Origin of the sequence: Nitrincola sp., from assembly GCF_048264025.1 — a bacterium.
Lineage (GTDB): Bacteria > Pseudomonadota > Gammaproteobacteria > Pseudomonadales > Balneatricaceae > Nitrincola.
In genome coordinates this window covers 56,824-155,872 of sequence record NZ_JBLXDN010000008.1, presented here as the reverse complement: position 1 = coordinate 155,872, position 99,049 = coordinate 56,824, and the positions used below count along the sequence as shown (strand labels likewise).

90 protein-coding genes and 3 tRNA genes (1 of these 93 cut by a window edge) are annotated in these 99,049 nt (G+C 49.4%); 67 read left to right on the top strand and 26 right to left on the bottom strand.

Features of this window, described 5'->3' with window-relative positions:
- Positions 1 to 316 precede the first annotated feature (316 nt).
- The 12 genes from flgF to ACN0R1_RS08515 all read left to right on the top strand — a co-directional run bounded on the left by flgF (position 317) and on the right by ACN0R1_RS08515 (position 11,498).
- Positions 317 to 1,060, top strand: coding sequence for a flagellar basal-body rod protein FlgF (gene flgF / locus ACN0R1_RS08570; RefSeq protein ID WP_417581883.1), 744 nt, complete (start codon positions 317 to 319; stop codon positions 1,058 to 1,060).
- An 18-nt stretch (positions 1,061 to 1,078) separates the two neighbouring features.
- Entirely contained in the window at positions 1,079 to 1,864 is a 786-nt protein-coding gene (gene flgG, locus ACN0R1_RS08565) for a flagellar basal-body rod protein FlgG (RefSeq protein WP_417581881.1), read from the top strand.
- Positions 1,865 to 1,894: 30 nt separating this feature from the next.
- On the top strand, positions 1,895 to 2,575 hold the full coding sequence (gene flgH, locus ACN0R1_RS08560) for a flagellar basal body L-ring protein FlgH (protein WP_417581879.1): 681 nt from the start codon (positions 1,895 to 1,897) through the stop codon (positions 2,573 to 2,575).
- A 12-nt stretch (positions 2,576 to 2,587) separates the two neighbouring features.
- A complete protein-coding gene (locus ACN0R1_RS08555) occupies positions 2,588 to 3,694 on the top strand; it encodes a flagellar basal body P-ring protein FlgI (protein ID WP_417581877.1) in 1,107 nt (368 codons plus the stop codon).
- 1 nt (position 3,695) lies between these two features.
- On the top strand, positions 3,696 to 4,748 hold the full coding sequence (flgJ, locus tag ACN0R1_RS08550) for a flagellar assembly peptidoglycan hydrolase FlgJ (RefSeq protein WP_417581875.1): 1,053 nt from the start codon (positions 3,696 to 3,698) through the stop codon (positions 4,746 to 4,748).
- A 59-nt stretch (positions 4,749 to 4,807) separates the two neighbouring features.
- Positions 4,808 to 6,853 carry a flagellar hook-associated protein FlgK gene (flgK, locus tag ACN0R1_RS08545; protein ID WP_417581873.1) on the top strand — a complete coding sequence of 682 codons (2,046 nt, stop codon included), beginning with the start codon at positions 4,808 to 4,810 and terminating at the stop codon, positions 6,851 to 6,853.
- A gap of 12 nt (positions 6,854 to 6,865) precedes the next feature.
- Positions 6,866 to 7,765, top strand: a complete 900-nt coding sequence (flgL, locus tag ACN0R1_RS08540) for a flagellar hook-associated protein FlgL (protein WP_417581871.1) — start codon at positions 6,866 to 6,868, stop codon at positions 7,763 to 7,765.
- A gap of 11 nt (positions 7,766 to 7,776) precedes the next feature.
- On the top strand, positions 7,777 to 8,076 hold the full coding sequence (locus ACN0R1_RS08535) for a hypothetical protein (protein WP_417581869.1): 300 nt from the start codon (positions 7,777 to 7,779) through the stop codon (positions 8,074 to 8,076).
- A 141-nt stretch (positions 8,077 to 8,217) separates the two neighbouring features.
- Complete coding sequence (locus tag ACN0R1_RS08530) at positions 8,218 to 8,637, top strand: flagellar protein FlaG (protein WP_417581867.1); 420 nt, start codon at positions 8,218 to 8,220, stop codon at positions 8,635 to 8,637.
- 32 nt (positions 8,638 to 8,669) lie between these two features.
- Positions 8,670 to 10,052, top strand: a complete 1,383-nt coding sequence (gene fliD / locus ACN0R1_RS08525; protein ID WP_417581865.1) for a flagellar filament capping protein FliD — start codon at positions 8,670 to 8,672, stop codon at positions 10,050 to 10,052.
- Between the two features lie 116 nt (positions 10,053 to 10,168).
- Entirely contained in the window at positions 10,169 to 10,582 is a 414-nt protein-coding gene (gene fliS / locus ACN0R1_RS08520; protein WP_417581863.1) for a flagellar export chaperone FliS, read from the top strand.
- Positions 10,583 to 10,676: 94 nt separating this feature from the next.
- Positions 10,677 to 11,498 (top strand): flagellin, encoded by an 822-nt coding sequence (locus tag ACN0R1_RS08515; protein WP_417581861.1) that lies wholly within the window; start codon positions 10,677 to 10,679, stop codon positions 11,496 to 11,498.
- Between the two features lie 45 nt (positions 11,499 to 11,543).
- On the opposite strand, the gene ACN0R1_RS08510 is transcribed toward ACN0R1_RS08515, so the two are convergent.
- From ACN0R1_RS08510 to ACN0R1_RS08495, 4 genes are all read right to left on the bottom strand, one after another.
- Positions 11,544 to 13,970 (bottom strand): tetratricopeptide repeat protein, encoded by a 2,427-nt coding sequence (locus tag ACN0R1_RS08510; RefSeq protein WP_417581859.1) that lies wholly within the window; start codon positions 13,968 to 13,970, stop codon positions 11,544 to 11,546.
- A gap of 109 nt (positions 13,971 to 14,079) precedes the next feature.
- A complete protein-coding gene (locus tag ACN0R1_RS08505) occupies positions 14,080 to 15,435 on the bottom strand; it encodes a hypothetical protein (RefSeq protein ID WP_417581857.1) in 1,356 nt (451 codons plus the stop codon).
- 21 nt (positions 15,436 to 15,456) lie between these two features.
- Positions 15,457 to 17,490 (bottom strand): NAD-dependent epimerase/dehydratase family protein, encoded by a 2,034-nt coding sequence (locus ACN0R1_RS08500; RefSeq protein ID WP_417581855.1) that lies wholly within the window; start codon positions 17,488 to 17,490, stop codon positions 15,457 to 15,459.
- A 55-nt stretch (positions 17,491 to 17,545) separates the two neighbouring features.
- A complete protein-coding gene (locus ACN0R1_RS08495; protein WP_417581853.1) occupies positions 17,546 to 18,712 on the bottom strand; it encodes a DegT/DnrJ/EryC1/StrS family aminotransferase in 1,167 nt (388 codons plus the stop codon).
- Positions 18,713 to 18,960: 248 nt separating this feature from the next.
- Between ACN0R1_RS08495 and ACN0R1_RS08490 the strand changes: the two genes are divergently transcribed.
- On the top strand, positions 18,961 to 19,473 hold the full coding sequence (locus ACN0R1_RS08490; RefSeq protein ID WP_417581851.1) for a GNAT family N-acetyltransferase: 513 nt from the start codon (positions 18,961 to 18,963) through the stop codon (positions 19,471 to 19,473).
- A 75-nt stretch (positions 19,474 to 19,548) separates the two neighbouring features.
- Here ACN0R1_RS08490 and fliW read toward each other — a convergent pair whose 3' ends face one another.
- The 3 genes from fliW to epmB are packed head-to-tail and all read right to left on the bottom strand — an operon-like array spanning position 19,549 to position 21,646.
- Positions 19,549 to 20,004, bottom strand: coding sequence for a flagellar assembly protein FliW (gene fliW / locus ACN0R1_RS08485; protein ID WP_417581849.1), 456 nt, complete (start codon positions 20,002 to 20,004; stop codon positions 19,549 to 19,551).
- Positions 20,005 to 20,058: 54 nt separating this feature from the next.
- Entirely contained in the window at positions 20,059 to 20,610 is a 552-nt protein-coding gene (locus ACN0R1_RS08480) for a hypothetical protein (RefSeq protein WP_417581847.1), read from the bottom strand.
- Between the two features lie 4 nt (positions 20,611 to 20,614).
- Positions 20,615 to 21,646 carry an EF-P beta-lysylation protein EpmB gene (epmB, locus tag ACN0R1_RS08475; RefSeq protein ID WP_417581845.1) on the bottom strand — a complete coding sequence of 344 codons (1,032 nt, stop codon included), beginning with the start codon at positions 21,644 to 21,646 and terminating at the stop codon, positions 20,615 to 20,617.
- 105 nt (positions 21,647 to 21,751) lie between these two features.
- Here epmB and efp point away from each other — a divergent pair, with 105 nt between their 5' ends.
- Entirely contained in the window at positions 21,752 to 22,315 is a 564-nt protein-coding gene (gene efp / locus ACN0R1_RS08470) for an elongation factor P (protein WP_417581843.1), read from the top strand.
- Positions 22,308 to 23,282 carry an EF-P lysine aminoacylase EpmA gene (epmA, locus tag ACN0R1_RS08465; protein ID WP_417581841.1) on the top strand — a complete coding sequence of 325 codons (975 nt, stop codon included), beginning with the start codon at positions 22,308 to 22,310 and terminating at the stop codon, positions 23,280 to 23,282. Before efp ends, epmA begins: the two co-directional genes overlap by 8 nt.
- 35 nt (positions 23,283 to 23,317) lie before the next feature.
- Here the strand turns inward: epmA and ACN0R1_RS08460 are convergent, their stop codons facing one another.
- The 3 genes from ACN0R1_RS08460 to ACN0R1_RS08450 are packed head-to-tail and all read right to left on the bottom strand — an operon-like array spanning position 23,318 to position 25,276.
- Positions 23,318 to 24,472, bottom strand: coding sequence for a MalY/PatB family protein (locus tag ACN0R1_RS08460; RefSeq protein WP_417581839.1), 1,155 nt, complete (start codon positions 24,470 to 24,472; stop codon positions 23,318 to 23,320).
- Between the two features lie 10 nt (positions 24,473 to 24,482).
- The gene (locus tag ACN0R1_RS08455; protein ID WP_417581837.1) at positions 24,483 to 24,980 is read right to left on the bottom strand and encodes a hypothetical protein; all 498 of its coding nucleotides are present in this window, start codon (positions 24,978 to 24,980) and stop codon (positions 24,483 to 24,485) included.
- Positions 24,977 to 25,276 (bottom strand): nucleotidyltransferase domain-containing protein, encoded by a 300-nt coding sequence (locus ACN0R1_RS08450; protein ID WP_417581835.1) that lies wholly within the window; start codon positions 25,274 to 25,276, stop codon positions 24,977 to 24,979. The genes ACN0R1_RS08455 and ACN0R1_RS08450 overlap by 4 nt, the downstream gene beginning before the upstream one ends.
- A 209-nt stretch (positions 25,277 to 25,485) precedes the next feature.
- Here ACN0R1_RS08450 and ACN0R1_RS08445 point away from each other — a divergent pair, with 209 nt between their 5' ends.
- From ACN0R1_RS08445 to ACN0R1_RS08430, 4 genes are read left to right on the top strand one after another with little or no spacing between them, the layout of a single operon-like run.
- The gene (locus ACN0R1_RS08445) at positions 25,486 to 27,024 is read left to right on the top strand and encodes a 2-isopropylmalate synthase (RefSeq protein ID WP_417581833.1); all 1,539 of its coding nucleotides are present in this window, start codon (positions 25,486 to 25,488) and stop codon (positions 27,022 to 27,024) included.
- 2 nt (positions 27,025 to 27,026) lie between these two features.
- Positions 27,027 to 27,878, top strand: coding sequence for a hypothetical protein (locus ACN0R1_RS08440; RefSeq protein WP_417581831.1), 852 nt, complete (start codon positions 27,027 to 27,029; stop codon positions 27,876 to 27,878).
- On the top strand, positions 27,875 to 28,333 hold the full coding sequence (gene rimI, locus ACN0R1_RS08435; protein ID WP_417581829.1) for a ribosomal protein S18-alanine N-acetyltransferase: 459 nt from the start codon (positions 27,875 to 27,877) through the stop codon (positions 28,331 to 28,333). The genes ACN0R1_RS08440 and rimI overlap by 4 nt, the downstream gene beginning before the upstream one ends.
- Positions 28,334 to 28,351: 18 nt before the next feature.
- Complete coding sequence (locus ACN0R1_RS08430; protein ID WP_417581827.1) at positions 28,352 to 29,020, top strand: energy-coupling factor ABC transporter permease; 669 nt, start codon at positions 28,352 to 28,354, stop codon at positions 29,018 to 29,020.
- A 15-nt stretch (positions 29,021 to 29,035) separates the two neighbouring features.
- Here the strand turns inward: ACN0R1_RS08430 and ACN0R1_RS08425 are convergent, their stop codons facing one another.
- Positions 29,036 to 29,569 (bottom strand): response regulator transcription factor, encoded by a 534-nt coding sequence (locus ACN0R1_RS08425; protein WP_417581825.1) that lies wholly within the window; start codon positions 29,567 to 29,569, stop codon positions 29,036 to 29,038.
- A complete protein-coding gene (locus ACN0R1_RS08420; protein ID WP_417581823.1) occupies positions 29,562 to 30,815 on the bottom strand; it encodes an ATP-binding protein in 1,254 nt (417 codons plus the stop codon). Before ACN0R1_RS08420 ends, ACN0R1_RS08425 begins: the two co-directional genes overlap by 8 nt.
- A 124-nt stretch (positions 30,816 to 30,939) precedes the next feature.
- Here ACN0R1_RS08420 and ACN0R1_RS08415 point away from each other — a divergent pair, with 124 nt between their 5' ends.
- From ACN0R1_RS08415 to ACN0R1_RS08405, 3 genes are all read left to right on the top strand, one after another.
- Entirely contained in the window at positions 30,940 to 31,386 is a 447-nt protein-coding gene (locus tag ACN0R1_RS08415; RefSeq protein ID WP_417581821.1) for a c-type cytochrome, read from the top strand.
- A 141-nt stretch (positions 31,387 to 31,527) separates the two neighbouring features.
- A complete protein-coding gene (locus tag ACN0R1_RS08410) occupies positions 31,528 to 33,114 on the top strand; it encodes a peptide chain release factor 3 (protein ID WP_417581819.1) in 1,587 nt (528 codons plus the stop codon).
- Positions 33,114 to 33,887 carry a TatD family hydrolase gene (locus tag ACN0R1_RS08405; RefSeq protein ID WP_417581817.1) on the top strand — a complete coding sequence of 258 codons (774 nt, stop codon included), beginning with the start codon at positions 33,114 to 33,116 and terminating at the stop codon, positions 33,885 to 33,887. The genes ACN0R1_RS08410 and ACN0R1_RS08405 overlap by 1 nt, the downstream gene beginning before the upstream one ends.
- 5 nt (positions 33,888 to 33,892) lie before the next feature.
- Here ACN0R1_RS08405 and ACN0R1_RS08400 read toward each other — a convergent pair whose 3' ends face one another.
- Both ACN0R1_RS08400 and ACN0R1_RS08395 read right to left on the bottom strand, forming a co-directional pair.
- Positions 33,893 to 34,294: a hypothetical protein gene (locus ACN0R1_RS08400; protein ID WP_417581815.1), complete on the bottom strand. Its 402-nt coding sequence runs from the start codon at positions 34,292 to 34,294 to the stop codon at positions 33,893 to 33,895.
- Positions 34,295 to 34,323: 29 nt separating this feature from the next.
- Entirely contained in the window at positions 34,324 to 36,237 is a 1,914-nt protein-coding gene (locus ACN0R1_RS08395) for a beta-ketoacyl synthase (RefSeq protein WP_417581813.1), read from the bottom strand.
- Between the two features lie 175 nt (positions 36,238 to 36,412).
- On the opposite strand from ACN0R1_RS08395, the gene ACN0R1_RS08390 reads away from it, so the two are divergent.
- Complete coding sequence (locus tag ACN0R1_RS08390; protein WP_417581811.1) at positions 36,413 to 37,057, top strand: OmpA family protein; 645 nt, start codon at positions 36,413 to 36,415, stop codon at positions 37,055 to 37,057.
- 8 nt (positions 37,058 to 37,065) lie between these two features.
- On the opposite strand, the gene ACN0R1_RS08385 is transcribed toward ACN0R1_RS08390, so the two are convergent.
- The 5 genes from ACN0R1_RS08385 to map form a co-directional block, all read right to left on the bottom strand.
- Entirely contained in the window at positions 37,066 to 38,286 is a 1,221-nt protein-coding gene (locus tag ACN0R1_RS08385; protein ID WP_417581809.1) for a flagellar assembly protein T N-terminal domain-containing protein, read from the bottom strand.
- A gap of 6 nt (positions 38,287 to 38,292) precedes the next feature.
- On the bottom strand, positions 38,293 to 38,781 hold the full coding sequence (locus ACN0R1_RS08380) for a hypothetical protein (RefSeq protein ID WP_417581807.1): 489 nt from the start codon (positions 38,779 to 38,781) through the stop codon (positions 38,293 to 38,295).
- Positions 38,782 to 38,833: 52 nt separating this feature from the next.
- On the bottom strand, positions 38,834 to 39,337 hold the full coding sequence (locus ACN0R1_RS08375; RefSeq protein WP_417581805.1) for an LPP20 family lipoprotein: 504 nt from the start codon (positions 39,335 to 39,337) through the stop codon (positions 38,834 to 38,836).
- A 112-nt stretch (positions 39,338 to 39,449) separates the two neighbouring features.
- On the bottom strand, positions 39,450 to 42,152 hold the full coding sequence (locus ACN0R1_RS08370) for a [protein-PII] uridylyltransferase (RefSeq protein WP_417581803.1): 2,703 nt from the start codon (positions 42,150 to 42,152) through the stop codon (positions 39,450 to 39,452).
- A 1-nt stretch (position 42,153) separates the two neighbouring features.
- Positions 42,154 to 42,966 carry a type I methionyl aminopeptidase gene (gene map, locus ACN0R1_RS08365; protein ID WP_417581801.1) on the bottom strand — a complete coding sequence of 271 codons (813 nt, stop codon included), beginning with the start codon at positions 42,964 to 42,966 and terminating at the stop codon, positions 42,154 to 42,156.
- Positions 42,967 to 43,225: 259 nt separating this feature from the next.
- Here map and rpsB point away from each other — a divergent pair, with 259 nt between their 5' ends.
- The 27 genes from rpsB (at position 43,226) to rpoS (ending at position 71,692) form a co-directional block, all read left to right on the top strand.
- Positions 43,226 to 43,960, top strand: a complete 735-nt coding sequence (rpsB, locus tag ACN0R1_RS08360) for a 30S ribosomal protein S2 (RefSeq protein WP_417581799.1) — start codon at positions 43,226 to 43,228, stop codon at positions 43,958 to 43,960.
- A 109-nt stretch (positions 43,961 to 44,069) separates the two neighbouring features.
- Complete coding sequence (gene tsf, locus ACN0R1_RS08355; RefSeq protein ID WP_417581797.1) at positions 44,070 to 44,933, top strand: translation elongation factor Ts; 864 nt, start codon at positions 44,070 to 44,072, stop codon at positions 44,931 to 44,933.
- 192 nt (positions 44,934 to 45,125) lie between these two features.
- Positions 45,126 to 45,881, top strand: coding sequence for a UMP kinase (gene pyrH / locus ACN0R1_RS08350; protein ID WP_417581795.1), 756 nt, complete (start codon positions 45,126 to 45,128; stop codon positions 45,879 to 45,881).
- Entirely contained in the window at positions 45,874 to 46,431 is a 558-nt protein-coding gene (gene frr, locus ACN0R1_RS08345; protein ID WP_417581793.1) for a ribosome recycling factor, read from the top strand. The genes pyrH and frr overlap by 8 nt, the downstream gene beginning before the upstream one ends.
- 43 nt (positions 46,432 to 46,474) lie before the next feature.
- On the top strand, positions 46,475 to 47,221 hold the full coding sequence (uppS, locus tag ACN0R1_RS08340) for a polyprenyl diphosphate synthase (protein WP_417581791.1): 747 nt from the start codon (positions 46,475 to 46,477) through the stop codon (positions 47,219 to 47,221).
- 3 nt (positions 47,222 to 47,224) lie between these two features.
- A complete protein-coding gene (locus ACN0R1_RS08335) occupies positions 47,225 to 48,034 on the top strand; it encodes a phosphatidate cytidylyltransferase (protein ID WP_417581789.1) in 810 nt (269 codons plus the stop codon).
- A gap of 33 nt (positions 48,035 to 48,067) precedes the next feature.
- Positions 48,068 to 49,420, top strand: coding sequence for an RIP metalloprotease RseP (gene rseP / locus ACN0R1_RS08330; protein WP_417581787.1), 1,353 nt, complete (start codon positions 48,068 to 48,070; stop codon positions 49,418 to 49,420).
- 42 nt (positions 49,421 to 49,462) lie between these two features.
- Entirely contained in the window at positions 49,463 to 51,829 is a 2,367-nt protein-coding gene (gene bamA / locus ACN0R1_RS08325) for an outer membrane protein assembly factor BamA (protein ID WP_417581785.1), read from the top strand.
- Positions 51,830 to 51,842: 13 nt separating this feature from the next.
- On the top strand, positions 51,843 to 52,337 hold the full coding sequence (locus tag ACN0R1_RS08320) for an OmpH family outer membrane protein (RefSeq protein ID WP_417581783.1): 495 nt from the start codon (positions 51,843 to 51,845) through the stop codon (positions 52,335 to 52,337).
- Positions 52,338 to 52,345: 8 nt separating this feature from the next.
- On the top strand, positions 52,346 to 53,383 hold the full coding sequence (gene lpxD / locus ACN0R1_RS08315; protein ID WP_417581781.1) for a UDP-3-O-(3-hydroxymyristoyl)glucosamine N-acyltransferase: 1,038 nt from the start codon (positions 52,346 to 52,348) through the stop codon (positions 53,381 to 53,383).
- Positions 53,380 to 53,817, top strand: coding sequence for a 3-hydroxyacyl-ACP dehydratase FabZ (gene fabZ, locus ACN0R1_RS08310; RefSeq protein ID WP_081960711.1), 438 nt, complete (start codon positions 53,380 to 53,382; stop codon positions 53,815 to 53,817). The genes lpxD and fabZ overlap by 4 nt, the downstream gene beginning before the upstream one ends.
- Entirely contained in the window at positions 53,814 to 54,590 is a 777-nt protein-coding gene (lpxA, locus tag ACN0R1_RS08305) for an acyl-ACP--UDP-N-acetylglucosamine O-acyltransferase (RefSeq protein ID WP_417581779.1), read from the top strand. The genes fabZ and lpxA overlap by 4 nt, the downstream gene beginning before the upstream one ends.
- A 9-nt stretch (positions 54,591 to 54,599) precedes the next feature.
- Positions 54,600 to 55,760: a lipid-A-disaccharide synthase gene (gene lpxB / locus ACN0R1_RS08300; protein WP_417581777.1), complete on the top strand. Its 1,161-nt coding sequence runs from the start codon at positions 54,600 to 54,602 to the stop codon at positions 55,758 to 55,760.
- Complete coding sequence (gene rnhB / locus ACN0R1_RS08295) at positions 55,757 to 56,341, top strand: ribonuclease HII (protein ID WP_417581775.1); 585 nt, start codon at positions 55,757 to 55,759, stop codon at positions 56,339 to 56,341. The genes lpxB and rnhB overlap by 4 nt, the downstream gene beginning before the upstream one ends.
- Before the next feature lies 1 nt (position 56,342).
- Positions 56,343 to 59,849 carry a DNA polymerase III subunit alpha gene (gene dnaE / locus ACN0R1_RS08290; protein ID WP_417581773.1) on the top strand — a complete coding sequence of 1,169 codons (3,507 nt, stop codon included), beginning with the start codon at positions 56,343 to 56,345 and terminating at the stop codon, positions 59,847 to 59,849.
- A 162-nt stretch (positions 59,850 to 60,011) separates the two neighbouring features.
- The gene (locus ACN0R1_RS08285; protein ID WP_417581771.1) at positions 60,012 to 60,386 is read left to right on the top strand and encodes a hypothetical protein; all 375 of its coding nucleotides are present in this window, start codon (positions 60,012 to 60,014) and stop codon (positions 60,384 to 60,386) included.
- A 253-nt stretch (positions 60,387 to 60,639) separates the two neighbouring features.
- Positions 60,640 to 61,599 (top strand): acetyl-CoA carboxylase carboxyl transferase subunit alpha, encoded by a 960-nt coding sequence (gene accA / locus ACN0R1_RS08280; RefSeq protein WP_417581769.1) that lies wholly within the window; start codon positions 60,640 to 60,642, stop codon positions 61,597 to 61,599.
- 19 nt (positions 61,600 to 61,618) lie between these two features.
- Positions 61,619 to 62,923 (top strand): tRNA lysidine(34) synthetase TilS, encoded by a 1,305-nt coding sequence (gene tilS, locus ACN0R1_RS08275; protein WP_417581767.1) that lies wholly within the window; start codon positions 61,619 to 61,621, stop codon positions 62,921 to 62,923.
- A 52-nt stretch (positions 62,924 to 62,975) separates the two neighbouring features.
- Positions 62,976 to 64,604, top strand: a complete 1,629-nt coding sequence (locus ACN0R1_RS08270; protein ID WP_417581765.1) for a CTP synthase — start codon at positions 62,976 to 62,978, stop codon at positions 64,602 to 64,604.
- 36 nt (positions 64,605 to 64,640) lie between these two features.
- Entirely contained in the window at positions 64,641 to 65,936 is a 1,296-nt protein-coding gene (gene eno / locus ACN0R1_RS08265; protein WP_417581763.1) for a phosphopyruvate hydratase, read from the top strand.
- A 58-nt stretch (positions 65,937 to 65,994) separates the two neighbouring features.
- Complete coding sequence (gene ftsB, locus ACN0R1_RS08260) at positions 65,995 to 66,294, top strand: cell division protein FtsB (RefSeq protein ID WP_417581761.1); 300 nt, start codon at positions 65,995 to 65,997, stop codon at positions 66,292 to 66,294.
- Positions 66,291 to 67,391: a tRNA pseudouridine(13) synthase TruD gene (gene truD / locus ACN0R1_RS08255; protein ID WP_417581759.1), complete on the top strand. Its 1,101-nt coding sequence runs from the start codon at positions 66,291 to 66,293 to the stop codon at positions 67,389 to 67,391. The genes ftsB and truD overlap by 4 nt, the downstream gene beginning before the upstream one ends.
- A gap of 33 nt (positions 67,392 to 67,424) precedes the next feature.
- Positions 67,425 to 68,180, top strand: a complete 756-nt coding sequence (gene surE / locus ACN0R1_RS08250) for a 5'/3'-nucleotidase SurE (RefSeq protein WP_417581757.1) — start codon at positions 67,425 to 67,427, stop codon at positions 68,178 to 68,180.
- Positions 68,180 to 68,842 carry a protein-L-isoaspartate(D-aspartate) O-methyltransferase gene (locus tag ACN0R1_RS08245; RefSeq protein WP_417581755.1) on the top strand — a complete coding sequence of 221 codons (663 nt, stop codon included), beginning with the start codon at positions 68,180 to 68,182 and terminating at the stop codon, positions 68,840 to 68,842. The genes surE and ACN0R1_RS08245 overlap by 1 nt, the downstream gene beginning before the upstream one ends.
- A 16-nt stretch (positions 68,843 to 68,858) precedes the next feature.
- Positions 68,859 to 69,776, top strand: a complete 918-nt coding sequence (locus ACN0R1_RS08240) for a DUF368 domain-containing protein (protein WP_417581753.1) — start codon at positions 68,859 to 68,861, stop codon at positions 69,774 to 69,776.
- A 42-nt stretch (positions 69,777 to 69,818) separates the two neighbouring features.
- Positions 69,819 to 70,640, top strand: a complete 822-nt coding sequence (locus ACN0R1_RS08235) for a peptidoglycan DD-metalloendopeptidase family protein (protein ID WP_417581751.1) — start codon at positions 69,819 to 69,821, stop codon at positions 70,638 to 70,640.
- A gap of 53 nt (positions 70,641 to 70,693) precedes the next feature.
- Positions 70,694 to 71,692, top strand: a complete 999-nt coding sequence (rpoS, locus tag ACN0R1_RS08230) for an RNA polymerase sigma factor RpoS (protein WP_417581749.1) — start codon at positions 70,694 to 70,696, stop codon at positions 71,690 to 71,692.
- A gap of 3 nt (positions 71,693 to 71,695) precedes the next feature.
- Here the strand turns inward: rpoS and mutS are convergent, their stop codons facing one another.
- A complete protein-coding gene (gene mutS, locus ACN0R1_RS08225; RefSeq protein WP_417581747.1) occupies positions 71,696 to 74,278 on the bottom strand; it encodes a DNA mismatch repair protein MutS in 2,583 nt (860 codons plus the stop codon).
- A 173-nt stretch (positions 74,279 to 74,451) separates the two neighbouring features.
- Between mutS and ACN0R1_RS08220 the strand changes: the two genes are divergently transcribed.
- From ACN0R1_RS08220 to ACN0R1_RS08165, 12 genes are all read left to right on the top strand, one after another.
- Positions 74,452 to 74,952: a CinA family protein gene (locus ACN0R1_RS08220; RefSeq protein ID WP_417581745.1), complete on the top strand. Its 501-nt coding sequence runs from the start codon at positions 74,452 to 74,454 to the stop codon at positions 74,950 to 74,952.
- Between the two features lie 68 nt (positions 74,953 to 75,020).
- Positions 75,021 to 76,064, top strand: a complete 1,044-nt coding sequence (gene recA / locus ACN0R1_RS08215) for a recombinase RecA (protein WP_417581743.1) — start codon at positions 75,021 to 75,023, stop codon at positions 76,062 to 76,064.
- 130 nt (positions 76,065 to 76,194) lie between these two features.
- On the top strand, positions 76,195 to 76,653 hold the full coding sequence (locus tag ACN0R1_RS08210) for a regulatory protein RecX (RefSeq protein ID WP_417581741.1): 459 nt from the start codon (positions 76,195 to 76,197) through the stop codon (positions 76,651 to 76,653).
- A gap of 99 nt (positions 76,654 to 76,752) precedes the next feature.
- Positions 76,753 to 79,341 carry an alanine--tRNA ligase gene (gene alaS / locus ACN0R1_RS08205; RefSeq protein WP_417581885.1) on the top strand — a complete coding sequence of 863 codons (2,589 nt, stop codon included), beginning with the start codon at positions 76,753 to 76,755 and terminating at the stop codon, positions 79,339 to 79,341.
- Between the two features lie 55 nt (positions 79,342 to 79,396).
- Positions 79,397 to 80,632 (top strand): aspartate kinase, encoded by a 1,236-nt coding sequence (locus ACN0R1_RS08200; protein ID WP_417581739.1) that lies wholly within the window; start codon positions 79,397 to 79,399, stop codon positions 80,630 to 80,632.
- A gap of 77 nt (positions 80,633 to 80,709) precedes the next feature.
- Positions 80,710 to 80,898, top strand: a complete 189-nt coding sequence (csrA, locus tag ACN0R1_RS08195) for a carbon storage regulator CsrA (protein ID WP_417581737.1) — start codon at positions 80,710 to 80,712, stop codon at positions 80,896 to 80,898.
- A gap of 59 nt (positions 80,899 to 80,957) precedes the next feature.
- Positions 80,958 to 81,047 (top strand) — tRNA-Ser (locus tag ACN0R1_RS08190).
- A gap of 11 nt (positions 81,048 to 81,058) precedes the next feature.
- Positions 81,059 to 81,135: transfer RNA gene (locus tag ACN0R1_RS08185), tRNA-Arg, on the top strand.
- Positions 81,136 to 81,166: 31 nt separating this feature from the next.
- A tRNA-Arg gene (locus ACN0R1_RS08180) sits at positions 81,167 to 81,243 on the top strand.
- Positions 81,244 to 81,558: 315 nt separating this feature from the next.
- Positions 81,559 to 81,819, top strand: coding sequence for an OadG family protein (locus ACN0R1_RS08175; RefSeq protein WP_417581729.1), 261 nt, complete (start codon positions 81,559 to 81,561; stop codon positions 81,817 to 81,819).
- Between the two features lie 35 nt (positions 81,820 to 81,854).
- Positions 81,855 to 83,660, top strand: coding sequence for a sodium-extruding oxaloacetate decarboxylase subunit alpha (oadA, locus tag ACN0R1_RS08170; RefSeq protein ID WP_417581728.1), 1,806 nt, complete (start codon positions 81,855 to 81,857; stop codon positions 83,658 to 83,660).
- Between the two features lie 13 nt (positions 83,661 to 83,673).
- Complete coding sequence (locus ACN0R1_RS08165) at positions 83,674 to 84,975, top strand: sodium ion-translocating decarboxylase subunit beta (RefSeq protein ID WP_417581726.1); 1,302 nt, start codon at positions 83,674 to 83,676, stop codon at positions 84,973 to 84,975.
- Between the two features lie 67 nt (positions 84,976 to 85,042).
- Here ACN0R1_RS08165 and ACN0R1_RS08160 read toward each other — a convergent pair whose 3' ends face one another.
- Positions 85,043 to 86,137 carry a TRAP transporter substrate-binding protein gene (locus ACN0R1_RS08160; RefSeq protein ID WP_417581724.1) on the bottom strand — a complete coding sequence of 365 codons (1,095 nt, stop codon included), beginning with the start codon at positions 86,135 to 86,137 and terminating at the stop codon, positions 85,043 to 85,045.
- 87 nt (positions 86,138 to 86,224) lie between these two features.
- The gene (locus ACN0R1_RS08155) at positions 86,225 to 87,148 is read right to left on the bottom strand and encodes a DMT family transporter (RefSeq protein ID WP_417581722.1); all 924 of its coding nucleotides are present in this window, start codon (positions 87,146 to 87,148) and stop codon (positions 86,225 to 86,227) included.
- A 234-nt stretch (positions 87,149 to 87,382) separates the two neighbouring features.
- Here ACN0R1_RS08155 and ACN0R1_RS08150 point away from each other — a divergent pair, with 234 nt between their 5' ends.
- Positions 87,383 to 87,931, top strand: coding sequence for a TRAP transporter small permease subunit (locus tag ACN0R1_RS08150; RefSeq protein WP_417581720.1), 549 nt, complete (start codon positions 87,383 to 87,385; stop codon positions 87,929 to 87,931).
- Between the two features lie 2 nt (positions 87,932 to 87,933).
- Positions 87,934 to 89,328, top strand: a complete 1,395-nt coding sequence (locus tag ACN0R1_RS08145) for a TRAP transporter large permease (protein ID WP_417581718.1) — start codon at positions 87,934 to 87,936, stop codon at positions 89,326 to 89,328.
- Between the two features lie 56 nt (positions 89,329 to 89,384).
- Here the strand turns inward: ACN0R1_RS08145 and ACN0R1_RS08140 are convergent, their stop codons facing one another.
- Positions 89,385 to 90,308, bottom strand: coding sequence for a histone deacetylase family protein (locus ACN0R1_RS08140; RefSeq protein ID WP_417581716.1), 924 nt, complete (start codon positions 90,306 to 90,308; stop codon positions 89,385 to 89,387).
- A gap of 189 nt (positions 90,309 to 90,497) precedes the next feature.
- Positions 90,498 to 91,862, bottom strand: coding sequence for a DEAD/DEAH box helicase (locus ACN0R1_RS08135; protein ID WP_417581714.1), 1,365 nt, complete (start codon positions 91,860 to 91,862; stop codon positions 90,498 to 90,500).
- Positions 91,863 to 92,047: 185 nt separating this feature from the next.
- Between ACN0R1_RS08135 and ACN0R1_RS08130 the strand changes: the two genes are divergently transcribed.
- Positions 92,048 to 92,548 carry an NlpC/P60 family protein gene (locus tag ACN0R1_RS08130; protein WP_417581712.1) on the top strand — a complete coding sequence of 167 codons (501 nt, stop codon included), beginning with the start codon at positions 92,048 to 92,050 and terminating at the stop codon, positions 92,546 to 92,548.
- 48 nt (positions 92,549 to 92,596) lie between these two features.
- On the opposite strand, the gene ACN0R1_RS08125 is transcribed toward ACN0R1_RS08130, so the two are convergent.
- Together ACN0R1_RS08125 and ACN0R1_RS08120 are read right to left on the bottom strand one after the other, a co-directional pair.
- Positions 92,597 to 93,934: a DUF1329 domain-containing protein gene (locus ACN0R1_RS08125; RefSeq protein ID WP_417581710.1), complete on the bottom strand. Its 1,338-nt coding sequence runs from the start codon at positions 93,932 to 93,934 to the stop codon at positions 92,597 to 92,599.
- Positions 93,935 to 93,954: 20 nt separating this feature from the next.
- On the bottom strand, positions 93,955 to 95,901 hold the full coding sequence (locus tag ACN0R1_RS08120; protein WP_417581708.1) for a DUF1302 domain-containing protein: 1,947 nt from the start codon (positions 95,899 to 95,901) through the stop codon (positions 93,955 to 93,957).
- Positions 95,902 to 96,130: 229 nt separating this feature from the next.
- Here ACN0R1_RS08120 and ACN0R1_RS08115 point away from each other — a divergent pair, with 229 nt between their 5' ends.
- Complete coding sequence (locus tag ACN0R1_RS08115; protein WP_417581706.1) at positions 96,131 to 97,186, top strand: AraC family transcriptional regulator ligand-binding domain-containing protein; 1,056 nt, start codon at positions 96,131 to 96,133, stop codon at positions 97,184 to 97,186.
- A gap of 192 nt (positions 97,187 to 97,378) precedes the next feature.
- A protein-coding gene (locus ACN0R1_RS08110) for an EAL domain-containing protein (RefSeq protein WP_417581704.1) crosses the window boundary here: on the top strand, positions 97,379 to 99,049 show its 5' portion. Its footprint extends 1,113 nt past the window's final position; 1,671 of the gene's 2,784 nt are visible here — the first part of the coding sequence; its start codon is at positions 97,379 to 97,381; its stop codon lies off the right edge, out of view.

Here is a 99,049-nt window from a genome sequence, read left to right as displayed (position 1 = left end):
ATAGGTCGGATATAAGCGTGCAACACATCTGCTCGAGTCAAAAATAGCTTGCAACACGGGCGGGTCCATATAAGCCCACTCTGTGAGCGATATTTAAATCGTCCGGGGACCGGGCTCCTACAGGGTCTCATAAAATTGTAGTAGCCCAGTCTCTGGGCGATAATGTGATGTGGCGAAAAATCGCTCGGAGACCGAGCTCCTACAATACCTTTTCCCTTCTTGAATCCCCTTTGAACACATCTGGCACATAACTTGCTTTATATCCTGTAGTCCCGATAAAAGCGGCAAGCGTCGACCGCCGCATAGAGGAGAGGTAATGGATAAAGTATTGTATGTGGCCATGACGGGTGCGCGCGAAAATATGAATGCGCAGCAGATCCGGGCTAACAATCTAGCTAATGTCACCACCACCGGCTTTAAGCAGGACTTTGAGCAGGCGCGCTCCATGCGGGTAATGGGCGATGGCTATGCCTCGCGGGTGTATTCAATGGCTGAGTCGCCGGGTACCAATCGTGAATCCGGCACGCTGCAGCAAACCGGCCGGGATCTGGACATCGCTGTGATAGGTGGAGCCTGGCTTGCAGTGCAGGCACCGGATGGCACGGAAGGTTATACCCGTGCGGGCGAGCTGCAAATCAATGCCGCGAATCAGTTGGTGACTGGCAGTGGTTTGCCGGTTATGGGGGTGGGGGGCGCTCCCATTGTTATTCCACCAGCCGAAAAAATTGAAATTGCTAATGATGGCGCTATCAGTATTCGGCCGATCGGTGACGATGCCGTAGGGTTAGCGCTGGTAGATGCTATTAAAGTGGTTGATCTGGACCCTGCTACCTCCTTTAAAGGTACCGAAGGGTTAATGCGCACCAATGACCAGCAGCCTTTGCCGCCGGCCTTGAATCCGCAGATACGTTCGGGATACCTGGAAAGCAGCAATGTGAATGCGGTTGAAGAGTTAACAGCGGTTATCACCTTGTCACGCCAATATGAAATTCAGGTGAAGATGATGAAAACTGCCGAAGAGAATTCCAGTGCTGCAGCCCGTGTGCTGCAGATGAGCTGATAACAGGAGAATAAAATCATGCATGGTGCATTACATGTCGCAAAAACTGGCCTCAGCGCACAGGATACTAATTTACGGGTAATCTCCAATAACCTGGCTAACGTCAGTACGGTGGGGTTCAAGAAAGATCGCGCTGTATTTGAAGATCTGCTTTATCAAATCCGGCGTCAGCCTGGTGCGCAAAATGCCGACGATGCAGTGCTGCCATCCGGTCTACAGTTAGGTCATGGTGTGCGTACCGTCAGTACACAGAAAATGTTCGACACCGGCGATCTGCAGATTACTGATCGTACCTTCGATATCGCGATTAATGGCCGTGGTTTTTTTCAGGTGTTACAGCCCAATGGCGATGTGGCTTATACCCGTAACGGGCAGTTCCACCTCAATGGTGATGGGCAGATCGTAACGGCTGAAGGTTATCAGCTTGACCCGGAGATAGCTCTACCAGGAGAGGTGGTGAACTTCAGTGTTGGGGTTGATGGCACAGTTTCTGCGGTGCTAGCCGGCGATCCCAATCCACAGGTGTTGGGTCAGATTGAACTGGCAGACTTCGTCAATCCTGAAGGGTTGCAGGCTGTAGGTCAGAATCTGTTTATTGAAACCGCCGCCAGTGGTCCGGCAAATATATTGAATCCGGGTGAGGAAGGGGCCGGTATCCTCAAGCAGGGGATGCTGGAGGGCTCTAACGTGAATGCGGTGGAGGAATTGGTGAATATGATCACCACTCAGCGTGCCTATGAAATCAATTCCAAAGTGATATCAACGGCCGATCAGATGCTGTCATTTGCTACACAGCAGCTTTAATGAGTCGGGTTTAAGTAAGAGGTTAGGGTGATGATGCATTTAATAAAACTTTCCCTGGTAACCGCGGGCTTGTTAGTTCTATCTGGCTGCGTGAATAAAGCGCCGAAGCCTGATAATCCCTATTATGCGCCGGTGCAAATGCCTAGCTTCGAAACGCCCAAACCGATTAATGGCGCCATTTATCATGCATCAACCAGTCGCGACATATACAGTGATGGCCGTGCACATAGGGTAGGCGATATTATTACTATCAACCTGTCTGAAACCACACAGTCGTCTAAAAAATCCAGCACCAGCATCGACAAAAGTACGGATGTAAGCTTATCGACCCCTAATATCCTGGGACAACCTCTAACCATTGGCGGACGTGAGTTGTCAGCAGGCATCAGTGGAGAAACCGGGTTTGAAGGTGATTCCAGCTCCAATATGAGTAATCAATTGAGTGGTAATATTACTGTCACCGTGCAGGAAATTTATCCTAACGGAGTGATGCTGGTGCGTGGAGAGAAATGGCTGACCTTGAATCAGGGTGATGAGTACATTCGAATCAGCGGTTTGGTACGGCCTCAAGATATTACGGCTGATAATTCGCTCGATTCAACTCGCCTGGCGGATGCCCGTATTACCTACAGTGGCACGGGAGCTACGGCTGATGCCAATGTTATGGGCTGGCTGGGCCGTTTCTTTATCAGCGCACTAATGCCTTTTTAAGAGGATCAGATTATGAAGAAAATCATCCTGCTGGCGATCATCCTGTTATTCAGCACTGAATCCGTGCTGGCGAATATGAATACCTCGCGTCTGAAAGACCTGGTCAATGTGTCTGGAGTAAGAAATAACCAGCTAGTGGGTTATGGTCTGGTTGTGGGGTTGGATGGCACAGGTGACAGTCGCGCCAATTTTACCTCGCAGACGTTTCGTAACCTGCTGAATAATATGGGCGTCGTTATGCCAGCGAACGTTAACCCGCAGTCCAAGAATATTGCGGCCGTAGCCATTCATGCCGATCTGCCTCCCTTTGCTAAGCCGGGTCAGACAATCGATATTACTGTATCCACCATCGGTGATGCAGGCAGTCTGCGCGGCGGTTCATTATTAATGGCGCCGATGAAAGGTGCCGATGGTCAGATCTATGCCATGGCACAGGGAAGTCTTATCGTAGCCGGTTTTGGTGCCGAAGGTCGTGACGGTTCACGTATTTCGGTGAATGTGCCCAGTGTCGGGCGTATTCCCAATGGCGCTACAGTAGAGCGCGAGGTGGTGAGTGGTTTTAATCAGGGTGATAGTCTTACATTGAACCTGAAAACGCCCGATTTCACCACCGCGCGTACCATCTCTGATCAGATTAATGGCCTGCTTGGCCCACAAGTGGCTGCCGCCATGGATTCAACCTCTATCCGTGTGCGTGCACCGCGTGACCCGTCGCAACGGGTGACTTTTTTGTCTGTATTGGAAAACCTGCAAATCCAGACAGCGGAAGAAACCGCCAAAGTGATTATTAACTCCCGTACCGGCACCATCGTTATAGGTCAGCATGTGCGTGTATCGCCCGTGGCGATTACCCACGGTGGCTTGACTGTGTCGATTACAGAAGAGTTTGATGTTGACCAGCCAAATGCGTTGGCCGGTGGTCGTACAGTGGTAACACCGCGCACTGGCATCGAAATCGATGAAGGCTCTGGACGTATGTTTGAGTTTGCACCCGGTGCCTCCTTGCAGGATATTGTCGAAGCAGTGAATAATGTCGGTGCAGCCCCCGGTGATTTAATGGCCATACTGGAAGCTCTGAAGCAGGCCGGTGCGCTAAGAGCCGAGTTAGTGGTGATCTGACATGGTTAACAGTAAGTCCGCCGTGGCGACACAAAATCCGCAGTTTTACACTGAACTGAATCAGCTCAGTGAGTTGCGTCGCCGTGCAGGTCAGGATGAAGAGGGCGCATTACGAGAGGTTGCGCAGCAGTTCGAGCAGATTTTCATGAACATGATGCTGAAAAGCATGCGTGATGCCAATGCCTCCTTTGGCGAAGATAACCCCTTCAATAGTAACAACACCCGTTTCTTTCAGGATATGTATGATCAGCAGATGACGCTGGATCTGGCACAGAAAAGTACGCTGGGACTTGCTGATGTTATGGTGCGTCAGCTTAGTCAGCATTCTAATATTCCCTCAAATCAGGGTAGGGATGATCAGAACCGCCCACTGAGCGAAGCCGAGATGCTGCTGAACCGTGCCATGAATACTACCGCCGGTATGGCGGCTTCGGCCGTGCTGGGTCAAGCACCTACTTCAGGGCAAGGAGCAGCTGGCGAACAAAATACTGATGCTGATGATTCCAGCCGGATGAATAGTGCGCAGTCTGATAAAGATCGCACAGGAAACGCCAATACCCCCGAAAACCTGCCAGCACGTTTTGACTCACCGCGCGAATTTGTAGATGCCTTACTGCCCCTGGCTGAAGAGATGGCCGCCGAGTTGGGGGTTGATCCTAAGGTGCTTCTGGCACAGGCTGCACTGGAAACCGGCTGGGGGCGCTTTGTTATCGACGGAAGCAATAATCTGTTTAATATTAAAGCGGATAGCCGTTGGAGTGGAGAGCGTGTCACGGTTTCTACGCTGGAGTACCGCGATGGCGTGGCTGCAAAAGAGATGGCAGCCTTTCGTTCCTATGACTCTTATGCAGATAGCTTCCGCGATTATGTCAGTTTCCTGCGCACTAACCCACGTTATCAGCAGGCATTGGAAAATACCGCTAACCCTGCGGTTTACCTGCGGGAGTTACAAGCGGCAGGTTATGCAACTGATCCTGCTTATGCGCAGAAAATTGAACAGATTTTTAGTGGAAATATTCTCGCGCAAGCGGGTCGAGATACTCAAGAAGGCTGAGTTTCAGCCGATATAGAATGCAGTAACGTGCTGTACCTTCTTACAGCAGGGAGTTATATATGTCATCGCTTTTATCGCTAGGTGTTCAAGGCGTCCGTGCCAGCCAAGCTGGCTTGAATGTCACGGGTAATAACATAACCAATGTTAATACGCCGGGCTATACGCGTCAGATACCACAGTTTCAGAGCCTTGAAGGTGGTGGCGTCAAACAGGAAAACTCACAGCGTGTCGTAAACCAGTTTATTAATGCCAGAGTCTGGGCAGACAGTTCACGATTCGAGGCTGCAAAAGCATTTGAAGGGTTAGCAAATCAGCTTGATAATACTTTAGCCAGTGAAAGCAGCAGCTTGGCTATTAAACTGGATGATTACTTTGGCGCGCTGCAGGCCGCTAACGATGATCCAACGTCTATCACCAGTCGTGAATTGTTGGTGGCCGAGAGTGAAGCGACTGTTCGGAGATTTCAAGACCTTTATGGTCGCATTGAAGAGCAGAATCAGACCGTTAATACGCGTATCCGTGAGTTGACCGAGGAGATCAATACGCAGGCCAAAAATATCGCGGCATTGAACGATCGTATCCGTATTGCGCAAGCTGGTGGAAAAGAATCCTTTGAGTTGTTGGACCAGCGCGATCAAGCCATCAAAGATTTATCTGAATTAATTGATATTCAGGTGATTGATCAGCCAACAGGTGAAAGCACAATTTTTACTGCTAACGGACAACCGTTGGTGGTAGGTCAGTCGGCTAATACGCTGGTCGCAACACCGGGAACCTTGGATAACTCTCAGTTGCAAGTCAGTATGTTGATCGCCGGTCGTGAAAATAATATTACCAACAATATCAGTGGCGGAGAGCTCGGTGGCATTCTGGAGTATCGCAAAGAGGTGTTAAATGAAAGCCTGGATGAGTTAGGCCGACTTGCACTGGTGTTTGCCGACAGTATGAATAGCCAGCACTCTCTTGGTATGGATATGGATGGCAACATGGGGCAGAAACTGTTCCGTGATATCAATGATTCGGTGCTCATGAATTCTCGTTTCCAGTCTGAGTTTACCCAGGGCAGTGTGCGCATCACTGACACCAGCCTGCTTCAGGCATCCGATTATGATCTGGTGTTCACCTCTGAGACGGACTTTAGATTGACACGCCTGTCTGATGGCAAAACCTGGACTCAGAATGCTTTTGATATACAGGCTTCCGGTAGTGATGTGGATGGCGAAATGCAGTTCTGGTTCGATCCGGCGGCTGGTGATCTAGTGTTGCAAGTAGATGGTATGCGCATCAATGCCGACAAAAATAGCCCCTTTGCTATTAATGAACGTTTTTTGATGCAGCCAACACGCACGGCAGCAGATGATATACGTGTCGATATTGGCAGTGGCCGTCAGTTGGCTTTGGCCTCTCCTGTCAGTATTGCAGAGAATCCCAGTAATGGCGGAACAGGTAGCGTGCTAGTGCAGGTTTCTGAAGTTGTTCCTGCCGAAACTAATCCGATGGATGCTTTGCAGCACCTCTTACCTGATAGTGAACATTCTATTGAACTGATCAAAACAGCAACTGGCTATGATGTGAATCTATTGGATGCCAGTGGTACACCTGTCGCTATTCCAGCTCTGGATATTACTGCTGATCCAGCAAACCCCAATCAGTTGATTATCCGCAACAGTGATGCAACCTTGTCTGGAGAAATTCGTGTCGATGTCAGTGGTGCACCGCTGGATGGTGATAGCTTTACTATTAATTACAACTTTGAAGTTGACGGTGTCACTGGTGATATTTCCAATATAGGGGTGTCAGATAACCGCAACGGTATTTTACTGGCCGATCTTACCAAGCAAAAAACATCTCTGGATGGCACTTATCAGGAAACATACAGCCGTATAGTAGAGCGTGTGGGTATAACCACAAAAGTTGCGCAAATGGATTCAGCCGCCTCTCAGGCTGTGCTGCAGAATTCTGTTAATCAACGCGAGGAGATCAGTGGCGTTAATCTGGATGAAGAGGCTGTAAAACTGATCCAGTTTCAGCAAGCCTATCTGGGTGCCGCACAGCTAATCACAGCATCTCAGAGAACATTTGAAGCACTGATCAATGCCGTTTAAGGGAGACAGATCATGAGACTTTCAACACAACAGTTTTTCATGCAAAACCTGAGTAATGTACAGCAAAGTAATGCTCAGATTTTTAAGTATCAGCAACAGATGTCAACCGGTAAAAAGCTTTCAAAGCCTTCAGATGATCCTTTGGCGGCAACGCAGATCAATAAGTTCGAGCGTGCTATTGCAAGGAATGAGGTGTTTTCACGTAATGTAGACGTCTCCGAGCGGCGCTTAAAGCAGGAAGAGTCGACACTAACATTAATTACTGAAACGACATTGCGCATTAAGGATTTGGCAATACAGGCGAACAATGGAAGCTTGACTCCAGCAGATCAACGTATTATTGCCGAAGAGCTGAAGCAGTTAACCGGCCAGCTTTCCGGGGCAGTCAATACACAAGATGCACAGGGCGAATACCTGTTTTCCGGATTTAAAGGTCAAACACAACCCTATCAGCTTAATGCAAGTGGTGATTATGTTTACCGGGGTGACAGTGGTCAGCGTTTCTTGGATGTAGGTGAGAATACCAGCATTGCTGCTACTGATCCAGGTGGTAGCATTTTTGGTACCGGAGAAGATAATTTACTCAATGCTGTCAAAGAGATGGCTGCAATCCTTGATGACCCCAACTCTGATATGGATGCGTTCAATAATGAGGTGGCCAAGGTCGACCAATTCTTTGAGCAAACAATTACAACTCGGTCGCAGATTGGGGCGCGTTTAAAAGTATTGGAGGATCAGCGAGAACAGCTTGCTGACATTAAGCTTTTTACACAGAATACCTTATCCAGCTTCCAGGACACGGATTACTATGAAGCGACAAGTAAGTTGATGCTGGAACAGAATGCGCTGGAAGCAACCTACGCGACCTTTGGTAAAATACAGCAGTTGACATTGTTTAACTATGTTAACTGAGGCGACAGGCAATGAACGACGAAGATTTACAGCGATTAACTAGCATCCTGTTAGAGCAGCTGAAAGCGCTGGCTGAACAACGTATTGATGATATGCAGCTGCTGGAAGCAGAGAAAACAGAGCTGCTTCAAACCTTGAAAGATGTTCAAGTACTGAGTGTACCTCAGCGTGGGCAGTTGGAGACTATCCTCACCCAGCAGCGTTATCTGGAAAGCTTGTGTGTCGAAATTCGTGATGAACTCGGTGACCGCCTGAAAGCCCAGCTACAAAAAAATAAAGCCGTTAAAGCCTATGAGCAAGGCGGTTTTTAATAGGTGTGTATTTGTTTAAGCAGGCAGAATGCTACAAGTTTTGCTAAAGTTATAGTTAAACTTGCCGATACTTGTGGCTAGAGTCTAACAATAATTCATGCCGGAGCTGGACAACAAGCCCCGTGTTAGAGGGAGTTTATCATGTCAATCGATACCAGTATTAATACCGGTGGCCTGGATCGTTCAGCCAATCAGAACCAGACTGCTGATATAGGGCTTCGCAACCAGCGTCAGGCGGGACAAATTGAAGCCCGTGCAGTTGAGTCTGTGCAGCAAGCTGCAGAACAGCGCCGCATGGATCCAGAGCGTGAAGCCCAGGCTGTTCAGGAAGCGGCTGATCAGATCGGCGAATTCTTGAATGTTATTAACAGCGATTTAAATATTTCAGTTGATCGGGATGTTAATCGAACTGTAGTTAAAGTCATTAATCGTAGTAGTGATGAAGTAATCCGGCAGATTCCATCAGAAGAGGTGTTGTCTCTGATGCGCCGTATGAGTGAAATCGCTAACCAAACATCAACCGGTAATGCATCCGGTATGTTGCTGTCGGATCAGGCATGAGCTGACAACACAAAATTTAATGGAGGTTTACAATGTCAGGTATTTCATTTACGGGTGTAGGATCGGGTATTGATACTAAAACCATTGTAAACGTTCTGGTATCCGCTGAAATTCAACCACAGCGTGATCAGCTTTCTACACGTAAAACGACATTAGACGCACAGTTATCAAGCTTTGGTCGTCTTAAAAGTGCGTTGAGCGAATTTCAGTCAGTACTTGATAATCTTAAGTCACCGGACAAATTCCAGGTGCGCTCCACTACGGTTGGCGACGAAAGCCGCTTTACCGCCACGTCCAAGTCAAATGCACAGCCTGGTGAGTATCAGGTATCTGTTGAGAACTTGGCAAAATCACAGCGTTTGATGACAGCGGATAATGCTTTTGCCAGCAGCAGTGCTGTGGTGGGCAGTGGAACACTGACGATCAGTACTGGCGGAGCCTATGATCCAGGTCTAGAAAATGGTTTTACAGTGGATATAGATCCATCTGCGGCGACGTTGGATGATATTCGTAAAGCCATTAATAATGCTGAAGGTAATGATAGTGTTACAGCCAGCATCGTCAATGTAGATGATGGGCTTGGTGGTACTCAGGCCCGCTTGATTCTCACGGCGAGAGAAACCGGAATCGCGAATGAACTAACCATAGCAGTTTCACCCGGTAGCGATCCAGGTTTGTCAGCATTGGCCTCCGGTAATCTTGAAGTTTCCAGAGCGGCGGAAGATGCCGTAGTTAGGGTTAATGGCTTGACTGCTACTCGGTCAACCAATGAGATCAGTGATGTAATTCAGGGTGTTACGTTAAATCTGAAGTCTGAAGAAGTGGGTGAAGAAGTCAGTCTGACTATTGGTACAGACAACACCGCCATTGAGAAAAATGTACAAAGTTTCGTTGATGCGTATAACAAGCTTCAAGGCGTGCTTAAAGATATTGCTGGTAAAGATACCAGTGGTCTTAGGGGCGACTCTACGGTGCGCATGTTAAGCTCACAAATGCGGTCCTTGACCTCATCAGAGGTCAGTGGCACGGATCCTGAATCAAGAATTCTGGCGCAGGTTGGCGTCAATATAGACAAAGATGGCAAAATGAGCCTGGATAAAGAAGTGCTAAATGAACGCCTGAATCAGGACTTCGACAGTGTGTCGACGCTGTTTAGCAGCGAAACAGGGATTGCTTCTCGCCTGAATGATTTCGTAAAACCTTATACGCAAGCGGGTGGATTATTAGACAATCGTACCGAAGGGGTTAACTCAAGGTTACGAAGCCTAGCTGACCGTGAAGAGCGATTGGATATACGAGAAGAGAACCTTTTTAACCGTTTGTCGCGTCAGTTTAATGCCATGGACAGCATGGTGGCACAGATCAATAGCAACGGCGCATTTTTGACGTCGCAGTTAAGTTCGCTGCAATACTAAATCTAACAGGGTTTAGTGCTGTAAGGAGGCTTTAGGGTCTCCTTTTTTATTAGAGGCATAGGGCAACGGTATCCTGTTGATGATATCGTCCCCATCACCAATATGAGAACAATGTAATGAACAAAGGCATCGGACAGTATAAGCAAATTGGCGTAGAAACAGCCTTGGTGAATGCAACGCCACATCGATTGATTCAGATGCTATACGAGGGCGCACTAACAAATCTTGCCAACGCTAAAGGCGCCATAACCAATAATCAGTTGGGTTTACTGTCGGAAAGCATCAAAAAAACATCCAATATACTAGTGGGCCTTGAAGAGGGGCTGGATCTGCAAAAAGGCGGCGACATAGCCGCAAACCTGCAGGCACTGTATCGCTACATGCAAACAGAACTGATAGCGGCGCAAGCCGCTCGCAGTGAACAGAAAATAGATGCCTTGATCAGTATTTTTGTTGACCTGAAATCAGGCTGGGATGCTATTGATCCTGGTAAACAAACAGCCGGTGAAGAAAGAACAGACGAAAGTTGAAAAAAATGCTCAAGCGATTACAAATGTGGCCGATAACTTAAATCACAAGAGACAATTTCTACGCAAATTAAAGCGTAACTGAGGAGATAAGACCATGTCTAATGTAGTCGCAACAAACCTGTTCTCATTGAACGCACAGCGTAACCTGGCAAATAACTCTATGGGCATGAATACTGCAATGGAGCGTCTGTCTTCCGGTTTGCGAGTCAATGGAGCCAAAGATGATGCTGCTGGCCTCGCTGTTGCAGAGCGTATGAATGCACAGGCCCGTGGTATGAACGTAGCCATCCGTAACGCAAGTGATGCAGTATCCATGGTACAAACTGCAGAAGGTGCTTTGCAGCAAGTAACCGACACACTGCAACGTATGCGTGAGCTTGCAGTACAGTCTGCCAACGGTACTTATGATGATGAAGACCGTGAACTGATTGAAACTGAGTTTGCATCTCTGCAAGAAGAGTTAACTCGTATTGCCGATGTGACCCAGTTTAATGGTCAGAAAATTCTGGATGGTAGTACATCCACTGTTACCTTCCAGGTAGGTGCTAATACGGCTGCTGGTATAGATACCATTGACGTTGAGTTTACTGATGTCAAAACAACTGTGTCAGGTATGGGTAATATCAGTACCGCCGCTGGAGCAAATACAGCTATCGGCAATATTGATACAGCGCTTGATTCAATTGCTGAAGCAAGATCTACTTTCGGTGCGGCTCAAAACCGTTTTGAAGCTACCATTATCAACCTGCGTAATGCTGAAGAAAACCAGCAAGCCGCACGTAGCCGGATAATGGATGCCGACTTCGCTGCAGAAACCGCCGCTTTAACCAAAGCGCAAGTGTTGCAGCAGTCAGGTATCGCCATTCTGGCTCAAGCAAACCAGGCACCACAGGCTGTACTTGGGTTGCTACGTTAAGAAAGCTCAAACTAAAAAAGCCTTGGTTAATACCAAGGCTTTTTTTTACTCCAACTTTGGAAGCTCAAAAGATTGCTTGGCATCCATCGACGGGTTGTCTTTAAAGCGTGCATACAGCATTTTTAAGGCAAGTTCATAATAAGCTGTGGGTTTGTGGTTGCTAACTTGGTTTTGCTTGTTAAGGGTGATTTCTAAAGTATTTAAGCAAGTATCTCTAAAGTCTTTATCTTGAATGTAACGATTAGCAATAGCGATAAATGACGCATCATCCTGCGCGATCAATTGCTCTAACTTTGCATTGGTTAAATGCAGTGCTGAAATTTGGGATGCTTGACTAATACCACGGTAAGCAATAATCGGTGTACCTGACTCTAATGCCATTTTAGCCGAGCTGTGGTTCCCATAAGGGAAGGTATCAAGCAACAGATCGGCAAGATGTAGCCTTTGTCTATGTTCAGCAAAATCCACCTTATCCGCAAAAACAATTCTAGAAACAGATAGGTTGTTGGTTTTCGCTTCAGCTAATATGTTCTGTCGTCTGTGTTCGTCAGCGGCATAGATCCATAAAACAGTATCCTTATTTTGCTCAAGTAAACTGCACCAAAGTTTAAATATCTGCCTGGTGATTTTATGAGGTTCATTAAAAGAAGCAAGAATGAGTTTGTCTTCAGGTAGATTGAAATCAGCTTTAGTTACTTTTCCAAGAAATTCATTTTTTCTAAAAGGCGCATCTGTTATGTGTGGCTGAATGATCAATGACTCAGAATAATAGGGAAGTGTTTTTTCAGACAAATAGAATTTGTTGACAAGCATATAGTCATATATGTCAGGCGACCCTGAGGTGGAAGGATAGCCTGTGTGATGCATTTGAATAGGAGCTGGTCGATAGCTCATAATGTTACTGCGACTGGCTGATGTATATAGTGTTAGGTCAACTAGGATGTCAATTTCATGGCTTGTTATGAGTATGGCGGCATCACGATCACTCATTTTGCAAATGTCATGAAAATTTGAGCCGGCTTTTATGTTTTTGTAATAGTCAGAGCCATCGTCTGGTCTGTATGAAAAAACATAGGGTTCGAATATGTCTCTGTCAAGACTATTCAGTAAGGGTAGAAATATATGTGAAACAATATGCTCGCCAATATCGCCGGAAAGGTAACCTACTCGAATTTTTTGATGATTTTTATACGGCTTGAATCGTTCAGTTAAGGTTATATCTTTAGCTGGCATTATAGAGAGTGATGTTAAAGCAGCTATCTGTGCATGCTTTTTAAAATCATCAGTCATGGAAAGTATAAAAAAGGCTGCAATAATTGTATCTAGGCTATTCACCTTGTCAATTATAGAAAGAACAGGGTCGAGCTCTGAATCCACGTAATCCCACTCATTTAAAAAGCAAGCACATAGTAAATTGTAAAAGCGTTTTTGTGTGTCTTGTTTATATGTTGGGTGGAGAGTGAATAGTTTTTTGAAGCTTTTATGTGCTGCTTGAAATTGTTTGGCATCAAAGCTAAGTAATGATAAGTTGAGAAGGGTTTCAGGATTTTTGCTATCTAGCTCAAATGATTTTGAAAGTAATTTAAAGGCGCTTTCATAGTCACGGGTTAGTTGGGATTTTTTTGCTTTTATATTGATGATACTAGGGTCTGAGTTGCTTTTCGGAATATGTGCTTCGATAATGTTGTCGAATAAGTAAAATTTATTGATTTTGTTTGAGCATAATAGAAGGTAGTCAAGTGTAAACACTCTGGTGTTGAGTGTGCATGCCTCTACAGCCGCCGTATATGCATTAAGTGGTTCATCAGCCTGCAGAAGTGTTCTTGAAAGAAGTGCCCAGAATCTGAATTCGGTAGGAATGATTTCAATTGCACATAACAGGTTGTTAAGCGCATTGTTTGTGTCTTTGTTTAATAAAGAGTGAAATGCAAATGCATAGTGATAGTATGCGAGCTCACCTACATCAATACTCTTAGGCTTCTGCTGTATCAAAGCGTTTAGAATATCTAATTTGTCTGTGGTTAAGCATTTGTTTGCATAAATATTATTGCTTGCATAAGGGGACTTAAGGTTGACTATTCCGGGGTGTCTTTTGGTCTTTTTTAAAGCTTCAGTGATTTTGTTATCAGCTGCTTTTTTAGCACCAATTTTTCTTAATGTAATGACTGTAAAAGCCCATGCTGCTGTATTTGCGGGGTCTATTTTCAATGAGACTTCAAAAGCCGAAAGCGCTTCTTTTAGTTTGTTATATCGTAATAAGTATTTACCAAAGGCAAGTGATGTTTCTATCTTTATATTATCTTTGTTGCTTATTTTTATTACTTCAAAGGGGATGCTATTAAATTGACTGTTTTCATAAAGATCGATAATCTTTGGTATTGATATGTCTTTAGGGCTTTTCTGATATATATTTATCGTTTGCTCTAGTATCTTGCTATAGTCATCGTTATTTTCTGTACTGTGCTTGTGCATCAGTGTACTCCATTTTTTACTTATGCAGTTCGATTCTTTCTTAACTGTACATTAGGAAGGTTGGTGATTTTTTACCAACATTTATTATTAGTAGATAGATGATGCATTACTAGATTAACATTTGGGATAAGTGTGAGTCTAGTTCGCTGAAATCTTTTAGACCTAACGACTTTAGAAATTCAAACTCATAACCGAACGTTTCGATATAAAAACCATACGGAAGACAGCTGCTTTGGGGTAGTGGTTCTATATTGGTTTTGAGTAAGGCTGATAACTCTTCAATAGTTGCAGGTTCATATGTTGCTCCCTGTCCTTTGTAGGGGCTATTCCCAAGTAAGATAGAGGGTCTACCTAAATATGTTGCTTCAATTCCAGTGGTCGAAAGAAAACTAACGACCTTATCAGCCATGCTCATTAGGTTGTAAGAGCTGATCTCTGAGTGTGATGGGATTGTTATTACATTTTTACCGCTGAAGCCATTCCAAAAATCACGATCAGCAACTGACTTTTCTTCATAATGTGGATGGACTCGTAATATTAGATCATATTCATCTTGCTGTTCAGCCCAGTTTGCCATAAATGCAACAGCATCTCTTTGATTCTTGAAAATATGGCTCACACTGATTTCTGGGTGTAGTGAAGCGAATTCATCTTCGCTGGATATGAAAAATGCTATAAATTTTTTCTCAAAATTAATCCTGGAATCTGTAAATTTTTGTGCATATTTATTTTTGGTATGTTTTTCAAAAAAGTCATGAGCAATGCTTTCTTTTTGCGTCTTATTTAAGTCTGACGAGTTCCAAAGCTCTAGTATACTTTGCCTGTATTGGATGAAATCATGTATTCTGTGCGGGAGTATGCATAGTTTTTTTCTATAGTTGAATCTTTCATAATACAGGGTGGTGTTTTTTGGAGTTATTGTAGATATTGGAAATGTGTTGTAATGTCTGCCATTATATATATAGTAATGAGTGTATTTTTTATTTGTTGTATTAAAGTTTTTGAAGGATAGGTAAGTGAAAAGTGAATATTTTATATAAGCAGTGATTTCATATCTGTGTTCATTTATATCTGGGTTGATGCATCTTGTTTTGGATATTAGGTTTGATAGTATTGGTACTCCCAAGTTGTAATGTTTATAGGTTAGTGAACTTAGATCTTTGCAGCTATTAATTTCTTTTGATTTTTCTGTAGAAAAAGATATGACTTCATTTTGTTGTGGTTTTGATAGTGAGCTTATGCCAGCATAGATGCTTATTTTTTCTTTGCTTATGCCTATCTCTTCTGTTATTAGTTTGGTTATTTTGGTTAGATTGTGCTTGTGAGCATCGCCGATGATTAAACAAGCTGAGTTATTGCCAGGGTTTTCGTTTTCAAGCCTATATAGAACTTCAAGAAATGTTCCATATATAAATGGTTGATTTAGATCGGTACAGATTATCAAGTTTTCAATTTTTGATGGCAAGGCAAAACCCTTTTGTCGGCTTTAAGTGTTGGGGTTGTTTTTGAGTGGAGAATGCTGATTTTCAATGTATGCTTTTATTGATTTCAGCGTATGATCTATATTTTTTGTTGGCTTCCACTCAATGATTTTTTCTGCTAGAGATATGTCCATCCCAAAACTTTTTTGCTCTTCTGATTTTTTGGTATGAATTAAATTATTGTCATGTGCATGTGAGAAAGTTGCTTGTAAGCACTTTTTGGCTAATTCATCTACTCTTATGGGGTTTCCTGATCCAATATTTAAAACTTTTGGCCATTGTTCAAAGGAAGATTTTAATAGTTTAATTACAGCTTCGGCTGCATCTTCTATGTCTACTAGATCTAATTTTTGTTGTCCACCTAAAACGGTTATATTTGATCCTTCCATTAGTTTGTGAATCATTAAGTGCGGCAGCTCTGCTTTCCGCATTATAGGACTCGCTCCAATGATTTGTGAAAATCGCAGAGAGGTTCCAAATGTTTGTTTGTTAAATTCTGACAAAGAGTTTGTCATCAGCTCACTTGCCCACTTTGATTGGGCATAGGTTGTTTCAGGGGATGCAGGCATATACTCTGCCCAGGGCTTTGTGTAATTGGTCCCATATACGGCCTGAGTTGAAGCATTGATAAAGCCCGTAACTTGGAACTTTATTGCCATATTTATAATCTTCTGGGTGAAGCTTAACGATTCTGCAATTTGCTCATTTGTATTTCCCGGTCTTGCAGATGCTAAGTGACAGATTACATCAATGCTACCTAAATTTAGTTGACCATTATCTAGCGTAGAAATATCCATTACTGAAATATTTGAAGGCAGTGGTGGTTCTATTTTTTTACTAAATCTTGACGGATCTCGTACCAAAGCAATAATTTCTGAAACATTTTCTGTTTTAATCAGTTTTTTTAATACAGCACGTCCCAGATAACTATTGGCACCTGTAACCAATACTGTCAGTCCATTTGTATTTTTGACATGAGTACTTGTTTGTTCCAGGGCATTTTTTATGAATTTGTTTGTCTTTGCATTTATGGTTCTATTTTGTACTTGTCTTAATCCAATCTTTTCAATTTTGCTGGGTAGTTTGCTTTGTTTATCTAACATATCTAGTATGATGGCTTCAACTTCATTGAAACCCATAAGGGCTCTAAGCCCGGTTATTCCCGTGAATCTGGCATTTATTTCAAATATTTTTAGACCGTCTTCAGTTATTCTTCCTTGAAAATTTATTGGCCCATATAGCCCTTTTTTAATTAATACAGGAATTATTATATCAATATTATGCCAAACATCAGGTGAGTTTATTGGGATTATCTCAATAGGTACCCCATTTTGAAGTTTATTGTAACTGCAAAATCTACCAAGCTCATTTCCACCTTTTCCAATAATAACCTGTAAAGACAGTTCACTCACTTGATAAATTTGTCTTTTTTCAAGAGCATTTTCGAAGGCTTGGTAATTGATATCTGATTTAAGTGGCTTAGCTATTTCCTGAATAACATGGCTTTCATTAACTTTGTATAAGTCATCTATACTGTTAATTATAAAAATTCCTCTTGATGCACATCCGGAATTCGGTTTGGCAATCAGTGGGAAGGGTAGATTATGATGCTCTCTGTTAATAATTTCTGATGCTTGGTAGCTTTTTACAAATGTATTGCTGTATTTGTTGAGCTCATTTGACATTGATTCCTTGTTTCTACAATATCCGATGATTTCGCTTGAGCTTACAGGTATTGTTGTTCCAATTTCTCGAAATCTTTTCTTGTTTTCTGATAGAAGTAAAAGCTCATCATCTAAGCCCGGAAACAGAATTTCTATTTCATCGCGATGGCAAGCATGTATTAAGCTTTCTATATATTCTTTTTGATAAATATTAGGGAGCTCTTTTTGGTCGTCACAATCAAATGCTCCATAAGCATAGGGATTATTTCCGTATCCGGTAATATGCATAGGAAGGCCAGATAGACGGCAGGAGTCAACGATGGATTGTCCAACACCACTCCCAATGCTTGTTATTCCTATACGAATTTTTTTCATTTTACTCTTTGCTTTTGGCTTTTTGATTTATTGGTGTTCAGTGAGCTAGACAGCGTTAAAGTATTTTTCTATAAATATTTGAGTCTTTATTATCAATAATGGTTTCTGTCTTGGTGCTGTCGCGTAACAACCTTGCAATGCTTGCTATATGTAGGTCTTCAAGCATGGCATAGGTTGGCAGGCAAAGAATACGACTGGAAATATCTCTTGAAACCGGGCACTTTTGTTTACGCTTAGTCAGTAGCCGCAAGGTATCAAGACTAGGGTTGAAATAACGGCGAGCCTGGTAGCCATTCTCTTGCAGCAATGTTTTAGCGTCTAGACAGACCTCTTCGTTTTCGAAGAGCACTGGCGCATAAGCGTAGTTGGCGGTGATATTTGGATGTTGTTGCTGAAAGGTCACAGAAACTGAATTAGAGCCAGATTTCAACAAATGCTCATAGGTTTTGTAAACACGTGCTTTACCGGCCAGGTTCTGTTCAATTTCATCCAGGACACTGAGACCCATGGCCGCCTGAAATTCTGTCATTTTTGCATTGACGCCCAAGGCTTCAATTTGTTCAGGACCTGTGATACCAAAATTGATTAGTTTGCGTGCTTTCTTCAGGTCTCGTTTGCGTTTGAATATAATGGCGCCACCCTCAACACTATGAAATAGTTTGGTGGCATGGAAGCTGAGTGTGGAGGCGTCACCCTGGCAAAGCAGGCTTTGCTCTCCAAGTTTCACATTAAATGCATGTGAGGCGTCATAGATAACTTTAAGCTTGTTTCGCTTGGCGATCTGGTTGATAGAGTCAACATCGCAACTATTGCCGAATACATGTACTGGTACGATGGCGCGGGTACGGTTTGAAATCAGAGGCTTGATATTATCCGGATCTATGCACCAAGTATGAGGGTCAATATCGGCAAATACAGGTTCAATGCCTTCCCACTTTATCGCGCTGGCTGTAGCGATATAGGTAAAGGGGGTTGTGATTGCTTCGGGTGCGCGCCTCCCGATAGGTTGGTTAATACCGAGGGTACGAAAGGCAATTTGTAGTGCAAGCGTGCCGTTTCCAACAAGTAGTAGGTTTTCGACACCTAAGTAGGCTTCTAACCGTGTGGTAAGCTCTTGCACCAAGGGCCCGTTGTTGGTTAGCCAACAACGCTCATAAATGCCATCAATATATTTATCAAGTGTGCTTCTAGCTGGAAGGTAAGGCTGAGTAACCGGAATCATGAAGTGTAAACTCCTAAACTGCATGCGGGCACGCTACCGCCCGGAGGTGTGCATATCCTCAACAGCAAGTCGCGTTTAATTTTATTGTCATCCTATGTGATATCGGCTGATATGTGGAGAGTTTTAGTTGATGAGGTTATTATTTTACCCAGTCACTTATAAGGGTTGATGAATTTTTGATCGGGGTTCAACCGAAACGGTTTGTATCCATGGGATAGGTCGGTTACTTCAATAGAAGGTCAAGTATTATGCAATTTCGTCAGATTCAACCGCAGGAAGCTCCCGCGCTTTTCGCATTGATTGAAACCAATCGAGATTATTTGCGCCAGTGGCTACCTTGGTTGGACGAACACCGTTCAGTTGAGGATACCGGCCGCTTTATTCGTAACATTACTCAGTTGTTTGAGCAGCAACAGGCTTTTCATGTTGGTTTGTACCGTGACGAAGAAATTATAGGAATGATGAGCATTCATTACTTAGACTGGCGCAATCGTAAAGCGGCACTGGGCTATTGGATCGGTGAGGCTTTTCAGGGTAAGGGGCGAGTCACTGAATCCTGCAAAACACTGATAAATTTCTGCTTTAATGATTTGAACCTTAATCGGCTGGAGATGCACTGTGCTGTCCACAATATAGCTAGCCGAAAAATACCCGAGCGATTAGGCTTTGAATTTGAAGGCGTGATACGTGAAGTTGAATGGCTTTATGATCACTGGGTTGATCATGCATTGTATGCGATTTTGCGTAAAGACTTACCTTAGCGTCTGCGGTTATGTGGCTATTATATGAAGCCATCAGGCACAGCTCAGGCGTTTGCAGAACTGTGCCTATACACATTAATCCACTGCGCGGATCAACGTGACCCGTTCAACGCGGGGTAGTGAAACCTGTACAGCTTTTCTTGAACGTACATTGATTACAACCGGGCCGGTCAGATTGGCGCGAATGCTGGCATCTGAAGGTACAGTTTCAGTTTCGGCTGTATCCTGAGATCCACTTTTGGACAGAATCAGCACTACGGCGAGTTCATCTTGTTGTTGCAGCTCAATTAGAGCTGATTGCTCAGGCGTCAGGCTGAATTCATAGCCTAGATTCAACAGCTGCGGTTCCATCACCGAAAAAAACAACTCGGCATCATCAACGGACTGCAGCCAGTGTACGGTGGGTTTACCTTCTTCATGAAACACTTTGAATTGAGTATTTTTTTCAAAACCCGGGATGCCCTGGGGAAAGGTAATCAGGTCATCGTCGTTGATTTCCTGAGTGCCGAACAGGGCGGTATTAATTTGCATAAATCGATCCTTGTTGTTGTGTGTTCTTGGTATTTTGCAACGCCTGCCAGGCGTTTAGCCACAGCTGTTCTGGTGATCACTGCCTGGTAGTAGGGCGATACGATCGGCTTCATAGAATTCAACCATGCCATCCATGTAGATCAGCTCCACGCCATCAATTTCAAAGCAGCGCAAATCGCGGTTCTGCCAAAGTTGTTCCCAGTGACGACTGCCGCTGGCCTGGCCGGGTGCGAAGGGACCCGCAACGCGTAGCCAGGTGTTTACGTCGCCTGAGCGCTTGGAGGGTACGACTCGACCATTATGGTCATAGGCCGTAGTTTTGAACATTACATACTCTACGGTCAGATCAGTACCGTTGATAAAGTTGATGTAAGCGCCCACATCGCCTCTTGCCTTAGGTTCTTCAGGGGTCATCTGGCTGATTAGCAGAGCGGGTTTGGGAAGTGGTGGCGGTGGTGGTACTTCAGCAACAGGCTCTGGTTCAGGTGTTTTTTTAAAGCTGAAACCGCCACAAGCCGTCAGAAACAGGGTTGCTGTCAGTAATAGGCATGTACGTAGCATTAAAGTCTGAGTGGGGCGGTTGCGAAAGGCAGTAGCGGCTTTCATGGAGTCACTCCGGGTGGTTTCTTGTGTCGTATGTTGGTATTAACAGCGTTTTCGACGCTTTGCCGGGAATTTCGACAGCCAGTCTGGGCATTAAATAGCCAGGAAGTTCTGCCTGAAGTTTTGCGGCCAGATCTTTAGCTTGAACTTCCGGCAGGTCAAAATGTGCTGCGCCCACCACAGGGTCAAATAAGAACAGATAATAAGGCAATATGCCAGCGGCGAAAAGGGTTTTGCTGAGTGTTTTTTGTACAGAAACGCTGTCATTGATCCCTTTTAGCAGTACGCTCTGATTTAGCAAGGGAATATTCTGCTGTGTAATCAGCCGACTGGCCTGCCTGACGCCGTCATCAATTTCATTCGGGTGGTTGATATGCAGTACTATCAGGCTTTGCAAGCGTGTGCTTGAAAGTGCGCTGAGCAAGGTGGGTGTGATACGCGAAGGGATGACAACCGGTAGTCGTGTGTGGATGCGCAAACGCTCCAGGTGCGGGATTTGTTCCAGATCCTGAATCATGCGTTGCAGCCGCGTGTCGGGGGTGGCCAGAGGATCGCCACCGGAGAAAATCACTTCATCAACTTCCGGGTGCTGGCGTAAATAGTTGAGTATTTGCAGCCACTGCTGTTTCCCTAGCTGGTTTTCTTGATAGGCAAAGTGGCGGCGAAAGCAATAGCGGCAGTTGATGGCGCAGGCGCCGCTGAGCACCAACAGCACTCTATGCGTATACTTGTGGATTAAACCGGGTAACGGGTTGGCCTGCTGTTCGGCCAGAGGGTCTTCAGAGTAACCGGGTTGGGGTTGTGTTTCTTGGTGTTGCGGTAATACCTGCAGCAGTAGCGGGTCCAGCGGGTTGCCTTTTTCGATACGCGCTAGGTACGGACGCGGGACTTTTAAGCCAAACAGTGCGTCAGCTTGTATCGCCGCCTCAAGCAGGTCAGTTGACAGCTCTAAGTGTGATAAGAGTTCGGCCGGATCGGTAATGGCATCGCGCAGTTCATCTTGCCAGCTGCGAAGCTGTGTAAAGGGAATCTGAATCATGCGTCTCCGGTGGTGATTATTTGCACGGCAAAATTGGCCTGCATTCTCGTTTGAAGTAGAATGCCTGTCAATTTAATCAACACAGCTTCTTTCAAGGAAACATCAATGGCTAACTATTCTGCGAATCAGTTCAAAAATGGTCTTAAAGTGATGCTCGATGGCGATCCATGTAGCATGCTGGATGTTGAGTTTGTTAAGCCAGGTAAAGGCCAGGCATTTACCCGAGTGAAGATGCGTAACCTGATCACCGGTCGCGTGTGGGAACGGACTTTTAAATCGAACGAATCGATTGAGGGTGCGGACGTTATGGATACCGATTTGGAGTATCTCTATGGCGATGGCGAAATGTGGCACTTTATGGATACCAACACGTTTGAGCAGGTTGCCGCCGATAAAAATGCGATTGGTGATGCGGCTAAATGGCTTAAAGAGCAAGATAAGATAACCGTGACTTTGTGGAACGGTAATCCGATTGCCGTGAGTCCGCCTAACTTTGTTGAGCTAGAAGTAGTCGAGACAGATCCAGGTGTTAAAGGCGATACAGCGCAGGGTGGTTCAAAGCCAGCTGTCTTGAGCACCGGTGCTGTTGTACGTGTGCCGCTGTTTATTGAGATAGGCGAAGTCCTGCGCATCGATACCCGTACTGGCGAATACGTCAGCCGTGCCTGATTCTGTATCTGACTGGCAACCCTCAGCCCCGCTGGAAAACCTGCGCCACCGCGCAGAGCTCCTGGCGCGACTGAGGCGTTTTTTTGCCCAGCGCGATGTGATGGAAGTGGATACACAGATCCTGTCACATTGCGCGGTGAGCGATCCTTTTATTGATTCCATTGCGGCCCACTATCAAGTGGTGCCGGGCGGTCCCTCACAACTGGTGTATCTGCAAACCTCGCCGGAATATGCGATGAAGCGCTTGCTGGCGGCGGGCTCTGGTGCAATCTATCAATTGGGTAAGGTGTTTCGAAACGGTGAGTCGGGCAAGCGCCATAACCCCGAATTTACGCTGTTAGAATGGTATCGGCCCGGTTTTGATCTGTCGCAATTGATGGATGAAGTCGAAGCGCTGGTGTCCGCGGTGCTACCGCATAAAACCTGGCGGCGTATTTCCTACCGGGATGTGTTTCTGCAAACTCTGGGGCTGGATCCGTTTGTAGCCGATGTTGGCAGCTTGCGCGATTATTGTCGCTTGCATATAGAGGCGGCCTTTGAAGATGATGATCGCGACACCTGGCTTAATCTGCTTATGTCGCACCTGATTGAGCCGCAACTCCAGGGCGCTGTGTTTGTGTATGGCTATCCGCCCACTCAGGCGGCATTGGCGAAGCTTTGTCAGGAGCCAGAGGGTAGTGTCGTAGCTGAGCGTTTTGAGCTGTATGTTGATGGTTTGGAGCTGGCCAACGGCTATTATGAGCTGGCCGATGCTAAGGAGCAGGCTGCACGTCTGCAGGCGGATCAACAGCAGCGCCAACGCTTGGCCTTACCGGAGCGGCCGCTGGAGTCGCGCTTAATTCAGGCGCTTGAGCAGGGACTGCCGGATTGCAGTGGTGTGGCGCTGGGTGTAGACCGTCTGCTGATGTGTCAGTTGGGTGCGAACAGGATTGCCGAGGTCTTGCCGTTCAGTTTTGATCGGGCTTAGCTCTTAGGCAGGGCAGGATACCTACATCTGCTGGTTCAGGCCGGCAGATGATTCAGCAGACTGCGCCGTATCCGCTTAACCGCTTCTTCCAGGAGCGCTCGTGGGCAACCGAAATTCAGACGCATAAAACGTTCATCACCAAAATCACGCCCCGGCGACATACCCACACCCGCTTGTTCAAAAAAGTGCATCGGGTTATCCAGGTGTGCGGCGCTGACATCTATCCAGGCCAGATATGTGGCTTCTATCGGCCCCAGGCTCAAACCGGGGATGGCGTTGATCGCTTCCACCAAGTAATCCCGGTTAGCACGTAAATAGTTAAGCTGTGCCAGGTTCCAGGCATCACCCTCGCGAAACGCGGCTAAGGCCGCTGTATAGCCGAGCAGATTGACGTCTGGCACGATACCCTTACGTGCGCGCTGAAAGTCGCGTCTGAGTTGCGGGTTTTGAATCACAGCAAAGGAGCAGCCCAGCCCGGCAATATTAAAGGTTTTACTCGGTGCCATCAGGGTGATAGTGCGCTCGGCAATCTCAGCACCCAGACTCGCCAGAGGAGTATGTTGCAGCCCAGGCTCCAGCACCAGATCGCAGTGAATTTCGTCTGAGCAGATGATCAGTTGGTGTCGCAGGACAATATCGGCCAGTTGCTGCAGCTCTTCGCGCCGGTAGACCGTGCCGCCCGGATTATGTGGGTTGCAGAACAGCAATAAGCGTGTATCTGGCGTGATCGATGCTTCAAGTGCCTCGAAATCGATTAAATAGCGTTTGCCTTTAAGGCACATCGGCACCTTAATCAGTTGCCGGTCAGACAGGTGTGGAGAGGTCATGAAGGGTGGATAGATAGGACAAGGGGAGATTACAGCACTACCTGATTCACCGGTTGCACGACAGGCGAGGTGCAGCCCGGTGACCAGACCCGGCAACCATTCAAGATCATCAGCGCCCACCTTCCAGTTATACAAACGCTGCAGACGCCCTTGCACCTGTTCAACCAGTTCCGCGGGGGTGTTGGTGTAGCCGAAAATGCCGTGATCTATGCGCTGGTGCAAGGCGTTAAGCACAGCCGGCGGTGCCATAAAGTCAGTATCGGCCACCCACATCGGTAACACGCTGGTGTCACGGTAGCGTTCCCACTTCTGGCTGGCTGTGTGGCGGCGGTCGATCAGGCGGTCAAAATCAGTGGGGCTCATGGGGTTATCCTTATCCTTTATCATTCGTTGCTTCTGCAAGCATTCCGCGCTCAGTTAAGTCATTTAGCAAGTTGCGGGAAAACTTTACCATGATCGGGCAGTAGGCTTTTGCAGACTCTAAGGCATTGCCAAGTATTTCAGGGGATTCGATATACTCATGTACCATCAGATTTCTGAGCTGACGTACTTCCAGCCAGCGATCGGCAGAGGTAAGCATGCCAAGTTTTTCGGCACGGTCCAGGTTGTCAATTACGGCCCCTGTTTGTTCACCTAAGGCTTTTAACCAATTTGGGAGTAGCTTATCGCCGACCGTGTCCTGAAGCCTTGCAAATCGACTGGTAAAAGCTTCGACTGTCTCTGCGAGTTGATGATCTGTAGAGAGCCTTTCAGTGTTTTCAACATTAAACGAAATGTTGGAGATTTGACTGAGTGAGTAGTCCAGATAACCTATTTCTTTTTCAATAACCCGTTTCAAAAAGCGTAAACGCTCCTGCAGTTCGTGAGTCATAGTAGCGCTCCTTGCTGTTTGGCGATTTCATGAATAGGTAGTGAAGGTAAATTAGGCGCTAACAATATGACATCGACTTTGCGTCCATTACACAATCGCATTATTTTTACACTCAGCTTGGCTGATAATTCGGCGGGAGTGTTGATCGGTTCGTCGATTTCAACGAGGATGTCGATATCCCCTCCTTTGGCGTGATCGTCAAGACGAGAGCCAAACAGTCGAACACGGGCAGATGGCCCACACACATCAATGACGGCTTTATGAATGGCCTTTTGCTGCTGTTGGGTTAGCCTCATGTGTTCCTCATAAAATATTTGTGCTCTGATGTCTGTAGTGATTGAGCTTTTATATATATTTAAAGAGTGTAGCCCTGTCGTTATGGCCAATCAATGCTAATGAGTTTCCCGAATGATTAGCCGTTCAAGCCTATTAGGGTTTAAAATACTTGCATATGCTAACGCGCACTAATTGTGCTGCGAGCCCTGAATAGTGTTGGAGCCCTTCGATGAGTAATGATAGCGTTATAATTTTTGATACCACCCTGCGCGATGGCGAACAAAGTCCCGGCGCCTCCATGACCCGTGATGAAAAGCTGCGTATTGCCCGACAGCTGGAAAAAATGCGTGTCGATGTCATTGAAGCCGGTTTTGCCATTGCCAGTCAGGGTGATTTCGAGGCGGTGAAGTCCATTGCTGACAACATCAAGGACAGTACTGTGTGCTCCTTGTCACGCGCGCTGAATGCCGATATTGATCGTGCAGGTGAAGCCCTGGCTAATGCCAATTCTGGTCGTATTCATACATTTATTGCTACCTCGCCGATCCACATGAAGTACAAACTGCAGATGCAGCCGGATCAGGTGGTCGAACATGCCGTGCGTGCGGTCCAGCGTGCCCGTAATCTGGTCGCCGATGTGGAGTTTTCACTCGAAGATGCCAGTCGTTCTGAACTGGATTTTATGTGTCGCATTATCGAAGCCGTGATAGATGCCGGTGCACGTACTATTAATATTCCTGATACCGTGGGTTATGCGGTGCCTCAGGAGTTTGGTCATACCATCGGTCAGTTGCTGGCACGTATCCCCAATGCCGATAAAGCCATCTTCTCGGTGCATTGCCATAATGATCTGGGCTTGGCGGTAGCTAACTCGCTTTCCGCTGTGGCCGCAGGTGCACGTCAGGTCGAGTGTACCGTGAATGGACTGGGCGAACGTGCCGGTAACGCTTCGCTTGAAGAAATAGTGATGGCGTTGCGTACGCGTAAAGATGTGATGGGGCTGGAAACACGTATTGATACCACACAAATTGTGCCTGCTTCTCGCCTGGTGTCGAGCATTACCGGTTTTCCGGTACAGCCGAACAAAGCCATCGTCGGTGCCAATGCCTTTGCGCATGAATCCGGTATTCATCAGGATGGTGTACTCAAACACCGTGAAACCTATGAAATCATGACCGCTGAAAGTGTTGGCTGGAATACCAATCGTATGGTGTTGGGCAAACTGTCTGGCCGCAACGCTTTTCGTACGCGGATGGAAGAGTTGGGTACCAGCTTTATTTCCGATGCCGAGCTGAATGATGCCTTTGCGCGCTTCAAGGATCTGGCCGACAAGAAAAGTGATATCTTTGACGATGACCTGATTGCCCTGGTGAGCGATGCACGTGCCAGTGCCGGGCATGAAAAGTTTCGTCTCAGCAGCCTGAATGTTACCTCGCAAACCGGTGAAATTCCTGTGGCTGAAGTGGTGCTGTCGGTAGAAGGCACAGAGCACCGCGCCCAGTCTGAGGGCAGTGGGCCGGTTGATGCGGCGTTGAAGGCGATTGAAAGCATTGTCAATGTCGGTGCTAATCTGCAGCTCTATTCGGTTAACGCCATTACCAGCGGTACCGACTCTCAGGGCGAAGTGACCGTGCGTCTGGAAAAAGGTGGGCGTATCGTTAATGGACTGGGGGCTGACACAGACATTATCACTGCCTCGGCCAAGGCGTATATTCATGCGCTGAATATGCTGGATGCGAATCTGCAAAAAGCTCACCCTCAGGTTTGATGATGCAGCAACCAACTGATCTACAAGCGGTAAACCGGCAACAAGACTACCTGCATGCGATGGGGATCTGTCGCTGGTTGCCGCGTGAGCCCTTGGCTCATGCGCCTGAGTCGGCTGAGTGGGTGAGTGATTTTGTCTGGCCGCAGCCGGATCCATCCAGTCTGAATGAAGCGGCAACAACTGAGTCTGTAGGGCCTGTAGCGGTGTCCTCTGCAGCGCCTTCTAAATTAACACCGCAGCATTCAGCGGATAATGCAGCATCACGCCAGCACGCCCTGGCCGCACTGCAGATGGATGATGTTAAGGCCAGTGCTGCTCCTGTTGCTAAGGCAAGCTCTGAATCATCACCGTCGGTTGAGCTTGCCAAGGAGCCGCTGGCTGAGCGGATGAAGCAGCCGCAGTTTTCCTTATCTTTCACACCGGCTGGCGATCTGTTGGTGGTGGATAGCTTGCCACCGCATGCCCGAGAGGCTGTCGGACCTGAGTATCAGCGTTTACTCGCTGCGTTGTGCCGTGCGATGGGCGCTGAGGTGCAGCTGGATGCTATGCGTCTGCATCACTGGCCGATGTTTGCGTCTTCTTCACTGAACCAGGGTGGTGATGAGGCGCAGCGGGCGGTACGCCGACAGCTGGATCTGATGTTGAAAAAACACCCGGCGCGTCGGGTATTGTTGCTCGGTGAGCCAGCGGCGCAGTGGTTGCTTGAGCAGGACCATTCATTAGAAGCTATGCGCGGTTTGACCTTTACTCTCCGAGCCGGTGTGTCTGCGGTGACCAGTTACAGTCTGATGCATATGCTCAAGTTGCCTGAGTTCAAAGCCGATTGCTGGCGTGATCTGCAACCGCTGTTATGAAACTGCTGCCACTCACGCAAGCCTGGCTGGATCAGGCTCGTGCACTAGAGCAACGTTGTTTCGACGATAGCTGGTCAGAGTCGCTCTGGCAGGTGTATTTGCCACATGCCTGTAGTTACCTGCTGTGTGATGATGATTCTCAGCTGTTAGGCTTTGCCTTGTGTCAGCGGGTGCTGGATGAGGCTGAGCTGCTGCGTATTGCCGTTGTGCCTGAGTGTCGGCAACAAGGGATAGGACGGATATTGTTACAGCAGACACTGGATAATCTGTCCGCGCAGGGCGTGACGCGACTGTTACTGGAAGTCCGTGTCTCCAATACCGCTGCGATTGCGCTATATCAATGTTGTCAGCTGCAGCAGGATGCTATACGTAAGGGCTATTATGAAACAGCCGTTGCGGGTGTGCGTGAAGATGCTTGTCTTTTCAGCCGCTCGTTAAGGTTCCAACCGTCTTGAATTCAAGCGAGTCCGTTGATGAATATAACCGAAGGCGTATTAAGTTCCTACTGGCTTTGGGGCAGTGGCATAATCTATGTGCTGTTGCTGCTGTGGATAATCAAACGATTACCTTGGGGCATCATCTGGCGTGAGCGCGGTATTCAGCACCTGTTGTTTGGCTCAATTGTGGTGTTGGTGCTGTTGTGGCAGATGCGAGCCGGGGTTTCAGATTACCTGACGATCTATTTTCTTGGCCTGACCACACTGACGCTGATGTTTGGCTGGGATCTGGCTATTTTAGCTGGTTCTGTGGTGATGCTGGTAATGACGCTGTTAGGGGTTGAATCCTGGTCGATGCTGCCAGTGAATCTGGTCTGCAGTGTGGTGGTACCCGCCTTGGTAAGCTATGGCATCTTACGTTGGGTCGAAGCGAAACTGCCGAAGAATTTTTTTGTATATATGTTTCTGTGTGCTTTTGCCGGAGGGGCTGTGGCTGTGGGTGTCTCGGGTATGTCGATGGCGTTGGTGCTGTGGCTGGATGGCATCTATCCCTGGTCAAAAATTTACCATGATTATGCCATGTATCTGCCGCTGATCATGATGCCTGAAGGGTTGATCAACGGCATCATCATGACGGGTATGATGGTGTTCCATCCTGACTGGATACGTACCTTCGATGCCAAGGCCTATATTGATGATCAGTAGGGTTTACTAACAGCCTTAACGCTTAACCGGGTATTTTGCCAGTTTACGCTGCAGCGTGCGTCGATGCATGTTGAGTGCTCTGGCTGTGGCCGAGATATTGCCTTCGTTTGCTTGCAATACTTTCTGAATATGTTCCCACTCCAATCGGTTCACCGACATAGGTTCGGCGATAACCGGCTGTGCCGGATCTGGCAAGCTGGCTTGCAGTGCCGCCAGAATTTGATTGGTGTCGGCCGGCTTTGGCAGGTAATGGTCGGCACCGAGTTTGATCGCATCCACCGCTGTAGCAATGCTGGCATAACCGGTGAGTATCAACAGGCGTATCTCAGGATTAGTTTCACGCAAGTGACTAATCAGGGTCAGTCCAGAAGCGCCCTGCATTTTCAGATCCAGTGTCGCGAAACTGAAGTGTCGCTGTTGCAGTAATGCCAGCGCGGCTTCGGCTGAATGGGCTGTGCTGACGTTAAAGCCGCGACGACTCAGTGAACGCGACAATACACGAGTGAAGGTTGTATCGTCATCCACGATCAGAAAGCTCGGCTCAGTCATTCTCAGTGCCCTGCTGGTTAGGTTCGTGGGTTTTTAGCGTGACTTCCGTCAGGGTGCCACCACCCGGATGATTATACAGATACACTTCACCATCCTGTGTAGCCAGAGAAGTGGTCGTTAGAAACAAGCCTATACCCAAGCCGCCTTTGGTGGTGAAAAACGGTTTGCCCATGCTGGCCAGTTGTTGTGGCGTTAACCCCGGTCCATGATCACGGATTCGTAGTGTCACCCTGCCTGCTTTCAGATAGTGAACGCTGATAGTAATTGCATCAGGGCAGGCATCCGCAGCATTGTTGAGCAGGTTCAGTAGCGCTTGCTGCAGGATAACACTGGTATTAATGATCGGAATTGGCTCCGACAGGGGCTGCAGGGTGTAGCTGACCTGTGGACGCATCACGGTCCAGGATTCCAAAACCTGTGTCAGAAATTGGTCAAGTTGGATAGGCGCTGGTTTGCCGGTGGCCACCGCGTCGGTCATATTTCTGAGTTTGTCGGTGCAGCAGTCGACCTGTTGCAACATCAGCGACAGATCCTCATCCAGCTCAGGGTGGTCGGTTTGCATATCCTTGAGGATCACCCGCAGCGTGGATAATGGTGTGCGCAGTTCGTGAGCAGTACCTGCCGCCAACGTAGCCAGTGCCAGCAACTGTTGATCATGGATGCGTTGCTCGCGCACGGCGTTCAGGTCATGGTCACGCTCGGCCAGGGTCTGACGCATTTTTACCACGTAAATACTGATAACACCGACGGTCAGGATAAAACTGATCCAGAGTCCGGTGATATGCTGATTAAACAGATGAACGAGTGTGTGCTGATGTGCAGCACTGAAATCCAGCAAGGGTAGATGGTTGAAGAGCAAGGAGGTATACAGCCCGGCTACAAGCACTGCCATTGATAAAGTCAGGTGGCGTGGTAGGGTGGTCGCACTGATGATGAGTGGAATCAGTAACACAAATACAAACGGGTTAGTTGCTCCGCCAAACTGGTAGAGCAGTGCGGCATAAATCACCACATCGGCACATAGCTGAGCAAACAGCTCAGCATCAAACACCGGCCAGGCTGAATGAAGTCGTACATAGGTGGTCAGATTAAGGGCGATCAGCGCCATTAAGCTGATGCCAGTCATGAGTAAATCGGGTTGTAGCCGCAACAGTTTGAAACCGGCATATAACGCCAGACAGATGACAAACAAAATCAGGGTGCGGATATATGTCAGGTGCAGTAGATGTTGCTGATGTCGGTTCAAACAGACCTCCGTCGCTAATCAGCTGATTATAACGGTTTTGCAGGAACCTGTGGCGTGTCACAATGTCGCACCTAGGGGTTTGGCTGGTTTTTTGTTAGGTTTTTTGAGTTTTGCAGGAGTTGGAATGAAAAAGTATGTAGGTTTTACGGGATTGATACTGGTACTGATGTCAGGCTGGGTCAGCAGCGATAGCATGAAACCTGAGGACAGTGTGGAGTATCGTCAGTCCGCTTTCCGGTTGATGAGCTATCAATTGAATGTGCTCAACCCCTTGCACCGTAGCAAAGCATATTCAGATGAACAATTTGTGTATAGAGCAGAAATGCTGAACCGCCTGGGGGCGTTGGCATTGGAAGGGTTTACCGAAGAAAGTCAGAGCGTCAGTAGTCGCTCAGCGGCGGCTGTCTGGGAGAATCAAGCTGATTTTACTGAGCGCATGCAGGCTTTTATTGCCACTACAGCCGAAATGGTGGAATCGGCAAGCGCCGGGCAGGATGATCAAACCCGTGATCTGTTTCGCCAGACCTTGCAGAGTTGCCGCGCCTGTCATGATCGTTATCGGCTGGATTGATCGTTGATTGTTTATAAACTCAATATCAGCGAAAATAGCCACTAAAGCTTTTCAACTCTGCGGATTTTCCGTTTAAGGCACCTAGCTAATGGTGCTTTTGCATGTGTATACATTCGCGTACCAACTAGAAGATGTTAACTGATGCCCAACAGCTCAATCTCGCAAGAAGTCTCGCAGCGCCGTACTTTCGCTATCATCTCGCACCCGGATGCGGGTAAAACCACTATTACCGAAAAACTGCTGCTGATCGGACAGTTGATTCAGGTGGCCGGCACAGTGAAAGGACGTGGTAGTGACCGGCATGCGACATCCGACTGGATGACCATGGAGCAGGAGCGTGGGATTTCCATTACCTCCTCGGTGATGCAGTTTCCTTTTAACGGACGCACAGTCAATCTGTTGGATACCCCTGGGCACGAAGACTTTTCCGAAGATACCTACCGTACTCTGACTGCTGTGGATTCGGCGCTGATGGTTGTGGATGGCGCCAAAGGTGTTGAGGAACGCACCATCAAATTGATGGATGTGTGTCGTTTGCGGGATACGCCGATTTTCTCCTTTATCAACAAAATGGACCGTGATATACGCGATCCGATTGAGCTGTTGGACGAAATCGAAGCGGTACTGAAAATAGAAGCCGCTCCGATCAACTGGCCCATCGGTTCAGGTAAGTGGTTTAAAGGGGTGTATAACCTCTACACCGATACACTGCATGTTTTTACGCCGGGCATGGGGCATACGCTGGCGGAGGAGAAGCTTATTCAGGGGTTGGATAATGACGAAGCTCGCGCCTTGCTGGAGGATGACTATGAGGCGTTTGTCGATGAGATTGAACTGGTAAAAGGCGCCACCCATGTCTGGGATCAGCAGGCCTATCTGGACGGGCGGCTGACACCGGTGTTTTTCGGTACAGCCTTGGGGAATTTTGGGGTGCGCGAAATGCTGACGGATTTCGTTGAGTGGGCTCCGGCGCCACCGCCACGGCCAACTGAAACCCGTGCTGTAGCCGCTGATGAGGATAGCTTCAGTGGCTTTATCTTCAAGATCCAGGCGAATATGGACCCACGTCACCGTGACCGTATTGCCTTTATGCGTATCTGCTCGGGGAGTTATACCCGCGGCATGAAAATGCGCCATGTGCGCATTGGTAAGGATGTGCGTATAGCTGACGCAGTCACCTTTATTGCCGGTGATCGTGAAAATGTCGAGGAGGCCTGGTCGGGTGACATTATTGGTTTACACAACCATGGCACGATACAGATAGGTGATACCTTCACCGAGGGCGAATCACTCAAATTCACCGGTATACCGCACTTTGCGCCGGAAATGTTTCGTCGTGTCAGGCCGAAAGATCCATTAAGGATAAAACAGCTGCAAAAAGGCCTGCAGCAACTCTCTGAAGAGGGTGCGGTGCAGTTGTTTATGCCGTTAAAAAATAACGACCTGATCCTGGGTGCTGTAGGGCAGTTGCAGTTTGAGGTGGTGGTTTACCGCCTTAACGATGAATATAAGGTGGAATGCCTTTATGAGCCCATCACCGTGCAGACGGCCCGTTGGGTTGAGTGTGATGATGCTAAAATGCTGGACGAGTTCCGTCGTAAAGGACACGACAACCTGGCGCTGGATGGCTCAGGCCTGCTGACCTATCTGGCACCGACACGAGTGAATCTGTCACTGACTGAAGAGCGCTGGCCAGATGTGCGCTTCAGGGCCACTCGGGAACATTAATGCCTCTGTTTGATAGCCACTGCCATCTGGACTTTCCTGTCTTTGATGCGCAGCGGGAAGCGCTGATGCAGCAGGCTAAGGTGGAGGGTATCAGTCAGATACTGGTGCCGGGTGTAACGGCAGGTGATTTTGAGCGGGTATTGTCCTTGCGTCAGCGTTGGCCTGAACAGCTGGTCGTAGCACTGGGGCTGCACCCCTGTTTTCTTGAGCAGCATACTAAACACTGTGTGGATCGCTTGGCTGATGCCTTGCAGCGTGAAGCAGACATTGTTGCTGTAGGTGAAATCGGCCTGGATTTTCGTGCGAATATGGCCGTGGCTGAGGTGCAGGTGATGCTGTTGAAGCAGCAACTGGATCTGGCGCGACAGCATGAGTTACCGGTCATTCTGCATGTGGTCAAAGCGCATGAGCGGATGTTGAGTCTGCTGAAGCGTTATCGATTGGCTGCCGGTGGTGTGGTACACGCCTACTCTGGCAGTATTGAGCAGGCTCGTGAGTACGCCAAGCTTGGTTTCCGTTTAGGCATTGGCGGTACGATTACCTATCCGCGGGCTCGGCGTCAGCAGCAATTAGCGGCTGAGCTGCCGTTGGAGTGGATGCTGCTGGAAACCGATGCTCCGGATATGTCCCTGTACGGATTTACTGATCAACCTAACTCGCCACTGCAAGTGCTCAGAGTAGCACAGCAATTAGCCTCGCTCCGAGGCATTCCTATAGATCAGATTGCCGAGCAAACCCTGGACAATGCCATGACATTGTTTCGTTTGCATTAACGGCATTAGTTCTCGTAATAGGCTTTGTGAACCTGGCTGAGTGCACTCCAGGCACTATCGGTATAGTCATTCACAGGCAGTTGATAAAAACGGCCACCTTCCAGTTGTTTCACGCTATAGCTTCCGTTGGGTGGGTTGACTAGCATGCGTGCAAAGTTAACCGGATAGTTGGGCCCGCTGACTCGCTGACCATACATGGTCTCCATCTCGCTTAATTTTTCTCTGGCTGACACTATGTGTGCGAGGCCATAGCAGTTTCTGCTTTCTCCACGGCAAAGTCGCAAATCTTGAGAGTCTAACTTGTAATACTGATTTGCCGTTGGGTCTCGCTGCAGCAGGTTATCTGTTTTGATACAGCCGCTAAGCAGGCTGCCCAGTATCAGTGTCATGGCGATCTTGTATAGCATTCCAATGGCCTCCTGTTAGTCAAAGCGTCTTATTTATTAAAGTCTTTATACGGATTTTCTACATTGATCGATACTGGGTTCGGGTAGCCGGGTAGATGAATTTCAGTATCACTGATGCTTAAGTCTTCACCGGTTAGGACCTGGTTGTCATATAAGTACAGGGGGCGACTGATGCCGCGTGTAGCTGAAAGATCATAAGCCCGAGCGGTTTCTTCTACCTTTTCCCGGCGTATACGCCAGCGTTGCATCTGTTCACTGCTGTAGCGCTTGCTCAGCAGACTCTCGGTTATCTGTGGTGAAAGCAACACCGCACTGGCATTGTTTCCGCCAAATCCCTTGGCATTGATCAGTGCGCTATCCATTTGCCCAGGCTCCCCAGCTTGGTGACTGAGTGGCAGATTCAGGTTGGACTGATATACATCGCCAGCTATTTCGGGTGTGGTGGTTAGTCCCGGAATGATGCCATGTTGCCAGACGCCCAAGGATGCCATGATTTGATCGCCGCCAGCACAGCCTTGTGAGTGTCCGATATAGGCTTTGACTGCTGAAACAGTCCAGCTTTCAATACCGAAGGCTTTGGCTGTTTCGTTGATGACATGGGACTCAGTCACCCGGTTTTGTGGGGTGCTGGTTCCATGTGCCTGAACATAACTGCGCTGACGTAGCGAGGTTTCTCCGAGTAGATTGCGCACCAGTGAGGCGGCTTTACCCAGCGTCATATAATTGCCGATCCCGGGAGCCGAAATGGATTTTTTATGGCCATCGGCGTGTACGAAAACATCGCCCACTGCACCGAAAATCTGCGCCCCTGATTCTATTGCCAGATCATCGCTCATCAGCACCAGATACTGGCTGGACTCACCGATGGTAAAACCGCAGTTGTTACCGAAGGGGCGACAAGCGCGACGGTAATCAGGGGCCTGTGATTCGGATAAGTTATCCAGCGCTTGCAGGTATTTATCTTCCGCCAGTGCGCCCATGGCGCGAAAGCCTTCAATAATTTCCGGCGTGACCGGCGCATCGCTGCCGCCGACCATGACCAGTTTACGCCGACCTGAGCGTATCTCTTCAACGCCACTGCGCAGGTTGTACAAAAAGGTTGCGCAGGCGCCAAGAGCTCCACCGGTAAGGCCGACATTGCCGAGTAGATAGGCATTGATGAAATCGGCTGGCATCTGTGCATAGCCCAGCGGCATTTGCTTTGACGTCGTGCGTTTGCCAAGGGCTGGAAATTTGGTCAGGCCGCCAAAGCCGCTGTCATCCAGCTGGCCGATGGAGTTGCTGGCAAACACGGCGATTTGGTCCGGGGAAAGCTTGGCGGCGATTTCCAGAAAGTCGATACCGACTGACATGATCGCATCTGAGGCGGCATACACACTCATTTGCAGTCCGCGTGGGTGATTACGTGACTGATAGAGTGAGCCCGGATCAAACCCGGTGGGCAGCATGCCGGCGCTCTGCACAGCTGCCTGTCGGTAATCCGGAAAAATCACATCGCAGCCACCGCTGACTTCTACTTCAGATTCACCACCTGGCAAAGCGCGGATCTTCCAGTTGGAAGGAAGCGTTTGCGGAAGGTGTCGGTTACGCACACGAAAAGTGAGCGGCGTATCACCTGCTCGCAGTGTTGCGGCTTTGTTCAGCATGATCGCATTGACGTCAAACCAGTCTGGATGAATGCGACGAATCAGCGTGTTGGATAGAAGCTCAGCTTCAAGGGATTGGGTGAGGTCTTGTTGTGTCAGTCGCTGACCCTCAGGGGTGATGAATGCCCCTTCACTGTAGCTGGCCCGTTGCATCAGGGTTGCTAGCGAGGTCAAAGTTTCGGTTCGCTGGGTGCTGTCAAGATGATCCAGTATCAAGCGGCGGTAACCGTGGTGAAAGGATGATCTTCCGGCTGGGCTGATGCCGCCGAAACCGACAATGACAGGAAGCTGTGACAAGAGGGTGGCTCCTTGAAGCTGAAATGCTGAATTAACGCTGCAATCTGCCCTATTTTAGCGGTTAGGTGGGTAGTGTACCAGCACCCTGAGCAGCTTTGCTGTGTATTGCTTCATGCACTGTTCAGTTTTCAAAGGGTATAAGGGTAATCTATGTTGATCACTGGAGAGCATACTGATGAAAAATAAGATTGTGCTGGCTACAGCTTCTATTGTGTTTCTGGCTGGCTGTAACACCATGAACCCCTACGATACGTCGAATACCGTTAAGGGTACAGCGGGTGGTGCGTTAGGTGGGGCAGCGCTGGGTGCCGCGGTAGCCGGTTCGGGCAATCGTAATGAAGGGGCGTTGGTAGGCGCTCTGCTAGGGGCAGCCGTTGGCGGTGGTGTAGGTTATTATATGGATCAGCAGGAAGCACATCTGCGCCAGCAACTGCAGGGTACCGGTGTCGATGTAAATCGGGTTGGTGACGAAATACAGTTGGTCATGCCGGGTAGTATCACCTTTGCCACCAATGAAGACCGTATAGAGCCCGCCTTCTATGAAACCCTGGATTCGGTAGCCAATGTGCTGCGTCAATACGATCAGACTTTGATTGATGTTGAGGGGCATACGGACAGCACTGGCAGTTTGCAGTATAACCAGCAGCTATCTGAGCGTCGGGCACAGAGTGTAGCGCAGCGCCTGATCAGTTCTGGGGTTGGCCCCATGCGCGTATCAACAATTGGTCACGGGCCATCACAACCTGTAGCGGATAATTCGACAGTGCATGGTCGTGCATTGAATCGCCGGGTAGAAATCAATATTCGTGGCCAGCAGTAATAGCGACTTTACTGACTCTTGACGATATCGTCGCGCTGAATATTGATCTCGCCAGCGCCGCTGTTGAGCGTGCCGCTGGCAAAGTTCGGTTGAACTGAGTCGATAGTCAGCGTTCTCTGGGTGTTGGTGAACTCCGGATAGGCGATTTGCATGGCATCATAATGGGTGTAGCGGCGGTAGACCGAGAGCCTGTCTCCTGGATTGATGCCGCTTAACTCGCCGGCATTGATCCAAACTCTATTCTGCTCTGTACGAGTGATGCGGGCGCTGAATGGCTCGCAGCGCAGAGCATCATTAATATCTGCAACTGTCTGTCGCATGGTTTGGCGTACTTTATGACCATAATCCTGTTGCCAAAACGCATCTGTGGCAAAGCCAGTACGTTGTTGACCTGCATTCCAGATACCCGCTGTCATATAGCGGTTCTGCCAAACCAGGCCACCGCTGAAAGCGTCGTGGATATACACGTCCATGATGAATGCACGCAGGTTACGCTCATTAGTGGGATCGGTGCGACGGTACAGATCTACCAGTATATTGGGCTCGCGTGCTCCCTGCGGGTTACGCTGGCTGATGTCACGGATAACGCCGGATACAATATACTGCATGTTGGTCTGCTCAGTATGGCGTTGCAAATTGGTCAGGGTGCCGTCATCCAGCATCTGAGTGGGTGCGTTTTGCAGGTTCGGATGCAGCGTCATGTGAGTGGCGGTGTGGCTGTTAAAGCCAGGTTGTTGCTTAAGCTCACGTGCCAGCAGTTCCGGTAGCTGTGTGGCTATTTGATGCAGTCCGCCGGCATTGGCTTGCGAGGGCTGTGTCATGGGAAAAGCAGTAAAGCCGATATTGCGTTGATAGGCCGTTTCTTCCATGCCGCCGGGGCAGCCCTGGGCGGCACTCACCTGTGCACGGATTCTAACGGTCAGCTCATTACCTTTCAGTTGCTCTTCAATGACATGAATGTCCTGTAATAGTCCATTGCTGGTGATGCGGGTATTGTCGCTGACCAGTGCGCCATCGCGGGTTTCCGCGCTGGAAGAAATAAACGTAGAGGCCTGCCTTGATGCAATTTCCGCAGCCTGGTTTACGGCTGTACGTCTGGCTGTAATCAGGTCGCCATTGGTGATTATTGCAGTGCCTTCGGCTTCAATGGTGCGCGGGATGTCAGCAGCCTGTAAGGGGAGGGTGATGAACAGGCTGGTCAGTAGTAACAGACAAATAATCCGGCGCATGGAAGGTTACTCTATAGGGTCGTTGACGGCTGGCACACGGTTAGCTTGTAGAATCAGTGCGTAACTTTGCTGCTGAAAGGTTTGCAGTATCATCAGAACGCCACCGGACAGTGTTTCATGGCCAGGGTAGCGTTTGCTGTAACGCAGCAAGTGGCCGGGCAGGACTTGATGTTGTTTGCCCAGGTTGACCAGCGCAAACAAACCGTCAGGTTCATTCCAGAAAATTTGCTGGATCTGTCCGTGTGTTCCGGCAGGCGGATGATCAAATATGAAGCTGTCAGGTAGCGCTTCCAGGCTGGAGCCTTGTTGTTGCATCAGGAATCGCTTGTGGTTACCCACACGAATCTCCGTGCGAGCCAGTGCGGTCAGCTCACTGCTGATGCGCTCCTGGCTTTCCTGTGACACTGCCGCCTGTTGTGACCCTGGCGGGCTGCTGGCAACCACCTGCAAAGGAAGCAGGCAAAGTAGACTGACTATCCAGTGTTTAGACGACATGAGTTACCCTTTCACTGAAACCCATTGAACGGTTTTATTTTAGCTGTGCTACTCAAAAGGTATAGCCCGGGTCACGAACCGCACCACCAGGAACCAGGCTTGCTCCTCGGCGAACCGGATTGCTGTTTTCCTTTTCCAGCATTCGGATCAGTTGATTGCGACTCACTTGTAGAGACATATGGGTCAAGGCAACACCGTCATCCAGAATCTCTTGATGGGTAATCGAAGCACCTTGAATGAAGGTGTTGATCTGGGTTCTTAAGCGATCATCACCGGCTATGAAATTGTTTAGGTCGCTGTCACCGCTGATGTAAATGCCGGAGACCTGTTCAGCCACTTTACGATACGCATCGATCTCAGATGCGCGCATAGTCATCAAGCGGCGCTGAGCGGCATTGGCAAACGTATTTTTCGGGGCGCCGTAGCCAGTGACCTTGACAATGATAATGTCAGAATCATCTTTGAAAGCGTCACTGCGCGTGTTGTATTGGGAGGAGCAGCCACTGATCAGGATCAGGGCGACGAGGGCGATCAGTAGTGGAGTCAGTCTGTTCATGGTCAAGGTCTCTTATTGCTCTGCTCGGAAGGCTAACACTGAATATACAGGTTATCGGGCGATCTCGGAAAAACTTTAAAAACTGATGATAAGCTGCTGTTTTTGTCACTATTCAATTACTGTGTTGTATATGTTCATCCAGTTTCTGGCAGATGGCCGTCTGCAATTGTTGGCAAAGTTCTGGATCACTGATGGGGTTGCCTTCTGCATCGGTGATAAAGAAAAAATCCTCTACCCGTTCGCCAATATTGGAAATTTTGGCTTTACGTACTGAAATGTCAAATTCTACAAAGATACGTCCTAGACGTGCCAGTAGTCCAGGACGATCGGAGGTCATTACTTCCAATACAGTCTGTTGACTGCTCGGGTCGTTGCTCAGATTGACACTGGTCGGGATGGTGAACAGTTTGAGAACGCGCGGTACGCGTCGCTGGATAATCTCGGGGAAGTCGTTCGGATCGTCCAGCTCTTCAGTCAGATGCTGCTGAATGCTCTGCAGGTAAGCCGGGTCATCTGACAGAGGTTGGTTATCTTCGGTCAGCACGGTATAGGTGTTCAGTGTACGGCCGTTGTCAGTCGGAATAATACGGGCATCAACAACGTTAAGGTGCAGTTGGTCGAGGGCCGCCACGGTTGCCGGAAACAGGTAGGGCAGATCATCGGCATAGATGAAAATTTCGGTAGCGCCTTCATACAGGCGATAGGAGGTTTTATGTACCTGAATCAGTGGCAATGGCTGATCCGCATGCTCAAGGATGATCTGCGTATGCCAGGCAATATTGGCAGAATCTTCACGCATAAAGTATTCATCACCTAGCAGGCGCCAGAAGCGTCTTACTTCCTCTTCGCTTTTGTTCATGCGATGTAATAGCTGCAGGGCTTCAATTTGCAGTTGTTCGATGCGGTCTTCCTTGTTCATCGGATTTTCCAGACCGCGTCGAAGTGCCCGTTTGGTTTCGGTATAGAGTTGCCGCAGCAGCGTACCACGCCAGCTGTTCCAGAGAGTGTGATTGGTGGCGTTGATATCGGCCACGGTCATCACATATAAGTAGTTCAGGTGCACTATATCCCTGACTTCCAGTGCGAATTTGTGAATCACTTCGGGGTCGGAAATATCCCGACGCTGTGCGGTCATTGACATGAACAGATGGCGCCGTACCAGCCAGGCGACCAGTTGTGTGTCCCACTTGCCAATGTGATGGCGGCGGCAGAAGCCAATGACATCCTCGGCACCCAGCTCGGAATGATCGCCACCTCGGCCTTTGGCAATGTCATGGTAAAGGCCGGCAATGTAGAGTAGCTCAATTTTTGGCAGTTGATTAATAATACGGTGGGCCAGTGGAAAGCTCTGCTGCATGTTTTCGTGGCGAAACTGCCGCATCATCTGGATCACTTTGAGCGTATGCGCATCCACAGTGTAAATATGAAACAAGTCATGCTGCATCTGCCCGACAATTTTACCAAACTCAGGCAGATAGCGACCGAGGATGCCATAGCGGTTCATGCGCTTAAGCTGTGTTGAAACGCCTTCCTCAGAGCGTAATAGTTCCATAAACAGCGAGGTGTTGCGCAGGTCGTTACGAAAATCCTTGTCAATAAGATGACGGTGTTCACGAACCAGTCGGATGGTAGCGGCTCTGACACCCTTGATTTTCGGGTTTTGTGCCAGGAGTACGAAAAGCTCCATCATCGCAAACGGATGATGTTCGAATACCTTGTCATAGGTGGCTTCTAAATAGTCATTGTGAATACGAAAACGGCTATTCAGAGGTTCGGTATGGTGTTGGTCCTCACCGCGCAATATGACTTCATCAAAATACTGCAGCAACATGTCATTAAATTCGGACATGGCTTTGGCGACACGGTAATAATTGCTCATGAACTGTTCAACCGCCAGCGCGCCTTCCTGATCTTCGTAACCGAAGAAGGCCGCCAGGGTGCGCTGATGGTCGAACAGCAGTCGATCTTCACGGCGCTTACTCAGCATGTGCAACGCATAGCGAACCGTCCAAAGGTAAAGCTCACCTTTATTCAGTGATTCCAGTTCGCTGTCAGTTAAAAAGCCATGATCGACCAGGTCGCGCAAATAGGTGGCACCAAAGTGGCGTTTGGATACCCAGCCGATGGTTTGCAGGTCACGCAGTCCACCTGGGGAATTCTTCAGGTTGGGTTCCAGATTGTATTCGGTATTGTTAGTACGAATGTGGCGCTCTGACTGCTCTTGTAGCTTGGCTTTGAAAAACTCTTTATCCGACCAGGCTTGTTCGGAGGTGACCCGTGCATACATGCGTTGCTGCAGGTCTGGGTTGCCGCACAGGGTTCTGGATTCAATCAGATTGGTGGCGATAGTGATGTCGTTGCGCGACTCATCATAGCATTCACTGATGCTGCGTACACTGGAGCCTATATCCAGCTTAAGGTCCCAGAGCAGGGTCAGGAAGGCGCTGATACTATCAGCGAAATCACTGGCGTCGATCTCGTCTGTGAGCAATAGAATGTCGATGTCTGAATAAGGGTGCAGCTCGCCACGCCCATAGCCGCCCACGGCCAGCAGTGAAACTTTGGACTCATCCGGCCAGCTGAATAGTTTCCAGGCAAGCGTTAGTACTTGGTCCAATACCCAGGCACGCCCATAAATCAGTCTGCGGATATCCCCCCCTTGGCGAAAATCCTGATCCATCAGTGTTTCGGCATTGCGCAAGGCTTGTCGCAGCAAGTTGAGAGGTTTTTCGCTGCCTTGTTCAAGACCGATACGCAGAGCGTCAGGATTCAGAAATTCGGGCACAGGTTGAGTGTAAACGGGCGTGGTAGGCATGCTAGAAGGACTCTTCTTTACGACGGGTGAGAACTTCAACACCGTCAGCAGTGACCAGAAGGGTGTGTTCCCACTGTGCTGACAGGCGACGATCCGCCGTTTCTACAGTCCAGCCATCGCGCTTGGATAGCTTGACCTGGCGTTTGCCGGCATTAATCATCGGCTCAATGGTGAAACACATGCCTTCCAGCAGTACATCACCGGTACCGGCTTTGCCATAATGCAGTACTTGCGGGTCTTCATGGAATTCACTGCCGATGCCATGACCGCAATACTCGCGAACCACACTATAGTGGTTGCTCTCGGCATAACGCTGTATCACTTCACCTATATCACCCAGGCGTGCACCTGGTTTGACCAGTGCAATACCTTTATATAGGCATTCTTGGGTGATTTCACACAGGCGCTGCGCGTGGGCGGGGACGTTGCCGACATAAAACATCTGGCTGGTATCGCCGTGGTAACCATTTTTGATAACGGTAATATCAATATTGACGATATCGCCATCTTTGAGCTTTTTGTTGTTGGGAATGCCGTGGCAGACAACCTGATTCACCGACGTACAAATAGATTTGGGAAAACCATGGTAGTTCAGCGGTGCGGGAATCGCTTTTTGTACATGGGTGATGTGATCGTGACAAAGGCTGTTCAGCTCGTCAGTGGTCACCCCTGGCTTAACGTAAGGCTCGATCATTTCCAGCACTTCCGCTGCCAGACGGCCAGCGATACGCATTTTTTCAATTTCTTCTGGAGTCTTGATGCTAATGCTCATGGGCGCAATTCTTTCCTGCTTAATCTGTAAACTGACAGACATTGTAGCGAATAACTGAGCAGAGTGATAAGGGTTAACAATCAGAGTGATCAGCTTCCTGGTAGATTGTGGTAAGCTTGTAGCTGAAGACGCTAAAAGTCGCTTTAAAAAAAACGCGGCTTGTGGTATAAAATGCGCTCCAAAAAAACCGTGCTTAGGCACACTTAACACACACACTTACCGGCACAGGCTTTCTGGGTGCTGCTTCGGCAGTGGGAAGATGGGGTAGGTGGAGGTTAAACCCACTACAGGAAATTTCAAAATGGCTAGAGTTTCAATGCGTGACCTGCTGAAAGCGGGCGTACATTTCGGTCACCAGACCCGTTACTGGAACCCCAAGATGACCAAGTTCATCTTCGGTGCACGTAACAAAATCCATATTATCAACCTTGAACACACCCTGCCTGCGTTGAATAACGCGCTGGATGTGGTGCACAACATGGCTTCAAACAAAAATAAAATTTTGTTTGTTGGCACCAAGCGTGCTGCCAGTAAAGTGATCAAGGAAGAAGCTGTTCGTTCTGGCATGCCTTACGTTAATCACCGCTGGTTGGGTGGTATGCTGACTAACTATAAAACTATTCGCCAGTCTATCCGTCGTCTGCGTGAGCTTGAGACCATGTCTCAGGACGGAACTTTCGACAAGTTGACCAAAAAAGAAGCGCTGATGCGTGCCCGTGAGATGGAGAAGCTTGAGCGCTCTATCGGCGGTATCAAAGAAATGGGCGGTCTGCCTGATGCACTGTTTGTTATCGACGTGGATCATGAGCGTATTGCTATCAATGAAGCCAACAAGCTGGGCATCCCGGTAATCGGTGTTGTTGATACCAACAGCAACCCAGACGGTGTTGACTACATTATTCCTGGTAATGATGACGCTTTGCGTGCGATTCAGATCTATGCTGGTTCTGTTGCTGATGCTTGTATTGAAGGTCAGGGTAAAACAGTAGCTGATAAGAGCGAATTCGTTGAAGTTGAAGAAACAGCGGCTGAGTAATCAGTTTGTAAGCCTGGCGTGTCAGGCTTGGTGATTGTCAGACGGGGGAGCGAAGCTCCCCTTTTTTCGATCAGATTAATGAATAATTGATGTTTTGAGGATGAGTAACATGGCGAATATCTCTGCTGCGATGGTAAAAGAGCTGCGTGAGCGTACCGGTCTGGGCATGATGGAATGTAAAAAAGCCCTGGTTGAGTCGGAAGGCGATATCGAAAAAGCAATTGATGATCTGCGCAAATCTTCTGGCATGAAGGCAGCCAAAAAAGCAGGCCGTACAGCGGCTGATGGTGTGGTTGCATTGCGTGTTGCCGATGACAACAGCTATGCCGTGCTGTTGGAAGTAAATTCTGAAACCGATTTTGTCGCACGTGATGATAACTTTCTGGGCTTTGTTAACAAAGTGCTGGATAAGGCATTTGCCGATAAGCAGACTGATGTTGTTGCACTGATGGCGGGTGAGCTGGAAACTGCGCGTGAAGCACTGGTGCAGAAAATCGGTGAAAATATCACTGTGCGTCGTGTGTTCCTGGTTGAAGGTGCGATGGTTGATGGTTATGTGCATAGCACGAATCGTCTGGCGGCTGTTGTGGCGCTTAGTGGTGCCAGCGCTGATGTGGCACGTGATGTTGCCATGCACGTTACCGCCGTTAACCCGCGTGTAGCTAAGCCTGACGATATGCCGCAGGAAGAGTTGACGCGTGAGAAAGAGATCATCATGGCGCAGCCGGATATGGAAGGTAAGCCACAGGAGATCAAAGAAAAAATGGCGATGGGACGGATCAAGAAGTTCCTCGCTGAAAACAGTCTGGTCGAGCAGGCGTTTGTTAAAAACCCTGAGCAGACTGTTGGTCAGCTGGTCAAAGCGGCCGGTGCTGAGGTGGTTTCATTTGTTCGTGTCGCTGTAGGTGAAGGCATCGACCTTGGTGAGAAGAAAAGCTTTGCTGATGAAGTGGCTGAGCAGCTGAAGGGCTGATTGGTCTAGTCTGCCCCAGACAGGGTCTGAATCTTTGATCTATTCATGTTCGGGCTGGATAAATACACTATGGGTAAGCGCTGAGCTTGCCCATAGTGCTGTTGGGCAGGCTGTTTTTCGGCAGAAAAAACTGCGTAATCGCGCTGTTTTCTTGTACACTGTTGCAACTCATTAAGTGCGGAGAACCCATCGATGCCGGTCGCTGATAAACAATCCAGATATAAACGTATTCTCCTCAAACTCAGTGGTGAAGCGCTGCTGGGTGAAGTAAATTTCGGTATTGATCCCAAAGTACTTAACCGTATGGCGCTTGAAATAGGGCAGTTGGTAGGTATCGGTGTTCAGGTAGGTATCGTCATAGGTGGTGGCAATCTGTTCCGTGGTGCTGCGCTGAGTGCCGCCGGGCTTGATCGTGTTACCGGTGATCATATGGGGATGCTGGCAACCGTCATGAATGCCTTGGCGTTACGTGATGCGCTGGAGCGCTGTAATATCGCTACCCGGGTGATGTCAGCAATTCCCATGTCGGGTGTGGTCGATCATTATGATCGTCGTAATGCCATGCGCTATCTGCGTCAGAACGATGTGGTAATTTTCGCGGCTGGAACGGGTAACCCTTTCTTTACCACGGATTCGGCAGCATGCCTTCGCGGTATAGAAGTAGAGGCCGATGTGGTGGTTAAGGCTACCAAGGTTGATGGTGTCTATACGGCTGATCCGATGAAAGACCCGTCGGCAAAGCGTTACAAACATTTAAGTTTTGATGAAGTTCTGGAAAAACAGTTGGGTGTCATGGATATGACGGCAATCTGTCTGACCCGTGATCATAATATGCCGGTACGTGTGTTTAATATGAATAAACACGGTGCGCTGGTGAATCTGGTGATGGGTGGGGACGAAGGAACACTTATTGATGCCGATCCGGCTGCAGGAGAAACCTATGCTTAATGAAATAACTAAAGACGCTGAAGTGCGTATGGCCAAAAGTGTTGAGTCTCTGGTCGATAACTTCAAAAAAATTCGTACCGGCCGCGCACATCCCAGTATTTTGGATAGTGTGCAGGTGTCCTATTATGGTTCTATGGTACCGCTGTCCCAGGTTGCCAATATTAACGTTGAAGATTCAAGAATGCTGACGTTAATCCCTTGGGAGAAGAAGATGGTGCCAGAAATTGAAAAGGCCATCATGAAGTCGGATCTGGGGATTAATCCTAATACGGCTGGTGATGTGATTCGTGTGCCCATGCCTGCTCTGACTGAAGAAACGCGTAAAGGCTATATCAAGCAGGCACGATCAGAGTCAGAAGCGGCTAAAGTGGCCATTCGTAATATTCGTCGTGACGCCAACAGTAGCATCAAAGATCTGTTGAAAGAAAAAGCCATCAGTGAAGATGAAGAGCGCCGTGGTGAAGACACAGTTCAGAAGCTGACCGATAAGTTCGTATCGGAAGTGGACGCATTGCTGACTCAAAAAGAGTCAGATCTTATGGAAATTTAATGTATCTGCCGGAGCGCGGGGCGTAAGTCCCGCCACTCGTCTTATGTCCACATCTGCAAGTCAAACAATCACTGCGGCGGTTCCACGTCATATTGCCATTATTATGGATGGCAATAATCGTTGGGCAAAGCAGCGCCATCTGCCGGGTGTTGCTGGTCATAAGGCCGGCGTCAGCAGTGTTCGCCAAACCATAGAAGGCTGTGTTGAACAGGGTGTAGAAGTGCTGACGCTATTTGCGTTCAGTAGTGAAAACTGGAAGCGTCCGGAAAAGGAAGTTCGGGGGCTAATGGATCTGTTTATGCTCTCGCTGGATCGGGAGGTGAAAAAGCTGCATCGTCATGGTATTCGTTTGAATATAATCGGTGATCGTCAGCGTTTTTCTACCAGACTACAGCAAAAAATGGCCGCAGCAGAAGCGCTGACGGCGGATAACGAGGGCTTAATGCTGAATATTGCTGCTAATTATGGTGGTCGCTGGGATGTGGTACAGGCCGCACGTACTGCAATGCAGTCCTGCCTGGATGGACAGTTAAAGCCGTCTGATCTTGATGAAGCCATCTTCGATAGCTTTACCTCTCTGGCAGGTGTGCCTGAACCGGATCTTTGTATTCGCACCGGTGGTGAGCAGCGTATCAGTAACTTTTTAATCTGGCAGATGGCTTATACAGAGCTGTATTTCTGCGATTGTTACTGGCCGGATTTTGGGAAAGTGGAATTGCGTAAAGCAATAGAGAGTTTTGCTAGTCGTCAACGCCGCTTTGGAAAAACATCGGACCAGATAGAGGCCTGAATAGTGCTGAAGCAAAGAGTTATCACAGCCGTTGTGTTGAGTGTTCTGGTCCTGAGTGCAGTGATCTGGGCGCCGGTATGGCTGTTTTCATTGCTGGTGGCATTGGCTACGCTGTACGGTGTTTGGGAATGGTCAAATTTTTGTCGTTTTGATCTGCGTGGCCGTGTGATTTATGTGACGGTTGGCGCCGTCCTGATTCTGCTGCTCGAGTGGTTTGCGACCAGTGTGGTTGTTGCGCAGGTGATGCTTGTGGCGGGTGCTTTCTGGCTGCTCGCTCTTACCATGGTGTTGCGCTACCCTGAAGGGGTGCGCTGGAAAGCCGGTACGCCCAAATTATTTATAGGTCTTCTGGTTCTGATTCCCGCCTGGCTGGCCTTAAGGGAAATTAAAGCGCTTGAGCAGGGTGAGTGGCTGATTCTTCTGTTGCTCTTTCTGGTATGGGGCGCCGATACCGGCGCCTATTTTTCAGGTAAGGCACTGGGTAAGCATAAGCTCATGCCCAAGGTCAGTCCGGGAAAAACGCTGGAAGGCCTGGCTGGTGGTTTGCTTGCTTGCGTGGTCATTGCGCTGTCGTATGCCTTTTTTCGTGAACTTTCGTTGGTCGCGACAGTCTTTCTTGTACTGCTGGCTGTGATTACCGCCATGGCTTCAGTGTTGGGTGATCTGTTTGAAAGCATGTTCAAACGCGAGAGAGGTATCAAAGACAGTGGTACGCTTCTGCCTGGTCATGGTGGCGTCCTCGATAGAATTGATAGCCTGACGGCAGCAGCGCCAGTGTTTCTGCTGGGTCTTATGTACCTGCCGGCACTCTGAGTTGAGTGTTATCCATTTTACCTGGAGTGATAAATGGGATTGATCCAGACTTTGTTGGCGACCCTGGTGACGCTTGGGGTTCTTGTAACGATTCATGAGTGGGGACACTACTGGGTAGCTCGACGTTGTGGGGTCAGGGTGTTGCGCTTTTCAGTGGGCTTTGGCAAGCCGCTGTTCTCATGGAAGGGTAAAGATCAGACCGAATACGTAATTGCCGCAATTCCGTTGGGTGGCTATGTGCGCATGCTGGATGAGCGTGAAGATACCGTACCACCTGAATGGCAGGGGCAGGCATTTAATACTAAGCCGGTCATGCAGCGTATTGCGATTGTCGCTGCAGGACCGGTCGTGAATCTGCTGTTTGCCGTGCTGGCATACTGGTTCCTGTTTGTGTTGGGTACCAGTGTGATTGTCCCCAAAGTAGGCGAGGTACGCCCGGGTTCACCGGTTGCCGTGGCGGGCATGAGTCCGGGTGAAGAAATCAAATCAATCAATGGCTATAAAGTGGATTCCTGGGAGCAGGTGAATCTGCGGTTGGCAGCTTTGATTGGTGATACCAGAGAAATTGAAATTGAAGCGTCTGAGTCCGGGCGTAGTGCGCGTAACTATACAGTGCAGTTGAACGACTGGCGGGTGGATCTCGAGCGTGAATCGCCTGTGACCGCCTTAGGGTTTATTCCTTGGCGGCCTGATGTTGAACCGGTGCTTGGTCAGCTACTGGAAGATGGTCGTGCTGCAGAGGCCGGCTTGCAGACTGGAGACCGGATACTGCGAGTTGATGGCGAACCTGCCGATACCTGGCAAGGTTTGGTTGAGTTGATTCAGTTAAGTGCTGACCAGCCGCGAGTGTTCGAAATTGAGCGCTCAGGGCGTGTGCTGACGGTTGAAGTGACTCCTGCCTCACGTCAGGCCGAAGATGGGTCTGTCAGTGGTTTCATCGGTGCGGGTGTACAGGTGCCGGAGTGGCCTGCAGCTATGCAGCGTGAAATACGTTATGGCCCTGTTACTGCCTTGGTGATGGGTGTTGAACGTACCGGTCAAATGATTGTGCTGACGTTGGATTCCATTCGTAAAATGTTTATCGGTATCATCTCGGTGAAAAACTTGAGTGGTCCGATAACCATTGCTAAAGTGGCAGGAGATTCAGCTGCATCTGGCCTGGAAGCCTTTATCAGTTTTCTCGCCTATCTGAGTATCAGTCTCGGGATACTGAATTTGTTACCGATACCTATGCTCGATGGCGGTCATCTGATGTATTATATGGTCGAACTGATCAGAGGTAGGCCTGTCAGCGAACAGGTGCAGACATTAGGCCTGAAAATCGGAATGTTGTTGCTGTTCAGTCTGATGGCTGTGGCAATATTCAATGATATAGCGCGCCTCTGAGCAGGCATTCTTAAACCGACAGACGACGAAAGTATTTACGCCATGAAGCACTTGTTAATGTTGTTCCTGATTTCACTGCTCTGGGTTACACAGGGGCACGCCAATACGCTGCCTTTCGTTGTCAGTGATGTTCGTGTTGAAGGCCTGCAACAGGTAGATCCGGGCACTGTGTTCCGCAATTTCCCGGTTGCTGCTGGCGATCAGGTGGATGCTGGGCAGTTGGCATCGGCCACCCGTGAGCTGTTTCGTTCAGGTTACTTTGATGATGTACAGCTCAATCGTGATGGTGATGTGCTGGTGCTGGTGCTGCGCGAGCGTCCGGCGGTTGCCATTATCCGCATAGAGGGTAATAAAGCCATCAAAGAAGAACAGTTGCGTGATGGTTTGCGCCAGTCTGGTCTGCAGGAAGGCGACGTATTTCGCCGGGCCACCCTGGATCAGATCGAACTGGATCTGATGCGTGTGTATTCTGCTCAGGGGCGTTATGGTGCTGATATCCAGACTGAGGTTGAAACCCTTCCAGGTAATCGTGTTGCCTTAAATATCGATATTACCGAAGGGCGTATTGCCAGTATCCAGCACATTAATATTGTCGGTAATGAAGCCTTTCCTGATGACGAGCTGATCGATCTGTTTTCGCTGAAGCTACCAGGCTTCCTGTCTTTCTACACCAAATCTGATCAGTATTCCCGGGAAAAATTATCTGGGGATCTGGAACGTTTGCGCTCCTATTATTTGGATCGCGGCTATATCAATTTCTCGCTCGACTCAACTCAGGTTTCTGTTTCGCCAGATAAAAAAGATGTGTTCATCACCGTTGGTATCACTGAAGGCAAACAGTACACCGTCAGTGAAGTGCTGATGGTGGGTAATCTGGTTGTTGGTGAAGATGAGCTGGTTAGCAAAATGAGTCTGGGTGAAGGCGATGTATTTTCCCGCCGTGAAATGACGGATTCTCAGGAGCGTCTGGAACGTTTGCTGGGAGATGAAGGTTATATGTTTGCCAACGTCAGCCCTATACCTCAGGTGGATGAAGAATCGGGTAGTGTTTCCCTGCGCTATTTTATTGAGCCGGGTAAATTGACCTATGTTCGACGTATTGCCATTCGTGGCAACAACCGTTCAGCCGATGAAGTCATTCGTCGGGAGTTGGAGCAGATGGAAGCGGCTATTGTTTCTACAGCTGCGATTGAACGTTCAAAAACCCGTCTGGAACGTACTGGTCATTTCCGAACTGTTAACGTGGAAACGCGTCCAGTACCGGGTACCGATGATCAGGTCGATCTGGAAATCACCGTTGAAGAGCAGCAGTCCGGACAATTAACGGCCAGTGTTGGTTTCTCTCAAAGTGAAGGGATAATACTGCAGTTGGGGGTTTCTCAGGAGAATTTCTTGGGAACAGGCAAAAGTGTTGAATTTAATGTATCCAACAGTTCAACGCTGACAGAATACAGTTTTAACTACCTTGATCCGTACTTTACCGTTGACGGTGTTAGCCGTGGCTACAATTTTTACTACCGTGAAGAAAACTACGATGAAGATGATCGTGGTGACTACAATACCGATGGTATTGGTGGTGGTATCACCTTTGGCTATCCAATTGACGATTTCCAGCGTCTGAGTTTTTCCGGTGATGTCGAATTTTTACGCTTGAAGCCGAATAATTCGTTAAACATTAACAACACTAACGATGCTGTGAATGTTATTAATGAGTACATAAAAAGCAATGGTAATGATTACGTCAATGCCAAACTGACCGCCGGTTGGAGTGATAATCGCCTGAATCGTGGCTTTTTCCCCACCCGTGGCCGTTCACAGGGTGCGACACTGGAAGTATCACTGCCTGGGAGTGATCTGCAGTATTATCGGGCGCAGTACAATAATCGCTTTTACTGGCCAATCAATGAGAATGAAACTTGGGTAGCGGGTCTGCGTGGACGTGTGGGTTATGCCGATAGCTATGGTAATGACAAAGCGTACCCTTTCTTCAAGAATTTCTATGCCGGTGGCTTGAACAGTGTGCGTGGCTTTGAAAGCAATACGCTCGGACCACGTTACAGTCGTGGTGAATACAGTAACAAACAGCGCTCTATGGGCGGTAATGTACTGATAGCCGGTAGCGCAGAACTGATATTCCCGACACCCTTTATGAAAGATCAAAGTGCCTGGCGTACCCTGGTGTTTATGGATGCCGGTAATGTATATACCACTGAATGTTTATCTGGAGCCCAAAATTCAAATGCCTGTGTAGATGGTGTTGATTTTGGTGATCTGCGTTATTCAGTAGGCTTTGGACTGAGCTGGTTGACGCCGCTGGGCCCCTTGTCTGTTTCCTTAGCAAAAGCACTCAATAGTGAAACCGGTGATGATACCGAGGTGTTCCAGTTCGCGCTGGGACAGACATTCTAATATAGAGGTTATAATGAAAGTTAAAGCGTTAGTGGTTGCAGTTTTAATGTGTTGCAGCACCTTGGCAATGGCCGATAAGGTGCGAGTGCTGGGTGTTCAGGAAGCCTTGTTAAGTTCACAGGCGGCGAATGATTTCCGTGCGCAGCTGGAACGGGAGTTTGCATCAGAGGAAACGGCTTTGACCGATCTTGAGCGTCAGGCTGTGGAGGCACGTGATCGTGTACAGCAGAATCAGGGGCTGGTGTCTGATGAGGAACTGCAGCAACTGGTTATGCAGTTTGAAAAAGCTTACATGGAATTTCAGAACCGCGCTGAGCAAATGAATCAGCGGCGTCTGGAACGTGAAGAAGAGTTCCTGACACAGATGCGCCCCAAGCTGGATCAGGCAATTCGTACACTGATTGAGTCAGAGGATATTCAAGTGGTTGTAGCTAAACAGGCGACTGTCTATACCAGTAGTGCCGTTGATCTTACACCCCGAGTGATAGAATTGTTGAATCAGCAGTAAATAATCCAGTGTATAGGCTGAGCGAGCTTGCCGGGCATATTGGCGGTCAGTTGTCAGGTGATCCAGACTACTGTGTCCTGGGGTTGGCTACCTTGGAAGACGCCCAGGCAGATCAGCTGTCATTTTTTGCTAATCCGCGCTACTTGAAGCAATTAAAGGCTTCTGAAGCAGGAGCTGTGTTGGTTCATGCCAGCGCCGCTGCACATGTGCGGCATAATGCGATTGTCGTTGATGACCCTTACCTGGCCTATGCGCGACTGAGTCAGTTGTTTGACTGGCGCGATACTATTCAGCCAGGTATTTGTCCAACAGCAACAGTGGATGCTACAGCTCAAATAGACGCGTCTGCACAGATTTGTGCCCAGGCTGTGGTCGGCCCCGACGTGATTATCGAAGCCGGTGTTTATATTGCACCGCATGTGGTGATCGGGCGCGGCTGCCGAATCGGAAAAGACAGCCGAATTGAAGCGGGTGTAGTGCTTTACCCGGATGTTGTCACCGGGGCGCGCGTGATCATACACAGTGGCAGTGTACTGGGAGCCGATGGTTTTGGCTTTGCCCGTCACCAGCAACGCTGGGTTAAAATCTGTCAACTGGGTGGTGTACGTATTGGCGATGATGTCGAAATCGGCGCAGGTGTAACGATTGATCGTGGTGCGCTGAGTCCTACCCGGATAGAGCAGGGCGTCAAACTCGATAATCAGATACAGATCGCTCACAATGTTGTTATAGGTGAACATACAGCTATTGCAGGCTGTACAGGGATTGCGGGCAGTACTCGTATCGGTAAACGTTGTACGCTGGCAGGCATGGTAGGGGTTACTGGGCATCTGACGCTGGCCGATGATACCCATGTAACAGCAATGAGTCTTGTGAGTAAATCGATTGAAAAGGCCGGTACCTATTCCTCAGGTACTGGATTGGAACCTCATCAGCAATGGAAGCGCAATGTCGTTCGTTTTCGTCAGTTGGATGAATTAGCAAAGCGGGTGCGTTCGTTGGAACAAGCCAGGGCTGAAGATATTAATAAGGTTAGCAAAACATGATGGACGTAAAAGAAATCCGCAAATATTTACCGCATCGTTATCCGTTTCTGTTGGTGGATCGAGTGATTGAGCTGGTGCCCGGTGAGTCCATCGTGGCGATCAAAAACGTCACTGTGAATGAGCCGTTTTTTAACGGACATTTTCCGGATCACCCAGTTATGCCGGGTGTATTGCTGGTTGAGGCGATGGCTCAGGCGGCAGGTATACTGGGTTTCAAAACCATGGATAAAACCCCGGAAGATGGTTCTATTTACTATTTTGTCGGAGCCGATGATCTGCGCTTTAAGCGCCCGGTTGTTCCCGGTGATCAGGTTAAGTTAGAAGCCCGCGTGATGTCTGAGCGTCGGGGTATATGGAAATTTGCTGTGAAAGCCAGTGTGGACGATTTGATTGTCTGCAGTGCAACCATTCTGTGTGCAGACCGGAAAGTATGAGCCAGATAGATCCAACCGCCATTATTGATCCTCAAGCAACACTGGCGAGTGATGTGGTTGTCGGCCCCTGGACCTATATTGGTGCCGGGGTTGAGATAGGTGCCGGTAGTGTGATTGCATCGCACGTCGTGATCAAAGGTCCAACACGCATTGGCGAGCATAACCGGATTTTTCAGTTCGCCAGTGTCGGTGAAGACTGTCAGGACAAAAAATACCAGGGTGAGCCAACCCGTCTTGAGATCGGCGATCATAACGTGATTCGTGAAGGCGCCACCCTGCATCGTGGTACCGTGCAGGATCAGGGCATCACCCGCATTGGCAGTCACAACCTGTTGATGGCTTACACGCATGTGGCGCACGATTGTATTGTTGGTGATCATACTATTCTAGCCAATAATGCCGCATTGGCGGGCCATGTTCGGCTGGATGATTATGCTATTCTGGGTGGCTTTACGGCCGTGCATCAGTTCTGCCATATCGGTGCGCATGTGATGTGCGGCGCCGGTAGTGTGGTGCTGAAAGACATTCCTGCCTACGTTATGGCGAATGGCAATACCGCGACTCCTCATGGCATTAATGTCGAAGGCCTTAAGCGCCGCGGCTTCAGTGCTGACACTCTGGTTTATCTGAAGCGTGCATACAAAATTATTTACCGCCAGGGACTGACGCGTGAACAGGCCTTGCCAATATTGCAGGAAATGGCAGCGGAAGACAGCGCGGTTCAGTTGTTGATAAATTCACTTCAGAGCTCTTCACGCGGCATTATTCGCTAGGAGGCTCACGTGTCTGCACCCCTTCGTATCGCAATGGTAGCCGGTGAGGCATCGGGAGACATTCTCGGTGCCGGGCTGCTTGCTGAACTGAAACGGCGCTTTCCTGATCTTCAGGCTGAAGGCATAGGTGGCGAGTTGATGCAGGCCGAGGGCTTCCATAGTCTGTTCCCGATGGAACGATTGTCAGTGATGGGCTTAACAGAAGTACTTGGGCGTTTGCCTGAGTTGCTGGGTATCCGGCGTCAGTTGGTTCAGCGTTGGCGGGCAGCACCGCCGGATCTGGTGATCGGCATAGATGCCCCCGATTTTACCTTGAGACTGGAGCGCAAGCTGCATGATGCCGGTATTAATACCGTGCATTATGTCAGTCCATCCGTCTGGGCCTGGCGCCGCAAACGGGTTGAAGGCATCAAACGCAGCACCGATTTGATGCTGACCCTGTTTCCCTTTGAAGCAGACTTTTACCGCGATAACCAGCAGCGGGTAGCGTTTGTTGGTCACCCCTTGGCCGATCAGTTTCCCTTGGAGCCGGATACTCAGGCGGCACGTCAAGCCTTGGGTGTGACTGAGGATGCCTGTATCATTGCACTGTTACCTGGGAGTCGTGGTGGCGAAGTGGGGCGTTTGGCACCGCCGTTCCTGCAGGCCGCTAGATTACTGTATAGTCGTCGACCCGAGGTTGAATTCCTGATTCCAGCGGCCAATCAGGCGCGCTTTGATAGCCTGCAACGCTTGATACAAACAGAATTTTCGGATCTGCCCGTACGTTTGGTATTAAAGCAATCGGATCAAGTGATGACCGCCAGCAACGCCATTCTGATTGCTTCGGGTACGGCAACACTTGAAGCCTTGTTCTGCAAAAAACCCATGGTGGTCGCTTATAAAATGGCACCTCTTACCTACCGTATTATTTCATCCCTGGTAAAAAGTCGTTGGATTTCACTGCCGAATTTGTTGGCACAAGATACGCTGGTGCCAGAAATACTGCAGGATGCCGTCACACCTGAGCGTTTGTGTGATGAGCTGGAGTACTGGTTATCAGACTCCGAGGCTTGCCTGCAACTCACGACGGCTTATACACAAATACATCAAAGCTTACGAGGTGGTGCCAGTCAGCGAGCCGCTGATGCGGTGGAAGCATTGCTACGCGATAAACAGGTATTGCTATGACCGAGTCGATGCTATGGGTTGCCGGCGTTGATGAAGTCGGACGTGGGCCTTTGGTTGGCCAGGTGGTGGCCGCCGCGGTGGTATTGGATCCACTCAATCCGATTGATGGCTTGAAAGATTCAAAAAAACTCTCTGAAAAGCGTCGTAACGCCCTCTATGAGCAAATTTGTGAGCGAGCGTTAGGCTATGCCATTGCCAGCGCGTCAGTGCAGGAAATCGATCAACTGAACATATTGCATGCCAGTATGCTGGCGATGCAACGTGCGGTGCTGGCGTTGTCCTGTCAGGTAGATCGGGTGCTGGTGGATGGCAATCGCTGCCCTGAGTTGCCTATGCCTTCTGAAGCGATAGTCGGTGGTGATGCCAGTCATGCCTGTATCAGTGCGGCATCAATTTTGGCCAAGGTAACCCGTGATCGGCAGATGGTTGAGTTGCATCTGCAGTATCCTGGCTATGGGTTCAATCGTCACAAGGGCTATCCCACACGGGAGCATTTACAGGCATTGCAGCGCCTGGGTCCACTGCTAGAACACCGGCGCAGCTTCAGGCCGGTTCGTGAAATCCTTGAAGGAGCTGATTGATATGACCGCCGATACCTTTGTACACCTGCGTGTGCACAGTGAATTTTCACTTTACGACGGCTTGGTTAAGGTCAAAAAGCTGGTGGCTGCGGCGGCAAAACAAGGGATGCCTGCTGTTGCCTTAACCGACCAGACTAACCTGTTTGCACTGATCAAATTTTACAAGGCGGCGTTAGCTGAAGGGGTAAAGCCCATTTGTGGTGTGGACCTCTGGTTGGCTCATCCTGAGGATGATAGCGCCGAGCCCTCGCGTCTGACACTCTTGGTTCGTAATGGCCGAGGCTATAAAAACCTGATGGAACTGGTATCGCGTGCCTATGCGGAAGGCCAGTCATTGCAGGATGACCGAGCTTTAGTGCGGCGTGAGTGGGTCAAGGAGAAGGCCGAGGGTTTGATTGCCTTGTCTGGGGCGTCACGTGGTGAAGTGGGTCGGGCCCTGCTGGAAGGGCATGCGGAACAGGCCATGGAGTTACTGCAGGAGTGGATGGCAGTATTTCCCGAGGCCTTCTATCTGGAAATACAACGTACCGGGCGTGCCAGTGATGAAGAACTGGTTCATGCCAGTGCCGAGTTGGCCAGTCAAACTGGCTGCCCGCTGGTGGCCACCAACGAAGTCATGTTCCTGTATGCCGAAGACTTTGATGCGCATGAGGCACGGGTGTGCATCAACCAGAGTCGTACCCTGGCTGACCCTTCGCGTCCACGTGATTACTCGGAACAACAATATTTTCGCAGTAGTCAGGAAATGGCGGAGTTGTTTGCTGATCTGCCATCGGCAATCAGTAACAGTGTCGCCATTGCTCGACGTTGTAACATTGAAATAGAGCTGGGGACCTACTATCTGCCGGAATATCCCATCCCTGAGGGGATGACGATGGATGAGTTCTTCCGCAAAGTGTCCTCTGATGGCCTGGCGTTTCGCTTAGAAACTATTTTGGATCCGGCGGCTCCAGACTATGCCGCCCAGCGCCAAATTTATGATGAACGCCTGACGTTTGAGCTGGATATTATTATTCAGATGGGCTTTCCCGGTTACTTCCTGATCGTCATGGACTTCATCCAGTGGGCCAAGGATAACGATATTCCGGTAGGTCCTGGCAGGGGATCGGGTGCGGGCTCACTGGTAGCCTATGCGCTGAAAATAACCGATCTGGATCCGCTCGAATATGACCTGCTGTTCGAGCGATTTCTAAATCCTGAACGTGTTTCCATGCCCGATTTCGATATCGACTTCTGCATGGATAACCGTGATCGGGTAATCGATTATGTTGCCGACCGTTATGGTCGTGATGCGGTATCGCAGATTATTACCTACGGTACCATGGCGGCGAAGGCGGTAGTGCGTGACGTTGCCCGAGTGCAGGGCAAACCGTTTGGTCTGGCGGATCGCTTGTCAAAAATGATTCCCTTTGAAGTGGGCATGACGCTGGGTAAAGCGATTGAGCAGGAGACGTTGCTCAAGGAGTTTATCGATGGCAGTGAAGAGGCGGCCGAGATCTGGGAGATGGCGCTCAAGCTGGAAGGCATTACCCGCAACGTAGGTAAGCATGCGGGCGGGGTCGTGATTGCGCCCACCCGCCTGACAGATTTTTCGGCGACCTATTGTGATGAGCAGGGGCAGGGCCTGGTCACTCAATATGATAAGAACGATGTGGAAGAAGCCGGTCTGGTTAAGTTTGACTTTTTGGGCTTGCGTACCCTGACGATTATTGATTGGGCCTTACGCACCATTAATCACTTGCGTCGGCGCAAAGGTGAGGAAGATCTCACCATTGAAAGTATCGACCTTGAAGATCCGCAGGTGTTTCAGATGTTGCAGCGGGCGGAAACTACCGCGGTGTTTCAGCTGGAATCCTCCGGCATGAAAGATCTGATCCGCCGCCTGCAACCCAGCCGTTTTGAAGATATTATCGCCCTGGTGGCACTGTTTCGTCCCGGACCTTTGCAGTCAGGCATGGTGGATGACTTTATCAACCGTAAGCATGGTCGGGCGCCCCTGGCCTGGCCACATCCGGATTACCAGCTCGATAGCCTGCAGCCGGTACTGGAACCAACCTATGGCATCATCCTGTATCAGGAACAGGTCATGCAGATTGCCCAGGTTATGGCGGGTTATTCACTGGGTGAAGCCGACTTGTTGCGTCGAGCAATGGGTAAAAAGAAAGCCGAAGAGATGGAAAAACAGCGGCAGTTCTTCCTGGATGGTTCCGTTAATCAGGGCATTGATGTCGGGCTTGCCGGGAGTATCTTTGATCTGGTAGAGAAGTTTGCCGGTTATGGTTTTAACAAATCGCACTCGGCGGCTTATGCCCTGGTGTCTTATCAGACCGCTTGGCTGAAGGCTTTCTATCCTGCGCCCTTTATGGCAGCGGTACTTTCTTCGGATATGCAGAACACCGATAAAGTGGTGATCTTCATTGAAGAGTGCCGGCAGATGAAACTGGTTGTGAATCTGCCTGATGTCAATGCCAGTGAGTTCATGTTTACCGTGAATGATGCCGGTGAAATAGTTTACGGTCTGGGCGCCGTTAAAGGTGTAGGTGAAGGGCCGGTCGAAGCGATTGTCAGTGCACGCCAGCAGGGCGGCGACTTTGTTGACCTGTTCGATTTTTGTGCCCGGGTGGGGGTTAAGCGCCTTAACAAGCGGGTGATGGAAGCCTTGGTACGCAGCGGTGCGCTGGATAAACTCGGCGCCAGACGCGCGGTGCTCTGGCAGGCGATTGGTGCGGCGTTGCAGACCGCTGATCAGGCGGCCCGGAATGCCGATGCCGGCATGCTCGATCTGTTTGGTGAAGTGGTAGAAGAGACAACGACCGATCCTTACGCTGACTTTATTCAGGTGCGCGACTGGACTGATAAAGAGCGGCTACTGGGCGAAAAAGAAACCCTCGGCCTGTATGTAACAGGACATCCGATCGACGAGTATGAGCCTGAATTATCCCGCCTGGTGAGTCGCAAGCTGGTAGATATTCAGCCACAGCGTGGACGCTCCCAGAAAATGGCTGGATTAGTCGTGGATCTGCGTATCAAGAAAACCAAGAAGGGCGATAACCTGTGCATCCTGACGCTGGATGATCGCAGCGCACGCATGGAAATCACCCTGTTTGGTGATACCTATGAGGCCTCGCGGCATCTGATCAATAAAGATGTGGTATTGGTGATCGAGGGTGAGGTGGCCCCGGATGATTATAATGGCGGCGTGCGTGTGCGCGGTCAGAGTGTTATGAATGTGACCCAGGCTCGGGCTCGCCATGCGAGTCGGCTGGAAATTAGTTGTGATCAGTCTTCGTTGACTGCTGCCCGGCTGCGACAACTCAGTGACTGTCTGACCAGCACCCGCCAGGCGACAGAGAAGCTCCCCCTGGCTTTACGTTTTCGCCGTGCCGATGCAGAAGGGGATCTTCTACTGGGCGAAGCCTGGCACTCGGAACCCTCCGATGATCAGATTATTGCCCTGAAAGAGATCTTTGGTAATCCGGCAGTACGTCTGGTTTGGCCTGACAACTGAGCGGTTTAGATTGTATTAGATAGTTCCTGAATTCAGGGTTGACATGTTGAAGTTGCATTGATAGCTTCAATGAAGGGATATGTATTAAATATTTAATGGATAAAATAATGCCACGTGCTCAGTGCATAACTGCATTGCCTTCTAATTAGGGGGTGATTGTCGATGTTTTTTACATACATTTATCGACATGGTTGGCGTTATACCTCCTTGGCTTTTTCTAATTTCTTACTGTGGCTTTCAGTGCTTCTTCAGTTGGGAGGACTGATGGTATTGGGGTCATCACGATCTGTTTACAGTCAACTCAGTGCTGAAATGGGGTATGAGGAAGGTACTCTAATGGGATCGCTGCTCCTGGAGCAACTTTTAGGGGGGGTAGGGTTATGGAGTTTTGCTTTGATCGCATTTATTGTTCTAGTAAAAGAATTTGTTGGGTTGGCTTTACTGCGAAGACTTAAGATTAATGGGGTGCTTTTTCTTATTTGTCTTGGACTAGTGGCTTACGTAATCACCATGCTTTATTACCTGCCAATTCAATAACATTTTCAATCCTGATTCTGAAGCAAGCCAAATTGAGCGGATGCTGATCATAGATATGGGCGCCCTTGACGGGGCGCTTCGTCACTGCAGCACGCCTCTTAGTTATAGCCTTCGGTATGGCGGTGTTTCATGTGGGGGGGCATTTTGGTTTTGGTGCTACTGATGCTATCCAGACTGGTGAACGGCTCGTTCAGCAGGTAGAATCCCACTATAAATAAATTTTAATTTTTGAATAACGCAGAACTGGAAGCACATGAATCCCAACTATCTCGATTTTGAACAGCCAATTGCAGAGCTGGAAGCCAAAATCAATGAGCTACGCCATGTCGGTGCTGGTAATGCAGATCTGAATCTGTCTGATGAGATCAATAATCTGCAGGAAAAAAGTAACCGTCAGACACGTTCAATCTTCAGCGATTTGAGTGCATGGCAAATATCACAAATCTCCCGTCATCCGCAGCGTCCTTATACGCTGGATTACCTGGCTTTAGCGTTTGATGATTTTGATGAGATACATGGTGATCGTCATTTTGCGGATGATCCGGCCATCGTCGGCGGAGTAGCGCGCTTGGATGGCGTTCCCGTGGTGGTTATCGGTCATCAGAAAGGTCGGGAAGTTAAAGAAAAAGTACGGCGTAACTTTGGTATGCCACGACCTGAAGGTTACCGCAAGGCCTTGCGGATCATGGAGATGGCTGAACGTTTCAGTTTACCAGTGCTGACTTTTATCGACACCCCCGGCGCTTACCCTGGTATTGATGCGGAAGAGCGTGGCCAGTCGGAAGCTATCGCGTTTAACCTGGCCAAAATGTCTCAGTTGAAAACTCCGATTATCTCTACCGTCATCGGTGAGGGCGGATCGGGTGGTGCGCTGGCTATCGGTGTTTGTGATGAGTTGCTGATGCTGCAATATGGTACTTATTCGGTGATTTCGCCGGAAGGCTGTGCCTCCATTTTGTGGAAAAGCGCCGAACGGGCTCCTGACGCGGCCAAAGCCATGGGGATCAACTCTCAGCGTCTGCATGAGCTGGGGCTGGTGGACCGGGTGATTCCGGAGCCTCTGGGTGGTGCTCATCGTAATCCAACGGATATGGCGGCTAGCCTGAAAGTTCAGTTGCAGGAATCACTGGAGCGACTCACGCAGATGGATACGGATACTTTGGTAGAGCGTCGTTATAAGCGCTTGATGTCTTACGGAATCGGCTCGGTCTGAGTCGCACTTTGCACCGGGTATGAAGGATCCTGTCGCTTTATTGGCTCGCTTACCCGGTCGCTTCCCTGATGCCAAACGCTGGTTGATTGCTTACAGTGGTGGGCTGGACTCTCAGGTCTTGCTTGCTGCGGCGGCTGACGCCTTGCCTCAATCTCAGCTATTAGCTGTTCATGTTCATCATGGTTTGCAAGCCGCCGGGGATGACTGGGCAGCCAGTTGCCAGCGTCATTCGAACGAACTAAACATCGATTTTCAGTTGTGTCGAGTGGCTCCGCAGAGCAGCTCTGAAGCAGCTGCACGGGATGCACGTTACCAGGCTTTTTCTACCCTGATGCAGCCAGGTGATGTGTTGTTGATGGCGCATCATGCCAATGATCAGGCCGAAACTCTTCTTTATCGATTGATCCGTGGAGCCGGAGTGGCTGGCTTGTCGGCCATGCCGGTGGAGCGCTCGTTGGGTCAGGGTCGGCTGGTACGTCCTTTGCTGTCACTGACACGTAATGAGTTGGAAGGCTGGGCTAAACAGCGTGAACTTCGCTGGGTTGAAGACCCATCCAATACTGTGCAGCAGTATGCACGTAACTATCTGCGCCATACGGTAATGCCTGCGATTACACAGCGCTGGCCTGGGGCTGTTAGCCGGTTTGTAGAAACCGCAGGCTTTATGGCTGAAGCCCGCGAACTGCTTGATGTTCTGGCAGAACAGGACGCGGCCTCTTGCCTGGAAGCGCCGGAAGTACTTCAGTTACCTGTATTGTCTCAGTTGTCAGACGCGCGCCAGAATAATCTGTTGCGTTATTGGCTGCACAGTCACCAGTGGGTGCTGGGGGGGGAGTCCTTGCGTCAACTGCGCTGTCAGTTCCTTCAGGGTAAGGCTAATCCTGAGCGCTTGTTGCAGCTACAACCGGATCTGCAGTTACGCACCTACCGGGAGCGGCTGTTCCTGTGGCGTCCTTCCTTGCTGTCTGCTTCCTTAATAGCAGGACCGCTGACCTTGCAACCAGGTGATAGAATTTCGCTCGCAGGTGGTGTTCTGCAGGTTGAAGGCAGCACATCTGCTGATAGCTGTACTCTGCAACTGAAATACCGTCAGGGTGGTGAACGTCTTCGCCCTGCTAATCGGGGTGTGGGTATTAGCTTATCTCAGCTTTTTCAAGAGGTTGGTGTGCCTCCCTGGCTAAGAGATAGCTGGCCGCTGCTGTGTGATGATAGTGGCATACTGGTGGTGCCAGGCATCTGCGAAGATCAGCGCTGGCAGGGCAAATCAAATCTATCTTGCCTCTGGCAACCTTTTGGATTGTCTGGGGAGCCATTTTTTTGTTAGTATGCAATACCATCTTGACCCCTCCTAAAATCACGACTTTTACAGGTTTCGCATGACGCGCTATATATTCGTCACAGGCGGTGTAGTGTCCTCACTGGGCAAAGGTATTGCCTCAGCTTCACTGGCAGCCATTCTTGAGGCCCGCGGCCTTAAGGTCACTATGCTTAAGCTCGATCCATACATCAATGTGGATCCGGGTACCATGAGTCCTTTTCAGCATGGAGAGGTTTTTGTTACCGATGATGGTGCCGAAACAGATCTTGATCTGGGGCACTATGAGCGATACATCCGCACGACTATGAATCGGCGGAATAACTTTACCACCGGTCGTGTTTATCAGCACGTGCTGCGCAAAGAGCGTCGTGGTGACTACCTTGGTGGCACAGTGCAGGTGATTCCTCACATTACCGATGAGATCAAACGACGTGTCATTGAAGGTGCCAGTGGTGCCGAAGTGGCCTTGGTCGAAATTGGTGGCACTGTGGGTGATATTGAATCCCTGCCGTTCCTTGAAGCCGTTCGTCAGTTGCGCATCGAAGTAGGTGCCAATAATGCGCTGTTTATGCATCTGACCCTGGTGCCTTACATTGCTACAGCGGGTGAAACCAAAACCAAACCCTCTCAGCACTCGGTAAAAGAATTGCGTTCCATCGGTATCCAACCGGATATTCTGGTGTGCCGTTCCGAACAGCCTTTACCGTCCTCTGCGCGGCGCAAGCTGGCGATGTTCACTAATGTGGAAGAGCGTGCGGTGATCTCCTTGCCCGATGCTCAGTCCATCTATTCAATCCCGCGTATGTTGTTTGAGCAGGCGCTAGACGAAATCGTTACCGATCGTTTTCGTATTGACTGCCCACCGGCCGATCTGCAGGAATGGGATAGAGTCTCTGATTGCTTCCTGAATCCGGATGGCGAAGTGCGTATTGCCATGGTCGGTAAGTATATGGAGCTGCTGGATGCATATAAATCGCTGATAGAGGCGATTACACATGCCGGTATCGCGCTGCGTAAAAAAGTACGTATCGACTATATAGATTCAGAAAAAGTTGAGCGTGAAGGCACCGGTATCCTAGAAAATGTTTCCGCCATACTTGTACCCGGTGGATTCGGTGAGCGTGGCGTTGAAGGCAAAATTATAGCGGCCCGTTATGCGCGTGAGAACAAGGTGCCTTACCTGGGTATCTGTCTGGGTATGCAGGTTGCCGTAATTGAGTATGCGCGTAACGTTGCCGGGTTGGCAGAGGCCAACTCCACCGAGTTTGATAAAAAGTCCGCACACCCGGTGATCGGCTTGATTACCGAATGGGTTGATCTGGATGGCAATGTAGAGCAACGCAGTGATGACACTGACTTGGGTGGCACCATGCGCTTGGGTGCTCAGGTTTGTCATCTCACCGAAGGTTCACGTTCGGCGCAGGTCTATGGCGCAACGGAGATCAGAGAACGGCATCGGCATCGTTACGAAGTGAATAATCACTATGTTCCTCTGCTGGAGCAAGCCGGTCTGTTGATTGCAGGGCGTTCAGCCGATGGTGAGTTGGTCGAAGTGGTTGAGGTGCCCGATCATCCGTGGTTTGTAGCCTGCCAGTTTCATCCTGAGTTTACTTCTACCCCTCGTTACGGCCATGGTCTGTTCACTGGGTTTATTCAAGCGGCACTGGATTACTCAGTGCAGAACTGAAAGTTTTGTTACCTACTTAATCGGAGAGTAAAAGTTATGGCAAAGATTGCTGATATCAAAGCGCGTGAGGTTCTGGATTCGCGTGGCAACCCCACGGTTGAAGCCGACGTGATCCTGGAATCCGGTGTTGTCGGCAGCGCTTGTGCGCCTTCCGGTGCCTCTACCGGTTCCCGTGAAGCACTGGAGTTGCGTGATGGCGATAAATCACGTTATCTGGGCAAAGGCGTTTTGAAAGCAGTCGCCGCTGTAAATACTACCATCCGTCAGGCTCTGCTGGGTATGGATGTTACTGATCAACGTGCGCTGGATGGCAAGATGCTGGCGCTTGATGGTACGGCCAATAAGTCTGTACTGGGTGCTAACGCGATACTGGCTGTGTCCTTGGCCGCCGCTAAAGCGGCGGCTACAGCCAAAGGCATGCCGCTCTACGCCCATATTGCCGAGATCAATGGCACGCCGGGTCAGTACTCTATGCCCTTGCCGATGATGAATATCCTCAATGGCGGTGAGCATGCTGATAACAACGTGGATATTCAGGAATTCATGGTGCAGCCGGTTAACTTTACTAGCTTCAGTGAAGGTCTGCGTTGTGGTGTCGAAATTTTTCATGCACTCAAAGCGGTATTGAAAGCGCGCGGTTTGAACACGGCTGTTGGCGATGAAGGTGGTTTTGCGCCTAACCTGGGTTCCAACGAAGAAGCCCTGGTGGTGATTCGTGAAGCGGTGCAGCAAGCTGGCTACGAATTGGGTAAAGACGTTACCCTGGCACTGGATTGTGCCGCCTCTGAGTTTTACAAAGCCGGTCAGTATGATCTGGCGGGTGAAGGTCAGGTGTTTGATGCGGCCGGTTTTGCTGATTACCTGAAAATGCTGTCAGAAAAATATCCGATTGTGTCTATCGAAGATGGTATGGATGAGTCTGACTGGGCTGGCTGGGCTGATCTGACACGTAAAATCGGTGACAAGGTTCAACTGGTGGGTGATGATTTGTTTGTTACCAACACAGAAATCTTGCAAGAAGGTATTGAAAAAGGTATCGCCAACTCAATCCTGATCAAGTTTAACCAGATAGGCTCGCTGACTGAAACCCTGGACGCGATCCGTATGGCCAAAGACGCCGGTTACACAGCGGTTATTTCTCACCGCTCTGGCGAAACGGAAGATACCACGATTGCGGATCTGGCTGTCGGAACGGCTGCCGGTCAGATAAAAACCGGTTCACTTTGCCGCTCTGATCGTGTAGCCAAGTATAACCGTTTGTTGCGTATTGAAGCGGAGTTGGGTGATAAAGCAGTCTACAACGGCTTGTCTGAAATCAAAGGTCAGGCCTGATAGTTGTTGTCAGGCTGTCTGAAGGGGGGAGTACCCCCCTGTTTAGGCGGGTAACCTCGTGTTTCGTCTGTTAATTATAATCTTGTTGCTGATGTTGGCTGGGCTACAGTACCGGCTTTGGCTCGGAGATCCCAACCTGCGTCAGGTTTGGCAACTGGAGCAGGCGATTTTGGAACAGCGTCGAGAAAATCAGCTTTTGGCTGAACGTAATCAGCGTCTTGAAGCGGAAGTGGCTGATCTTAAAGAAGGGGTGAAAGCCATTGAAGAGCGGGCGCGTAGTGAAATGGGGTTGATTCAGGAAGGTGAAACTTTTTACCGTCTGATTGAGCCGGATACCCGCCGGAGGCCTCAACCTTGAATCTTGTAGATCTGTTGCTCCGTCACCCGGATGCCTACTTATTGGGCGAGCCAACAGGTACTGCCGTTATTAGGCGCTGTGCCGAAGACTTTTGTGTTGAAGAAAATCTCGGCTTTGAACCGGACGGTGCGGGCGAACATCAATTTCTGTTCATTCGCAAGACGGGTGAGAACACTGATTGGGTTGCTCAGCAACTGGCTCGTTTTACCAAAACCCATCCCCGCGATATCGGCTATGCTGGCAAAAAAGACCGTCATGCTGTCACTGATCAGTGGTTTAGTGTGCGCCTTCCCTTGGGTGTGCAACTTGATTGGTCCGCTTTTGAAACTGACTCCATTCAGGTGCTCAGGCAAGCTCGCCATAGCCGTAAACTGAAAACTGGCGTGCTGCAAGGTAATCGTTTCAGTCTGCGCTTGCGTGATGTCAGTCATCCGGATGAGCTGCAGCAGCGCTTTGATCAGTTGAAAACATCCGGTGTACCTAACTATTTCGGCGAGCAGCGCTTCGGCCATAATTATGGCAATATCAGCAAAGGCGAATTGCTGATTGCCGGACAGTTACGTGATAAGAATCGTCAGAAGCGCGGTCTGTATATTTCAGCTCTGCGTTCAGCGTTATTTAATCAAGTGGTGTCTGCTCGGATTCAGCAGGGTGTCTGGAACAAGGTTGCCCCCGGCGATGTATTGATGCTTAATGCCAGTCAGAGCTGTTTTGTCTGCACTGATGAGGCCGAGTTAGATTGTCAATCACGCTTGCAGCAAGGCGATCTGCATTTGACTGCACCCCTCTGGGGTCAGGGTGGATTGATGACACAAGACGCCATGGCTGAATTCGAACAAGCGGTGGTGTCTCCCTGGCAAGACTGGTGTGCCGGATTGGAAGCTCTGGGGCTGAGACAAGAGCGTCGTGCCGCCAGGGTGCTGTTACAAGCACCGCTGTTGGAACAAGAATCGGATTCGGTCTGGCGGATCAGTTTTGGCTTGCCAGCGGGAGCCTTCGCAACCAGTCTGCTGCGTGAGCTCTGCCAACCAGAAAATGAAAAAGCGGTATCAGGCTGCTCTGCTGAAGTGGATGAGCAGCATCAAAGTGCTAATTAAAAAATACTGCCAGACAGTATTCAGAGAGAAGAGATGAAAATTTTAGTCTCCAATGATGATGGGGTATATGCACCGGGGCTGGCTATTCTTGCAGAAGCGCTGCGTCAGGATGCCGAGGCACTCTGTGTGGTTGCACCGGATCGTAATCGTAGTGGTGCCAGTAATTCCCTGACACTGGATCGCCCTTTGGAAACCTACCATCACACCAGTGGTTATTTCAGTATTAACGGAACCCCGACTGACTGCGTGCATTTAGGCCGTTCCGGTTTGTTTGTGGATGGTTTTGTGCCAGATATCGTGGTTTCCGGTATTAATGTCGGTGCCAACCTGGGTGATGATGTGCTTTATTCAGGCACTGTAGCGGCAGCCATGGAAGGGCGCACCTGCCGTTTACCTCCGATCGCTGTGTCGATGGACAGTTTTCACCCGAAGCATTTTGCTACAGCAGCTGAAATTGTTCGCAGTATTGTGGCTAAGCTGGAGTCTTTGGTGATTGCTCCGCGTACGGTACTCAATATCAATATACCAGATTTGCCGATGGATCAGATTCAGGGAATTCATGTCACTCGCTTAGGACATCGTTTGGCGGCCAACCTGCCGGTGGCAACCGAGGATCCACGCGGTAAAGTTCGTTACTGGATTGCAGGTGCCGGAGAGGTGGCCGATCGCGAACCTGGTACAGACTTTTATGCACTTGAACAGAAATGTGTTTCTGTGACACCTCTGCAAATCGACATGACCCACTATTCGGGCATGGATAATCTGGCTAGCTGGCTAGAGGCGCTGTGATGGATCTGGATCTTCAGGGGATCGGCATGACCTCGCGACGCACGCGTGAGCGCCTGATCACCCGTTTGCGTGAAAAAGGCATCGCCAATATGCGTGTTCTGGATACCATTCTGGCGACACCGCGGCACCTGTTTCTGGACGAAGCCCTGGCACATCGTGCCTACGAGGATACATCTCTTCCTATCGGTTTTAATCAAACCATTTCACAGCCTTACACAGTAGCCAGAATGACCGAAGCCTTACTGGCCGGCGGGCCGTTGCAGACAGTGCTTGAAGTGGGAACCGGGTCGGGCTACCAGACGGCGGTTCTGGCGCAGTTGGTGGAACAGCTATATAGTGTCGAGCGCATTCGTCCGCTGCAGGAAAAAGCCCGCAGTCGTCTGCAGCGGTTAAAACTCTACAATGTCATGTTGCGTCATAGTGATGGCGGCATGGGTTGGCCAGAAAAAGGCCCTTTCGATGGTATTCTGGTAACTGCTGCGCCGGCCGAGGTACCACCGGAATTACTTGAGCAGTTAGCCCCGGGTGGTCGTCTGGTTATACCGGTCGGAGGGGATCTGCAGCAATTGAAGCTGGTTATACGTCATGATGACGACAACTATACGACAGAAGTGCTCGAGGGGGCCAAGTTTGTGCCTCTGCTCAGTGGGCTGATACGCTGAAAGGATTAATATTTTAATGCAGCGAAGCAAAAAAGATTATGTGGTTTTAGCCGGTAAAGGCGTGCTGATGGGAGCCGCTGATGCCGTTCCGGGTGTATCAGGTGGCACGGTAGCCTTCATAACCGGTATTTACGAAGAGCTTATTCACAGTATTCGCCAATGTGGTCCAGATGCTTTAAAAATCTTGTTTACTCAGGGTTTCAAAGCCTTGTGGGCGCACATAAATGGGACTTTTCTGTTGATTTTGCTCAGCGGCATTGTATTCAGTCTGCTGACCCTGGCACGGGTGGTGCTCTATCTGCTGGATCAGCATCCTGTGTTGCTTTGGTCATTCTTTTTTGGTCTGATTCTGGCCTCTACCTGGAGTATCATGCGTCACACTGGGCGTTTGAGTCTGAATGTGCTGGCGGTCTTTATATTAGGCACTCTAGTGGCTCTGCAAATTACCTCCATGACACCGACTGTGACTGATCCCAGTTATCTGATGATCTTTATGTCTGGCATGGTTGCTATTTGTGCGATGATTTTACCCGGTATTTCCGGTAGTTTTATTCTGTTGTTATTAGGAATGTACGCCCCGGTGTTGATGGCCCTTAAAGGGTTGCAGCTGGATTTTATCGTGGTGTTTGTGTTGGGTTGTATTACCGGATTGCTAAGCTTCTCACGCATTTTGAGCTGGGCCTTTGCGCATTACCGTGTGCTGACTTTGTCGTTGCTGGGCGGTTTTATGCTGGGTTCGCTGAATATGGTCTGGCCTTGGAAGTATACCCTGTCGTACAGTATCAATGGGCAGGGAAACGAGGTACCACTGCAACAGAAAAATATTTTACCGGATACTTTTTACGCCCTGACCGGTCAGGATCCCTTGACGTTAGCCGCCATAGGTTTGATGTTCGTGGGTATGGTTTTAGTTCTGATACTGGACAGGCGCTGAACGGGAGATAACGTGAGCAGGGGCAGGATCAGTTTTATTGTTATGATACTGTCGCTGGGGCTGATACAGAGCTGCAGCACTGGGTATGCACCTGTTACCGAGCGCTCCATGGGGGCTCGCCAGGTCGGTGTGCCTGTGACCTCATCTCAACGTGCCAGCAACCGAGCGGCGCCCTTGCCCAATCCAGGCAGCTACAGGGTGCAGCGTGGTGACACACTTTACTCAATATCCTGGCGCTATGGCCTGGATTATCGTGAGGTGGCACGCTGGAATAATGTCAACGAGCGTTTCCAGATATACCCAGGCCAGCTGTTGAGTCTATCCCGCTCCGGTGGTACACCGGTTACCACTACAACTTCGCCAACAACTACTGTGCAGTCCACACCGGCATCACCTACTCAGCCAACTTCATCAAGTCAGTCAACAACACCGACACGTCAGGCAACTACCCCGAGTACATCTTCAACTACGCCCACGGCGGCAGTTGCCGGACAGCCTGTCTGGCGTTGGCCTGCGGAGGGTCAGATTATTCGCCGCTTCTCCGCTATAGAAGGGGGGAGTAAAGGCATTGATATTGCCGGTAAAGCAGGTGATTCTGTAGTCGCTGCGGCTGATGGGCGGGTTGTCTATGCTGGCAGTGGGCTGCTTGGCTACGGAAATCTGGTAATTATCAATCATAATCGGCAGTTTTTAAGTGCATACGCGCACAACAGTCGCATTTTGGTGAGTGAAAATGATATGGTTGAATCAGGTACGAAAATCGCCGAGATGGGGCAGACAGGTGCTGATCGTGTGCAGTTGCATTTTGAAATCCGGCGCGATGGAAAGCCCGTAGATCCATTAGCGTATCTTCCAAAACGATAACAAAAATACTGGATAATCCAGAGTCTTTACTGAAGGGTTAGCAGATGGTGTCAATGAACGATAGCGATAAAATTGACGATGAGTTCGCAATGGACTCGGATGATCTGGTCGATGAGCTCGATCAACAGGATGAGGAAGACAGTGACAATGAGGTCGATGAGTTCATGAATAGTAGCCGCGGACGGGGCAGTGCAACACATCAGGATCTGATGAATGCCAAAAGTCTTGATGCAACACAGATCTATTTGAATGAGATTGGATTCTCTCCACTCCTATCGGCTGAGGAGGAGGTCTATTTTTCCCGACTTGCACTCAAAGGAGATGATGCAGCCCGCAAACGCATGATTGAAAGTAATCTTCGCTTGGTAGTTAAGATTGCTCGACGCTATATCAACCGTGGTCTGACCCTGCTTGACTTGATTGAAGAAGGCAATCTGGGCCTGATTCGCGCCGTAGAGAAATTTGACCCTGAACGCGGCTTTCGCTTCTCGACCTATGCCACCTGGTGGATACGTCAGACCATTGAGCGCGCCATTATGAATCAGACACGTACCATCCGTTTGCCGATTCATGTGGTAAAAGAGCTGAACCTTTATCTGCGTGCTTCACGGCAATTGGCACAAAAACTTGATCATGAACCTACGGCTGAAGAGATAGCCGCGCTGGTCGAACGGCCTGTCGAAAGTGTGGAGCGCATGCTCGGTTTGAATGAGCGGGTAGCTTCTATTGATGTCCCGGGGGCCGGTGGCAGTGACAAACCCTTGTTGGATACGCTTGCCGATACCGAGGGTAGTGATCCGGAGTCGCTGCTACAAACTACCAATATCAGCGGTAATCTGAATCGCTGGCTGGATATGTTACCGGACAAACACGCTGAAGTGATTGCGAGACGCTTCGGTTTACGTGGTTACGAAATGAGCACGCTTGAGGAGGTCGGCAATGAAATTGGCCTGACACGAGAGCGTGTCAGGCAGATACAAGTTGAAGGCCTGAGAAAGCTACGCGAAATCGTAGAAAAAAATGGTTTGAATGGTGAAGACCTGTTGCAATAGCAATCAGGCTTCACCAACCAAGGCTTTCAATTCATAAACCAGATCCAGTGCCTGGCGTGGTGTTAAACTATCCGGGCACAGTTTTTTGAGCTTTTGCTCAGCGGGTCCTGGTTGTGCTGCAAACATATCCGGTTGCATCGGACCGGGTGTCAGCGGTTTTTCATGTTGACCTGGAACGGGTCGAGTATCCTGCTCCAACTGAATCAATTTTTCTCTTGCTCTGTGTATTACTGACTGAGGTACCCCAGCCAGTTGGGCAACCTGTAAGCCATAACTCTGATTGGCAGCACCCTCTCTGACTTCATGCATGAAAACGATCGAGTCCTGATGCTCCACAGCTGTGAGGTGGACATTGCGGATACCGCTGATACGTTCAGGCAGGGTTGTCAGCTCAAAGTAATGGGTTGCAAACAAAACCATGGCTTTGACTTCTGTGGCCAGATGTTCAGCGCAGGACCAGGCCAGGGAAAGTCCGTCAAAGGTGCTGGTTCCACGTCCGACTTCATCCATCAACACCAGGCTGTAGGGTGAAGCGTTATGCAGGATATTGGCAGTTTCATGCATCTCGACCATAAAGGTGGAGCGGCCACCGGCCAAGTCATCCGATGACCCCATGCGGGTGAATATCCGGTCAGTTAAGCCAATGCGGGCGGCTTCGGCGGGCACGTAGCTACCAATCTGTGCCAGCAGGGTAATCAGAGCGACCTGGCGCATATAGGTGGACTTACCACCCATGTTCGGACCGGTAATGATCAGCATGGGCTGCTCCTGGTGCAGATACAGATCATTAGCAACAAAGGGCGTGTCATTCACCTGTTCTACTACCGGATGACGACCCGCGGTAATTTCAATAACGGGATCCTGGGTTAACTGCGGGCGGCAATAATTCAAGGATTGAGCGCGTTCTGCTAAACAGCAGAGCAGATCAAGCTCTGCCAGTGCCGCTGCCGAGAGTTGCAGTGGACCTATCTGTTCGGCCAGTGTTTCCAGCAGCGCCTCATAGAGTTGTTTTTCCCGTGCTAATGCGCGCCCCTTGGCGCTGAGTGCCTTGTCTTCAAACTCTTTCAGCTCTGGTGTAATGAAGCGCTCGGCATTTTTCAGTGTCTGACGACGGATATAGTCAGCCGGTACGGTATCTGACTGGCTGCGACTGAGTTCAATATAGTAACCATGCACGCGGTTGTAACCGACCTTCAGTGATGCAATACCGGTGCGCTCACGTTCGCGCTTCTCCAGTTGCAGCAGGTAGTCACCCGCATGCTCGCTAAGGCCACGAAGTTCATCAAGCTCAGCATCATAACCGTTGGCAATCACACCGCCATCACGGATAACCACCGGTGGGCCATCAATGATGGCACGTTGAAGCAGTGCGGCCAAAGTTGGGAATTCGGCAATTTCAGTAGAGAGTTCCGCAATTCTGACCGCATCAACTGGCTGCATGGCGGCCTGTATAGTGGGTAGTGCCTGGAGAGCATCCCGCAGACGCTCCAGATCCCTTGGACGAGCGGAGCGTAGGGCAACACGTGACAGAATACGCTCGCAGTCACCGATGGGCTGAAGTGTTTCAGCCAGGCGTTCAAAACGATAGTCTTCCAATAGCCAGCGGATGGCATCCTGACGCTGTTGCAGGCGGCTAAGGTCTCGTAGGGGGCGGTGTAGCCAACGCTTCAGCAGCCGGCTCCCCATGGCCGTACGGGTACGATCCAAAACTGATGCCAAGGTGTTTTCGCGCCCACCACCGAGATTGGTGTCCAATTCAAGGTTTCGGCGTGTGGCGGCATCTAGTTGCAGTGTTTCACTGCGGTCTTCAACTTGCAAGCGGCGGATATGTGGCAAGCTGCTGCGCTGGGTATCACGGGCATATTGTAGCAGGCACCCGGCGGCACAAATCGCCAGTGGCAGGTGCGTACAACCAAATCCATCCAGATTGCTGACGTTAAATTGTTGGCATAACAGGCGTTCAGCCGTGCCTTGTTCGAAGTACCAGGGTGGCTGATGATGAACACCTTTACGCTGCAGCAGCTCTGGTGGCAGTGAGGTGGATTCATCGTATAGAATCTCAGCGGGTTGAAGTCGTTCAATTTCCGCGATCAGATCGGTTTCTGATTCTATCTGCAACAGGCTGAAGCGCCCGGAACTGAGGTCAAGTTGTGCCAGTCCTGATAGGTTGTTCTGACGCAGTACGGCAACCAGCAGGTTATCACTGGTGGCTTCAAGAAAGGCTTCGTCAGTCAACGTGCCGGGTGTGACAATGCGTGCAACCTGCCGGTCTACTGGCCCTTTGCTGGTGGCAGGATCCCCCACTTGCTCACAGACAACCACCGATACGCCCTGGCGTACCAGTCGGGCAATATAGCCCTCGGCTGCATGATAGGGTACGCCGGCCATAGGAATGGGTTTCCCACCTGACTTGCCGCGTGCTGTCAGCGATATATCCAGTAATTGAGCGGCACGCTTGGCGTCATCATAGAAAAGCTCGTAAAAGTCGCCCATGCGATAAAACAGCATCTGCTGTGGATGTTCAGCCTTAAGCCGGAGATACTGTTGCATCATTGGCGTGTGCTGAGATAAATCTTCCTTAGACATGATCACCTTATCTCTAATCGATCTCTTGTAAACCGCCCATAACAAGCTTTAGTGGTTGCCTAGGCTTGTTGGTTTCGACAGGGGTGATACGATACGGGATTTCGGGCGAATGTGGAACGAAGTGATACACTCTAAGTTATGTAGATGATGGGTAAACACAGGAAGCTATAAAAATGAGAGATCTCGCTCGGGAAGTTGGGCTGGCGCTGCTGAATCAAAACGCCAGAATGGTTACAGCCGAGTCTTGTACCGGAGGATGGGTTGCCGAGCTTCTAACGCAGATACCGGGTTCGTCGGCCTGGTTTGATTCAGGTTATGTCACCTATTCCAATCAGGCAAAACAGCGGATGCTGGGAGTGAGTGCTGAAACCCTGCTGGTGAAAGGCGCCGTGTCTGAGCCTGTGGTTGTACAAATGGCTGAGGGGGCAAGGCAGGATGCCGATGTTGATATCGCTGTGGCTATCAGTGGCGTTGCCGGGCCGGATGGTGGCAGTGAGCGTAAGCCGGTGGGGACTGTCTGGTTTGCCTGGGCCATCCGTGGCTATCCCACCGTAACCTGTTTGTCATTTTTCTCTGGCGACCGACAGGCCATTCGTGCGCAGGCGGTAGAGCAGGCGCTGAACGGTGTGTTAGCTTATCTGCCAGCACAGACTTGCATTCCTGAAAAAATATGAAATAATACTGTTCATGTATACAGTATTATCTGTAAAGCCCTAATGCTAAACCCAGAGGTTATAATTCAATGGACGAGAACAGAAAGAAAGCGCTTGATGCGGCACTGTCTCAAATAGAACGTCAGTTCGGTAAAGGCGCGGTAATGCGTATGGGGGATCATCCACGGGAAGCGATTCCAAGTGTTTCCACCGGCTCGCTTGGTCTTGATATAGCCTTGGGATTGGGTGGTTTGCCTTATGGTCGCGTTGTGGAAATTTATGGACCTGAGTCTTCAGGTAAAACAACGCTGACACTGCAGGTTATTGCACAAGCACAGAAGCAGGGTAAAACCTGTGCATTTGTGGATGCGGAACATGCGCTGGATCCCATCTATGCAGAAAAACTGGGCGTTGATGTTGATTCGCTGCTGGTTTCCCAGCCGGATACCGGTGAGCAAGCGCTGGAAATCACCGATATGCTGGTACGCTCAAATGCGGTGGATGTCATCGTCGTTGACTCAGTAGCGGCACTGACCCCCAAGGCTGAAATCGAAGGTGAAATGGGTGATTCTCATATGGGGCTGCAGGCGCGCTTGATGTCGCAGGCATTGCGCAAGATGACCTCTAATGTAAAAAATGCCAATACGCTGCTGATTTTTATCAACCAGATTCGCATGAAAATCGGGGTTATGTTCGGATCACCGGAAACGACAACCGGGGGCAATGCGTTGAAGTTTTATGCCTCTGTGCGGTTGGATATTCGCCGTATCGGTTCGGTAAAGCAGGGTGACGAGATCGTGGGCAATGAGACCCGGGTTAAAGTGGTTAAAAACAAGGTTGCACCTCCCTTTAAACAGGCTGAATTTCAGATCATGTATGGTAGTGGTATTTACCATATGGGCGAGGTTATTGACCTGGGTGTGAAAGAAGGGCTGGTGGACAAGTCTGGTGCCTGGTATGCCTACAAGGGTGACAAGATCGGACAGGGCAAGGCTAATGCCGCTAAATACCTGGAAGAGCACCCAGAGGTCGCGGATGAAATTGAATTAGAGATTCGCCACCGTCTACTGGCAACGTCCGTGAAGTCTGAAAAGGCTGAGGCCTCCGAGGAGCCGCAACTGGACTTATCTTGAAGTTTCGCTACACTGCCTTCTAGGAAGAATGCAGTTACTGCATCAGGCCTTTTCAGCCGCGTTGTGCTGAACATCCTTGCGCTGAAAGGCCGCTTGATGCAATCATCCTGCAACAGGATGTTGATTTTCTATGAAGCCGCTACTAGACCGACAAGCTCTTAAAAATAAAGTTATCGCTTTTTTGGCCCGGCGTGAGTATTCGCGGGCAGAGCTTGTCTTGCGTCTCAAATCCAAGTCTGAATCCCCTGATGTACTGGAAAATGTTCTCGACGAACTGGAGGCTTCTGGCTACCAGAGTGACCGGCGTTTTGCCGAGATGTTTATCCGCAATCGCCTAGGGCAGTGCTGGGGTGGCGAGCGGATCCGTTATGAGCTTCGGCAAAAAGGGATCTGTAAGTCGCTGACCTCTGAGTTATTACAGGAGCAATCACCTGACTGGGATTTGCTTGCACGAACTTTAGTCGAAAAACGTTTCGGTGAAACGCTGGCTGTTGATTTGAAGGAACAGGCTAAACGGCTTCGCTACCTTGTGAATCATGGCTTTAGCTATGATCAGGCTCAGCGTGCGCTTAAAACGGATTTGCCATGACAATGCAAGGAAAAACATCGTACATTTTATTGTTATTCTATATAATCTCCGGTCATTTTCGGACCCGTACCAGGTAGCAGAAGGTTAATTATGCAATTCATGACCAGTGCAGAGATACGTCAGGCTTTTCTTGAATATTTCAGAGAGCAGGGACATACCATTGTTGGGTCCAGTTCGCTGATACCCGGGAATGATCCTACCCTGTTGTTTACTAATGCCGGGATGGTGCAATTCAAGGATGTATTTCTGGGCACCGATAAACGTGACTATAGCCGCGCGACGACATCTCAGCGCTGTGTACGCGCGGGTGGTAAGCATAACGACCTTGAAAATGTGGGTTATACCGCACGCCACCACACGTTCTTTGAGATGTTGGGTAATTTTAGTTTTGGTGATTATTTTAAGCGGGAAGCCATCGGCTTTGCCTGGACTTTCCTGACACAAGTATTGCAGTTGCCTGCTGAACGTCTGTGGGTGACTGTGCACCATAGTGATGATGAAGCCGAGAAAATCTGGAAAGACGAAATCGGTGTTGATCCTGAGCGCTTCTCCAAGCTGGATGAGGATAATTTCTGGTCGATGGGTGATACTGGCCCTTGCGGACCCTGTACCGAAATATTCTTTGACCATGGTCCCGAGGTCGCCGGTGGCCCGCCGGGCAGTCCTGATGAAGACGGTGATCGCTATATAGAAATCTGGAATATCGTGTTTATGCAGTACAATCGTTCTGCTGATGGTGCTATGGCTCCTTTGCCGAAACCGTCGGTAGATACGGGTATGGGGCTGGAGCGTGTTGCGGCTGTATTGCAACAGGTGCATAGCAATTATGAGATTGACCTGTTTCGCGATTTACTGGCGGCGGCAGCTGAGGCGGTAGGTTGTGTTGATCAGCAGCAGAAATCTTTACGTGTTATTGCTGACCATATTCGTTCCAGTTGTTTCCTGATCACAGATGGTGTGGTGCCCTCGAATGAAGGCCGCGGTTATGTGTTAAGGCGCATTGTGCGCCGTGCCATTCGCCATGGTAACAAATTGGGCGCCCAGGGTACGTTTTTCTACAAGCTGGTTAAGGCTATGGCTGACATCATGGGGGAGGCCTACCCGGAGTTGCGCTTACAGCAGGCGCAAATTGAAAAAATATTATTGAAAGAAGAGCAGCAGTTTGCGCGCACGCTGGATAACGGCATGGGCATTCTTGAGCAGGCTATTGCTTCGCTGACTGGCAAGGAATTGCCGGGTGAAACCGTGTTTCGCTTGTATGATACCTATGGCTTCCCCGTGGATTTGACCGCTGATGTGGCGCGCGAACATGATCTGACTTTGGATATGGAGGGCTTTGAAGCCGCCATGCAGGCCCAGCGTCAGCGTGCCCGCGCGGCTGGGCAGTTTAGTGTGGATTATAACGAGCAGTTGCAGCTGGATGGTGAGACTTGCTTTAACGGTTATCAGGCACTGGAAGACCGTGGTCGTGTGCTGATGCTGCTGCGTGATGGTGAGGCCGTTAAGCAGCTGATCGCAGGTGAGAAAGGTGTTGTTGTACTTGAAAACACCGCTTTTTATGCTGAGTCTGGTGGCCAGGTTGGCGATTCTGGTGTATTGCGCTGGGACAAGGGTCTGTTCTCTGTTTCTGATTGCACTAAAGAGGGTAAACATCATCTGCATCATGGTGAAGTGGCCGAAGGTGTGCTGCAATTAGATGATGCCGTTGTAACCGAAGTGGATGCAGCCAGGCGTCAGGCTACCGCGTTGAATCACTCTGCTACGCATTTGCTGCACGCTGCATTGAGAGATGTTTTGGGTGAGCATGTTCAGCAGAAAGGCTCGTTAGTCGATGCTGAGCGCCTGCGTTTTGATTTTTCTCATTTTGAAGCGCTGACGGCAGAGCAACTGGAGCGGATAGAAAAACAGGTCAATGAGCAGATACGCGCCAATGTGGCTGTTGAAACTGAACTCATGTCACTGGATGCGGCCAAAGAGAAGGGCGCGATGGCACTGTTTGGTGAAAAGTACGAAGCCGATGTGCGCGTGCTGAGTATGGGGGACTTTTCGTTAGAGTTATGTGGTGGGACTCATGCCAGCCGTACAGGTGACATTGGTTTGTTTCGAATTATCAGTGAGGCGGGTATTGCTGCTGGTGTGCGTCGTATAGAGGCGGTCACGGGTGCTAATGCGCTCAGTTATGTGGATGAGACAGAATCGCTGGTGGCTGAAATAGCCAGCTTGCTTAAAGGGTCTCGTGGCAATGTGCTGGAGAAGGTCAAGCAGCTGTCTGAGCGTACTCGTCAATTGGAAAAAGAGTTGAGCCGGGTTAATGCACAATTGGCATCCGCACAAAGTGGCGATCTGCTTTCACAGGTTCAGCAGGTTAACGGCATTGCCGTGCTGGCAACTCACCTCGAAGGAGCTGACCCTAAAACCCTACGGGACCTTATGGACCAGTTAAAGAATAAGCTGGGCAGTGGAGTTGTGGTATTGCTGGCGCATGCTGATGGCAAGGTCAGTGTCGTTGCGGGTGTGACGAAGGACCTGACTTCGCGCGTCAAAGCTGGCGATCTGGTTCGCGAGTTGGCCATGATTCTCGGTGGTAAAGGCGGTGGTCGCCCCGATATGGCACAGGGTGGTGGTACTGACGTAGCCGCTATCCCTGCAGCACTTCAACGTGTGTCCGACCTATTGAACTCTATCTGATGGTTTTGTAATTGACTGTTTGACCAGGCTTTAAAGTCTGATCGGAGATATGAAAATGGCATTGTACGTACAAAAGTACGGCGGTACATCAGTCGGTTCAATCGAACGGATTGAAGCGGTAGCTGATAAGGTAAAGGGTTTTCGTGATCGCGGTGATGATGTCGTCGTCGTGCTCTCTGCCATGAGTGGTGAGACCAATCGTTTGATTGGGCTTGCCAAAGCGATTACTCCAGATCCTGATCCACGTGAGATGGATGTGCTGGTATCTACCGGAGAGCAGGTGACCATTGCATTACTGTGTATGGCATTAGCCAAGCGGGGAGTGCCTGCGCGCTCGTACACGGGTAGCCAGGTCAGAATCCTGACAGACAGTGCATTCAGTAAGGCGCGTATTCAGGATATAGACACAGGCAAAATGCGTGATGATCTGGCCGCTGGCCGGGTAGTTGTGGTTGCTGGTTTTCAGGGTGTGGATGATGAGGGCAATATCACCACTCTGGGGCGAGGGGGTTCTGATACAACCGGTGTGGCGCTAGCCGCTGCACTCAAAGCCGATGAGTGTCAAATCTACACGGATGTAGATGGCGTATATACAACAGATCCTCGCGTGGTTGGCACAGCCAGACGGCTGGAGAAAATCACTTTTGAAGAAATGTTGGAAATGGCTAGCCTGGGGTCTAAAGTTTTACAGATAAGAAGTGTTGAATTTGCCGGTAAATACAAAGTCCCCTTGCGTGTACTTTCAAGCATGGTTGACGGACCGGGTACATTGATTACAACAGAGGAAGACAGTATTGTGGAAAAGCCGGTAATCTCAGGTATTGCTTTCAATCGTGATGAAGCCAAGCTTACCGTGGTAGGTGTGCCCGATATCCCGGGTGTTGCATCCAGAATTCTGGGGCCGGTCAGTCGCGCCAATATTGAGGTCGACATGATCGTACAGAATGTGGCAGGAGATAAGACCACAGACTTCACTTTTACTGTGCATCGTAATGACTATGAAAAAGCCAGGACGATTCTAGAAAAAGTGGTAGTAGAGTTAGGTGCGCGTGAGTGCACAGGGAATAATAAAATAGCCAAAGTATCAATTGTGGGGGTCGGGATGCGCTCACACGCCGGAGTGGCGAGCAGTATGTTTGATGCCTTGGCTAAAGAAAATATCAACATTCAGATGATCTCAACATCCGAGATCAAAGTATCAGTAGTGATAGCTGAGAAGTATCTGGAGCTTGCAGTGCGTGCATTGCATTCTTCGTTCAATCTCGATGCGACTGATACTGTGTCTGAGTAATTACTAACGGCTGAGGAGTTAGGCCATGATAATTAACCTATCTGGCTGTGCTAGCTAACAAGGACCAGGAGATTCAAATGCTTATTTTAACAAGACGTGTAGGTGAAACCCTGATGGTCGGTGATGATGTTACTGTCACTGTTCTAGGTGTTAAGGGTAATCAGGTTCGCATTGGTGTTAATGCACCGAAGGATGTGTCTGTTCATCGCGAAGAGATTTATCAGCGAATTCAGCGCGAAAAAGGAGATGATTCCGGAAATGAGTAAATAATTTAAATTTCTCTTTTCACAGGGAATTTTTCTTAGTAGTATATGCGCCGTTGTTAGGTGAGTTGGCCGAGTGGCTGAAGGCGCGCCCCTGCTAAGGGCGTATAGGGGAAACTCTATCGAGGGTTCGAATCCCTCACTCACCGCCATTTTGATATATGCGCCCGTAGCTCAGCTGGATAGAGTACCTGGCTACGAACCAGGCGGTCAGAGGTTCGAATCCTCTCGGGCGCACCATCAAAAAACAACGGTAGTGTAAAATAAGTGTGCGCCCGTAGCTCAGCTGGATAGAGTACCTGGCTACGAACCAGGCGGTCAGAGGTTCGAATCCTCTCGGGCGCACCATTTACATTTCTACATCCTCTGTTTTCACTTCTGTACAATTTCTGCTGATGATAACTCCATGCCTTGTTCTTCAATGCAATGCTTTCGTGTGTCTGTAGTTTTCCCGATTCTTGTAAAAAAATTACATCTTGGTCTGAGTGTTGCTGATAGCAATAAATTTAGTTTTAATGGGGTCATTAAAAAATAGTCAGTGAGCCGTCAGTCTTGAGTGGTGCACTATACTTAAAGCTATCTGTCGAACCCTGCCTTATCCTTAGGTGTGCGGTCAAAAGCTGCCGGCAGATCAACCTGTCTTTATCGTTACAGGAGAGTTAAATGGATGAGTTGTTAGCGGAAGGCCTTTCGCTCATGCTGTTCGGCATGGGGTTTGTTGTGGTCTTTTTGACCTTGTTGGTCATTGCCACCAATATTATGTCCCGGTTGGTAATGCGTTTTGAGCCAGCGGCTGCACCTGTGGTTCCTGCCAGAGGGAGGGCATCCTCCACTTCAGCTTCCGGTCAACCGGATGACCAGGTTCTTGTCGCCGTAATGACGGCCGCCCTGCAAAAATTTCGTGCTGATCGTAACGGTCAATGAATCATTTTTAACGACATTAAAAAAAGGTTAGCCTCATGTCAGACGTTAAGAAATCGCTTGGCATCACTGAACTAGTTTTACGTGATGGTCATCAGTCCCTGCTGGCAACTCGCATGCGCCTCGATGATATGCTCCCTATTGCCGCTAAAATGGATCAGGTGGGTTACTGGTCTGCAGAGAGCTGGGGTGGAGCAACGTTCGATTCCTGTATCCGCTACTTGGGTGAAGATCCCTGGGTGCGCATTCGTGAGCTGAAAGCGGCTATGCCGAATACCCCGCAGCAGATGTTGCTGCGTGGCCAGAATTTGCTCGGTTACCGCCATTACGCTGATGATGTTGTGGCGCGTTTTGTTGAGCGAGCGGCTAGCAATGGTGTGGACGTATTCCGTGTGTTTGATGCGATGAACGATCCACGTAATCTAGAGTCGGCGATCAAAGCGGTTAAAGCCTGTGGTAAACATGCTCAGGGTACCATGTCTTACACCACCAGCCGTGTGCATACACTGGATATGTGGGTTGATTATGCCAAAACGCTTGAGGACATGGGTGCTGACTCCATAGCCATCAAAGATATGTCAGGCATTCTCACGCCTTATGATGCGTTTGATCTGGTTTCTCGCCTGAAGGCTCAGACAGATCTAGAGGTTCAGTTGCAGTCGCACGCGACTTCTGGTCTTGCCGATATGACGCTGCTGAAAGCCATTGAGGCTGGTATTGATCGAGTGGATGCGTCCATTTCGTCCATGTCCATGACTTATGGTCATACAGCAACAGAAACAGTGGTAGCTGCCCTGCAGGGGCAGGAGCGTGAAACCGGTCTTAATCTTGAATTGCTGGAAGAAATAGCCGCCTATTTCCGTGAAGTGCGTAAAAAGTACGCGAAGTTTGAAGGCTCGCTACGCGGTACAGATTCTCGTATTCTCTTGGCTCAGGTACCCGGCGGTATGTTGACCAATATGGAAAGCCAGCTGAGAGAGCAGGGTGCTGCGGATAAGTTTGATGAAGTGTTGGCTGAAATACCTAAGGTCAGAGAAGATCTGGGTCTTATTCCGTTGGTAACACCTACGTCACAGATCGTTGGTACTCAGGCCGTTATTAACGTACTGGTGGGTGAACGCTACAAGAGCATCTCTAAAGAGGTTCAGGCGATCCTTAAGGGTGAATATGGTGCTGCCCCCGCTCCTTACAATGCTGAGCTGCAGGCGCGCGTTTTGGACGGTGCTGAGGCGATCACCTGCCGACCAGCCGATATGCTGGAACCTGAGGTCGAGAAGTTGACCTCTGAGCTGAGGCAGATTGCCAGTGAAAAAGGGATGACGCTGGAAACTGGAGATAAAGAAATTGATGATGTGCTGACCTATGCACTCTTTCCACAGATAGGTCTTAAGTTTCTGGAGAATCGCAATAATCCAGATGCCTTCGAGCCTGTGCCAACAGCTGAAGATCAATTGCCGACCTCCGCTGCCGCTAAGCAAGTGGCTAAAACAGCCGGTGATTCAGGTGTATACACTATCACTGTCAATGGCCAGAGCTATGTTGTTCAGGTCGCTGAAGGCGGTGATATCTCCTCGGTGACTCCGTCTTCAGGGCAGGCTGCTCCGATCGCTGCAACAGCGCCTGCAACGGGTGGTGAGCCTGTGCCTGCTCCGCTTGCAGGTAATATTTGGAAGGTGATGGTATCCGCTGGACAGCAGGTAAAAGAGGGCGATGTGCTGATTATTCTGGAAGCCATGAAAATGGAAACCGAAGTGCGTGCTGCTCGAGCCGGGAGCATTGTCTCCGTTGACATTAAAGAAGGTGATTCTGTCCAGGTGGGCGATTCACTGATGACGATTGCGTAACAGGTGCTGATCAATGGATAAGTTACTCAGTCTCTGGTATGCCTCCGGTGCTTACAACCTGACCCCAGGGCAGGTTGTAATGATGCTGGTGGGCGTGTTGTTGCTTTATTTGGCAATCAATAAAAAGTTTGAGCCTTTGCTTTTGGTACCCATAGGCTTCGGGGGAATACTGGCAAATATTCCTCAAGCCGGTATGGCATATTCGGCTGTTGAAAATGCCATTTATTTTGCATCTCCTGGCGTACTTAATGAGCTGTCTATACTGTTGGATGCAGTCTCAACTGAAACTCATGAGTTGAAGGCTTTGTATGCCAATGCTCCTGCATCAGTGAAAGCTGCCGCAGCCTTGATGGCGCAGGATGCGGGCTACACCAATGGCATGCTGTATAACTTTTACAGTATTGCGGTGAAATCAGGTGCGGCACCTTTGCTTATCTTTATGGGCGTAGGTGCAATGACTGATTTTGGTCCGTTGTTGGCTAATCCAAGAACCTTGTTTCTTGGTGCAGCGGCGCAATTTGGTATCTTTGCCACAGTCCTCGGTGCAGTGGGATTGACATCAATGGGCGTAATGGACTTCTCTATTCGTGAAGCCGCCGCCATTGGTATTATCGGTGGTGCTGATGGCCCAACAGCTATTTACGTGGCGACGATGTTGGCTCCGCAACTCTTAGGTGCCATTGCTGTATCAGCCTATGCCTACATGGCGTTAGTGCCGATGATTCAGCCCCCGATCATGCGCTTGTTGACTACAGAACGAGAGCGCAAAATCGTCATGAGTCAGTTGCGTCATGTGTCCAAACGCGAAAAAATATTTTTCCCGATTGTACTTCTGTTGCTGGTGGCGTTGTTGTTGCCAGATGCTGCACCACTGCTGGGGATGTTTTGTTTTGGTAATCTGATGCGAGAATGTGGCGTTGTCGATCGCTTGAGTGATACAGCTCAGAATGCGCTGATCAACATAGTCACCATCTTTTTGGGTCTATCGGTAGGCTCGGTATTGATTGCGGATAAATTTCTCGACCTGCAAACCTTAGGAATTATGCTGCTGGGTATCGTCGCCTTCGCTATAGGTACGGCGGCTGGTGTTATCATGGCTAAGATCATGAATCTAATGATGGGTGGGAATGCTATCAACCCGTTAATAGGTTCGGCTGGGGTCTCTGCTGTGCCGATGGCGGCGCGCGTTTCCAATAAGTTGGGTCTTGAAGCCAATCCTCAGAACTTTCTGTTGATGCATGCGATGGGGCCTAATGTGGCGGGTGTGATCGGCTCAGCCGTTGCGGCAGGGGTGATGATTAAGTTTGTGAGTTGATTCTTGATGTAAGTTTTTTTAAAAAAAAGGGCTGCAATTGCAGCCCTTTTTGTATGAATGATCCAGATTAGTCCAGTTTGAAGTACTTCGCTCTGGCCGCCAGAAATGCCTGGTCTGTATTGTCAGTACGCGTACGCAGAATGTTCAGGGCGCTGACAAAGCTTTCGGCGGTTTTCTTGGTCAGTGCATCACCACCTTCACGAATCTCTGACAGGATATCCATGGCTGCTTTAGCACCGGCTTCAAGGATCTCGTCCGGGAACTGGTGCACGCGCACACCGTGCTGTTCAACCAGTGTTTTCAGAGCAATGGGGTCGTTGGCGTAGAACTCTGAAGCCACCTGGTCGTACTCAGCTTGACAGGCGGACTCAACGATAGCCTGCAGATCAGCGGGTAGTGCGGCGAACTTCTCTTTATTAACGACAAGTTCAGTTGCCAGGCCTGGTTCAATAAAGCTGGGGAAGTAGTAGTCTTTGCAGATCTGGTGGAAGCCCAGTGCCAGGTCATTGTAAGGACCAACAAACTCAGCGGCGTCCAATGCACCAGATTGCAGTGCGGCGTAGATTTCACCGCCAGCCATGTTGACTACGGTAGCACCCATGCGCTGCCATACCTGACCACCGAGTCCTGGGGTACGGAATTTCATCCCCTGGATGTCACTGAGGCCGGTCAGTTCTTTACGAAACCAGCCACCTGCCTGGGTGCCTGTGTCACCAGAAAGGAAGCCTTTTACACCAAATTGGTCATACACTTCATCCCAGACTTCCTGGCCACCCATATAACGCATCCAGGCAGCCAGCTCTCGCGAGGTCATGCCATAGGGTACACCGGTAAAGAAGGCGGTTGCCTGGCTTTTGTTTTGCCAGTAGTAGGATGCACCATGGCTCATTTCAGCTGAGCCTTCGATAACGGCATCGAATGTGCCTAAAGCAGGAACCAGTTCACCGGCTGAAAAAACCTGAACTGTCAGCCGACCTTCGGACATGGCGGTAATACGATCGGCAAGGCGTTGTGCGCCAGTACCCAGACCTGGGAAATTACGTGGCCAGGTAGTGACCATGCGCCAGGTAATACGGCGTTGTGCTATAGCCGGTGCAGCGACCGAGGTTGCAGCTACGCCAGCGCCTATGGCGGCACCTTTAATAAAACTACGACGTTTCATGGGAAATCTCCATTAGAGTTATTGTTTTGCAGGGTTAATTTAGACTAGAAGCGCACAAATATCGACTATTCCAGCCATCAAAATTAACTAACGGGTCGCTACAGTTGTCTGCGTTGACCTTTTCAGACTAGCCAGTCCGATCCCGGAAAAGATCAGCAAAATACCTAGCCAGTGAAACCAGTACATATTTTCTCCCAGAATCAGACTTGCCAGAAGCAGGGCCCAAACCGGAATTAAATGAATAAAGTTACCTGCGCGGTTGGCTCCGAGGATTTCTACCCCGCGATTCCAGAACAAAAACGCAAATACCGAAGCGAATAAACCCACATAAACGATGCTGTAGAATGCACTCGCTGTGAATGGCAGGGTTTTTTCTATGATGTGATGTTCGTACAGGTAAAAGGGCGTGATTATCGTCCAGCCAATGATCACAGTAATGGCGAAAAATACCTGTCCACCTATGTCAGCAGAGCGTTTACGCAACAGTACAGAGTATAGTGACCAGCTAATGACGGCGGCCAGTATCCACAAGCTGCTCATGGCACCTTGAAAAACAGCGGCAATATTAGTGGGCACCCCGCCGGTAATAATGACCAGAACACCACTTAGTGACAGGATTATACCAAGTAGCTGTCGACTGCTGATGGGTTCGTTAAACAACAGGCGGGAAAACAGTAGAATAATGATGGGTGTTGCTGAAAGTAATAATACCGCATCCGTTGCTGTGGATGTTTGCAGGCCTAAATAGACAAAGGTATTAAAGTTAGTAACCCCAAGAATTGATACACCGACAAGGTACAGCCAGTGTTGGCGAATCAGGTGACGAAGTTGCCAGAGAGATTTAGCCGTAAACGGCAGGATGACCAACAGTGCAAATAACCACCGCCACCAAGCGAGGGCAATCGGAGGTATCTCGGCAGAAACGGCGCGGCCAACAATAAAGTTGCCGCCCCAAAACAGGGTTGTAGTGGCAAGCAGTAGATAGGCTAAGTGTTCAGATTTTAGTTGCATGCGTTAATCTTAATTTTTTTGTAGCTCTATTTGAACCTGTATTCATCTTGCTTTCAAGCGCGTGGGACCGGTTTGCTGAAGTTAATATTTGACCGATGCCATTTATACCGGTATAAACGCGACACTTTGGCAAAAAATCATGACAGTTTAACCGCAGCCAGCCAGGCTTGTGTATGATCCTGATGGTGCTTACTCTATGCTTAAACAAAAACAATAGAAACCCTGAGAGGTAGTATGAAAATGCTCTCCTTACTGATTCGGTTGATTTGCCGGATCAACCTGATACTGGGTCATGTGTTTTCCTGGTTTTCTCTAGGAATTGTGCTGGTCTGTTTCACGGTAGTCGTAATGCGTTATTTTTTCTCCAGTGGCTTTGTCTGGATGCAAGATTTGTATGTCTGGCTCAATGGCATGATGTTCATGGGTATAGCCGGCTTTACGTTGTCGCAAAATGGCCATGTACGTGTGGATATCTTTTACCGCCCCGCAGGCATACGCCGTAAAGCGCTGATCGATATGATCGGTGCGATTGTGTTCATTGCGCCTTTCTTGTACATCATTACTATTTACAGCTTGCCCTACGTACAGCGCTCTTGGCGTTTCATGGAGGGGTCTGCTAATTTCGGCGGCATGCCGGGTCTTTATGTGGTGAAGTCATTTATCCTAGTGTTCGTTGCTGTAGTAGCCTTACAGGCTTTGGCTATGGTAATGCGCAGTATTTTAATCCTGAGTAATAATGAAGCGCTGGTCCCTGAAAGCTATCGCTACAAGGAAGGGGGCTAAATATGGATCCGGTTCTATTGGGTGAAATCCTCTCATTATTAATGTTTTTCTCCATCATTGGTGTCTTGATGATGGGTTTCCCGGTGGCTTTTTCATTGGCGGGTACATCGGTCATTTTTGCCGCTATCGGTCATGCACTCGGCGTGTTTGATTTGTCTAACCTCTCAAGTTTGGCTCCCCGTTACATAGGGGTCATGTTGAATGAGGTATTAGTTGCTGTACCCTTATTTATCTTCATGGGGATGATGCTGGAGCGATCCGGTATCGCTGAGCAGTTGCTGATTACCATGGGGCGCTTGTTCGGTAAACTACGTGGTGGTTTGGGCTTATCAGTCATTGTGGTGGGTGCGTTGCTTGCGGCGTCGACGGGTATTGTCGGGGCCACTGTGGTCACTATGGGGTTGTTGTCTCTGCCAGCGATGATGCGGGCTGGCTATGATCCTAAATTAGCCACCGGCGTAATTTGTGCTTCAGGTACTTTGGGGCAGATTATTCCACCGTCTACAGTGTTGATCTTTATGGGTGACATGCTGGCGGGTGTTAATCAGCAAGTGCAGATGTCTAAGGGGAATTTTGCCCCGACGCCCGTTTCAGTGGGGGACTTGTTTGCCGGTGCATTCATCCCCGGGCTGATGTTGGTGGGCATTTATATGCTCTATATGATCTACAAGGCGATTCGTCACCCTGAAACCTGTCCTGCGCTTGAAGTGACAGCTGAGGAGCGCAAGCGACTATTTCATGATGTTATTTTTACCCTATTACCACCCCTGGTATTAATTATTGCAGTATTGGGCTCGATTCTGGGGGGCGTGGCAACACCAACTGAATCAGCCTCTGTCGGTGCTGTAGGGGCCATTCTGTTGGCTGCACTTCGACGCAGACTGACCTTTACAAATATTCGTCAGGTAATGTTTGCTACCGCCAACACCACGACAATGATCTTTATTATTCTGATCGGTGCCTCCGTGTTTTCGTTGGTGTTCCGGATGATGGGTGGTGAAGAACTGGTTAGTGATTTCCTCAACAGTCTGCCGGGAGGAAAGCTGGGCGCGATTATATTTGTGATGCTGCTGATGTTCCTGTTGGGCTTTATTCTGGATACCTTTGAAATTATCTTCTTAGTCATCCCGATTACAGCGCCGATTTTGCTGATGATGGATATTGATCCCGTTTGGCTAGGGGTTATGGTGGCGGTTAATCTTCAGACCAGCTTCCTGACACCGCCGTTTGGATTTTCATTGTTCTATTTACGTGGTGTCGCCCCTGATGCTATTACCACGCGGCATATATACCTGGGAGCCATGCCTTTTGTGGTGCTTCAGGTCGTGGCTATAGCGCTGTTGATTATTTTCCCCGGCCTGATTACCTGGTTGCCGGATATGATTTACGGGCGCTGATACGAAAGGAGAGGGCAGGAAGCTCTCTCCGATCTATATGGGTGAAAGAGGCTGGTTTAAAAACCAGCCAGAACTTCAAGATGTGCCTGTACACTGAAAGCCAGTGCAACCGGATTGTAGCCCCCCTCCAGAACTGAGACGATACGCTTTTGGCTGTGCTTTTCCGCCATCTGCATAATCTGTTGTGTTACCCAGCGATAGTCTTCTTCATCCAGGTTTAAGTCGGCCATAGGATCTTCCTTGTGCGCATCAAATCCGGCAGAGATAAAAATAATATCTGGTTTATGCGCTTCCAATGCGGGCAGCCAGCATTCTTCAATGGCTTTGCGGAACACTAAGTTGTCGGAATGAGCGGCTATCGGGCAATTGACGATATTGGGGCGCTCGATTTCACAGTAGCGTTCCGGGTAATAGGGATACTGGAAGGTTGAGCATACCAGTACTTCTGGACGGTCTTTGAAGATATCTACAGTGCCATTGCAATGGTGTACGTCAAAGTCCAGTACCGCAACGCGTTCAATGCCCTCCTGCAGTAGCGCGTGACAGGCGCCGATGGCCACGTTGTTGTAGAAACAAAAGCCCATGGGGAGATTGTATTCGGCATGGTGTCCCGGTGGTCTGACAGCGCAAAATGCATTCTGTGCTTTCCCAGACAGTACCCGATTGGTGGCCAGTATGACACCGCCTACCGCCAGGTGGGCGGCATCAAGGGAGTGAGGGCAGAGTGCCGTGTCTTCATCGGTATAGACAACCCCTTCACGCGGCAGCTTCATCTCCAGTTTTTTCTGGTGCAGCTTAGCGTGTGCCAGCTGGATTTGCTCGGCAGTTGCAGGCACAGCCGTGAGTTGGTCCATGTGGTCCATGAGACCGGTACGCTCCAGCACCTTGCGGATTGCCTGCAAGCGCACCGGACTTTCCGGATGGTCCGGCCCCATGTTATGGAGCAGGCAGTCTTCGTGCGTGATGTATGCAGTTGTCATAAATTATCTTTCTCCTCATCTCTAGGTCTATTTTAGAGGAAAACCGCACGATTGAGCGTTAGGCGAAAGTTGTATTTGTGTAAATTAATCAGAGATAACTAATTTGTTGATGCAGGTCAGTTTATACAGTCTGCTGTGACGTTAAACTCTCCGTCACAGCATAGAACTGTACCTTTAGCACCTGATGTTTCACCCAGCGTCAGGTGCTTTTCTTTTTTTCAGGGGTGCGAAGCCTTGGTCAAGGATTTGGGGTTCAGCGTTTTGGGGCTCTGTGCTTTGAGGCTTGCGACGCTTGCCGATGGCTTTTTGATCCCGCAGACGTTTTTTAACTTTAGGTTTGTCATCGTCTTTCTTTTTAGCATCAGGGCGTTTTTTCTTGCCGATGGCTTTACCAGATGACTTGGTTTTAACCGGTCCCTTAAAACTGCCCTCAAGTCCTAACAGTGTACGACGTTCAAGACTGACTCTCAGATAACGCTCAATACTGCACATCAGGTTCCATTCTGAAGGCTCGATCAACGAGATGGCTGTACCGCTTTCACCAGCACGTCCGGTTCGCCCGATTCGGTGCACATAATCATCACCGCTGCGTGCCATAGCGAAGTTCACTACCAGATCTATCCCTTCTACATCCAGTCCGCGTGCCGCTACGTCTGTGGCAACTAATATCTGAATGCGGTTTTCGCGGAACAAATTTAGTACCTGGCGTCGTTTGGGTTGATCCATATCACCATGTAACACCGCGGCGCGATGTTTTTGGTAGCGCAATACATTACCCAGTTGATCGGCCGCAACGCGGGTGTTGGTGAATATCAATGCACGACTGTAGACTTCTTGGCTGAGTAAGCGATTTAGGAGTCGTTCTTTGTGTTTGCCATCATCGGCCAGGATCGCTTGTTGAGTAATGGCTGCAACCTGAGTTCTGGCATCACTGAGTAACAGTGATTCAGGGTTATTCATCACTTGTTGGGTCAGGTTGTGAATGTCGCCGGTGTTCAGTGTAGCTGAAAACAGTAAGGTCTGACGCTCTGGGCGGCACTGGGTGGCTATTTTCAGTACGTCTTCACTGAAACCCATATCCAGCATTCGGTCAGCTTCATCCAGTACCAGGATTTCCAGGTCGCTGAGGTCGATAGTCTGGTGTTCCAGATGCTCAATTAAACGACCGGGTGTGGCCACTAGAATTTCTGGATTTTTACGCAGTTTCGCTGCCTGCTCTTTGAACCCTTCACCCCCATAAATGCTCAGTGATTTGATCTGAGTGAAAGCGGCTAGCTGCCCACAGGATTTAGCCACCTGCTCGGCCAATTCTCGTGTGGGTACCAGAATCAGTGCGCGTGTGGCTGTTTTGGGCGATGGTGTGTCGATAAAACGTTGTAGCATTGGCAAAAGAAAGGCAAAGGTTTTACCGCTGCCTGTCACCGCACTGATCATTAGATCCTTGCCACTGAGAGCGGGAGCAATGGTGGCTTGCTGGACGGCTGTTGGGGTAGTAATGCCTTGAGCATCCAGGGCTTTCTGGAGGCGCTCATTGAGTTGGATATCAGTAAACACTTAGGGTCTTTCTCCTGCTTGTAATTGCGCTAATGCTAGCAGAAATAGGCTGGTTTGTCGGATAAAAGCGTGAGTTGTCATGAAAATGTTGTGGTGACCAGGCTGAGTTGAATAATAAAATTCACTTGTTGGTCTCGGGGTTTTCAGTTATTTTAGCGCATTATTCTCATAGTAATCTTATATTTATGCGTAATATATTACTTCTGACTTTACTATTATTGCTGACAGGTTGTTTTTCTGCGGGTCGACAAGTCAGCCAGCCATTGGTGCCTGCGCCCACAATGGCGGGGCTACAGGGTGATGTTCGTCTGGTGCTGGAGCAACAGTATCAAGCCTGGGTCGGTACCCCTTACCGACTGGGAGGGGCCGACAAGCGGGGGGTAGATTGCTCGGCCTTGGTGCAGAGTATCTTTACCGAAGCTTTTGATGTGCAGTTGCCTCGTACCACTAGCGAACAAGTCGCGACTGGTGATGTCGTTGCTCGCCAAGCTCTGCAGCCTTTGGATCTGGTTTTTTTCCATACTGGGCGCACTCAGCATGTAGGCATCTACCTGGGTCAGGGTGAATTTTTACATGCTTCTACCAGTCGCGGTGTAATGATTTCCAAGCTGGATAATCCTTACTGGAAACGTAACTTCTGGACGGCGCGTCGTCCAGTTGATGCGTTGCAGATAGCCAGCTTATAAAAAAGCCCACCTAAGTGGTGGGCTAAGTTAAACGTTGAGGATTATCGATTAGCGTCCCATACGGCGAATTGCCTGGGGGGTGAAGTCACGGTAATCAAAGCGTTGACTGAAGTCATAGCCTATACCTTCTTCATTAGTCAGACCGCCTACCAGATAACGTCCAGATTGCAGATCGTAGAAGGTTTCAGCGACTGCCCAGGGTACCTGAACGTCACGGTACTGAAACTGGTGCATTTCACCGACACGCCAGAGCTCTCCACGCCCGTCATAATGATCCACGGTGGCGATCTGCCAGGTGTCTTCATCAATATAAAAAGTACGTTTGCCATACACATGGCGCTGTCCATCTTTCAACGTGGCTTCAAGCTTCCAGACTCGATGTAGTTCATAACGGGTATGATCCGGGTTCAGGTGGCCGGCATGGAGCAGGTCGCTGTAGGGCAGGTTGCGATCTGCCAACTTCCAGCTGTTATATGGAATATACAACTCCTGTTTTCCGACTAGATTCCAGTCGTAACGGTCTGGTGCTCCATTGAACATATCCAGGTTATCTGTGGTGCGCTGGCCATCGGTTGCTGTGCCTGGCGCATCATAGGCAATGTTGGGAGCCAGGCGTACCCGACGTTGCCCTGAATTGTAGGTCCAGGCCTGACGCGGTTGGGTAATCTGGTTCATGGTTTCATGTACCAGAAGAATGTTGCCGGTCAGTCGAGCAGGTGCCGTGACCTCCTGGACAAAAAAGAACAGAATATTGTCATGGCGCTCGCCTTCGCCCTGGTCTTTCAGATAGCTGGGCCAAGAGAGTTTTTCGTTGATGCGTACCGGAGTGAAACTGCCATTGGTTTGTACCGGAACCTGTACAAAGGTACGTTCCAGCGCGCCACCCCGGTAGCGGGTCATGTGGTTCCAGATGACCTGTAGACCATTCTCGGGAATCGGAAAGGCCAGCGCCTCAGTGAAACCTTCTAAACCGTTACCATCGGCAGTCAGTCTGGCATTGTCCAGATTGCGTTTAGCTGCTGCATAGATGCTATCCGGTAATGCCGCTGTGCGGTGGGTTGGATAGACGGGTATCTTGAAGCTATCAGGATAGCGTTGAAACAGAGCTATCTGGCCTTCAGAAAGCTGGTCCTGGTAGTCTGTATAGTTGTCAGCAGTAATCACAAACAGGGGTTGCTCATCAGCAAACGGGTTTGCATAGCGGTCATCACTAGGGGCTATGCCACCGTCCCAGGCTGGAATAGTGCCAGCTGCATTGCCAGCCCGTTCAGCCCCCATTGGGGTCAAGTCCTGTTCCAGTCGCTCAGGACTGGCATAAATGGCGCTGCTCAGGGACAGAAGCAGAGCACTGCAAAGCAATTTCTTTGGAAGGTTTAGCTGTGTCATTATTATTCTCCTGCAGCTGTTTAAAAGGCGATAGAGGCGTTGAGTGATAGATAGTCCCGGTCTTTTTCAGCGTTAAAGGAGCCGCCAAAGAAACTGGTGTAAGACGCACCAATGCGGTAGCGGTTCATATAGTCCGCAGTAATCCCCAGACTGATTGCTTTCTCATTTTCACGGAACGCCGCCCCAGGTTCCGGTCCGTTACCCTTGATACCATGGCGGAAGTTGAACTCAGGAGTTAGTGTGACACCAGCAAAAGCGTTGGGGTATTCCAATGCGCCGCGCAGGACATAGCCGTAGGAGTTGCGAGTCACAAAACCATCAGTGTCACCCGCTTCGTAGCCATAAATACCTGAACGACCATATTTCAATGCATTGGCATCTTCATCCAGGCCATGTACATGGGTCCAGCCCAGCTCTCCAATAGTTGTCAGGCGGCTAGCACCCAATACGTTATCAAAAAACTTGATGAACGTGGTTTGGGCCTGGGTTACATCAAACGTACCGTAACCGCGGATTGTGCCGCCAGCACCAGCTTGCTGAATCAGTTGATCAGCACCCGCATTGCCAACGCCACCTATATTTTGGCGCAGGATGGCACCCACTAATAATGGTCCATTCACCTGAATAGGCAGGTCTTGTTTATGGCTGATTTCACCAGACCAGGCTATGTCGCCCAAGTTGGTGCTAAAACTCAGACCGACCATTTTTATGGAGTCTGGGTATTCGATAAAATATTCAGAATCAAAAGCTGCAATCAAAGGGAACAGTGCCATGGTTTCAGGGGGAAGCAGGCCTCCGGTTACAAGTCCTGCAGCTGTGGCGGCATCAATGGCACCGACGCCTGGAATGAATACATTAACGGAGTCTGAGGTACGTGCAGAGTTAATTCCGCTGATCATTGGCAAACGGCTATTGTACTGGGCAAAATATAGTCCGAACTCAGTGTTGTTCAGGTTTTCAGCAAAGTAGCGAAAACCTAGCCCAAACTGATCATCATCACTGCCTTCTCTGCGCCCATCGGCGTTACGCCTTACAACGGGGTCAATACCGTTCAGAGCCCATTGACCACCAGAGGCTAAGTTGAAGTAATCCTGATCTCCAACCGTCAGGTCAATCAGCGGCTGACCTAGCTGAGAGAAGACTCGAATCCCATCACATCCCTGCGCAGTAAAGTCATTGTTGGAAAAATAGGTGCCACAGCCATCCACAACAGTGGGCTCCCATTCATACTGATAGAAACCTTCAACACTCAGGTTATCTGTCAAACCCAATGAAGCAAATACACTACCGAAGGGCAGTAACCCCTCTTTTAGTTCGGCACCAGGGCGGCGAAATGCGGTCACATCCACAGGGTTGAATGAGTTGATGCCGCCCTGGATAAAGGTGCTTTCACCCCAGTTGATGGCCTGACGACCAATGCGGACATCCAGTGGCATGTTGCCCAGGTCAAAGCCACCGTAGAAATAGGCGTCAAGAATTTCTATGCCGGAGAATTTGGCAAAATCATTGAAGCCGCTGTCATCGAGTCGTGTGTTGGGCGCATAGCCATTTGGAATGTGGCCATGAGAACGGTTGCCCTTCTCCAGTTCGTAGTCATACCAATATTTGGCCCGTCCAAAGAAACCTACATTTTCGTAGCGTAACTCCAGGTCGTGAACGCCTTTGAGTACCGTAGAAAAGGGACTTCCTTTTTTGAAGTTTTGCGTACCGTCATCGTAACTGCCTGAACCCATGCTGGTGCCGTCGTTTGGCTGGGAAATCAGACCGGGGCTCGGGTCGTCCATGCGAATACTGGTGCCGATGGAGATATTGGAATCGAAGCGTCCTTGAATTTCGCCTAGCTGAAATTCAACTGCTTGTGTTTGTGCGGTAAAGCCGGAGGCAAGCAAGCCAGCGAGCAGAGCGGGACGGAAGCAGGGGCGTTGTAGTGCCTGCTGGCCTTTGCGGCGCAGTATTTTAGTTGCCATTTCGTTCATTCCACCTTGTTATTATTGTGTTACTGAGGTTTATTGTTAGGCTATGCGGCAGTAAAGAGGATTTAATCCAACTTGTGCCAGAGCAATGGCCGAATTTGCAATACTTATCAGTCTTATCCATAGCTGTGTTGTTAACAATGACATTAGAGCTCAATCAGGCTGACATTTTTGTGCGCTGGATCACATATGTGGCGTTTTTCTAAGTGACTTGGAGGCAAGAGTGGAGAAAACGATTACAGTACCGACCGGTTATGTGCGCCATCTGCTGGCGATGGCCGAGTTACAAGGCTTTAATACCAATGATCTGTTGACGCATGTGGATATTAGTCGGGACGAGATAGAGCAGCTTAATGAGTTGCCTGCTTTTAAATTTGGCTTGTTATACCAGCAGATTATGTGGATAGCGCAGGATGAATCTTTTGGCATGCTCAGTGGAGGAAGAGTCCCTAACGGAACTTTTCGGATGATGTGCCATGCCATTATTCATTGTTCAACCCTGGAGCGAGCGCTACGGCGTTGCAGTGACTTCTATGAAATTTGCCGTGGTTCAATGATTAAACCGGTGCTGGTGCGTCGGGGTCGGTATGCCAAGGTGTCATTTGCAGCCATCGAGAGCTTGAGTGAAGCCGACTTTCGTTCGTTAATGGGTAAAGAATCGCCCTTGCAGATACGCACGTCGCTGTCTATGTGGCACCACTTTATGAGCTGGCTGATCGGACGTCGTTTAGAATTAAAGGCCGCCTATTTTACCTTTGATGATCCGGGTGATGCAGACCAGTACATCAAGCTGTTTCAGTCAGAAGTGAAGTTCAGTCAGCATGAAGACGCTATCGTTTTTCCTGCCAAGTATCTGGACCTTCCTTTGGCGCAGAATGAAGAGACTCTGCGTGGCTTTCTGAAAACGGCCCCTTATCAGTTGATCGTCATGGTGGATGATGACAAGAGCCTGAAAGCCCGAGTGATTTCGATGCTGGGTAAGGATTTTAGTCGAGAGTTACCCTCAGCTGAGGAAGTCGCGCGCGCCTTGCATATGTCAGTGTCTACACTGCGCCGGCGGTTGTTGGAAGAGGGTACGTCCTATCAGAAAATCAAGGATGAAGAGCGTCGGGCCGCCGCTATCAACTACATGAGTGCGCCACAGTTGTCCATCAACGATGTTGCCGGGTTAATGGGATTTGATGAGCCATCCGCGTTTTTTCGCTCTTTCAAAAAATGGACTGGCATGACGCCGGGAGAATACCGGCGCAGTGAGTACTATACTGAACGCTATAGTTAAGCATCGTTTTTAGAAATTCAGCAGGATAAGATAGTCGGCTATTTTACAAGCGTTCCAGGGCATGGGGGTGAGATTGATCAAGCGGGTCTGTGTATTACTGCTGTTGTTGCTCTTGAGCGGCTGTTTTGAAAGTGAAGCTCTGTCAGGTGATCATAGGGCGGGGCTGGCGCATATAATCGACAGGTTTCTGCCATGATCAGACGTATTCCGATTTTCTCATTACGCCGTTCTATCCCGCTGTTAATTTTGGGGTTTGCTATCCTGTTGATGCTGGGTTCTCATCTGGTACTCAAGCCTTTCGTGACCAAGTTATTTTATCAAACCGCTGAATCTAATTTGATGTATACATTGAACCGGCTTCAGAGCAGTTTTGGGTACCTGTTGGCACGTGATGATCTTGAAAGTGTCCAGCGTGAAGTTGCTTCTACAGGTGCTCATGCTGAAGTGAAACACCTGCTGGTTATGGATGCTTCGCTGCATATCCTGGCATCGACAAATCTGAACTATATCGGGTTGCACCTTGATCAGGTGCCGTTACATTTTGATCGTCGCTTGCCTTTCAGCGTGATGGAAACACAGCATCCTGAAGTGCAACTGATTACTCGCGATGTACATAGTCTGTATGGACTGACTGCGTTGAAACTGCTGTCCCTCGATGATATCCAAGCACCAGGGGTTGAAAATGGCATCATCTTATTAGAGCTGGATCTGGATCAATCAGCACAACAGGGTTGGTACCGTCTAGAAGGTGTGTTCCTCTGGGTCTCTCTGGCAATTGGTGTGCTGGCCGTGCTGCTTTGGATCTGGTCAGAGCGGTTTATCGGTCGGCGTCTGGCGCTGATTACCGATGCTGTGGATAAAATTCGTGAGGGAGAACTGGATACCCAGGTAGCGCTGAAAGGGCGTGATGAGTTAGGGGTGATTGCCGCTGCGCTCAATCACATGCTGGAGTCATTACGTAACAGTCGTGATGAGTTAATGCGCACCCATGCGCAGATGGACAGTATTCTGCGCCATATTCCCTCTATGGTGTATATCAAAAATCTTCAGGGTGTTTATACGCTTGGGAATAAGCGCTTCTACAGCTTCTTTGGTGAAGACACTCATGGAAAGCAGGTGTTTGATCTGCTGGAAGAACCCTATGCATCTGAAATTAAAGGCTATGACGATGAAGTGATTCGTAGTCGAAAGCCGTTGCAGTTTGAGAGCAGTTTTCCGGTTGATGGGGTAATGCACAGTTGGTTCATGGTGAAATTCCCCCTGTTCGATGATCTAGGGCAGCCCGAAGCCATCTGTTCTGTGGCCACTAACGTCACCGAGCAAGAGCAGAATGAATATATGCTGGGTGTGTCTAGACGGATATTTGAGCATGCGGCGGAAGGTATCATGATTACCGATGATGCCAATCGAGTGATCGATGTGAATGCTTCATTTGAGCGTATCTCCGGTTACTCCAGAGAGTCTGTGCTGGGCCAGGATCCAGCCTTTCTGAAATCTGATCTACATGACAGCTATTTTTACCAGGCGATGTGGCATCAGGTAAAGAGTGAGGGGAGCTGGAAAGGGGAGTTGTGGAATAAGCGTCCAGATGGCACGGCGTATCCGGTGCGGCTTTCCATCAGCAGTATTCGTGACCGCCGAGATGTGGCAACGGGTTATTTTGGTATCTTTCAGGATGTGTCTGAAGAGTACCAGGCGCGCACCAAACTGCGTAAGTTGGCTTACCGGGATTCACTCACGGGGTTGTTTAATCGGCTGGCCTTTAAAGAAAAAGTGCATGAGTACTTGGCCAGAGCGCGCCGTTATAACGAGAGTTTTGCGCTGCTGTTTGTGGATCTTGATTTATTCAAGGAAGTGAATGAC

Coding starts and splice junctions, on each gene's coding strand:
- flgF (WP_417581883.1), top strand. CDS start 317: ATGGATAAAGTATTGTATGTGGCCATGACGGGTGCGCGCGAAAATATG.
- flgG (WP_417581881.1), top strand. CDS start 1,079: ATGCATGGTGCATTACATGTCGCAAAAACTGGCCTCAGCGCACAGGAT.
- flgH (WP_417581879.1), top strand. CDS start 1,895: ATGATGCATTTAATAAAACTTTCCCTGGTAACCGCGGGCTTGTTAGTT.
- ACN0R1_RS08555 (WP_417581877.1), top strand. CDS start 2,588: ATGAAGAAAATCATCCTGCTGGCGATCATCCTGTTATTCAGCACTGAA.
- flgJ (WP_417581875.1), top strand. CDS start 3,696: ATGGTTAACAGTAAGTCCGCCGTGGCGACACAAAATCCGCAGTTTTAC.
- flgK (WP_417581873.1), top strand. CDS start 4,808: ATGTCATCGCTTTTATCGCTAGGTGTTCAAGGCGTCCGTGCCAGCCAA.
- flgL (WP_417581871.1), top strand. CDS start 6,866: ATGAGACTTTCAACACAACAGTTTTTCATGCAAAACCTGAGTAATGTA.
- ACN0R1_RS08535 (WP_417581869.1), top strand. CDS start 7,777: ATGAACGACGAAGATTTACAGCGATTAACTAGCATCCTGTTAGAGCAG.
- ACN0R1_RS08530 (WP_417581867.1), top strand. CDS start 8,218: ATGTCAATCGATACCAGTATTAATACCGGTGGCCTGGATCGTTCAGCC.
- fliD (WP_417581865.1), top strand. CDS start 8,670: ATGTCAGGTATTTCATTTACGGGTGTAGGATCGGGTATTGATACTAAA.
- fliS (WP_417581863.1), top strand. CDS start 10,169: ATGAACAAAGGCATCGGACAGTATAAGCAAATTGGCGTAGAAACAGCC.
- ACN0R1_RS08515 (WP_417581861.1), top strand. CDS start 10,677: ATGTCTAATGTAGTCGCAACAAACCTGTTCTCATTGAACGCACAGCGT.
- ACN0R1_RS08510 (WP_417581859.1), bottom strand. CDS start 13,970: ATGCACAAGCACAGTACAGAAAATAACGATGACTATAGCAAGATACTA.
- ACN0R1_RS08500 (WP_417581855.1), bottom strand. CDS start 17,490: ATGAAAAAAATTCGTATAGGAATAACAAGCATTGGGAGTGGTGTTGGA.
- ACN0R1_RS08495 (WP_417581853.1), bottom strand. CDS start 18,712: ATGATTCCGGTTACTCAGCCTTACCTTCCAGCTAGAAGCACACTTGAT.
- ACN0R1_RS08490 (WP_417581851.1), top strand. CDS start 18,961: ATGCAATTTCGTCAGATTCAACCGCAGGAAGCTCCCGCGCTTTTCGCA.
- fliW (WP_417581849.1), bottom strand. CDS start 20,004: ATGCAAATTAATACCGCCCTGTTCGGCACTCAGGAAATCAACGACGAT.
- ACN0R1_RS08480 (WP_417581847.1), bottom strand. CDS start 20,610: ATGAAAGCCGCTACTGCCTTTCGCAACCGCCCCACTCAGACTTTAATG.
- epmB (WP_417581845.1), bottom strand. CDS start 21,646: ATGATTCAGATTCCCTTTACACAGCTTCGCAGCTGGCAAGATGAACTG.
- efp (WP_417581843.1), top strand. CDS start 21,752: ATGGCTAACTATTCTGCGAATCAGTTCAAAAATGGTCTTAAAGTGATG.
- ACN0R1_RS08460 (WP_417581839.1), bottom strand. CDS start 24,472: ATGAGCCCCACTGATTTTGACCGCCTGATCGACCGCCGCCACACAGCC.
- ACN0R1_RS08455 (WP_417581837.1), bottom strand. CDS start 24,980: ATGACTCACGAACTGCAGGAGCGTTTACGCTTTTTGAAACGGGTTATT.
- ACN0R1_RS08450 (WP_417581835.1), bottom strand. CDS start 25,276: ATGAGGCTAACCCAACAGCAGCAAAAGGCCATTCATAAAGCCGTCATT.
- ACN0R1_RS08445 (WP_417581833.1), top strand. CDS start 25,486: ATGAGTAATGATAGCGTTATAATTTTTGATACCACCCTGCGCGATGGC.
- ACN0R1_RS08440 (WP_417581831.1), top strand. CDS start 27,027: ATGCAGCAACCAACTGATCTACAAGCGGTAAACCGGCAACAAGACTAC.
- rimI (WP_417581829.1), top strand. CDS start 27,875: ATGAAACTGCTGCCACTCACGCAAGCCTGGCTGGATCAGGCTCGTGCA.
- ACN0R1_RS08430 (WP_417581827.1), top strand. CDS start 28,352: ATGAATATAACCGAAGGCGTATTAAGTTCCTACTGGCTTTGGGGCAGT.
- ACN0R1_RS08425 (WP_417581825.1), bottom strand. CDS start 29,569: ATGACTGAGCCGAGCTTTCTGATCGTGGATGACGATACAACCTTCACT.
- ACN0R1_RS08415 (WP_417581821.1), top strand. CDS start 30,940: ATGAAAAAGTATGTAGGTTTTACGGGATTGATACTGGTACTGATGTCA.
- ACN0R1_RS08410 (WP_417581819.1), top strand. CDS start 31,528: ATGCCCAACAGCTCAATCTCGCAAGAAGTCTCGCAGCGCCGTACTTTC.
- ACN0R1_RS08405 (WP_417581817.1), top strand. CDS start 33,114: ATGCCTCTGTTTGATAGCCACTGCCATCTGGACTTTCCTGTCTTTGAT.
- ACN0R1_RS08400 (WP_417581815.1), bottom strand. CDS start 34,294: ATGCTATACAAGATCGCCATGACACTGATACTGGGCAGCCTGCTTAGC.
- ACN0R1_RS08390 (WP_417581811.1), top strand. CDS start 36,413: ATGAAAAATAAGATTGTGCTGGCTACAGCTTCTATTGTGTTTCTGGCT.
- ACN0R1_RS08385 (WP_417581809.1), bottom strand. CDS start 38,286: ATGCGCCGGATTATTTGTCTGTTACTACTGACCAGCCTGTTCATCACC.
- ACN0R1_RS08380 (WP_417581807.1), bottom strand. CDS start 38,781: ATGTCGTCTAAACACTGGATAGTCAGTCTACTTTGCCTGCTTCCTTTG.
- ACN0R1_RS08375 (WP_417581805.1), bottom strand. CDS start 39,337: ATGAACAGACTGACTCCACTACTGATCGCCCTCGTCGCCCTGATCCTG.
- ACN0R1_RS08370 (WP_417581803.1), bottom strand. CDS start 42,152: ATGCCTACCACGCCCGTTTACACTCAACCTGTGCCCGAATTTCTGAAT.
- map (WP_417581801.1), bottom strand. CDS start 42,966: ATGTCTGTCAGTTTACAGATTAAGCAGGAAAGAATTGCGCCCATGAGC.
- rpsB (WP_417581799.1), top strand. CDS start 43,226: ATGGCTAGAGTTTCAATGCGTGACCTGCTGAAAGCGGGCGTACATTTC.
- tsf (WP_417581797.1), top strand. CDS start 44,070: ATGGCGAATATCTCTGCTGCGATGGTAAAAGAGCTGCGTGAGCGTACC.
- pyrH (WP_417581795.1), top strand. CDS start 45,126: ATGCCGGTCGCTGATAAACAATCCAGATATAAACGTATTCTCCTCAAA.
- frr (WP_417581793.1), top strand. CDS start 45,874: ATGCTTAATGAAATAACTAAAGACGCTGAAGTGCGTATGGCCAAAAGT.
- uppS (WP_417581791.1), top strand. CDS start 46,475: ATGTCCACATCTGCAAGTCAAACAATCACTGCGGCGGTTCCACGTCAT.
- rseP (WP_417581787.1), top strand. CDS start 48,068: ATGGGATTGATCCAGACTTTGTTGGCGACCCTGGTGACGCTTGGGGTT.
- bamA (WP_417581785.1), top strand. CDS start 49,463: ATGAAGCACTTGTTAATGTTGTTCCTGATTTCACTGCTCTGGGTTACA.
- ACN0R1_RS08320 (WP_417581783.1), top strand. CDS start 51,843: ATGAAAGTTAAAGCGTTAGTGGTTGCAGTTTTAATGTGTTGCAGCACC.
- fabZ (WP_081960711.1), top strand. CDS start 53,380: ATGATGGACGTAAAAGAAATCCGCAAATATTTACCGCATCGTTATCCG.
- lpxA (WP_417581779.1), top strand. CDS start 53,814: ATGAGCCAGATAGATCCAACCGCCATTATTGATCCTCAAGCAACACTG.
- rnhB (WP_417581775.1), top strand. CDS start 55,757: ATGACCGAGTCGATGCTATGGGTTGCCGGCGTTGATGAAGTCGGACGT.
- dnaE (WP_417581773.1), top strand. CDS start 56,343: ATGACCGCCGATACCTTTGTACACCTGCGTGTGCACAGTGAATTTTCA.
- ACN0R1_RS08285 (WP_417581771.1), top strand. CDS start 60,012: ATGTTTTTTACATACATTTATCGACATGGTTGGCGTTATACCTCCTTG.
- accA (WP_417581769.1), top strand. CDS start 60,640: ATGAATCCCAACTATCTCGATTTTGAACAGCCAATTGCAGAGCTGGAA.
- tilS (WP_417581767.1), top strand. CDS start 61,619: ATGAAGGATCCTGTCGCTTTATTGGCTCGCTTACCCGGTCGCTTCCCT.
- ACN0R1_RS08270 (WP_417581765.1), top strand. CDS start 62,976: ATGACGCGCTATATATTCGTCACAGGCGGTGTAGTGTCCTCACTGGGC.
- eno (WP_417581763.1), top strand. CDS start 64,641: ATGGCAAAGATTGCTGATATCAAAGCGCGTGAGGTTCTGGATTCGCGT.
- surE (WP_417581757.1), top strand. CDS start 67,425: ATGAAAATTTTAGTCTCCAATGATGATGGGGTATATGCACCGGGGCTG.
- ACN0R1_RS08245 (WP_417581755.1), top strand. CDS start 68,180: ATGGATCTGGATCTTCAGGGGATCGGCATGACCTCGCGACGCACGCGT.
- ACN0R1_RS08240 (WP_417581753.1), top strand. CDS start 68,859: ATGCAGCGAAGCAAAAAAGATTATGTGGTTTTAGCCGGTAAAGGCGTG.
- ACN0R1_RS08235 (WP_417581751.1), top strand. CDS start 69,819: ATGATACTGTCGCTGGGGCTGATACAGAGCTGCAGCACTGGGTATGCA.
- rpoS (WP_417581749.1), top strand. CDS start 70,694: ATGAACGATAGCGATAAAATTGACGATGAGTTCGCAATGGACTCGGAT.
- mutS (WP_417581747.1), bottom strand. CDS start 74,278: ATGTCTAAGGAAGATTTATCTCAGCACACGCCAATGATGCAACAGTAT.
- ACN0R1_RS08220 (WP_417581745.1), top strand. CDS start 74,452: ATGAGAGATCTCGCTCGGGAAGTTGGGCTGGCGCTGCTGAATCAAAAC.
- recA (WP_417581743.1), top strand. CDS start 75,021: ATGGACGAGAACAGAAAGAAAGCGCTTGATGCGGCACTGTCTCAAATA.
- ACN0R1_RS08210 (WP_417581741.1), top strand. CDS start 76,195: ATGAAGCCGCTACTAGACCGACAAGCTCTTAAAAATAAAGTTATCGCT.
- alaS (WP_417581885.1), top strand. CDS start 76,753: ATGACCAGTGCAGAGATACGTCAGGCTTTTCTTGAATATTTCAGAGAG.
- ACN0R1_RS08200 (WP_417581739.1), top strand. CDS start 79,397: ATGGCATTGTACGTACAAAAGTACGGCGGTACATCAGTCGGTTCAATC.
- csrA (WP_417581737.1), top strand. CDS start 80,710: ATGCTTATTTTAACAAGACGTGTAGGTGAAACCCTGATGGTCGGTGAT.
- ACN0R1_RS08175 (WP_417581729.1), top strand. CDS start 81,559: ATGGATGAGTTGTTAGCGGAAGGCCTTTCGCTCATGCTGTTCGGCATG.
- oadA (WP_417581728.1), top strand. CDS start 81,855: ATGTCAGACGTTAAGAAATCGCTTGGCATCACTGAACTAGTTTTACGT.
- ACN0R1_RS08165 (WP_417581726.1), top strand. CDS start 83,674: ATGGATAAGTTACTCAGTCTCTGGTATGCCTCCGGTGCTTACAACCTG.
- ACN0R1_RS08160 (WP_417581724.1), bottom strand. CDS start 86,137: ATGAAACGTCGTAGTTTTATTAAAGGTGCCGCCATAGGCGCTGGCGTA.
- ACN0R1_RS08155 (WP_417581722.1), bottom strand. CDS start 87,148: ATGCAACTAAAATCTGAACACTTAGCCTATCTACTGCTTGCCACTACA.
- ACN0R1_RS08150 (WP_417581720.1), top strand. CDS start 87,383: ATGAAAATGCTCTCCTTACTGATTCGGTTGATTTGCCGGATCAACCTG.
- ACN0R1_RS08145 (WP_417581718.1), top strand. CDS start 87,934: ATGGATCCGGTTCTATTGGGTGAAATCCTCTCATTATTAATGTTTTTC.
- ACN0R1_RS08140 (WP_417581716.1), bottom strand. CDS start 90,308: ATGACAACTGCATACATCACGCACGAAGACTGCCTGCTCCATAACATG.
- ACN0R1_RS08130 (WP_417581712.1), top strand. CDS start 92,048: ATGCGTAATATATTACTTCTGACTTTACTATTATTGCTGACAGGTTGT.
- ACN0R1_RS08125 (WP_417581710.1), bottom strand. CDS start 93,934: ATGACACAGCTAAACCTTCCAAAGAAATTGCTTTGCAGTGCTCTGCTT.
- ACN0R1_RS08120 (WP_417581708.1), bottom strand. CDS start 95,901: ATGGCAACTAAAATACTGCGCCGCAAAGGCCAGCAGGCACTACAACGC.